Annotated in this window: 71 protein-coding genes (2 of these 71 only partly in view); 10 read left to right on the forward strand and 61 right to left on the reverse strand. The window is 31.8% G+C overall.

The window, feature by feature from the left end:
* The 17 genes from DAD81_RS10290 to DAD81_RS10370 form a co-directional block, all read right to left on the reverse strand.
* A protein-coding gene (locus tag DAD81_RS10290) for a glycoside hydrolase family protein (protein WP_111708175.1) crosses the window boundary here: on the reverse strand, positions 1–844 show its 5' portion. Its footprint begins 197 nt before the window's first position; the window shows 844 of its 1,041 coding nt (coding positions 1–844); its start codon is at positions 842–844; its stop codon lies beyond the left edge, outside the window.
* 30 nt (positions 845–874) lie between these two features.
* Positions 875–2,722: a glycoside hydrolase family 2 protein gene (locus DAD81_RS10295; protein WP_218939693.1), complete on the reverse strand. Its 1,848-nt coding sequence runs from the start codon at positions 2,720–2,722 to the stop codon at positions 875–877.
* A 326-nt stretch (positions 2,723–3,048) separates the two neighbouring features.
* Positions 3,049–4,422: an endo-1,4-beta-xylanase gene (locus DAD81_RS10300; protein ID WP_111708177.1), complete on the reverse strand. Its 1,374-nt coding sequence runs from the start codon at positions 4,420–4,422 to the stop codon at positions 3,049–3,051.
* A gap of 172 nt (positions 4,423–4,594) precedes the next feature.
* Entirely contained in the window at positions 4,595–5,983 is a 1,389-nt protein-coding gene (locus DAD81_RS10305) for a sulfatase family protein (protein ID WP_111708178.1), read from the reverse strand.
* A 7-nt stretch (positions 5,984–5,990) separates the two neighbouring features.
* Positions 5,991–7,520, reverse strand: coding sequence for an alpha-L-fucosidase (locus DAD81_RS10310; RefSeq protein WP_111708179.1), 1,530 nt, complete (start codon positions 7,518–7,520; stop codon positions 5,991–5,993).
* Positions 7,520–9,082, reverse strand: a complete 1,563-nt coding sequence (locus DAD81_RS10315; protein WP_111708180.1) for an alpha-L-fucosidase — start codon at positions 9,080–9,082, stop codon at positions 7,520–7,522. The genes DAD81_RS10310 and DAD81_RS10315 overlap by 1 nt, the downstream gene beginning before the upstream one ends.
* Positions 9,083–9,090: 8 nt before the next feature.
* A complete protein-coding gene (locus DAD81_RS10320) occupies positions 9,091–9,561 on the reverse strand; it encodes a hypothetical protein (RefSeq protein ID WP_111708181.1) in 471 nt (156 codons plus the stop codon).
* A 21-nt stretch (positions 9,562–9,582) separates the two neighbouring features.
* Positions 9,583–11,043 (reverse strand): arylsulfatase, encoded by a 1,461-nt coding sequence (locus DAD81_RS10325; protein WP_111708182.1) that lies wholly within the window; start codon positions 11,041–11,043, stop codon positions 9,583–9,585.
* A gap of 267 nt (positions 11,044–11,310) precedes the next feature.
* Complete coding sequence (locus DAD81_RS10330; RefSeq protein WP_111708183.1) at positions 11,311–12,750, reverse strand: sulfatase-like hydrolase/transferase; 1,440 nt, start codon at positions 12,748–12,750, stop codon at positions 11,311–11,313.
* A gap of 5 nt (positions 12,751–12,755) precedes the next feature.
* Positions 12,756–12,956 carry a hypothetical protein gene (locus tag DAD81_RS10335; protein WP_111708184.1) on the reverse strand — a complete coding sequence of 67 codons (201 nt, stop codon included), beginning with the start codon at positions 12,954–12,956 and terminating at the stop codon, positions 12,756–12,758.
* Positions 12,953–14,755, reverse strand: coding sequence for an arylsulfatase (locus tag DAD81_RS10340; protein ID WP_111708185.1), 1,803 nt, complete (start codon positions 14,753–14,755; stop codon positions 12,953–12,955). The genes DAD81_RS10335 and DAD81_RS10340 overlap by 4 nt, the downstream gene beginning before the upstream one ends.
* 4 nt (positions 14,756–14,759) lie before the next feature.
* Positions 14,760–17,249, reverse strand: a complete 2,490-nt coding sequence (locus tag DAD81_RS10345) for a hypothetical protein (RefSeq protein WP_111708186.1) — start codon at positions 17,247–17,249, stop codon at positions 14,760–14,762.
* A 43-nt stretch (positions 17,250–17,292) separates the two neighbouring features.
* Positions 17,293–18,744, reverse strand: a complete 1,452-nt coding sequence (locus DAD81_RS10350; RefSeq protein WP_111708187.1) for a sulfatase family protein — start codon at positions 18,742–18,744, stop codon at positions 17,293–17,295.
* Positions 18,745–18,769: 25 nt separating this feature from the next.
* Positions 18,770–20,350: a sulfatase family protein gene (locus DAD81_RS10355; RefSeq protein WP_111708188.1), complete on the reverse strand. Its 1,581-nt coding sequence runs from the start codon at positions 20,348–20,350 to the stop codon at positions 18,770–18,772.
* Between the two features lie 3 nt (positions 20,351–20,353).
* Positions 20,354–21,787 (reverse strand): Gfo/Idh/MocA family protein, encoded by a 1,434-nt coding sequence (locus tag DAD81_RS10360; protein ID WP_111708189.1) that lies wholly within the window; start codon positions 21,785–21,787, stop codon positions 20,354–20,356.
* Between the two features lie 32 nt (positions 21,788–21,819).
* A complete protein-coding gene (locus tag DAD81_RS10365; RefSeq protein WP_111708190.1) occupies positions 21,820–22,641 on the reverse strand; it encodes a sugar phosphate isomerase/epimerase family protein in 822 nt (273 codons plus the stop codon).
* A 20-nt stretch (positions 22,642–22,661) separates the two neighbouring features.
* Positions 22,662–23,921: a glycoside hydrolase family 117 protein gene (locus DAD81_RS10370; RefSeq protein ID WP_111708191.1), complete on the reverse strand. Its 1,260-nt coding sequence runs from the start codon at positions 23,919–23,921 to the stop codon at positions 22,662–22,664.
* A 727-nt stretch (positions 23,922–24,648) separates the two neighbouring features.
* Here DAD81_RS10370 and DAD81_RS10375 point away from each other — a divergent pair.
* A complete protein-coding gene (locus DAD81_RS10375; RefSeq protein WP_111708192.1) occupies positions 24,649–26,280 on the forward strand; it encodes a hypothetical protein in 1,632 nt (543 codons plus the stop codon).
* Between the two features lie 60 nt (positions 26,281–26,340).
* Here the strand turns inward: DAD81_RS10375 and DAD81_RS10380 are convergent, their stop codons facing one another.
* From DAD81_RS10380 to uxaC, 8 genes are all read right to left on the reverse strand, one after another.
* On the reverse strand, positions 26,341–27,873 hold the full coding sequence (locus DAD81_RS10380) for an alpha-L-fucosidase (RefSeq protein ID WP_111708193.1): 1,533 nt from the start codon (positions 27,871–27,873) through the stop codon (positions 26,341–26,343).
* Positions 27,874–27,900: 27 nt separating this feature from the next.
* Positions 27,901–29,397: an alpha-L-fucosidase gene (locus DAD81_RS10385; RefSeq protein ID WP_111708194.1), complete on the reverse strand. Its 1,497-nt coding sequence runs from the start codon at positions 29,395–29,397 to the stop codon at positions 27,901–27,903.
* A 24-nt stretch (positions 29,398–29,421) separates the two neighbouring features.
* Positions 29,422–31,929: a glycoside hydrolase family 2 protein gene (locus tag DAD81_RS10390; protein ID WP_111708195.1), complete on the reverse strand. Its 2,508-nt coding sequence runs from the start codon at positions 31,927–31,929 to the stop codon at positions 29,422–29,424.
* Positions 31,929–33,221, reverse strand: coding sequence for a glycoside hydrolase family 117 protein (locus DAD81_RS10395; RefSeq protein WP_111708196.1), 1,293 nt, complete (start codon positions 33,219–33,221; stop codon positions 31,929–31,931). Before DAD81_RS10395 ends, DAD81_RS10390 begins: the two co-directional genes overlap by 1 nt.
* 22 nt (positions 33,222–33,243) lie before the next feature.
* Complete coding sequence (locus DAD81_RS10400) at positions 33,244–34,536, reverse strand: glycoside hydrolase family 117 protein (RefSeq protein WP_111708197.1); 1,293 nt, start codon at positions 34,534–34,536, stop codon at positions 33,244–33,246.
* Between the two features lie 8 nt (positions 34,537–34,544).
* Positions 34,545–37,379 carry a glycoside hydrolase family 2 protein gene (locus DAD81_RS10405; RefSeq protein WP_111708198.1) on the reverse strand — a complete coding sequence of 945 codons (2,835 nt, stop codon included), beginning with the start codon at positions 37,377–37,379 and terminating at the stop codon, positions 34,545–34,547.
* A 164-nt stretch (positions 37,380–37,543) separates the two neighbouring features.
* On the reverse strand, positions 37,544–40,387 hold the full coding sequence (locus DAD81_RS10410; protein WP_111708324.1) for a glycoside hydrolase family 2 protein: 2,844 nt from the start codon (positions 40,385–40,387) through the stop codon (positions 37,544–37,546).
* A 10-nt stretch (positions 40,388–40,397) separates the two neighbouring features.
* Positions 40,398–41,801, reverse strand: a complete 1,404-nt coding sequence (gene uxaC, locus DAD81_RS10415; RefSeq protein ID WP_111708199.1) for a glucuronate isomerase — start codon at positions 41,799–41,801, stop codon at positions 40,398–40,400.
* Between the two features lie 143 nt (positions 41,802–41,944).
* Here uxaC and DAD81_RS10420 point away from each other — a divergent pair, with 143 nt between their 5' ends.
* Positions 41,945–43,105, forward strand: a complete 1,161-nt coding sequence (locus DAD81_RS10420; protein ID WP_111708200.1) for a helix-turn-helix domain-containing protein — start codon at positions 41,945–41,947, stop codon at positions 43,103–43,105.
* A 36-nt stretch (positions 43,106–43,141) separates the two neighbouring features.
* Here the strand turns inward: DAD81_RS10420 and DAD81_RS10425 are convergent, their stop codons facing one another.
* From DAD81_RS10425 to DAD81_RS10450, 6 genes are all read right to left on the reverse strand, one after another.
* Positions 43,142–44,563 carry a glycoside hydrolase family 28 protein gene (locus DAD81_RS10425; protein ID WP_245949214.1) on the reverse strand — a complete coding sequence of 474 codons (1,422 nt, stop codon included), beginning with the start codon at positions 44,561–44,563 and terminating at the stop codon, positions 43,142–43,144.
* A gap of 18 nt (positions 44,564–44,581) precedes the next feature.
* Positions 44,582–46,177 carry a sulfatase gene (locus tag DAD81_RS10430; RefSeq protein WP_111708202.1) on the reverse strand — a complete coding sequence of 532 codons (1,596 nt, stop codon included), beginning with the start codon at positions 46,175–46,177 and terminating at the stop codon, positions 44,582–44,584.
* A gap of 10 nt (positions 46,178–46,187) precedes the next feature.
* The gene (locus DAD81_RS10435; protein ID WP_111708203.1) at positions 46,188–47,285 is read right to left on the reverse strand and encodes a glycoside hydrolase family protein; all 1,098 of its coding nucleotides are present in this window, start codon (positions 47,283–47,285) and stop codon (positions 46,188–46,190) included.
* Between the two features lie 196 nt (positions 47,286–47,481).
* The gene (gene galB / locus DAD81_RS10440) at positions 47,482–49,944 is read right to left on the reverse strand and encodes a beta-galactosidase GalB (RefSeq protein WP_111708204.1); all 2,463 of its coding nucleotides are present in this window, start codon (positions 49,942–49,944) and stop codon (positions 47,482–47,484) included.
* 33 nt (positions 49,945–49,977) lie between these two features.
* Entirely contained in the window at positions 49,978–51,519 is a 1,542-nt protein-coding gene (locus DAD81_RS10445) for a sulfatase family protein (RefSeq protein WP_111708205.1), read from the reverse strand.
* Positions 51,520–51,528: 9 nt separating this feature from the next.
* Complete coding sequence (locus DAD81_RS10450; RefSeq protein ID WP_111708206.1) at positions 51,529–55,269, reverse strand: VPS10 domain-containing protein; 3,741 nt, start codon at positions 55,267–55,269, stop codon at positions 51,529–51,531.
* 253 nt (positions 55,270–55,522) lie between these two features.
* On the opposite strand from DAD81_RS10450, the gene DAD81_RS10455 reads away from it, so the two are divergent.
* Together DAD81_RS10455 and DAD81_RS10460 are read left to right on the forward strand one after the other, a co-directional pair.
* Complete coding sequence (locus DAD81_RS10455; protein ID WP_111708207.1) at positions 55,523–56,653, forward strand: aldose epimerase family protein; 1,131 nt, start codon at positions 55,523–55,525, stop codon at positions 56,651–56,653.
* A gap of 8 nt (positions 56,654–56,661) precedes the next feature.
* Positions 56,662–58,839, forward strand: coding sequence for a hypothetical protein (locus DAD81_RS10460; RefSeq protein ID WP_111708208.1), 2,178 nt, complete (start codon positions 56,662–56,664; stop codon positions 58,837–58,839).
* Positions 58,840–58,890: 51 nt separating this feature from the next.
* On the opposite strand, the gene DAD81_RS10465 is transcribed toward DAD81_RS10460, so the two are convergent.
* From DAD81_RS10465 to DAD81_RS10480, 4 genes are read right to left on the reverse strand one after another with little or no spacing between them, the layout of a single operon-like run.
* Entirely contained in the window at positions 58,891–60,318 is a 1,428-nt protein-coding gene (locus DAD81_RS10465) for a sulfatase (RefSeq protein ID WP_111708209.1), read from the reverse strand.
* A 6-nt stretch (positions 60,319–60,324) separates the two neighbouring features.
* Positions 60,325–62,739, reverse strand: a complete 2,415-nt coding sequence (locus tag DAD81_RS10470) for a glycoside hydrolase family 88 protein (protein ID WP_111708210.1) — start codon at positions 62,737–62,739, stop codon at positions 60,325–60,327.
* Positions 62,740–62,755: 16 nt separating this feature from the next.
* Positions 62,756–64,120, reverse strand: coding sequence for a 3-keto-disaccharide hydrolase (locus tag DAD81_RS10475; protein ID WP_111708211.1), 1,365 nt, complete (start codon positions 64,118–64,120; stop codon positions 62,756–62,758).
* 8 nt (positions 64,121–64,128) lie between these two features.
* A complete protein-coding gene (locus DAD81_RS10480) occupies positions 64,129–66,624 on the reverse strand; it encodes a glycoside hydrolase family 2 TIM barrel-domain containing protein (RefSeq protein WP_179950046.1) in 2,496 nt (831 codons plus the stop codon).
* 112 nt (positions 66,625–66,736) lie between these two features.
* Here DAD81_RS10480 and DAD81_RS10485 point away from each other — a divergent pair, with 112 nt between their 5' ends.
* On the forward strand, positions 66,737–67,882 hold the full coding sequence (locus DAD81_RS10485; protein ID WP_111708213.1) for a helix-turn-helix domain-containing protein: 1,146 nt from the start codon (positions 66,737–66,739) through the stop codon (positions 67,880–67,882).
* Between the two features lie 8 nt (positions 67,883–67,890).
* Here the strand turns inward: DAD81_RS10485 and DAD81_RS10490 are convergent, their stop codons facing one another.
* Positions 67,891–68,793: a VOC family protein gene (locus tag DAD81_RS10490; protein ID WP_111708214.1), complete on the reverse strand. Its 903-nt coding sequence runs from the start codon at positions 68,791–68,793 to the stop codon at positions 67,891–67,893.
* Between the two features lie 527 nt (positions 68,794–69,320).
* Here DAD81_RS10490 and DAD81_RS10495 point away from each other — a divergent pair.
* Entirely contained in the window at positions 69,321–69,716 is a 396-nt protein-coding gene (locus DAD81_RS10495) for a pyridoxamine 5'-phosphate oxidase family protein (RefSeq protein ID WP_111708215.1), read from the forward strand.
* A gap of 215 nt (positions 69,717–69,931) precedes the next feature.
* Here the strand turns inward: DAD81_RS10495 and DAD81_RS10500 are convergent, their stop codons facing one another.
* The 6 genes from DAD81_RS10500 to DAD81_RS10525 form a co-directional block, all read right to left on the reverse strand.
* Positions 69,932–70,267 (reverse strand): single-stranded DNA-binding protein, encoded by a 336-nt coding sequence (locus DAD81_RS10500; protein WP_111708216.1) that lies wholly within the window; start codon positions 70,265–70,267, stop codon positions 69,932–69,934.
* A gap of 140 nt (positions 70,268–70,407) precedes the next feature.
* Positions 70,408–71,934, reverse strand: coding sequence for a sulfatase family protein (locus DAD81_RS10505; protein WP_111708217.1), 1,527 nt, complete (start codon positions 71,932–71,934; stop codon positions 70,408–70,410).
* A 56-nt stretch (positions 71,935–71,990) separates the two neighbouring features.
* Entirely contained in the window at positions 71,991–73,580 is a 1,590-nt protein-coding gene (locus tag DAD81_RS10510) for an alpha-L-fucosidase (protein ID WP_111708218.1), read from the reverse strand.
* A 29-nt stretch (positions 73,581–73,609) separates the two neighbouring features.
* Positions 73,610–75,085 carry a sulfatase-like hydrolase/transferase gene (locus DAD81_RS10515; RefSeq protein ID WP_111708219.1) on the reverse strand — a complete coding sequence of 492 codons (1,476 nt, stop codon included), beginning with the start codon at positions 75,083–75,085 and terminating at the stop codon, positions 73,610–73,612.
* Positions 75,069–76,502: a sulfatase family protein gene (locus tag DAD81_RS10520; RefSeq protein ID WP_317047320.1), complete on the reverse strand. Its 1,434-nt coding sequence runs from the start codon at positions 76,500–76,502 to the stop codon at positions 75,069–75,071. The genes DAD81_RS10515 and DAD81_RS10520 overlap by 17 nt, the downstream gene beginning before the upstream one ends.
* A 1-nt stretch (position 76,503) precedes the next feature.
* Positions 76,504–78,114, reverse strand: coding sequence for a sulfatase-like hydrolase/transferase (locus tag DAD81_RS10525; protein ID WP_111708220.1), 1,611 nt, complete (start codon positions 78,112–78,114; stop codon positions 76,504–76,506).
* 209 nt (positions 78,115–78,323) lie between these two features.
* Here DAD81_RS10525 and DAD81_RS10530 point away from each other — a divergent pair, with 209 nt between their 5' ends.
* Positions 78,324–79,919 carry a tetratricopeptide repeat protein gene (locus DAD81_RS10530; protein WP_111708221.1) on the forward strand — a complete coding sequence of 532 codons (1,596 nt, stop codon included), beginning with the start codon at positions 78,324–78,326 and terminating at the stop codon, positions 79,917–79,919.
* 191 nt (positions 79,920–80,110) lie between these two features.
* Here DAD81_RS10530 and DAD81_RS10535 read toward each other — a convergent pair whose 3' ends face one another.
* From DAD81_RS10535 to DAD81_RS10560, 6 genes are all read right to left on the reverse strand, one after another.
* Positions 80,111–81,460 carry an alpha-L-fucosidase gene (locus DAD81_RS10535; RefSeq protein ID WP_245949218.1) on the reverse strand — a complete coding sequence of 450 codons (1,350 nt, stop codon included), beginning with the start codon at positions 81,458–81,460 and terminating at the stop codon, positions 80,111–80,113.
* Positions 81,461–81,526: 66 nt separating this feature from the next.
* Positions 81,527–82,915 (reverse strand): sulfatase family protein, encoded by a 1,389-nt coding sequence (locus DAD81_RS10540; RefSeq protein WP_111708222.1) that lies wholly within the window; start codon positions 82,913–82,915, stop codon positions 81,527–81,529.
* 206 nt (positions 82,916–83,121) lie between these two features.
* Positions 83,122–85,449 carry a glycoside hydrolase family 31 protein gene (locus DAD81_RS10545; RefSeq protein ID WP_111708223.1) on the reverse strand — a complete coding sequence of 776 codons (2,328 nt, stop codon included), beginning with the start codon at positions 85,447–85,449 and terminating at the stop codon, positions 83,122–83,124.
* A gap of 187 nt (positions 85,450–85,636) precedes the next feature.
* Positions 85,637–86,524, reverse strand: a complete 888-nt coding sequence (locus tag DAD81_RS10550) for a family 16 glycosylhydrolase (protein ID WP_111708224.1) — start codon at positions 86,522–86,524, stop codon at positions 85,637–85,639.
* Positions 86,525–86,543: 19 nt separating this feature from the next.
* Positions 86,544–87,428: a family 16 glycosylhydrolase gene (locus DAD81_RS10555; RefSeq protein ID WP_111708225.1), complete on the reverse strand. Its 885-nt coding sequence runs from the start codon at positions 87,426–87,428 to the stop codon at positions 86,544–86,546.
* Positions 87,429–87,651: 223 nt separating this feature from the next.
* The gene (locus DAD81_RS10560) at positions 87,652–88,839 is read right to left on the reverse strand and encodes a response regulator transcription factor (protein WP_111708226.1); all 1,188 of its coding nucleotides are present in this window, start codon (positions 88,837–88,839) and stop codon (positions 87,652–87,654) included.
* Positions 88,840–89,089: 250 nt separating this feature from the next.
* Between DAD81_RS10560 and DAD81_RS10565 the strand changes: the two genes are divergently transcribed.
* From DAD81_RS10565 to DAD81_RS10575, 3 genes are all read left to right on the forward strand, one after another.
* Positions 89,090–91,951 (forward strand): glycoside hydrolase family 2 protein, encoded by a 2,862-nt coding sequence (locus tag DAD81_RS10565; protein WP_111708227.1) that lies wholly within the window; start codon positions 89,090–89,092, stop codon positions 91,949–91,951.
* A gap of 5 nt (positions 91,952–91,956) precedes the next feature.
* On the forward strand, positions 91,957–93,603 hold the full coding sequence (locus tag DAD81_RS10570; protein ID WP_111708228.1) for an alpha-L-fucosidase: 1,647 nt from the start codon (positions 91,957–91,959) through the stop codon (positions 93,601–93,603).
* Positions 93,604–93,705: 102 nt separating this feature from the next.
* Positions 93,706–95,340 (forward strand): alpha-L-fucosidase, encoded by a 1,635-nt coding sequence (locus tag DAD81_RS10575; protein WP_111708229.1) that lies wholly within the window; start codon positions 93,706–93,708, stop codon positions 95,338–95,340.
* A gap of 282 nt (positions 95,341–95,622) precedes the next feature.
* Here the strand turns inward: DAD81_RS10575 and DAD81_RS10580 are convergent, their stop codons facing one another.
* The 13 genes from DAD81_RS10580 to DAD81_RS10640 all read right to left on the reverse strand — a co-directional run.
* Positions 95,623–96,111, reverse strand: coding sequence for a DUF5060 domain-containing protein (locus DAD81_RS10580; RefSeq protein WP_111708230.1), 489 nt, complete (start codon positions 96,109–96,111; stop codon positions 95,623–95,625).
* Positions 96,112–96,307: 196 nt separating this feature from the next.
* The gene (locus tag DAD81_RS10585; protein ID WP_111708231.1) at positions 96,308–97,705 is read right to left on the reverse strand and encodes an alpha-L-fucosidase; all 1,398 of its coding nucleotides are present in this window, start codon (positions 97,703–97,705) and stop codon (positions 96,308–96,310) included.
* A 149-nt stretch (positions 97,706–97,854) separates the two neighbouring features.
* Entirely contained in the window at positions 97,855–98,934 is a 1,080-nt protein-coding gene (locus DAD81_RS10590; RefSeq protein WP_111708232.1) for an SGNH/GDSL hydrolase family protein, read from the reverse strand.
* On the reverse strand, positions 98,934–99,224 hold the full coding sequence (locus tag DAD81_RS10595) for an SGNH/GDSL hydrolase family protein (protein WP_111708233.1): 291 nt from the start codon (positions 99,222–99,224) through the stop codon (positions 98,934–98,936). Before DAD81_RS10595 ends, DAD81_RS10590 begins: the two co-directional genes overlap by 1 nt.
* 88 nt (positions 99,225–99,312) lie before the next feature.
* Positions 99,313–100,869 carry a sulfatase family protein gene (locus DAD81_RS10600; protein ID WP_111708234.1) on the reverse strand — a complete coding sequence of 519 codons (1,557 nt, stop codon included), beginning with the start codon at positions 100,867–100,869 and terminating at the stop codon, positions 99,313–99,315.
* 86 nt (positions 100,870–100,955) lie between these two features.
* Positions 100,956–102,587: a sulfatase-like hydrolase/transferase gene (locus tag DAD81_RS10605; RefSeq protein ID WP_111708235.1), complete on the reverse strand. Its 1,632-nt coding sequence runs from the start codon at positions 102,585–102,587 to the stop codon at positions 100,956–100,958.
* Positions 102,588–102,594: 7 nt separating this feature from the next.
* Positions 102,595–104,190, reverse strand: a complete 1,596-nt coding sequence (locus DAD81_RS10610) for an arylsulfatase (RefSeq protein ID WP_111708236.1) — start codon at positions 104,188–104,190, stop codon at positions 102,595–102,597.
* 18 nt (positions 104,191–104,208) lie between these two features.
* Positions 104,209–105,636, reverse strand: coding sequence for a sulfatase family protein (locus DAD81_RS10615; protein ID WP_111708237.1), 1,428 nt, complete (start codon positions 105,634–105,636; stop codon positions 104,209–104,211).
* Between the two features lie 7 nt (positions 105,637–105,643).
* Positions 105,644–107,161 carry an alpha-L-fucosidase gene (locus DAD81_RS10620; protein WP_111708238.1) on the reverse strand — a complete coding sequence of 506 codons (1,518 nt, stop codon included), beginning with the start codon at positions 107,159–107,161 and terminating at the stop codon, positions 105,644–105,646.
* Positions 107,162–107,183: 22 nt separating this feature from the next.
* Positions 107,184–108,734: a sulfatase family protein gene (locus DAD81_RS10625; RefSeq protein ID WP_111708239.1), complete on the reverse strand. Its 1,551-nt coding sequence runs from the start codon at positions 108,732–108,734 to the stop codon at positions 107,184–107,186.
* Positions 108,735–108,741: 7 nt separating this feature from the next.
* Entirely contained in the window at positions 108,742–110,052 is a 1,311-nt protein-coding gene (locus DAD81_RS10630) for an amylo-alpha-1,6-glucosidase (RefSeq protein ID WP_111708240.1), read from the reverse strand.
* 136 nt (positions 110,053–110,188) lie between these two features.
* On the reverse strand, positions 110,189–114,259 hold the full coding sequence (locus tag DAD81_RS10635; RefSeq protein WP_111708241.1) for a hybrid sensor histidine kinase/response regulator transcription factor: 4,071 nt from the start codon (positions 114,257–114,259) through the stop codon (positions 110,189–110,191).
* 314 nt (positions 114,260–114,573) lie between these two features.
* Positions 114,574–115,343, reverse strand: partial view of a flavin reductase family protein gene (locus tag DAD81_RS10640; protein ID WP_111708242.1) — the 3' portion only. Its footprint extends 124 nt past the window's final position; 770 of the gene's 894 nt are visible here — the last part of the coding sequence; the start codon falls outside the window, past its right edge; the stop codon is at positions 114,574–114,576.

A 115,343-nucleotide genomic window follows, 5' to 3' on the forward strand; every position in this document is an offset into this window, starting at 1 on the left:
GAATTCCGTCATCAGATTCTAAATACAATCCACTGTACCAATCATAATTTCCCATATCTCTTATTAAACAATGGAACTTATTTTTGTAATAGAAAAAATAAGGATCTTCTGTTTGTCCTCCTCGTTCTGGAAAATCTATAATAGGATTTCCTTCATACTTTATATATGGGCCTTCTAAGTTTTTAGCAATTGCTAAACCTGTTTTTCTCCTATCATCATTTCTTCTATCCCAAGCACGGTAATAAATCCAATATTCTCCATTTGGATGCTTCATAAACGAAGGGTTTACCGTACAATATCCATCCCAAGCCATAGTATCTTTTGATACCTCAATAACTGGTTTATCAAATCGTTTCCATGGTCCGTAAGGAGAATCTGAAATTGCCATTCCTACACGTTGTGTATTGGCCGATTTGGCTCTAGTTCTCCAATTATCTTGTTTTATTGTATCGTTTCCAATATAAAGCATCACATATTTACCATCAACCTTTTGAATGTTGGGATTGTGAATGGTATTTGCATCCCATTTTCCTTTTCTTCCCTTTAAAATAATTCCGAATTTTTTATAAGGTCCTTCAGGATTATCAGCAACAGCATGTGCAATATTACTATCTGTCAACCAATTTCCACTTCTCTCCCAAGTAGAATAATATACGTGTACCTTTCCTTTATCATCATAAACAGGTGCACATCCCCAAACAATACTATCTTTCGATTCTAAAATAAATTTTCCTTTATCTGCAAGGCTTTTCGTTAGCCAAGATTCTTTTGGTTCACTCTTTTTTTGAGCAAAACAAAAGTTTAAACTCAAAATTATGATACATAAACTAACTAGGTTTTTCATAAAATTTAATTTTGTTTATTGGTAAAACAACTATTTTTTTGAAGTATTTATCATATCAATTCCTTGATAATACTGCTTCATAACATGCCAAGCTTTTTTCCGTTGACCTTTGTCTGAAACCAATCCTTTTCGGTTCCATCCGTTTTGATTTAAAGGATGATTTCTATAAGGAGAACGGAAATCAAATAGCACCCACGGAGAAGTACCTCTTAGGTTTGGAATGTTTTTAAACATAATTAAGTTTTTTCTATATAACTCTTCCTGATAATCTTCACTCCAAGAATAAGCTTTATCCTTTGAGCCACTTTGACCATAAAGCGATTCACAACCAAACTCTGTCATAATAAAAGGCTTGTCAATAGCTACATTCCATTTTACTTCTGAAGGTTCTACAGGCCAAGGCATGTACCATCCCATATATTTATTAACCCCAATAACATCAACTATCTTTGAAATATCATCTTTAATATTGAAGGTAGATGTTTCAGGATTGTATTTAGGATTATCAAAAGCTGCAGATACTAAACGAGTGTCATCTATTGAGCGAGCTAAATTGATTAAATCAGTTAAAACTTTGTCTCTATAATTATTAGGGCGAGTTTCATTAGCTACACTCCAAATAATAATACCTGCACGATTTTTATCTCGGTAAATCATTTCTTTAAGCATATTTGTAGCCTTATCTAAAACCACTGGATTTTTAAAGTCTATGCCTTGCCATAATGGAATTTCTTCCCAAATCATTAATCCTTTTTTTTCTGCCATACGTACAATATGTTCGTTTTGTGGATAATGTGCAGTACGTATAAAATTACAGCCAAGAGCCATTACTTCTTCCAATATCATTGCGGCATCGGCTTGAGAATATGCACGCCCCAAACGTTGAGGAATCTCTTCATGAAAATTTACTCCTTTTAAAAATACTGAATTACCATTTAACAATATATCTGTTCCTTTTACCTCAATGTTTCGAAAACCTATTTCATCTGTAACTTTATCATCTTTAACTGACAAAGTAGTATTATACATTTTAGGTGAATCTGGTGACCATAATTGAGGTTTAACCTTTATTTCAAATGAAGCAAAACCCTTTTCATCTGTTAATATTTGTTCTTTAACTTTTAATTCAGGTATAGATAATGAAGCTCTTTCAACTGAATTAGCACCATCTAATTGCAAATATCCAGAGATTACATTCTTCTCTCCTTTTTTAAGCTGTACTTTATAATCGTTCACGAACATATTAGGGGTTTCAATAAAGAAAACATCACGAAGAATTCCACCATAATTCCACCAATCAAATTTCATAGCTGGAATTCTATCTTTCTTTCTGTTGTTGTTTACCCTAATAATAAGATCATTCTGTCCTTCTTTTAAAAATGAACCTACCTCAAATTGAAAAGGTGTAAAGCCTCCTTCGTGAGATCCCACTTTTTTACCATTAAGCCATACCTCTGCTTTGTAACTAACACCTGCAAAATAAATAAACGCACGTTTACCATTATTCTTTTTTGCTGAAAAATAGCGCTGATACCAAATATCACCTTCATAATATTTTAATTCTGGAACTTGTGAGTTAAAATCTCCTGGAACATCTAACCTCAATCCATTTTCAAAAGAATATTCAAAAAATTCCGTATCTGATTGTGGCTTTTTATTTTGATAATATTTTGCTTGTTCACCCTTACTATAAGGATCAATAATAGCATTCCATTTTCCATTTAAGAGTTGTGCATCTGCACGTCCGTATGGATTCATCATAAAAGATTGTGCCATAAGTACCGTTATAAAAAGAACCGTTACGCTCACTAAAACTATTCTTTTTATTTGGTTGTATTTACCCATCATTAATTTGTTGTAATTAATCTTATTTTCCATTCAATATAACTTCATTCTGCTCTTTAATTCTATCTCTCTATTTCTTCAATAAACCTTGTCTAAAATACTCATCTTGAGATAGAAATATTTGCGATATTTTAATATAATTTTACATAGCTGTACTTAATTCTCCATTCGGCTCAAGATCTTTTAAAAATAAAGGAAATGCTTTTTGATTGGTGTTATTTTTTTTGTTCACTCAATATGAATAAATTCTTTATTTATATATTATTATTGATTCAATAAAATTAGCAATATCAAACTCTTAAACAAAACTTAAATATCAGAATTAAAATGATCCATCATTTCAAAATTTGAAAATAATTTCACTTTTTATTTAGAGTTATATTCTTTGTTGTTTTCTTATTGTTTAGTTCTATAAACACCTGCTTATATTCAGCAATTTGAACTTTATATGTTCCATAAAAACCTCTAAAATTTATATTTCCTTTTTTAATTTTAGTTTTCAATGCAGTATGCCATTTGTTTTTAATCAACTCTTCTAGCGCATAATAATTGGGCTTTAGCTTTCCGTCTTCAGTAACAATTCCGGCATCCATTCCTCTTCCCCCTAAATTATCAATAGTAAACCAACGGCTTATTCCTTTAATAAAAGGTTTTGAAAACATCAACGTATAGAAATTAGCTTCCCAAGCTGCAATTTCTTTATCACTTATACGCACCTGATTTGGTATCTTTACTTTATTGCTTCGAGATGGTGGATTAAATTCGGTAATAACCATAGGTTTACCCAACTCTCCTATTTTTTCGATACCCTTATTTATTTCATCCATCATAAATGTACGTGGACCGAATTCTTTTGTTCCCTCTTGAAAAGGAATATTTCCTTTTGCATAATAATGGGCTTGATATCCTATATAATCATAATCCACATTTTGCTGAATTAAACTCTTATGGTATTCATAAATTTCTTGAAAAACAGGATTTTGTTCGTTCCATAAATTAGCTTCTAAAATAACCAGTTTTGTATTAGGTAAATATTTTCGAGCAATCTTAATTACACGTGCGCCATTATGAGGCTTTGCAAAGTTTGGAAATTTAGTTGTTCTCAGATATTTCTGTTTTGCACCATCCCAATACTGACCATTTATAAATTCATTAATAACATCAACTTCGGTTATTTTATCTCCATAACGATCAGCAATACTTTTAATACGTTGTTCTATAAGTTTCCACATATCTTCTTCCGTCTTAAATTCATGCAACCAATCTGGATGACCATAAATAAGTGCGTGAAACCTTGTCTTTTTATTCAATTTCTCAGCTAATTGAAATCCGTAATCAGGTGAAATCCATTCTAACTTACTAGTTGATTTTTTTTGATTTCGCTTCCAATAATCGCAAACAATAACCGAATTGAAAGTGTTTTGAATGGCTTTTATTGAAGTTTGCTTTGCAGGATTAGAATTAGGTATTTTTTCATATCCATATAGATTTACTCCAAAATTAAAATCGTGTGATACCAATTCTAATGATACCGATTTATTAATAGGCTTTCCTTTTTCATCAACAATAGTTAGCGTAAAGTTGCCTTTCCTAACTTCTTCTATTTGCTTATTAGCATATAGCATTAAAGTTTTTGTATTGTTATCTGTACCATCAAAAAAAGGATACTTGCTTTGTGCAAAAATGTTGTTACACACAATTAAAAAAACTGCAATAAGTAGTTTGTTTTTCATATTAATATCTGCTAATTTTTTCAACTATCAGTTCTGAATGGAACCGTTTGGCATCCCTGAGTGTTATAGATTAAGGAAATGCATCATAATTATAAAATTACACCAGAGAGGATATAACTCAGTTATTACAAGTGGGTTTTCAAAACGATGAATTGTTTATTTATATTTTCGATTACAATGCACTTAGTATTTCCAATGCTTTTTTATCATCGGTTCGTTTTGCTTCATCTTTTAAATATTCACGATGCTGTTCCAACACTTTTTTATATAAAGGATTAGAAGCCTGATTTACGGTTTCCCCTGGATCGAACTGCATATCAATCAGCGACTCTCTTTTTACGCCTTCGCTATAAACACAATATTTGTAACGTTTACTTCTTACCATACGTCCATGTGGTTTCATACTTATACCATTTACAGGTTCGCATTGCGTCATATGGTTTTCTGAGATTACAAACTCACGTTTCCAAGTTTTTGTGTTGCCTGTGGCTGGCCCCATCAAGCTTTTTCCGGGTGAATTCTTTGGTGTCTCAATGCCTGCAAAATCACAAAGTGTAGGTATAAGATCTATACCTGTATTTACCAAAGCTTCAGTTCTTCCAACAGTAGTTTTACCATCCCATTTCATAATTAGAGGCACACGTACCGACTCATCGTAAAAAACTGTTTTCTGATTCCATTTATGGCTACCAGCACAATCTCCATGGTCGCTTAAAAAAACAATGAGGGTATTTTCTTCTTGCCCTGATTCTTTTACAGCGTCCAATACTTCACCTACAAAAGCATCGGCTCGCTCAATTAATCGATAGTAACCCCATCTCAGTCTGCGCCAATCAGAATCGGTATAACCTTCCGTAGGGAATAAATTAAATCCATTATATTTAAATGCCTGATACGATTTTCTCATAAAAGTCATTACATCTGTTTCGTTTTGGGGTGGAGAAAAGTTTGCTTTTAATGGTGGTAATTCCTCCAAGGGAGGTAAAGGACCAATAGAATCAATAGGCAACTCTTGCCAGCGCGACCACTCACAAATCTCGTGAGGACTTAGAAATGAAGCTACTGCTATATAAGGTTTCTCATGTTTTTGCTTAATAAAGTTTACTGCTGGCTTTGCATTGGTAGCACTTTTTGGAAAACAGATATCAAAACCATGCAGTTCTTTTTTCTTAATATCCAAGGCAACATGCCATTTTCCAAAGTATCCTGTTTCATATCCAGCATCCTTAAACACCTTTCCCATATAGGTATGATCTTCTGATTTCATGACATTTGGCCAATTGCCTTGTATACCCGTTTGGTGCGGATAACTTCCAGTTACCATAGATGTACGCATTGGCTGGCACAAAGGATTTGGGCTGTATGCCCTTGTAAACATAACTCCCTTTTTAGCCAAGTTGTCTATATTGGGAGTATTGATATACTGATTTCCCATTACACAACTCATTGCATCAGCAAATTGTTGGTCGGTCATTATTATTACAATGTTCGGTTTTTCTTGTGCAAATGAAAATTGAAGAATCGTTAATAATAAAAGGGTGTACAATAGTTTTAGTTTCATAATTGTTTTAGTTTAAAATTGTAGGTATTTCTCCATTAAATTCAAGTTTTACTACATATGCAAAATCATCCTTTGATATATTCTTTGGGAAATTGAAAAATAACCCATCTTTATTTTGTTTCCATTTAAGTTCCTCACTTGTAGAAAGAAACGTTATACTTTTAACATTATTCATTTCTAAATTTACTAATGAAGTAACAATTGCTTTTTCTGGCCACCCCAAAAAAGTAACATATAATGTTTTGTTGTCTTTGCTTTTTGTGAAACGAATATCTTTTGAAGTATATTCAACCACATCTCCATGCATTTTTTCATTTGGATTGGCAGGTCCCTCTCCATAAATTTCCCAAGGACGTGTTGCATACACCGCTTCACCATTAATCTTCAACCATTTCCCAATATCACGAATACTATTTTGAGCTAACTTAGGAATTGAACCATCAGCTTTTGGACCAATACACAACATTAAAACACCGTTTTTACTAATAATATCCATCAGCATATCAATTGTTTGATTTGGAGAGCGGTATTCCTCCCCGGGTCCAAAGTTCCACCATTTTAAGCCTAGAGATGTGTCATTTTGCCAAGGATACTTTTCTATACCTTTCATACCTCCACGTTCCAAATCTAAAACCGCTGATCCATCAGGTAATTTACCTCTATTTTTATAATTTACTACCACATTAGGTGATGGAAATTGTTCTTGATTCCAATCTAAAGCTTTGTTATAGTAAAAGCTCAGAAAATCTTTTCGTTTTTGGTTATATAACTTATTGTTCCAGCCCCAATCAAAATAATATAAATCCGGTTGATATTTATCCGCAAGTTCGGTAGTGAGACTCCACCATCTATTTACTGCGGCAGAATCAATACTACCAGTTCCATAAAGCCATTTTTGCTGTTCATTATTATTTTTAAATCCATTATAATGCTTATGTTCAAAAAAAGATCCATTCCAGGCTGAATGATTGGAAACACCAAAGTACATTCCTCTATCTTTTACTGCCTTTTTCATTTCAGCCGTAAAGTCACGTTTTGGTCCCATTTTTACCGATGTATAAGGAGTATTATCTGAATCCCATAAACAATATGAGTCATGATGCATGGCCATAAATGTGAAGAACTTTCCGCCTCCATCATAAAAGATTTGAGCCCATTCGTCAGCGTTAAATTTATTAGCCGTAAATTTTGGTATAAAATCATGGTATTCAAATTCTCGAGGGTCCCCATAAATTTTTCTATGGTTTTCCGCTACTTCTAATCCGTACTTAGAAAAACCTAATCCTTTCTCCTTTCCACTTCCATCATCTACAGAATACATATGGCGACCATACCATTCCCCTTTAAATGCAGGAACGGAATAGAGTCCCCAACAAGCCCAATAACCAATTTTCGCGTCCTGATACCATTCTGGATATTGATAATTTACCAAGGAAGAATCAATTGGAGTAAATTTCTGAGTAGAAACCGATGTTCGCTTTTTATTGTTACATGATAACAAACAAACAAGTATTATAAGTGCTATATATTTTTTCATTATAAATATTGGTTAATTAAATTTGGAATTTCATCTTTAAACTGGAACTTAAAAGAATAAGCGTATTCAACTTGTGAAATATTTTTAGGTAGTTGAATATGCAATCCGGTTTCATTTTGATTCCATTTCACTTTTTGCCCATTCATTATTAGAGTAACAGATTTTAAATTACTTAAATCAACAGTTTCCGTTTTTAAACTTGGAATAACTGCCATTTCTGGATAGCCTAAAAATGTGGTATACAATATTTTATTGTCTTTACTTCTGGTAAAACGAATGTCTTCTGAAGTATACTCAACCTGATCTCCGTGCATTTTTTCATTGGGTACAGTTGGACCTTCACCGTAAATTTCCCAAGGACGCGTGGCATAAACGGCTTCACCATTTACTTTTAACCATTTACCAATTTCTTTAATAGGAATTTTAGCTTCGTCTGGAATTGTTCCATCTGCCTTTGGTCCAATATTTAATAGCAATACTCCATTTTTTGAAATAATATCCATTAACATATCCACAACTTGATTTGCTGACCTATACTCTTCATCTGGTGCATAACTCCAACTATGTAAACCTAAAGATGTATCGTTTTGCCAAAGTAGAGTTTCTTTTTCTTTCATTCCTCCACGTTCTAAATCTAACACTGCAGAACCAACTGGTAAACGATCTCTTCCTTTATAATTTACAGCTACATTTGGATTAGGAAATTTCCCCTTACCACTTTCAATAGATGCGTTGTAATAATTTACCAAAAAATCTTTTCGCTGTTTTTCTTCAAAAGGTTTCATATTCCAACCCCAATCAAAATAATATAAATCTGGTTTGTACTTGTCTGCCAATTCAATGGTAGTTTTCCACCAACGACTAATAGCTAAAGAATCTACTTTTCCAGTTCCGTATAAAGCCTGATTTTCTTTTTGTAGACCATCAAAACCATTACGGTGATTGTATTGAAAAAAAGCGCCATTCCAAGCAGAATGATTCGATAAACCAAAACGCAATCCTCGAGCTTTTACAGCTTTTTGCATTTCCGCAGTAAAATCTCTTTTTGGCCCCATATTTACAGAATTAAAAGGCTGCGTTTTAGAATCCCACATACAAAAATTGTCATGATGCATTGCCATAAACATAAAGAACTTAGCTCCACCCTCTACAAATAAATCTGCCCATTCATCAGCATTCCATTTTTCTGCTTTAAACATTGGAATAAAATCTTTATAACCAAATTTAGAAGGGTCACCAAATTTTTCTTTATGATATTTTGCTGTTTTTAAGCCTCTTCTATCAAAAGTTTCACTTTCCTCTTTTCCTGAACCATCATCTACATTATACATCCATCTTCCATACCATTCTGCTGCGTGATCACCTGCATATGCAGGAACCGAATAAACTCCCCAAGTTGCCCAATAACCTATTTTAGCATCTTTATACCATTCGGGTATTTGATATTGAACTAATGACGAATCTGCAGTTGTAAAGTATTGCTTTTTTTCTACTTTTTTAGAAGTACAAGAAGCTAAACTTCCAAAAACAATTACAATTAATAAGGTTTTAACTAGTTTCATTTATTTTATTATTTCACTTCTAATGAAGTTGTTCTAGGTCTAATTTTTTCTTGAATTCTCCATATTTCAATATAAGAACTACCTAAACTCTCACAGTAGTTTTCTGTTTCTAAAACAATTGAATTCCAAGAATTGTATAATTTTTTTATTTCTGAAGTTAAACTAGCATACTTTCTCCCTGATTCTACAATTCCAAAATAAGACATTGGTACCTTCTCCATTCCTAAAGTAGTTTTCATTTTTACTTTTTGTGTCTTCAAGGCTTCAACTATTTTCAACCCAATAGTTTTTCTTTCTGCCATCAAGTTCTTATAGATTTTATTTTCTGAAAGTGTTTTAAGAAAAATGTGTTGCTCTTTTGTATAATAAGGTTGGTAGTATTCGTGTGATTTTAAAGAAGTATATACATCTGTTTTATCAATCCAATTTCGATAAACGACATCTAAAGAATCTACTAAATTCGGATATTTATGAACCAAGTTTTTAGCCTCCGTACCATCTCATTTTAAATTGTACAACTCCCAAGGATAATCCTCCAAATGTAAAATTGCTCCATCTCCACCTTCCGAAACAATTTTCCAGTCGTTTGCTATTAACATTCTACTTCCTTGAAAATACCCTTTAAAATTTTCACGAGTAACTGTTTCATTATTAAATACTGGAACTAAGCTTTTACCTGGTAATGGTCTAACTTTCCAAGAGGTTTTTAATTTTCCTTCTGCAGGAACACTCCATGTTTCCCCTTCTGGATAGGTTGCATTTGCCAATTCTAAAAAAGTTGGCATTAAATCTGTCAAATTTCCTTTCTGTCTTGTTATTGAACCTTTCTTAAATTTTGCTTTTGGCCAACTCACAATAAACTGGGTTACTTGACCACCGTTAAAAGTTGAACGTTTATAATTTTTAAAAGGAGTGTTTGAGGCATTCGCCCATTCAATACCCAATTTTGCTTGAGAGTTTTTTAATCCAGGTTTATTATTTGGGTTAACACCATCCCACATATGTCCTTCTGCATTCCCTCCATTGTCTGATAGAAAAATAATTAGTGTGTTTTCTTTTTTACCAGTCTCTTCTAACTTCGCTATTAATTTCCCAATATTTTGATCCATTCTATCAACCATAGCAGCATACGTTGCCATTGTTAAATCGGCTATATCTTTATTTTCATAATCTTCCCAAGCAGGTATTTTATCATCACGTTCAGTTAACTCCCAATTAGGCTCAACAATTCCCATTTTTTGTTGACGTTGAAATCTTTCTTCTCTAATTTTATCCCAACCTTTTAAATACTTGCCTTTATATTTTGCAATATCTTCTGGCCAAGCTTGTAAAGGATAATGAGGTGCATTATAAGCTACATACAAGAAAAAAGGTTCCCTTTTATTTTTTTGTTGATCTAAATAATTAAGAGCCATATTTGTAAAAGTATCTGTAGTGTAAAAATTTTCTTTATTTTCAGGAATGAATGGATCTAATCTTTTATTATCTTCCCAATATGGTTGATTCTTTTTAGGATTGAAATAATTAAATGCTCCTTTAGTAATTCCAAAGAATTTATCAAAACCTCTTTTAACTGGGTTTTCTTTTCCGTGCCATTTCCCTGCCATTAAGGTTTTATAACCAGCCTTATTTAACATTTCAGCAATGGTAACTCCATTTTCCATTTGAGCTGGCGGACCAACACAACCAGTTTCAATTGGATATAAACCTGTTAATAAGGATGCTCTTGAAGGTGCACATTTAGAACCGTTTATAAAATGTGTAAATCGTAATCCTTCCTCCGCTAACTTATCAATATTTGGAGTTTCAATTTCCCCTCCATAACAACCAATATCTGAATAGCCTAAATCATCAGCAAAAATTATTACAATGTTTGGTTTTGATTCTTGTGCTTTAAGAATTTGAATTGAAAATACAATCAACAGTATAAAACATCTAGATATAAACTTACCAATTATCATATTTGTTATTTTGATCAATTCCTATTATCAAATATAAAGTATATGATACGCATACTATAGAACATATGATTTTGAATATAGATTGTATGACCTAAATGAATGTATATATAGAAATTAAATAGTTCTACAAAAAGAAAAATCCTTAGAGAAAACTCTAAGGATTTTTTAACATTGCATAAAATTCAATATAATATTTTGACCTATCACAAGTTAAACCCCATTGAATATTTTTATTCAAATTATCTGTTTAGCTTCAAATCTAACCTGCTAATTCTTAGGAAACATCTTTTTAAACTCAGGCTTGTAGCCTTCTTTTTTTGCACCATCAGGAATCATATTTTCAAAGAAAGCATCACGTGATCTATAGTATTCTGAATATACAGGATTACGCATTTCTACATTATTAGCATCCCATTTCCCCCATAACTTTAGCATCTTAGTAGCTAACTCCGGATTCTTATCCAAAATATCATTTTGTTCTTCTATATCTTTCTCTAAATTAAAAAGTTCAGGGTTTGATTTCCCTTTCTGTATATACTTATAACCTCCGGATATAATAGATTTTGTACTCAAAAAACGCCAATAAAGAGCGTCGTGTGGAGCATCAGAACGTTTTCCATTTAAATACGGAATTAAATTAACACCTTCCATTTTATTACCAGAAGTAGCATTACCACCAGCAACTTCAACAGCAGTACGACTAATATCTAATGATATAACAGGTTGATTATAGACCTGTCCGGATTCAATTTTCGCTGGCCAAGAAGCGATAAAAGGAACATGTACACCTCCTTCATAATAGTCCGTTTTTCCACCTCTAAAAGGTGCGTTTGAAGAACCATTTCCTTTATTTGGGCTGTGCTTACTAGGAACTGGCCCTCCATTATCACTAAGAAAGAAAATCAAGGTGTTCTCACGTAAATCATGATTCTCTAAGGCACTAACAACATTACCAATTCCTCGATCCATCACATCTACCATAGCCGCATAAACACGACGTTTTTTATTCTTAATATGTGCATAACGTGCAATATCTTCTTTGGGTGCTTGTAGCGGTTGATGAGGTGCATTGTACGAAAGAAATAGAAAAAAAGATTTCTCCTTATTATCTTCTACAAATTTAACAGCATCGTTACTTAATGCTGTTGTCAAGTACCCTTCAAAATTTGCCACCTGCTTATTCCGTACTAACCCTTGGTTATAACCTGTCTCAATTGGTTTAGTTACATCTATTTTATAGTAGTCGTGACCTCCATTTAAGAAGCCGTAGAAATAATCAAAACCTCGATTATTAGGATTATAAGGCGATGCTGACCCCAAATGCCATTTCCCAATGATTCCAGTAGTGTAACCAACTTCCTGAAGTCGTTTTGGAAAAAGCTTCTCATTAACGTCTATACCAACAATAGGGTTGGCTGAATCAGACGGAGGATTATGTTCAAATCCAAATCTGTGTTGATAACGACCTGCCAACAAACCTGCTCGACTAGGAGCACAAAAAGGGTGTGTTATATAACCATTCTTAAAAACAACACCAGAAGCAGCCAACTTATCAATGTTAGGCGTATTAATATCTTTAGCACCAGTAAAGCCTACATCGGCAAACCCCATATCATCTGCCATAATAACAATGATATTCGGCGATTTAGTTTGGGCAAACAAGTTAACAAAACTACCCAGTAACAATATACATATCAGTTTTCTCATAATTTTTATCGTTTATTTATATTTGCTGTCTCTTTGGTATAAATTCCTTTTACAAATAATGTATCTCCAACAGCCCAATTTCCTATATTATCTTTGTGCTTTGGGTTTTCAAAATTATTAACATTATTAATTGTAACCTCTTGAGCATTAATTTCTATAAAAGAGACAAATGCAAGCAATACCAATACTATCTTTTTTAATCTCATATTTTTTTATTTTCGATATATGACACGTACGTATAATACACTCCGTATTTATCTTTCCCCTCAATAAAATCTGTAACTAAAAATGTTTTTCCCTTCTCCAAAAACACATCAAAAACAACTTCTTCATCTTTCTTGGAAATTGACTTTTCGAATATTTGATTAGCAATACTAATTCTCACTTTTTCTGGTGAAATGGATTTATAAGTAAACCAGTCTTTCGGATTCACTGCTGGAACACCTAAAATTGGTCCAGCACATTCTTTTGGCCATCTTCTACAAGAAATACGATATTTCCCGTCTTTTTCAATATTTAAAGCATGTGTGTTATTTTGATTTTTTAAACCCTCTGCTACTTGCTCACTTTTCCATATAGGTATATCATCTCCTATGGCATGCTGTATGTTAACAGCAATTTCATTTTGGGCAGGATTACCAACTATAAATGAGGGAAACTGATTATATTCATCATTCTTTTTCGTGATTTTCAAGAATGTTTCATTGTCTTTTAATAACCTAGCAACAACTTCAGGGTAATTTGAAGCCAGATTGTTTTGTTGCGTTTTATCTTTTTCAATATCATATAATTTATCGCCATTTATCAATCGCCATTTCCCGTTAACAATACAAGATATTTCAACATCTGTTGGAGGTCTCCAATCTTGATTGTTATGTACAAATATGCTACGCTCGATTAATTCACCATGTTTCTTTTTAAAAAGCTTAGATAAATCGACACCATCTAACTTATTGTCATCTGGAATATTTAGATTACACAAACTCGCTAGCGTTGGGATTAAATCAACATGAGCAGTTGCTTCATTGATATCTTTTCCTCCATAAATTTCACCATCTTTCCAACGGATAAAAAACGGAACGCGATGACCTCCCTCAATTCTAGACCCTTTTCGTCCTTGAAAGCCCATATTATAACCTAGTTTTCCATCTCCACTATAACCATGATGTGTACCATTATCGGTCATGAAAATTAAAATGGTGTTATCTGCTAATTTATTTTTCTTTAAGTAGGTTTCAAGCTCTCCAAAATTCTCATCGATATTTGCAATCATGCCATAAAACTTTGCATTTAATATTTCAATGCCTTCCTTTTCTTTATATGGCGCTACATATTTATCTTCTACATAGTGTGGTCCATGAGGTGCGTTTGTTGGTAAATAAATAAAAAATGGTTCGTCATCATTCTTAACATCATCAATAAATTTCATAGCTTCTTCAAACCAAATATCTGTACAATAACCTTTAAATTGTTTTGGTTCATTATTCACATAATATATATCGTTGAAGTAATTATTACCCCAATAATCTGATAATTCACCAACACCACCGGCTTTATGATGAACAGCTATGTCAAAACCACTATCGGTTGGACGAACAGGATAATTATCACCTAAATGCCATTTACCAAACATACCCGTATTATAACCGCCTTGTTTAAATAAATCTGCCATTGTTGGCCCTCCAGATAGAGCATCTCTTCCTTTATAAGTTGCCCATGCGCCATTATTTATAGGGTAACGTCCAGTAATTATTGCACTACGCGTTGGAGTACAAACTGGACTCACATGAAAATCTGTAAATCGAACAGATTGTTTATAAAATTTATCTATATGCGGTGTTTTTAGCCAAGGATTACCATGACAACCTAAATCACCAATCCCTTGGTCATCAGTTAAAACAATTATTACGTTTGGAGGTTTTATCTCTGTTGATTTTTTCTGAGAAAAACCATTTATACAACTACCAATTAAAATACAGACAATTAATACTTTGTTAAGTTTCATATTACTATTTTAGTTCTTTTTTAAGTTTTTCAATAAGATAATCTACACCCTCATTAGCTGTTAAAATTGAATTTCCAATAAGCCAAAGCTTGTGATTTAATTCTTCTATATGGAATCCTTTTTCATCAAAATTAGATGGATACATACCGCCTCTACTTGTATAAAATTGAGAGACTAAATCATCATTCCTTGAAATTACAATTTTTAATCCGGTAGCATAAGCTTCAACTTTCCACCCTTGATATTCTTCAACTTTATAACCTTTTGACTTTAGAAACGAATCTAATTTTTGTTTTTGAGATTTTTCAACTTTTGCATATCCTGAATAAAATATTTTGGCAACCTTAGGCTCAATCCCTTTTGATTTTCTTACAATATCAATATCATTTTCAACATCGTCAATTGTATTGACCCAATCCAATTCTCTAGTTCTAGCTAATAGTTGTGTTTTATATTGGCTATCAGCAATTTTAGCTAAGTCCTTCCAAGCAACAGCCGCTAATGAAGTTTCTTTTATTGCTTTTTCTTTATAGCTTTCCTTATTCTCATCAAACAAACTTTCATACATATGTAGATACGTTGCACCTGCTATCTTCCCCGCATAATAGTCTCCATACAAAGCAAAACATTCTAAATCTTTAACCGTAGCCTTAAATTCTTCCGAATTATTTTTATTACTCCCTTTTAACTCACTTAAATACTTTCGTGTATTAGTAGTGCATAAACGCAAAGAATCTGCAACCTGTAAAGGAGTAATTAATTTTGAACTCTCATTACTTTTTATATCATCTACAAAATCGGTAATATTTTGAAGTTTTTCATTCTCTAATGTAAAACAGTCAATAAAATCACGAATTGTTTGAAATCCCGTGTACTGATCCATACAACCTTCAGTTGACCACATTGCATCTCCAGGTTTCCAATGAAAATTACAAACTAATGGAAATGTTTTTGATGCATACTTCCAAGCATTAAATAATGCTTCATTGTTGGTGCCTGGAAAACGGTTCCCAATAACATTTATTAATTGAGTATCTGGTAAATTTGGATTATAAGCCAATCTTCCCCAAAGCATTTCTCGATACCAATGTTTTTTAATTTCTAATTCACCCGAAAGGCTTGGTATTTTAGAAGTAAATTCTCTTCCCCATAAATAACCATCTGAACCAATATAAAAACCGGGAACTGGATATTTCATCATTCCAGTTAAATATTCACGAACATAATCCGGATCACCCCATCTAAAAGTAAAAATATCATCATTTCTAATATTCATCCAACATTTGAAATCATATTTTAAAACATCTTGTAAATATTCTTGCTCAAAAATTGGCGGATTGGGTGAACTATACATGCGCGCAACATTGTACTTATAACTAGTTTCAACTTCTCCTTGAAAATTTGATGCAAAATCACGTTGTATCAAAGGCAATTTGGTATGATGACGACGGAAAATAAATCGAAATGGTCTTTCAGGATTTGATTTCTTCGCTGCCAGCACTCCCTTTCCATAAGTTTCATACATCCATTGAGTAGCTGTATATTTTCCAACGGTCATCCCCATTCTTTCTCCAGCGGTTACTCCAAAACCAGACAAATGCGGATAAGTTTCAACCATTTCTTGAACTGCTTTTCGCATATATGTCATAGCCTCTTCGCTCTCAGGTTCTAACATCTCACCAGTTCCTGGTGAAATAAATATGTTCCATGTAAACCAAACTACATCAATACCTCGGTTATGAGCATGTTCCATCACTTTCTTCCAGAATGAAATTTTTTCATCCATGGTCATGCTTTTTATTTTTCGAAGATTGTTTTTGTCTTGAATATCCGTTCCGCTCCAATCTCTATGCATATCCCAAGTAACAGGTTTATCATAAACGTAAACATCTTCCATAGCCGCACCTGGATAATCTTTCATTTTAGTGAGTGCAGGAAACGGATGTTTAGACCAAAAAGTCAGCATATTGTATCTATTGCGAGCCAATTCATCCAAATATTCTACCCAAAAGTCCATATTCCACATTTCTGCAATATTTTTTTGAGCAGCATCACCAGTATCATCATAACTTGGTAAGCGACCATCCAAAGCTATATTCATTTTAACTCCACGATATTCAATAAATGGTTCTTCTGTTTTAGATTCAATTTTTGATAAATCTCCATACAATGAAATTTGCTCAGTAAGGTCCATTATACCATATAACAGACCTCTTTTATCACCACCAAAAATTGAAATTTTGTTATTGTCTAACTCAATTTTATAAGCTTGCTTTTTTAGAGTTTCATCAAATTCAGCACTTATTAAATATTTTTCTGAATTTTCAACTTCCTCAAATTCTTTTTGGATTAGCGCTTTCTTTAACTCCTTCAGTCCAAATTCAACTGCAGGGTTTTGACCTTCAAATTCAATCTTGAAGGAATTGCTTGTACAACTTAGAACTAAAATACTAATAACGACTAAAAGAGTTATTGCTTTAAAAGATCTATACATTTTTGACGGGTTTTACGTTATTTAACACAATTTTATTTCCTTATTACTCTAATTTACCTATCTCTCTTGTTCCTGTCCCTTTTTCAATTCCAACATTCAGATCTCCATATTCTTTACGAGCTTCTTCAACAATCACCATAATTTCTTTTACTTTTTTAGGATGATAATCAATAACATTATACTGTTCTCCCGGATCACGCATCATATTATAAAGTTCAAGTTCCTTTACACTCATTTTAATTCTTTTTCCACCAACACCATCTTTACCTGGCTTGGTATTATAAGAACTCCAAGTATGTGGAAACACTAATTTCCAATTTCCTTTTCGAACAGCATTCAAATTATTTTTCCCATAGTAATACAAAATTGATTCCCTTGGTTCGGACTTAAAATCGCCTTTCCAAAGTGAAGTTATATCAACCCCATCAATTTCATTTTTAGATAATTTCCCTTCACTTGAAGCGGCAAATGAAGGCAATAAATCAATTGCACAAGCTAACTTATTACAAACTGTTCCTTTAGGTATATTATCTCCCCATCTAATTATAAACGGTACTCGCTGACCACCTTCCCAACTTGTAGTTTTTCCCTCTCTTAATCCTCCTGAAGAACCTGCATGATTTCCAAAATTTAACCAAGGTCCATTATCTGTTGTAAAAACAAAAATAGTGTTTTCAGCAACCCCATTTTTTTCAAGAGCTTTCCAAATTTCACCTACTGACCAATCTATTTCCATCATAACATCACCATACAACCCTTGTTCACTTTTCCCTCTAAATTTATCTGAAACTCCCAATGGAATATGACCCATTGTATGAGGAACATAAAGAAAAAATGGTTTATCTGATTTTCTATTAATAAAATCAACTGCTTTTTCAGTATAAAGAGTTGTTAATATATCTTGATCTTTAAGACTTTTAATTTCACCAATCTTCGTATTTCCTTCAATTAAAGGTAATTCAGGCATTTTTGAACGTTTACTTTCTTTTGGTAATTTGTGCCCAGTTGCACTATTGTGAGGCCACATATCATTTGAATAAGGAAGACCTACATATTCATCGAAACCATGTTGCAATGGTAAAAATTCCTTTTGCCAACCTAAATGCCATTTACCAAAGCACGCTGTAGCATAGCCTTGGTCTTTAAACATTTCTGCCATTGTATATTCATCTTTGTTTAAACCAACTTTATGATGTGGAAATAATGCTCCAGTTAATCCAATTCTATTTGGATAACACCCTGTTAAAATACCAGCTCTAGATGCGCTACAAACCGGTTGTGCAGAGTAAAAGTTTGTAAAACGCATACCTTCACTTGCCATATTATTTATATTTGGTGTATCAAAGCCCGTTGCTCCATAAACACCTACATCTCCGTATCCTTCATCATCAATAAATATTAATACAACATTAGGTTTCGATTTATTATTATTTTGACCTCGAGAAAAACTTACAGATATTAAAGTTAATAAGATTAAAACAGTGTATTTTTTCATTGAATTGAAATTTTAATTGATGAATTTATTTAGCTTTGGTTCCTCTAATAGGATCCGCCATTTGAGATCTCCATTTTTTATACATATTTTCCATTTCAACAACTTTTTCAGGATTTAAAACTGCTATATTATTTAATTCATTAGGATCATCTTTTAAATTGTAAAGTTGAATTCCTGAAAGAATAGGAACATCTAATAAACCTATAACTAATCCTTTTTCATCTAATTGATAAGATTTATAATTAAAATTAATTCCGTCAACATCTTCTCTGTAAACCAACTTCCAATCACCAAAACGTACAACCCAATTTTTAAACTTTTCTCCTGAATCCCAAAATATTGGTTCAGTATGTATTTTTTTAGTTTCACCATAAATTAAAGGCAATAAACTTTTACCATCTAAAGGCTTTTTTGGATCAACACCTGTTAATTGAGAAAGGCTAGCATATAAATCTCTATGAGTAACCATAGCTTCAATTTCATTATTTTTTTTAAAACCATTGGGCCAATACATAAACATAGGAACTTTAATTCCTCCATCCATTAAACAATATTTATAAGCATTTTCAGGTTCATTATTGGCATACGATTGATGAGACCCACCATTATCAGAAGAGAAGAAAATAATAGTATTATCCAAAATTCCTTTCTCTTTTAAAGTTTTTACAATTTTCCCTATCATCAAATCCATATATTCCATATGAGCTAAATATATTTTTCTGCCATAGGCATCTGTAATTCCTAAATGAGAAGTTTGATCATACCATTCATTATAATCTGGCTGAACAATTGGGTCCCAATGAGGGTACTCCCATACTTTATCTTCACGATTAAACGATCGAGCAGGTATTCCGTATTTTTCTTGAAGCTCTTTAGGGGCTCTTGTTAAGGCCGTGTGCACAGCGTTGTATTCTAATTGAAGATAAAAAGGCTCATTAGTACTTTCTTTAATAAAGTTAATAGACTCCTTTGTAAAAACTTCTGTTGTATTTGTATTTTCGTATGATTCTTTTGTTTTACTATCACGTGTTAAAGGTCCGAAAGGAGCCATTTTTGCTTTCTTACTACTCCCAGAAGATTTTTTTTCATAAGCTTCAATATCTTTTTCACTCAATAAAAAATAATCCCAAGAATGATGTTTAAATCCTAACCAATGATCAAAACCGTGTTTCATTGGGTCAGATTTTGGACCATTATTTAAATGAGTTTTACCAACTTTCATAGTTTTATATCCAGCCTCTTTCATCATTTCGGCTATGGTATATTCATTTGAAGGTAATCCACCTTGTCCATAATAATATGCTCCCCATCTTTGTTGATAACGACCAGTTGACAATGCTAATCTTGAATTACTACAAACAGGAGAACCCGCATAAGCATTTCTAAAAACCACACCATTTTCAGCTAATTTATCAAGGTTTGGAGTTTGCACATCTGGCTGAACATCTTTTTGAAAACCAACATCTGCATAGCCAACATCATCTGCCAAGATAACAATTACGTTAGGCTTTATCTTTTTTGAATCATTATCTTTTTTTACTTGTGAACATCCCAATGTAGAAATACAAAGAACTACACTAAATACTTTTATTATTAATTTTCTCATATTCTATTTTTTCCAAAGATTTTCTCCATATGACCAACCTGAACGAACATCTTCTTTTATATATTTATTTAATTCTGGATGATTCGTAACTCTCATATTAGAGGAATCATATTCTATTTTTTTATTCAATTTTTGAGATAAGGCACCTAATAAAGCTAATTCTGTTAAATCTGCACCATACTCAAAACTTGACCCTGGTTTTGGTCCATTTCCTTTTATAGCATCTATAAATTCTTCATGTGGGCTTTCATTTTTAATTCTCGGAATACTCTTTTCCCAACCTTTTTTATTGAAAACTTCCCAATCTGCTTTATCCATTAATATTCTTGGTTTATAAGGCTTTCCACTTGTAAATACTGTTGCTTTTTCTCCAACCATTAACATACCATTACCTGGTATTTTATTTAAACCCCACTCTGGTCTATTTTTAGGTTTTTTACCACCTTCATACCAGGTTAAATCAACTGCAGGTTTATTACCTCTTTTTGGAAATTTAAAATTCAATATTGATTGGTCTGGTCCGAATTTAGTAGGAACAGAACTTAACTTCCCAAATAAAGGCTCAACACTATCTGGCATTCCTAAATCCAATGTCCAAAATGGAGCATCTAAAGTATGACAACCCCAATCTCCCAACATACCAGTTCCCAATTCAAAATAAGACCTCCACCACTTTGGTAAATAATAATGACTATATGCTCGCTTTTTTGAAGGTCCCAACCATAAATCCCAATCTAAGGTTTTTGGAATAGGCTCAGCAATTGGAGGATAGTTTTTAGGTTTGTTAAGCCATAAATTATCTCCAAATTCAGGTCCATTAAACCACGCATGTATTTCTTTTACTTCACCTAATAAGCCTAAATCGTACCATTCCTTAACATTTCTTATTCCATCAGAAGCATGACCTTGATTTCCTAATTGAGTTACAACACCATAATATGCTGCTGCCTTTTTTAAAGTACGAAGTTGCCAAATATTATGGGCTAATGGTTTTTCAACATATACATGTTTACCTCTTTCCATTGCTGCCATAGTAGCTGCAAAATGAGTATGATCTGGAGTTGAAACTATAACAGCATCAATATCTTTGTCCATTTCATCTAACATCACTCTAAAATCCTTATACCTAGGAACTTCAGGCATTAATTTATAAGCTCTTGCTGCAGCATTATCATCTACATCGCAAAATGCAACTATTCTAACATATGGATGCGGCTTTCTTTCTCCTTCTGGCTCCAATCCTTCTTTAATTCTTCTGTTGTCTCCACGAATCCCCAACATTTGAGTCCAATTATTCAAACCTCTTCCTGCTACACCAATAACAGCTACATTTACGGTGCTATTTGGTGAAAAACTCATTAAATTTGGTAGAAGCATAATACCCGCAGCAGCTGCACCAGATGAATATAAAAACTTTCTTCGCGAAATATTTGACATACTATTAACCTCGTTTTTAAGTTGAGTATTAATTATTTAATGTTTGTTTTAAGAAATTCTACATTCAATTTCATATCATCCATTAACACCTCTTTTTTGGCTGTATGCTCAATTACCATTTTACCTTTAAAATGTTGTCTTTTCAGTTCCTTAAATACTTTATTCCATTTAATAATTCCAGTTCCTAAAGGAACAATTGTAGCGTCCGTACTAGGTTTATCTACATCCTTTAAATGTAGCTCATGTATATGACCTTTTAACATTTTTAAAGATTTAGCAACATCTAAACCTGAACGTTTCCAATGTCCAATATCTGCACAAACTCTAATATAATTACTTCTCCCTTTTAAAACAGATTTTACTGTTGCCGGATCCCAATATTTAGTTGGTGTTGCATGGTTGTGAATAGCGAGTTTTATATCATATTTTTTACATAATTCATCTACCATTGGAACTTGATCAAATATTGGTTCAGAAACAATAGTTTCAATTCCCATTTTTTTTGCAAACTTGAATAACACTTCCCAATCATTTTTCTTTTTAGGTGAAATAACACCATAACTAGAAAGTTTTATTCCATGTTTTTTCAAAAGCATTTGAACTTTATCTGATTTTTCTTTAGACATATCAAAATTTGTAAACGTTTTATCCGTTGAAGATATTTGTTGTTTACGATACATTTCAATGAATTTTATATCTAACAGCTCCAAATTCTCAAGAGTTTCTTCCAAAGTAAAATCCTTAAAAGAATAAGCTTGTGCTGCAATTTCCCAATCCTGTGGTTTCACTTGTGCTGATAAAATTGTAATAGAGGTAATAAAAAGCAGTATTGAATTAACTATATAATTTTTCATATTTAAAATCTATAAAATTTTTAATTTCTTAATTTCTCTGTCACTGCTTCAATTCGTTTTTTTTGCTTCTCCGTTAAGCTTTGTTTAAAATAAAACTCTGGATCGTATTTAACTCTTGGTTCTTTAAAAATTGGATCGTTTATGTCTTGACTTAAATCACAATCAAAACGAGCCAACATTGAATGAAATTGACCTTTTCCTCCTAAATTAATAAAATGTGATAACCCCCAAGTTATTCCTCTACCGTTTTTAGTATCAGTAAAAGCATCAGCTACAAAAGGTGCAGCTGCATAAGGCATTAATTCAGAAATTGCAGCAATTTCAAAATTTACACCATCTTCAGCATATTGTATGGTATTGTGTTCATTTCCATCTTTATAAACTAATGCAGCAATCCCACTTTTAAATGGAAAAAGCGAAGTTTCGTGACCTGAAGAAATTACAGGGTTTAAAGGATTTTTTGTAAATGGCCCCAACGGATTATCTGCAGTTGCTAAACCTTGCATACGAATCCAATCTCCTTTTTTACCAAAATCAGATTTATAGTATAAATATATTTTTCCGTTATGAACCAATGGATACGGATCGTGAATTGAGAATTGATCCCAAGCTCCTTCACCTCCATTAGGAATTACAATTTTATTATAAGGTGTCCAAGGTCCATCAGGAGAATCTGCATAGGAAACAGCAACCGGACAATCATCTCCACGCTTTCCACTAGCTTCCATAAAACCTTGATAATACAAATAATATTTACCTTTCCACTCTAAAATATCACTCGTTGTAACAGCTCTCCAACCAACAATTGGTTTTTCTGGTCTTTTAATAGCAACACCTTGCTCTTCCCATGTAAAACCATCTACACTTGTTGCATACCAAATTTCAGCTAAATCCCAATCTGAAGAAGGAATAACGTCTGAGCTTTCTTTTGCTCCGCGAGGTGGTGTTGGTGTGTTTCTATAAGTGTACCACACATAATATTTACCATTATGAAAAATCACCTTTGAAGGATCTCTTCTAGATATTGTACCATCATGGTTATTGTAATTAAATCCTTTTAGTTCAGTATATTTAAATTGGGAAAACAACTCGTTATCTTGTGGTTTTGGAGCTGGATAAGCATCGTACAAACGATTTAAGGCTGCACTTAACTCCATATCAGGTTTTTCATCAGGTAATTTTTGAGGAAAAACTTTAATTTTTTTCTCTTTTATTATTGATTCAGGTTTTGACTCGGTTTTGCAGGCAACAATTGAAATTAATAAAGTAATTAATAACATTTTGCTGAAATAGCATCTTTTAGTATGCATGGTTTGATTTAATATATTTTATGAATGTGAATTATCTCAAAAGCCCTCTAAGCTTTTAACTCAATAAAAATAGTTATTATTTATTTGATTTACTCAAAACTACCCTTAAACAGATTAAATTCAATAAAACTCAACTAGACTTTATATGAACACATCAACTTAATTGAACTATTCATTTATACAAAGTATATACAATCTTCATTTTTTATAGTTTTTATATCAAAAAATAAATAAAAGCGTTTAAAAACGTTTTATTAGGTAAGAATCTTTAGAGTAATAAAAGTGTTGACTGTCTAGATTTTTTCATTCTTTAAAAAATAAGGATTTACTTACGAAAACTTAAAAAGCAAAATAAATCTTCAAAAATTAAACCTTTTAAATAAGAATTAAGCTATTATTTATAAGTGAAATAATTAGAATGGTTTTTCATTTTAATGGATAGGCTAAGAATAAAATTAGATTTTGATAGTGACAACCATAGTACTTTTTATAAATAGTCTTTAATTTTTAATTCTCTGCAAAAACTATCATTTGCATAAAACCATAATAACTCATTGTAAACATAATTATTAAAAACTAAACACATTGACATTTAAATTATACAAATATTATATAGGAATTATATTTTTGTACTTTTACAATTGTTAATCAATTGAATATTATTTTTAGAGAATTTACATTTTAAAACGCTACAGCATTGTTAACCAAACATATATCAAATATATTTCTTGTTTTAATCATTTTTACAACTATTGGAAATGCTCAAAAAAAAGAAAAAAGAGTTAAATTAGACTCCGTAAGTTATTATACAGATATTATATCTAATGCTTTAAAACAAAGCAAAGAATTTCCAGATAAATCTTACAAACAGATTAAAAAAAGTTATAAATATTTTAAAAAAAATGGAGATGAAAAAAAAGTATTTCAGTGCTTACTTAACATGTCTGATTTAAAAAAAGAAAAGGAGAAATTTGGTCGTGCTTTTGATCACCTATGGGAAGCTTTGTATATAATTAAAACAACTAATAACAGTTCATATAAAGCAACTGTACATAGAAAACTATCTAACCTTTATGACATTTTTAATAAAGACGAAGAATCACTATATCATTTAGAACGTGCTTTGCATTTTTCAAAAGAAGTTTTATTTCAAAATAACCAAAATGCACAACCTTTAAACACAAATTATTTAAACCTAGCAACAAGACAAAGAAAATCTGGAAATTACCAAAAAGCTCTTAGCTATCTTGATTCCTGTGTTTTCACAGAAAAACTAGTTAAAAATAATAGTTACATTCTTTCAAATATAGAGTTAGAAAGAGGTTACTTAATGCTAAAAACGGGGAATATTAAAGAAGCTTATAAATTACTTTACAATTCAAAATCCAAGCTTACAAAGGATGATTTAAACCTTAAAATTCGGGCCTTTTACTATTTAGGCGAACTAAAAAGCATAGACAAACAGTTAGATAGCTCTATTTATTATTATGAAAAGAGTTTAAATTTAATTGATAGTCTAAACCTTAATAAAGCAACTACATCAATAATTTTATCTCAACTTTCTAAAGCTTATATAAAAAAAAATAAAACTAAAAAAGCTTACAACTATTTAGTGAGAAAAAATGAACTAACAGACAACGCTTTAAAAAGTAAAAATAATGCCTTTAGTGAACTTATTGAAATAAAAAACACCCATTTAGAATCGTTATTAGAAAAAGAAAACCTGATAAATAAACAAGATATTGTTATTAAAAAAAGTAAACAAACCCAGTTTCGTTTAAAAATTATTTTACTGCTTGTATTTATTCTTGGAATTGTACTATTTTGGGTTTCAAGAATACGCTTAAAATTAAAAAAATCTTTGTTAGACAAAGCTGAAACAGAATTAAATTCACAATTGGAAAAAGAAAAAAGTGAAGAAGCTATAAAATTAAAAAGTAAAGAATTAACATCCTATGCCTTACAATTAATTGACAAGGATAGTGCTATTGATGAACTTTTAAGAATCTTAAAAGAAAAGTCACCTTCATCATATAAATCATTGAATTCAAAGTATAAAAAAGGAGCAAAAGATTTATGGGATGAATTTAACTTACGTTTTACCGAAGTAAATTCAGATTTTTACAATAGGTTAAAATTGAAGCACCCAAATTTAACAGTTACAGAGCAAAAACATAGCGCTCTAATTAAATTAAAATTTAGCACAAAAGAAATGGCGAGAATATTAAATATTGAGCCACATAGTGTAAATATTTCTAGATCTCGAATTCGTAAAAAACTAGGACTTGAACGCTCCGATAGCTTAGAAGACTACATTACAAATTTGTAACAAAAAGGGGTATTAAACAATGTTTAATACCCCTTTTTGTTAATTATAAATTGTGAATATTTATTCTAATTCCAATTTTAAAACATTAGCAATAGGGTTATACTCTACATCTGGCATTGTTAGCAATAATGTTTGCGGGGTAAGCTTCCAATCTATATCTATGTTTGCCCCCATCAGTTTTATATTTTTGATAGGTGAAGGAGGAAGATTACGGTGAAATCCACCAATAGATCGCATTTTAATAGTTTCTCCAGCTTTAGGCACACCTAAAAAGAAGACATACATTGACTTTTTATCTTTAGCAACGGTATAACGTACATCGCTAGCGGTATATTTTACTTTTGCCGATTGTCCATCATGAGAAGCATCTGAAGCATTGGCATTTCCATATCCAAAAACTTTAAATGGTCTTGTTTTATATACAGCTTCACCATAAACAGACATCCATTCCCCAATATCCTTTAAAATAGCTCTTTGTTCTTGATTAATAACACCATCTGCACGAGGTGAAATATTAAGTAGTACTGTACCATTTTTACTCCAAACATCAATCATATTTCTTACTACTAATGCGGCATCCTTATACTTTTCACCTTCCACATACATCCAATGACTATTACTCAAGGTAATATCTGTCATCCAAGGCAAAGGGTAAATATCTCTACGCCCACCTTGCTCCAAGTCATCAATTCCAATTTCCAAAGAAATATCTTGATGCTTGCTACAAACTACCACTTCTTGGTTATTCTTTAACCCACTATTAAAATGATACGCTAGCATCTCGTTTATTTTATCCTCAGGTATCATATTTAGCCACGAATCGTACCATAAAATGTCTGGTTCATACTTATCTACAACCTCCTCAACTTGATCAAGCCAATATTGGTTGAAATCATTAATATTCTCCCAGTTCCCAAATAATTTACGAAGCTTTGGATCTGTAGTTGCTGTAGGAAGATCTGGATGATAAGGGTAATGACTGTTAAAACCATTACGCCCCCAATATTCTGGTTTATTAGCATTGCGTTGTCCGTTACGAGCGTGATGAAAAGTTGCTAATGTCTTAATGTCTCGCTTTTTTAATGAAGTAAATAGCTCACCTAAAACATCTCGTTTTGGTCCCATATCTGCAGCATTCCAAGGATTCACCTCACTATCCCACATAGCAAAACCGTCATGATGTTCAGCTACCGGACCTGCAAACTTTGCTCCTGTTGTTTTAAACAAATCGGCCCACTCTTCTGGATCAAAATGTTCGGCAGTAAACATTGGGATAAAATCTTCATACCCAAACTCCTCAATTGCGCCAAAATTCTTTTCATGAAACTTGTTCACATCACTTCCTTTCATATACATATTAGCAGGATACCAAGCACTCCCATAAGCTGGAACGCTATATGGTCCCCAATGAAAATACATTCCTAGCTTAGCATCCTGAAACCATTCTGGCGCTGCTTCGTGTTTTGAAAGTGACTCTAGAGTAGGTTCATATTTTTCCTGTTTTTGAAGAATTGTACTTGATGCATTTTTCTGATTACATGCACTCACTAAAATTAGTACAAATACTAAACTGAAAATTATTTTTAGTTTCATTCTATGTTGTTTTCTATAATTCTTTAACTATCTATTAATTTTGAATACAAATGCATTATTACATGGTTTTTCCTTCGGAAGTTTAATTTCCAATGCAAGATCTTTTTGTTCCCACTCTAACTTCACTTTACAACCAATTAATTCAACACTTTTAACCTTTCCATTATAAGCTGTAGAACCGAATGATTTAATTGGTAAAACACCTGATTCTGGCCATCCCAAGGCTATTGCATATAATTGACCATCTCTAGTTGTAAATCGAATATCTTTATCTGTAAAACCATCAAATTTTTTATCGGCCAAATGCCCAGTTTTTGTTTCGGTTGGTCCTTCGCCATAAATTAACCAAGGACGACTTTTATAAATTGCCTCACCATTTAACTTTAGCCATTTACCCATTGCTAATAAGCGTTGTTTTTGTTCTTCTGGAATTGTTCCATTAGGATGCGGAGCAACATTAAGCAACAAACATCCGTTTTTACTAACAATATCAACCAAATCATCAATCAATCTATTTTCTGAATAACATTCTAAATCTGTTGTCCAGCTCCATGAATCTCTAGAAATTGAATTATCTGTTAACCAAGGTTCAGGATAAATATCAGGCATACGAGCGCGTTCTAAATCAACTGTTCCAACACCTAAAGGTAAATCTGGGCGCTTAAAAGTAAGTACGGCCTCAATATTATTTTCTGCTGCATGATTATAATAGTAAGCCACCATTTGCTGTCTAATACTTTCAGATAAAATCTCCATACGATTATCAAACCACAATAAATCTGGTGAATAACCATCAACTACTTCTTTTACCTTTTCTAACCAAACACGCTCAAACTCTTTACTAGGCATAGGATAACAGTTTTTAACTCTTTCCTTAGTCTCTATTCTACGTGACGTTTTAGGTAATTTTTCACCATATAAAGAAGCATTAGCGGGGTCAAAACAATCAGTTCCTTCTTGCCAAGTAGGGAACCATCCCCAAAGCCAAGAATGATGTAAACTAACTACATATTTTAAACCTCGTTTACGAATTGCTTTTTCCATTTCAGCAACAACATCACGTTTTGGCCCTTTACTTACAGAGTTCCAAGGATTAACCTTTGAGTTCCACATTGAAAAACCATCCGCATGTTCACCTGCAGGACCTGCAAACTGAGCACCTGCTTTTACAAATAAGTCTGCCCATTCATCTGCATTAAATTTTTCAGCTTTAAAAAGAGGTACTAAATCTTTATATCCAAATTCATCAACTGGTCCAAATTTTTCTATATGATGCTTGTTATTTGATGTTCCTTTAGCATACATAAAGCGTCCGTACCAATCTGTTTTACTTGGAGCTTCAGGAACCGAGTATACTCCCCAATGGGTGTAAATTCCAAACTTCGCATCTTTAAACCATTCCGGACATTCGTATTGAGAAAGTGATTCCCAATTAGGTTGAAATTGTTTTCTGGAATCCTTTTGTCCGAAGACTGAAAAAGTTAACAGAAAAAAACATATTACAAGTGTATTACCTATTTTCATATTTTATTTTATTAATTAGTTCTTTTAATTTTTATTAAACTCTTTAACAGTTGGCATTAATTCGTCAGCTTGTTTTACTCCTTTGGTTCCATTTAACCCTTCAAAATATCGTAAGTAATTATGAGAACCGTATTTTGCCTTTTTATCTTTGGCTTCTTGTCCAATTTCTCTTAATCTAGGTAAGTCTACTTTTTCATTACCTACTAACAATAGATATTTATTTTCTGAAATAATTTTACCAGAATTGTCTTTCAATTTTAATTCAACATGAAACTGATCTCCTAATTTACCTGGAACTTTACAATTTACTGTTGCATATTCTTTTGAACTATCTGAACTTACTTTTCCAATATTAACAACTTCTCTTTTAACTTCTTTTTTGTTAGCATCATAAAATACAACTTCAGCCTTACAGGAATTGAATTCTTTATAAAAATCATTTACAACCCATAATTTACCTGTGAATTCTTCACCCGGCAACCATCTTCTTTTATTGTGTTGTAAACTTATCAATAATGGTTGATAAGCCATTTTCACATAGTCATAAGATATTTTTGGTTGCTGATAATAATCTACAATTCCCCATTTCATATCTGGTGCAAATGTGATGTAATGACAAATACAAATAGCACTTGTTTTTGGTTTTCTTCTTCGGAAATATTCCAAACCATATTGAAAAATAATTCCCTGCGCCATTTGAGTTGCATCTACAAACTCCTGCATACTTCCAGTTGCCTGCGTATTTAAGGCATCAAAATTTAAAGTTCTAAAGGTATCAAAATCTGTCCAATGATGTCCCCAACTTGGACCTGGTGGCCAAAGCTCGTCTTCAGGAATAAACTTTTTAATACTTTCAACATTAGGACACGATGAAATAGCTAATTCTGGAACTGCGGCAAAATCTTTCTTCATAAAAAATCGTTCCATATTGTTACTTCCCTCTCCATAAAACAACCCATTGGCATGTACGCTTTCATTTGGCTTGAAACCTAATTCCACTCCAACGTGATCGCTCAAAGGCGAAACAGGAACGTAATGCAGATTGGTATATGGTTTTATAACTTCGCCCAATTCTTTCATAAATTTAAGATTATGAACTGGATCAGAAGCAGTCATTAAAATTTCTTCTCCACCTTCAATTATAACCATACAAGGATGATTTCTTAACTCTTTTACAACAGAAATAGCGTCAGAGAAGATTTGTTTCTTGTACGCTTCATCCTTTGGAAGTGAAAGGCTAGCAATTGGTAAAATATCTTGCCAAACCGTAATACCTTCTCTATTACACAATTCATAGAAGTATGGAATTTCGGTTGGATGCCAACCAAAAATTCTTAGGTTATTCATATTACCCGCCTTCGCCAAACGAACAAACTCCTCATATTTTTCATTTGTAGCTCGGCCAAAGAAAATATCTGGTGGACCACCCCAAGTTCCTGAGCGAATAAAATGTCGTTTTCCGTTTACCATAACTGTCCATGGGTTTTCAACCTGATCTTTTGTATATCCAGGATTCATAACCATTTTTAATTCACGAATTCCAAATAATTTACTGTGCGCATCTAATACTTCGTTCTTACTGTTCTTTATTGAAATAGCAGCCGTGTAAAGGTTTTGATCTCCCAAATCCCAAGGATACCATAATTTAGCATCTGAAATATGAAGTGGAACCGTAAATTCATTTTTTCCTGGTTGAAGTTTTTTCTTAACCGTAGTTTTATATGCCTTTGATTTGAAATTTTCTCCTTGAATATTCAATTCTATGTCTACATTTCTAGCACTGTTTCCTTTGTTCTCTATTTCAACCTGAATATTTAAATCTGCAGAATTCTTTTTACCAAGCTCAGTTTGCACATAAATATCCGTTATCTTAGTATCATCAAATGCTTCCAAGCGCACTGGTTTCCATATACCTGTTGGTACCAAATCTACCCAGTAATCTCCGTGCCAAGCTGGTTTTCTACCAGCTACTTGACTGTAGCGTCTGGGCGCTGGATGTAATCGAACTGCCAACGTATTTCTTCCTCTACGTTTGAATTCAAAACTTACCAAATCAGTAATATCATACGAAAAAGGGGTAAACATTCCTTCGTGTGAACCTAGTATTTTTCCATTTAAAAAAACATCGCATGCATAATCAACTCCATCAAACGTAAGTTCAATTTTTTTGCCTTTCATTTCTTTTGGTACATTGAAAATATTCAAATACCACCATTCATATTCATTTACCCATTTAGCCTTTACACTATTTCTTCCATAATGAGGATCATCAATACGGCCAACTCTCCATAAGTCGGTAAATACATCACCTGGAACGTGAGCTGGAGCCCAATTCAATGCATCTCCCATATGATCATAACTTATCTCAGGAAATTTTTCTTCTAAACCTCTTCCCGGTAAAGTTCCTTGTACTTTCCAATGAAAACCACTTAAATCGTGAACCAACCGTTTTGTTTGTTGTGCATTTATTGATGTGCCGAAAAGAGCAACTATCAACAATAGTACTATATGATTAAATTGAATTTGTTTCATTACTGTTTTTTTAATTCTTCAGTTTCTTTTTTAATACGCTCTTTCTGCTTACCATTTAAACCATGTTTTTCATAATGAAATTCAGGACTGTAATTGTAATAATGGTCTTTCATTTGTTGATCATCAACATCTTGACTTAAATCACAATCAAAACGCGTAAGTATAGAATGATTCCAGTTTCCATCTGCATTTATAAAATGAGAAATACCCCAAGTTATTCCTCTTCCATTTTTTGTATCAGTAAAAGCATCAGGAACAAAAGGCCCAGCAGCAACAGGTAATAATTCAGTAATTGAGGCTATTTCAAAATTCACCCAATCTTTTGCATACTGAATGGTGTTATGCTCTTGACCATCTCGCTGTACAATTGCAGCAACTCCTTCTTTAAAAGGGAATAATGTTGTTTCGTGCCCTGAATTTATTATTGGATTTAATGAATGCTTTACAAACGGCCCAAGCGGATCTTCAGCAATGGCCAAACCTTGCATTCTTATTTTTGAAGGTTTGAATTCTGGACGTTTATCAAAATCACCTTTATAATACAAATAGATTTTACCATCGTGTACCAACGGATATGGATCGTGAATTGAATATTGATCCCAAGAACCTTCAGGTCCGTTTGGAATTACAATTTTGCCTGTGTGTGTCCAAGGACCATCAGGAGAGTCGGCATAAGCAACTGAAACTGGACAAAAATCACCTCGTAAACCACTTGCCTCCATAAAAGCTTGAAAGTATAAATAATATTTTCCATTAAATTTTAAAATATCGGTTGTTGTAACTGAACGCCAACCAGCTTGTGGCTTTGGTGGACGAGGAACTGCAACACCTTGTTCTACCCAAGTAAAACCATCTTCAGAAGTAGCATAAAAAATATCCGCCAAATCCCAATCTGCAGATGGAATTACATCAGTAGCTTCTTTTGCTCTTGACATTCCAACTGGTTTAACTGGAGATTCTCTGTGCGTATACCAAACGTAATATTTTCCTTTTTCAAAAATTACTTTTGAAGGATCTCTTCGTGTTATTGTTCCATCTCCACCATTATAATCAAACCCCTTTAATTTTGTGTATTTAAATTGGGTATACAACTCATTTTGTTCTGGACGAATAGAAGAATAAGCATCGTAATTACGTTCCACAGCCGCACTTAAAGGACGATTAGGTTTTTCCTTTGGAATAAAAAACGGAAATTCCTCTTGTTTACTTTCTTCTAGCTTACTTTTTTCTTGCTTTTGTTGACATGATACTACTATCAACCCTAGCATTATAACGTATAATATTCTTTTCATAATTTAAATTCGTTTTTAAGAATTATTCAATAATTCTCTCTCTGTTTTCTTTTTGAATGCGTTCTCGTTGGGCTTTACTTAACTTCAACTTGTAGTAAATGTCAGGACTCCATAAGTTATTAAATTTCTTCATTTCCGGATCGTGAACATCTAAACTCAAATCACAGTCAAACCTTGCTAATTCTGAATAATATTTTCCATCTGATCCTTTAACATTTCTAAAATGGCATACCCCCCAAGTAATTCCACGTCCATCTCCGTTATCAGCAAAAGCATCAGGAATAAAAGCATTAGGTCCTATAGGCATCATTTCGGTGATAGATTCTATTTCAAAATTCACCCAATCTTTGGCATACTGAATCGTAAAATGTTCATTCCCATCTCTTATTGTTAATGATGCTACTCCTTCTTTAAAAGGAAATAAACATATCTCATGACCTGAATTTTGAACTGGGTTCAAAGGATGTTTCTCGAAAGGGCCAAGTGGATTTTCTGAAATAGCTAAACCAATAGCACTCCATTTTCCATTATACCCCACACGATTGCCTATTGGACGATTAAAATCAACCTTATAATACATATAAACTTTATTATTATGAATTAAAGGAGTAGGTGCTTGAACAGTAAATTGATCCCATGAACCTTTTGGTCCGGTAGGCAAGACTACCTTATTATAATGAATCCATGGTCCATCAGGCGAATCCGCATAAGAAACTGAAGCCACACAATCGTCACCTTTAAGTCCAGGCGTTTCACTAAAAGCCTGATAATAGAGATAAAATTTACCTTTCCACTTTAGAATATCTGGAGTAGCAACCGATCTAAAACCAGGAATAGGCTTAGCCGGACGAGTTACCGCCACTCCTTGCTCCTCCCAAGTAAAACCATCTTCACTTGTTGCATACCATATTTCTGATAAATCCCAATCAGCTGAAGGTATCTCCTCGGTAGCATTTTTGGCATTACCTAAACCTATTGGTCTAACTTTAGTAGCTCTTTTTGTATACCAAACATAATACTTTCCATTTTCAAGTAAAACCTTAGAAGGATCACGTCTGGTAATGGTTCCATCTCCACCATTGTAATCGAAACCTTTTAACTTTGTGTATTTAAATTGGCTATACAATTCATTCTCGGCAAGTAATGGTGACGGATATTCATGAAAACTTCTTTTCATGGCAGCACTCATTGGACTATCTGCATCTACATCAGAAACCATATAAGGGAATACTGTTTGTGTTGTTTCTTCTTTTTCTTTTGTTTGGCAAGAAGCAAACAATGTAATCGCTATTATTAAAATTATATAATTTTTCATATTAAAATTTATTTGAAATCAAATGTTAATTCTATTACAATCATCTCGTCATCATTACCAAATAAGTGTTCTGGATTTGATTGCGGACCTAACTTATAAGGCTCTTGGAATTTTGTTCCAATAGCAGGAATATTCTTTACAAATGAAATATCCCCAACAGGAAAATCTTTTACCGTAGCTCCTTTTTGAGCATTCAATGGTTGCTCTGGTGTGAGCATACGTAAAAAAGTATGATCTGAATGGCAGTACACCGTAAAACCATTGTTGTTATTACCTTTAACTTTCACCCAGTTTAAACTTGAGAAAAATCCTTTAAACTCTGGATATACAAAACCAGATTCACCTGTAATAGTATTGTTATAATCATTCTCCCAAACTTGAAACTTTGTTCCTTTCATTCGATTACGCCAAACACGATAAGGTCCATCTCCTAGCCACTTCATACCATTCACTTCTTCCTCCGGAAAAGAAAAACTAAGCCCTATACATTCTGTCACTTTTCGTTTACCTTTCATTTCAACCTTTAAATCCAATAAACCATTTTGGTGAACAGTCCATTTTATAAAGTCTTGATTATACTCATCATTATCCCAATCGTGATATTTATGCTTTTTTTCATACAGAGCAATCACTTCTATTTTTTCTTTTGAAGTAACCACTTTAACCGACTCCAACTTTCCTTTTTGACCTATTATAATTGGCCCATCCTTCAATGGAATTACGCGACCTTCTTTAATTACCTCTTGAAGTAAACCTGTTTCTTCGTCAAATTTGAAGTTGATATTCTTTGTACTAACTATTATTTGAGAGTTATTTATTACAGATTTTATCTCGCCATTTCCACTATAGCTTATTTTATTTGCATTTATTTGTTTTGGTGTTTTAACTGGATATGTCCACGTGAATATTTCCATTCCGTATTGATCCGTTGCTGTTAAATAAAGTGCATCTGCAGATTTCCAATTTGTAGGTAATTCAACATTAAAAGAACCTTTCATTTCAGGAGCTAACGCCGGAAGTTTAACTTCACTTTGTGACAAAACAACTTGAGAAGTATTTCCTTCTGGCCCTTCAAACTGAACCCATTTAGCTATCATTTTACAAACATCAAGATTTGTATAATGGTATCTGTTTTCTACTTTAAAAATTCCAGAAAAATCATCTCTAATAATACGATCAGGAATATAAATTGGTGACCAAATTTCTTTAATAGTGAAATAACTTCCTTCTTTTTCACCATATGGACCAACAATACCATCTGCAGCGTGATTACCATCGGTATCTAATACACCATTCTCATCTGTTCGCACAACTGCTTCATCTGCAAAATCCCACAGAAATCCGCCTGCAGATAATGGCATATTCCACATTTGCGTCCAATAATCATCCAATCCTGCACCGTGCCCACCATCATACAAACCGTGCATAAACTCCGTTGGAAAATAAATTTTATCCTTTGAATATGAATCGTAAGCAAATACGTGATAATCTGGATAGTGCATTGTATTTGTTTTCTTAAAAATATTCCAAGGATGTATTACCTCTCTTTTTTGAATATCCCATTTCGAAAAATCATCATCTAATTCCAAGTTCCAACCTGTTTCATTTCCGTTTGCCCACAATAATATAGAAGGATGATTAACATCACGAACAACCATTTCATTTACAATTTTCTCTCCTATTTCCGTATCTAAATATGGATTGTGCCACGTACAAACTTCATCTATTACAAATAGCCCAATTGAATCACAAGCTTCTAAAAAGTGAACATCTGGCGGATAATGAGACATACGAACCGCATTCATATTCATATCTTTCATCATTTTTATATGCTCAATACTTAAAGCTTTTGATGTAGTTCTACCTGAAGAAGGGTAAAAAGAATGACGGTTAACGCCTTTAAATTTTATTGCAATACCATTAACATAAATACCATCGCTTTCACGAACTTCAACAGTTCTAAATCCAATTTTCTGACTAGACTTATGAAGTACTTCTTTGTTTTTATTAAGTAATTCGAAATTTAATTTATAAAGATTTGGGCTTTCTGGATTCCACGTTTTCACATTACTTGCTTTCGCTGAAATACTCCATTTACCATTCTCTTTATGAATAGTACTTATTGGTAAATCTTGAATTTTATGATCATTTACATCTGTCAAAAATAAATTTAATGAAGTTGCTTTTTTAGAGCTCATAAAAACAGCTGCATTGATAGATCCATCTGCTTTTGCATCAACTGCAACTCTTTCAATATTTTCTTTTGGCGAAACTTCTAAATAAACCGGATGATAAATCCCTCCAAAAATCCAGAAATCTGCTCTACGTTCCGCATAATTGATAGATTCATTACTAGATACTTTACTTACTTTAACCTCCAATAAGTTATCTGCTCCATATTTAAGTAACTTCGATATAGAATATTTAAATTCATAAAAAGCCCCTTGATGAATTTCTCCCGCAAGTTTTCCATTTATTTTCACTTCAGCATCGGTCATAACACCTTCAAAAACAATCTTCACTTCTTTATTTTCCCATTCTTTTGGCACATTAAATTTATGCTTATAAAGTCCATGTTCATCGTTAATTTTTTTACCTGAACGAGCATCGTGACCATAATTATAATGACCAAAACCTTGCAATTCCCAATTAGATGGAACTCCAATTTTTGTCCATCTTTTACTGTTCATTCCATCTGAACAATAAAAATCCCATTCAACCATATTGTCTTTATCTATTCCCGACAAATATTGAATTTTAGTGTTGTTTTGAGCAAAAACAACTTCTGAAATGCTAAAAATAAAAATAACCAGAAGAAGTGTATATATTTTAAAATATTTCATTTTTTTATTTTATAGATTATGAAGTTGAATAAAAAATATTACGCACCATCATTCTGAACTTGTTTCAGAATCTCATCACACTTATTGTTAATGATTATAAGAACCTGAAACAAGTTTAGGTTGACGTAAATTCGACTTTTTAAATTCAAACATTTTATTCATTATTAAAACTCAAATGTTAAATCAATTTCTATTAAATCGTCATCATTACCAAAATAATGTTCTTTATTTCCGTGAGGCCCCATAGAATCTGAATATTGAAATTTTGTTCCAATCCCCGGTACATTCATTACAAAAGAAATATCTCCTTCTGGAAATTTAGGAGTTACTTTATCCCTATCATAAGCAACAGGATTTTCTGGCGTTAGCATACGTAAATACACATGTGGAGATTTGCAATAAACCGTAAATCCATTATTATCATTCCCTTTTAATTTTGACCAATAGAGACTTGAGAAAAACCCTTTAAACTCGGGATACACAAAACCAGATTCACCAGTTATTGTATTGTTATAATCGTTCTCCCAAACTTGAAATTTGGTTCCTTTCATTCTATTTCTCCAAACTCTATATGGCCCATCCCCTAGCCATTTCATACCTGCAACTTCTTTTTCAGGAAAAGAGAATGTTATACCTCTATATCCTTTTAAATTTCTAAAACCTTTGAATTTCACGTTTAAATCTAACAAGCCATTAGAATACACCGTCCATTTTATAATATCTGATGAAAATTCTTTTACTGTTGACCAAGCAGGTGATTTACTTTTAGGTTCAAAAACAACAGTAATCTCCACCTTATTTTTGAATGAATTTAAAGTCACATTTTCTATTTTATCTTTCTGATTTAAAATAATAGGTCCATTGTTTAAAGGAATAAGAGTATTTCCTTTTTTCACTTCTTGTAACATTCCTGTTTTTTCAGAAAAAGAATATTTCATTGCACCGGCTACAACAATAATTTCACCATTTGAAGTCTTAGTAGTAACCGTTCCTTCACCTTCATAATCAATTTTAGATTTATTTAAACTTTTAGGTGTTGAAACTGGATATGACCAAGTAAAAATTTCTTTTCCATTAAAATCAATAGCTGTTAAATATAAAGCATCTGCAGATTTCCAATTATTAGGTTTTTCAACATTGAATTTCCCTTTTTCCAATGGAGCTAAATTTGGTAAACCTACTTCACTTTCTGAAATAACTGAATAATTAGAAGCTTCATTAGGACCTTCAAATTTCACCCACTTAGCTGTCATTGAACATTTATTCAAATTTGTATAATGGTATCTATTTTCTAAACGAAAAACCCCATTAAAATCATCACGAATAAAACGGTCTTCAATAAATATGGGTGACCAAATTTCTTTTATAGTAAAGTAACTTGCTTCTTTTTCTCCATAAGGTCCAACAATACCATCGGCAGCTTTACTACCTTGTAAATCAATTTTTCCATTTCTATCTGTTCGCTCAATACCTTCATCAGCAAAATCCCATAAAAATCCACCTGCAGATAATGGTAAACTCCACATTTTCTCCCAATAATCTTCTAAACCAGCACCGTGACCACCATCATACAAACCATGTAAAAATTCCGTAGGAAATAATATTTTATCTTTTGAATAAGAATCATTTACCAAAGAATGGTAATGACTGTAATGAATGGTATTTGTTTTTTTATAAATACTCCAAGGATGGATTACTTCTCTATTTTGAATATCCCATTTTGCATAATCATCATCTACTTCTGGATTCCAACCTTGTTCGTTTCCATTTGCCCACAATAAAATGGATGGATGATTTACATCTCGAACTACAGTTTCTTTTACAATTTTTCGAGCAACTTTTGTATCTAACATAGGATTGTGCCACGTACAAATTTCATCTATAACAAATAAGCCCAACGAATCACAAACTTCTAAAAAATGAGTATCTGGCGGATAATGAGACATACGAACGGCATTCATATTCATATCCTTCATCATTTCAACGTGCTCAATACTCAATGCTTTTGAAGTTGTACGTCCAGATTTAGGGTGAAAAGAATGACGATTAACACCTTTAAACTTAATGCGCTCACCGTTTACATAAATCCCATCACCTTCTAAAACCTCAACAGTTCTAAAACCAATTCTTTTATTTACTTTATGAAGTACTTTTTTATTTTTAGCCAGCATTTCAATAGTTAGCATATATAAATTTGGGCTTTCTGGATTCCAAGTTTTAATATTGTTTGCTTTTGTTGAAACATTCCATTTTTCGTTGGCTCTAGAATTTTCTTTTACCGTTAAATCTTGAATTTTAATTCCTTTCTCATCAGACAAAAACATTTTAATTGATGTTCCCTTTTTAGAAACTGTAAAAATATCTGCATTTATAGTTCCATTAGCTTTTGCCTCTATAGCAACACGTTCTATATTTTCTTTTGGTGAAACTTCTAAATATACTGGACGATAAATACCTCCAAAAATCCAGAAGTCGGCATCTCTCTCAGCATGATTAATAGATTCATTTGCTGAAACCTTATTTACTTTAACTTCTAACACGTTATCTGCTCCGTATTTAAGTATTTTATTAATAGTATACTTAAATTCGTAAAAAGCACCTTGATGGATTTCGCCTGCTAGTTTGCCATTTATCTTTACTTCGGCATCAGTCATAACTCCTTCAAAAACAATTTTAACGTCTTTGTTTTTCCAGTTCTTAGGCACAGAAAAAGTATGCTTGTACAAACCAAATTCAGAAGCTCTATTTTTTGTATCATCACTTCCGTAGTTATAAGCCCCAAACCCCTGCTGTTCCCAACAAGAAGGAACTCCAATAGTTGTCCACTTACCACTTTTCATTCCCTTAGAGCAGAAAAAACCCCATTCAACTAGATTATCACTACCAGTTCCTGAAAGATATTTTCTCTCGGTTTCCGCATCGCTCTTTGTTGATGAAACAACCTGAGAAACAGCAAATTGCTGAATCAGAACAACAAAAGTTAGTAATACTATTTTTAAATTTCTCATGTTGTACATTTTAGTTAAAATTGAAATAATTTTTAGCATTGTTATAGCAAATATCTTTCACCATATTGCTTAATAATTCCATATCATTTGGTATCAAACCATTTTCAACATCATTTCCCAATAAATTACATAATATTCTTCTGAAATAATCGTGACGAGAATAAGATATAAAACAACGAGAATCTGTTAACATACCAATAAAACGACTTAATAAACCTAAGTTTGATAAGGCATTCATTTGAGCTTCCATACCCGATTTTTGATCTAAAAACCACCAACCTGAACCAAATTGAATTTTCCCAGGAATAGTTCCATCTTGAAAATTCCCAATCATAGTAGCAACTACTTCGTTATGTGATGGATTCAAATTATAAATAATTGTTTTTGTTAATTTATCATCTTGATCTAATCTGTTTAAAAACTTAGACATTGAAGCCGCACTATTAATATCGTGAATAGAATCAAATCCAGTATCTGGACCTAATTTAGACAACAATCTGCTATTATTATTTCGTATTGCTCCATAATGAAATTGATGTGTCCATCCTTTTTTATGATCCATTATACCGAATTCATAAAGCATTGCAGATTTAAACTTTAAAATTTCTTTTGAAGTTAATCTAATTCCAGATCTAGCTTTAAAAAATATAGTTCTAATTTCAGTATCCTCATAATCTTCAGCATAAAAAGCCTCAATACCGTGGTCAGATAATTTACACCCAACTTCATTAAAAAAATCATGACGTACTTTTAAAGCATCTATTAAATCTTCAAATGAATTTATATAAATACCAGAAACATCAGACAATTTTACCATATACTCATTAAACTCCTCAACATCTTCAACAGCCATTGCTTTATCTGGTCTCCAAGCTGGCAACACCTTAATTTCGCAATCGCTTTTTGCAATTTGAATATGATATTTTAAAGAGTCTATAGGATCATCTGTAGTACAAACCACCTCAACATTCATTCTTTTCATTAAACCTTGAGGCTTATAAGCATCCGTTTTTAACTTTTCATTTGCTAAATCCCAAACTTCTTTTGCTGAATCTTTGTTTAATATACCTTCAAAACCAAAATATAATTTAAGCTCCATATGTGTCCAATGGTATAATGGATTTCTTAATGTATAAGGAACAGTTTCAGCCCATTTTTCAAACTTTTCCCAGTCCGAAGCATTTCCAGTACAATATTTTTCTGAAACCCCATTGGTTCTCATTGCTCTCCACTTGTAATGATCGCCATACAACCAAAGCTCTGTTAGATTCTTAAAGTTTTTATTTTCTGCTATTAGCTTTGGACTTAAATGACAATGGTAATCTATAATTGGCATTTTTACAGCGCTATTATGAAATAAATCTATGGCTGTTTCAGTTTCAAGAATAAAATTTTTATCCAAAAATGGTTTCATTTTCCTTACTTATTAATTAATTAAAAAAATTGTTACTCAAATATATTTATAAAGAATAGATTTTATAACTTTAACGCATCTTTAACGGTAGCTATAACGGTTAAAGAAAAATGTAATTAACTGAATATCAAACCAAATATCAAATGATCACTGCAAAGCTTTCAGCTATTCAGAAACAAGAAATTGTTACTAAAATAAGACAAAGCAATACCTTTAAAAAGGCTTCCACTAGCAATGCTTTACTTCAATATTTAAATAATGCTACGTTAAAAGGAACTAATTTAAAAGAAGGTGTTATTGATTTAGATTTCTTTGGCAGTAAAGAGGCTTCTGACAAAAACAATCCTAGAGTGCGTGTTAATGTTTACAACCTCAGAAAAAAAATAACACAATATTATGAAACTGAAGGTAAAGATGATCTTTGGCAATTAACTATTGACAAAGGCCAATATGAAGTTCGTTTTTTCAAAAAACAAGTGAGAAAACCATTTATAAACAAATTGAGTTGGAGAAAATCACTCCCTTATTTAGGTTTATTAATTACAATTTCAGCCTTAATATATACCAATACAACTCCAAAACCACCTTCTCTATGGAAATCTATTATTACAAAAGAGAAACCGACACATTTAATTATTGGAGATCATTTTGGAGTAACCGGAAACACAATAACTGGAGGTTTTGGATGGACCCGTGATTTTGAAATTAATAATATTAATGAATTTTACGCGCTTCTTGAAGAAAAGCCAGAACTAAAAAACACAATAAGACCTGCAAATTACACCTACACAACTAGAATGGCTGCTTTAGCGGCACAACAATTTGAACGTTTATACCAACATTACAATCAGGATTTAGATATTCGGTTTTCAACATTAACTTCTATTTCAGTAATAAAAGAAGGAAACGCTATTTATGCCGGACCTATTAAAAATAAAAATCAATTTATTCACTTTTTTAATGAAGCAAACCCTTATTTTACAATAGCAAATGGGGAGCTACACCTATCTAATCATCCGCAATTAAAAGATACTATCTTTAATTTAAAACCACCTATTGTAGAAGAGGAATACGCTATTGTTTCTAAATACCCTAGCATTGGAGATTCAGAACATTTTGTATTTTTCTCAGATCACGATATAGGTGTAAGTGCAACTGCTGAATATTTCACCAACAAGGATAGTATTCAAAATTTTGTAAACACATATTTAAAGGATAAAAAGTATTTTACGGCTATTTTTAAAGTTAAAGGACAACACCGAACTAATACTGATATAAAACTAGAAATGGCAGTAGGTTTTTAAACATACTGCCATTTTATAATTCTTTAAAAGTTAATTTTATTCATTTACATCAACCAATACAATTTCTTTACGTTTATCTTCACTTCTTAGCGTAAACTTAATGTTTTTAGTTTCAAGATTTTCAATATGTCTTGCGTAAACACCATAAGCTGGTGTAGCTCCTAATTTTGTAAATTCAGGGTATTCTGTTTCATTTTCCGGAACTACAATCTTCATATCTTCATCTGTTCCTCCGCCTGGTAAACTCACTTCAATATTTTCAAATTTTATATTACCAATTTTATGATTAGGAGTTCCTGTAAAAAAGAAACCTGATGTTGGAGTTAATCTTAATTCAGACAATTCAGAAACTTTAGCTTTAATGTTACGAATAACAACATTATTAATAGATCCAACGGGCTTTTTCTCAACCCCTCTATAAGTTAATCCTCTTTCTCCTAAACGAATAAATATCGGCATCTCTACATTTTCCATTGTAATGTTTTCAATTAACACATTGTCAATATTAGCACCATCAACACTTAACATTTTAATACCCCCACCTCTTGTATCATGTATAAAACAATCTCTAACGGTGATATTTTTATAATCTCCCATAGACTCCGTTCCGAACTTTATAGCTCCCCAATTGCTTTTAATTTTACAATCGTAAACTTCAATATCAGAAGATGGTTTTGGGCTTGTAGATTTAAAACAAATAGCATCATCACCAGAATCAATTGTTACATTCTTTATTACTCCGTGTGTGCTAGAATCAATATCAATAGCATCGTTATTTCTATTTGCGTGACTGTGAATATCAATACCATCTATTTCAAATTCATCGCATTGAAATAAATGCAAAGTCCAAGCTGCTGGCTGACGTAAATGAATATCTTTCATCTTTACATTAGTTGCACGAACTAAGCGTACCAAAAATGGACGATTTGAATAACGAATATCGTTATTTACATATTTACTGTCTTTTGAAATTAAAGATGAAAAATCTGGTTTTACAATTTCAATCCCTAATCTTTTAATTGTTTTTTTAACGTTTGCTGGTGTAAACATTTCACCCTGACCATTAATTGTTCCTTTCCCTGAAATAGATGCATTATCAACATCTATTGCCCCTATAAAGCACTGACCTCTAAACTGACCAGTGGCATCAATAAACGGATCTACAACGGGATAATCATTTGGGTTTATACTACCTAATAAAACAGTATTTTCAGTAATATTTAAATTTACATTATTCTTTAATAAAATTGTTCCAGAAATAAAAGTCCCGCCATCTAACATAACAGTTCCACCACCTGATTTACTGCACTCATCAATAGCATTTTGAATTGCCTGAGTATTTATTGTTTTGTTATCATCTACAGCTCCATAATCTTTAACATTCCATACCGTTTGCTTTTCACAAGAAAACAATGTAATTACTAAAACACTTAAAACAATTGCTAATCTATTTTTCATTATAAAATTTATTATTTATTAATCTATTGTTTGAAAACTTCCCCACCATTCATTTTTAGGATCAAAATCTGGTGATAAATACAACATTCTTTGTTTCTCTAAACTTTCCAATTTTTTTGTAGCCATTTTTTCTAGATGCTTTGCTTCTAATTCAGCATTATACAATGGATCTTTTTCTGGAAATCTTGCGCCAACATCTTTTAAATAATTAAAAAGTGTTGTTTTTAACGTTTCTACTTTTTCTGAATTTTCTTTTGAAACATCATTCATTTCTTCTAAATCATTCCTCAAATTGAATAATTCATCTCTACCATCTTCATAATAATGAATTAGTTTCCAATCTCCTTTTCTTATAACTGATGAAGGTTCTCCACCTTGATTTCCATAATGTGGATAATGCCAAATTAGCGGACGTTCTTCAATAGTTTCACCTTTTAAAATCGGTAATAAACTTACCCCATCTAAATGTTCTTCTGGTTTTAATTTTGCGCCAACTAAATCTAATAATGTAGGGTAAAAATCTGCTCCAGTAACAGGTGTATTATTTTCTTTAATGGTTTTTTCTAACCAAGGAACTTTAATAAAGTAAGGTTCTCTAATTCCACCTTCATATTGAAAACCTTTACCACCTCTTAATGGTAAATTTGAAGTAGAATAAGAATCTCCTGCTGAAACACCTCCATTATCTGAAGTAAACACAACAATGGTATTTTTATCCAAGCCTAAATCTTTTAAACCTTTTAACACAACACCAACTGCATCATCCATAGATTCTACCAAACCAGCATAAATAGGATTGTCTTGAGTTTCTCTCATTGGGAAAAATTTCTTCATTTTAAAAGAACTTTTTGCAATACCATTTTCCTCTGCTTTTTTACGGTATTTCTCCCATCTATCTTTTGAAGTTTGAATTTGACCGTGAACCGCATAAAAAGACAAGTAAGCAAAGAATTTTTCATCCTTATTTTCTTTCATAAAGTTTACAGTTTCCTTTGCCAAACGCATACTTAAGTTTTCGCCATCTTGCCCATCCTTTAAATTTGGATTTTCATATGGAGAAAAATAACCTCCTCTAGGTCCACCAGCATCCCAACCTCCTTTATTAATATCAAAACCGTGATCTTCTGGCCAAGAACCTTTTTCTCCTAAATGCCATTTCCCTGCAAAAAACGTTGTGTAACCTTCTTCTTTTAAAGCTTCTGGTAACGTTACATCTTTAAGCGACAAACTGTGCTCATATTTAGCTGGCATTAATTTTGAATATCTTTTTTTCTCTCTCCATTTTTCACCTTCACGAGCTCCAATCCAATCTGTAATTCCGTGACGCGCAGGAAATTTCCCTGTCATAATACTTGCTCTAGACGGACTACATACTTGGCAATTTGCATAACCATCATTAAAAACCGTACCTTCTTTAGCTATTCTATCAATATTTGGTGTTTCATAAAAACTATCATTTCTATAACTCAAATCGTTATATCCATAATCATCTGCAAGAATAAATAGAATATTTTTCTTTTCAGGTTCTTTTGTTTTTTGTTCAACTTTTTGGCTTGAATTACATGAAACAAGCAATACAATTACTACAGATAAAAGTGTTGTTATTTTTTTCATTGTTATTTATTTACTTTTTATATTCTATTGGAATGGCTAAATTTCCATTTATGTTATTATCATAAACTGCCACATAAATCATAATTGGCTGACCTTTTTCATTGGTTAAAACAAATGGGCGTTCTACACGTTTTGGCTTCCAAATTGACCCATCCGAAAGTACAAATTCTTTCTTCATAAAAACACTTCTTTCATCATGTTTCCAATCAAATCCATTTTCAGAATTAAACAAAGCTAAATCCTTTTTCCCCATTACGTGACAAACCATATAATATTTGTTCATTACTTGATCAAACCAAATACAAGCATCTTCCGTTTGAGCTTTAGCATACACGGGTTTTGGATTGAATTTAAAAGGACCTTCAGGATTTTTAGAATTACCTACAAATTGTATTCTAAAAGGTTTTTCATGGTTTAAATCGTCTCCTTTCATAATCATTAAATACTGATTATTTTGATAAACTACTGCTGGATTCACTGCAATTTTCTTGAATTTAATATTATCAGGTTCAACCACCACTTTCTCTGAACGCACAAATGGACCTTCAGGGTTATCAGCTACTGCAACACCAATTCGTTGGCTATCTCTAATTGTTAGCCTGTTTTCATTAAACCATTTTTCATCTGGATATTGAATCTTATCTTTTTCAAGTAAACCCTTAATATCGTTTGCTATGTAATACAAACAAATTTTACCTTCAGCAATTGTAGCATATGGATTATGTGAGTTATTTATATCCCAACCTGTTGTTTTTTTATCTTTTAAAACCACATTTACAAATTCAAATGGTCCTTCTGGATTGTTAGAAACTGCGTGCGCAATTTCGCAATTAGTCATCCAACCTTTATGCTCGTATTTTTTGTTCCATCTAGAATAATACGCGTGGTATTTCCCTTCCCATTTTACAACACTTAAACCCCAAACAAAATTATCAGGTTCAACCAATACTTGTTTTGTTTTGGTGTTATTCTGAAAGCTTGCAACAGTTTCAGGAGTTAAAGGGGTAAAACTTAAATTTTTATAATCTTTTATTTCTGAAGTTTTTTTTATTCCACAAGAAAATAAAGTTATACAAGCTATTATTAATAATATGTATTTTTTAATCATCTTAAAATTATTTTAACCGAAACGGCTAAGTAAGGAGGCTGTCTAAAAAGTAAAATTTTCGTCAACCCGAACTTAATTCAGGCTCTCATAATAATTAATTATCAGCGTAATGAGATTCTGAAATCTAAGATTCAGCGTAGCTAAATAAATTCAGAATAACGAGTTTTAATACTTTTTAGACAGTCTCTTTGATTTTTTATTTTGTTTCAACAACAACTACAGCACTTTTCAATCTTTTAGATTTTGCTGTTAATGTTATTTTCCCTCCCGTTTTTGAAGACTTTATAATTGCCAAACACATTCCGCTAAATGCTTTTCTGTGATTTGCCTGAAAAGACTCTAAACTAATTTGATTTCCGTTATCTACAGCAACTAATTCACCAGCTCCTTTTACAGAGAAGTTCACCAAGTTTGCAGCATTAGGACATAAGTTTCCGTTTTTATCTTCAATTCTTACAGTAACATATGCTAAATCTTCACCATCTGCATTAATTTCTCTTCTATCTACAGATAAATTAACTTTTGAAGGTTTCCCTGCTGTATTAATTTGCTCTTCTAAAACTTGTTTTCCATCTTTATAACCAACAACTTTTATGTTACCTGCTTCATAAGGCACATTCCAAGACAAACGGTATTTAGATTGAAAAGAATCCCCTTCATATCTCATAAACTGAACAATTAACTCTGTTAAATCCTTCCCTTTTACTTTTCTCCCCATTGATTTCCCGTTTACAAAAAGCTCAGCTTCATCACAGTTTGTGTAACAATAAACAGGAATATTTTCACCTTCCATACCTTTCCAATTCCAGTGTGGCAATAGGTGGATCATTGGTTTAGAAGTCCAATGACTTTGGTATAAATAAAATCTATCTTTAGGAAAACCACATAAATCTACAGCTCCAAAATAAGAACTGTGCGATGGCCAATCTCCATTCCAATAACCATTTGTAGAGTTATCTTTTCCTCCATAAGGTGTAGGTTCACCTAAATAATCGAAACCTGTCCAAACAAACTCACCCATAATGTTTGGGTTTTGTTCTTGAAAATGAAATTCAACATCTGGTGGATAAGCCCATGGTGGGCCAATTAAATCGTAACTAGTTACATGTAAAGATTCGTGTGTTTTGTATTTTTCAATAGGTAAATGATAAATACCTCTACTACTTGTACAACTTGAAGTTTCTGAACCATATAAAGCCAATTGTGGATATGTTTCGTGAATATACCCATATTTTGTAGGTTTATAATTAACCCCTGCAATATCAGATTGTGCAGCAAAATTCATTTTATAAGGAGCTTCAAAATTGTTCATTCCTAAAGTTGTAGGACGCGTTGGATCAATTTCTTTACAGTAATCGCTTAACATTTTAGCTACTTTCCAACCGTTCTTTTTATCGTGCTGTTCGTTAATTTCATTTCCCGTACTCCACATAATTACTGATGGGTGATTTCTATCTCTTTTCACCATATCTTTAATATCACGTTCAGCCCATTCTTCAAAAAATACATTGTATCCGTTTTCTACTTTTTGGTCTTTCCAAACATCAAAAGCTTCATCTAAAACTAACAAACCTAATTCATCACATAATTCTAAAAACTCTCTTGATGGTGGGTTATGACTTGTACGAATTGCATTTACACCCATACTTTTCATAATTTGTAATTTACGTTCGTCAGCTCTTCTATAAACTGCTGATCCTAACGCTCCATTATCGTGGTGTAAACAAACTCCATTAAATCTAATTTTCTTTCCATTTAAGAAAAATCCTTCAGTAGTAAAAGAAATTGATCTGAAACCAAAAGTTGAATTGTAAGTATCAATTACTTTTCCGTTTTGAGAAACAGTAGTTACTGCTTTATACATATTTGGATTTTCCGTATCCCAAATTTTAGGATTATCCACATTTACCCAAGTCCCTGAAACTTCACTTGAATTTGCTTTTACCGTAATTTCATCATCTATTGAAGCTGCTAATTTTCCGTCAGCAGAAAAATACTCTTGCTTAACTTGAACTTTTGCATCAACATTACCCGTATTTACAATAGTTGTTTCATTTTGAACAACACCTAATTTTTCTGAAATTGTTGGGGTAGTAATGTAAGCACCCCATTGCTCCACGTGCACTGGATTGTCAATTTTTAACCAAACTGAACGATATAAACCTGCTCCTGGATACCAACGAGAAGATAAATCTTGTGGACGTAAACGAACTGCAACTACATTTTCTGATCCATCGAATTTTAAATATTTACTAATTTCAAATTCAAAACCAATATAACCGTAAGGTCTGTTACCTACAAAATTTCCATTTACCCAAACGTAAGCGTCATACATGGCTCCTTCAAACTCCATTCTAACAACTTTTCCTTTAGCTGAAGGTTCCATTTTAAAGTTTTTACGATACCATCCCGTACCGTGAAATGGTAAACCTCCACATCTAGCATTATATTCTTCACTAAAAGGACCTTCAATAGCCCAATCATGTGGTAGATTTAAATTTCTCCAACTTGAATCATCAAAACTATTTTTTTCTGCTCCTTCTGCTTCTTCATTAAAAAAGCGCCAATTATCATTAAAATTTAAATCTTGTGCTTCCACGTTATACAAACCGCAAATTGCAGGTATAACTAAATACATTAAAAAAAGTATTTTTCTCATTTTGTTTTTGCTTATTTATGGTGAATTTTCTATTTATAAATGATATCCTGTTTTAACTTTACTATCTCTTGTTTCATTATATAATTTCAATAATTTTTGAACTTTATTTTTATACTTAGAATTATTGATGAAATTAAATTCTTCGTGTTCCCAAATATTATTATTTAAATTAAATAAAGCAATTGGAGTTCTTGTTTTATATGTTTTGTCTTTTTTATCAAATTGAATAATTAATTTCCAACCGTCTTTTATAATCATTCCTTCTTTCCCAGACCCTCCTTGTATAATAGTAAATGATCTTGATTTTACTTTCTTTTCTTGATTTAAAACTGGTAATAAGTTGTAAGAATCTAATGCTTCTCCTTCTTGAATTTCACTTCCTGAAATTGCTGCAATCGTAGCCATAATATCTGTTCCTAAAACTGGTTGACTAGCTATTGTTTGTGCTTTAATTTTGTTTGGCCAAGAAACAATAAAAGGAACTCTACTTCCCCCTTCATAAGGATCATTTTTGCAACCTCTGTAAATATCACTTGGTTCGTGTCTTGCATCCCAAGTGTCTCCATCTGTATGTAAACCTCCATTATCTGAAGTAAAAATAAATACTGTATTTTCATAGATACCTTGACTTTTTAATTCATCAACCAACATTTTCATTTGAACGTCTAACTCCTTCACCATATCCAAATGTTTTGATGGCGTTGTTCCTTTAATTTTTATACCATCAAGTTCATCTGGCGCCATATGAGGCGTATGAACAGCTTGTGAACAATAATACATAAAAAATGGTTTTTCTTTATTCGCATTAATTTTTATGTAATCAACTGCTTTACTAACAATTAGCGGACCTATTTCACTTGGATTCCATTTAGAGTCTCCCAATCCTTCATTTTTATCCAATTCATATCCTAAACGCTCGCAATAAGCAGCATCAATTAAACCTATTAAAGATTTCTCATGTAGCGGATACCATTCATCATTTTCATAAGCTGCATAAGGTACGTTTTGAATACCTGAAGGCAATGTAAAACTATAATCAAACCCATTTTGCTTTGGTCCGCCTGATACTATTTTAGATATATCAATATTTAGTTTAACTTTCTTCCCTCCATTTAAATCAAATATTTTATTAGGATCATTTTTATCTCTAAACCCAGTTCCTAAATGCCATTTTCCAAAGAAAGCAGTATTGTAATCAGCTTTTTTCATTAACCTTCCTAAAGTTAGAGTTTCAGGTGTAAACACACCTTTTGCATAACCAGACCAAACTCCCCAAGGTAAAGGACTACGATAATTATAATTACCTGTCATTATTGAATATCTTGAAGTTGCACATAAGGACGCCGGAGCGTGTGCATTGGTAAATAGCATACCATTTTCAGCAATTTTATCAATATTTGGAGTTTCAATAATAATTTTCGGGTTATGCATTCTTCTATATTTAGAAACATCTCCAACCCCCAAATCATCCGCTAACACAACTATAACATTAGGCTTAATATTCTTTTTTTGCGCATTTACTGAAAACAATAACAGCATTAATAGTAACGTAATTCCTGATTTAAATAACTTCATTTTATAGTATTATAATTTTATAAATTTTCCTGATTTTTTTTCTGAATTTTTCATAATGGAATATAAATACACTCCTGATCCTAATGATGATAAATCTATATTGTTTTTTAAAACACCTTTATAATGTTTAAGTAACTTACCTTCAGTAGAATATATTTTCAACTCACTTTCTTTTGTTAGTCCTTTTATAAATAAAACATCTTTCACTGGATTTGGAAATAATTGCACACCTAAAGTAGATATATCAATCTTTTCTGAATATTTACCCTGACAATCCTTGGCTGTTTTAACAATTAAATTATTAATTCCATTTTCCAATTCAAGATCTAAATTAGATGCTGAAGTAATTATTGTTTTTTCATTAAGAGTCACATAATATTTTGAAGCTCCTTTTAGATAAATTGAAACTTTTTGAGAACTTTTATTTACTGTTGAAGAAACTTTTAATGCATCTGGTTCTGTAATATTTATTGTATAACAACCTTCAAAAGAAGGAATTTCATCTACTTTTATACAAATATTATAAACCCCTGTATCTAAATCTTCAAAAGTAAAATTTTTAGTAAATGAGGCTTCTTTATCAATTGAATTCCCTTTTAAATTTACCGTATAGTTAAATTCTTTCCTTGCTACAATTTCAATAATCCCATTATTGCTTGAACTGCAAGTTTCACTGGTTGCTTTAATTTTAAAATTGTTTGTTGGAATAGTTTCTTCTTCCACAATTACATCGGTATCTGTAGCAACATACCAACCACTACCATATGTAGAAACATAATATTTACCAGGAACGTTATTATTAATTGCTATGTCATTAATTCTATCTGATTGTCCGTTGCCCTTATTAATTTTAGCCCAAGTTTCGCCACCATCTTTTGAAAGATAAGTTCCTGGGTTTTTATAATTAGCGTTGTTATTACCTAAAGTTGAAATTAAAATTGTTTTTGAATCATAATTAGCGGTTTCAACTCTAAATACCCATGGATAATCGAAAAGACGTTCCCAAGTAGCCATTTTATCTCTGCTCACCCATAAACCTCCTTCATGTTCATCCCACCAACTGTGGCCAGTTGTAATATAAACTAGTCCGTCATTTGCAAAATGAATATCATTTACACCATATTTAACAAGGTGATTAGATACTGATGTTACTTCATTCCAAGTTTCACCTCTATCAACAGATTTAAACAAACCGCCATTAGTACCTTGAACTGTAGCATATAACACACTTGAATTTACGGGGTCAAAAGCTAAAGAAGTTACATCAAGCGAACTTGGTAAACCTGTATTTGGTTTTGTCCAAGTTACACCTCCATCTTTAGATTTAAATATTCCAAATTCACCAACAGAATTTCCTACATATTGTATTTTACCAGATTCCTTTGGCACACAGAAATACATATAATTTGGATTATCCTCAGCAAATATTAAATTTAATTGATGAATAGATTGATCTCCTCCACCTGCTGATTCTGTCCATTTTGGAATAGGTGTGCCTATATGTTCCCAATTCACACCTGCATCCTTAGACCTATATAATTTACCCTGCCCCGCTTGTCTAAAAAATAAGGCATAATGAATATTAATATCGGTTGGATGAATTGCATAATTACTTAATGATTGTTCATCTTCTAAAATTTTATAAGAAGTTGCTCCTTGCGCTCCTACTCTTACCTTACCACCTTCATTATTTGTAACCCATAATGTATTTTCCCCCGCTGAACAAAACACTTTATCTTTAATTAATTTATGTTGAAAAAACCCGTGACCTGGAACATTACTATTACCCGCCCCAACATAACTTTCAGTCCCTGGAGTAATTTCTTTATCATCAATATCAACCCAAGTATCACCACCATTGTAAGACATTAGTGAAATTTTCGCCATTTGTGTATGCAAAACTGTTCCATCTGAATTAAAGCGCATAAAATTACACGATTTTCTTTCATAATCATCCCTATCCATCCAATGTTTTAGATATTTAATAGAAACATTACTTCCGGTTGGATTCCCTCTTCCTTTCCAATATGCTATATCATTTCCTCCATTCCAATTTTTACCATTTCTAAATGTAACATACCAATTTACTCCTCCATCTTTAGATCTCCACATCTGCCCAGGTTTAAAGTTATTTTCTGAAGCATTTGAATACATATTATTCACATAAATATTATTAGGATCTTTAGGGTCAACAGTAATAGTATTAAACCGTTGCGTAATACTTGTTGGTAAAGTTGAATATTTACTTTCCGCATTTGTAATTCCAAAGAAAAAATTAATTGTTTTATAATAACTACTTTTTATTTGGCTATTACCGCTAAACTGAGACATATCTAAAGCTATATTCCCATTTACTTTTTGCCAAGTTTCACCTCTATCTATACTTTTAAAAATACCCCCAGATGAATCTGCTACTGTATTTCCATTAGCCTTCCACATAACACTACTAATCACATAAAAAGTTAAGTTCCCAGTAGTAGCATCATGATGCATTACAAAAGAACGTAATACATCTAAACCATTTTGTTCTACTGTTTTTTTTACCCAATTTAGTCCGCCATTTATACTTTTATAAAAACCATAATTTGTTGAAGCATACACTACTGATGAGTTTTCAGGATCAACAAGAATAGTCTCAATATCAGCTTTTGTATCTAAACCTGTATTCTGTAAAGTCCAACTTTGACCTTTATCTGTACTTTTCCATATTTTCCCTTCACTTTTATCATCCGTATAAGTTCCGTGTGGTTTTGCTTTGGAGAATAATATACGACCAAGATTTCTCATTCTTCCAGCGCCAACATACCATATATTTTCATTACTAGGATCAACTGCTACACATGATAAAAAGGCTCCTCCAAATTTATTTTGTAGTTCCCAAGTTTTACCTTTATTGGTAGAATGAAAAAGCCCTTTATTATTTTCATCCGTACAAAAACCATAATCAGGGTTTTGCCTTGAATAGTCCATTGAAGTAAAATCTCTTGGACCTCTTATCCCAGTTCCATAAGATGGAGCGTCTGGATTCATTATTGTCTCATATGTATATCCTTTATCAGTTGAACGGTAAGCATTTCCCATGTTTGGAGCAATATACAGTACATCTGAATCAGTAGGGTGCCATAATGCAGATTTGTTATTACCACTCATACCAGGTCCAAATTGTTGCCATACAACACTTGGGTCAGACTCTACATCTTTAGTTCTTAAGGAATTAAAAAAAGCAGATTCATTTACAACTTCTTCAACCAAAAAATCATCAAAATAAAACTCTCCTGTTCCATCATCATTTGATCTTATAGAAAATAAAATATATCCACCAGCCTCTTCAATTGTTGAAGTATAATTTACAGAATACTTTACCCATTCAGAGCTCGACAACGTTAGATTTATTTGACCTACTTTGCTTCCTTCACTAGAAAATATTTTAATATTTGGTTCTGAATTTGTTCCAGCAACTATTGCTTTATAATAAAATGAAATATTATAAGTAGCTCCATTTTTCCATTTAATATTTTTTGGTGTCCATAAATTTCCTTTTTGACCAGCTAGGTTAAATTTCATATGAAAACCTTTTTCCCCTTGGTATTTTGAGTCTGAGTTAATTTCAAACTTAGAAAGTCCTATACCACTTGAATCTGAAAGCCAATCTGTATTTAAATCATTTTCAAATCCGCTACTAAATTCTTGCGCTATTATTGAAAATGGAAGCAATAAAATAACAAGTACTATATTTAATAAATTCTTCATTAATCTTAATTTATTGAGATCTCTTTATTAGAAATGTAAATTTAATACTAAGGTCCAATATTAATAACCCCATATGGAATATTTTATACAACAAATGTCTTATTTAATAAACCATAACTGTTAATTATTTTAATAATATAATTTCAAGTAATTCCTTTTGAAGAGTGTTTGATTGTAATTACATTTGGTTTCAAGTAATTAAGTTCTCTAAATTTAATTTCTACCTAATTCACCAACCTAAACAAATAACACTATGAAACTAGAAGCGCAGCACTCTTCATCTCTTTTAAAATATTGTTCATTATATATAATCTGTATAATTATGTTTATTGGTTGTAAGTCTCATAAACAGGATGTATTAAAAGAAAATTGGGGTGAAGTAAATGGAAAACCTGCTTTTTTATACACACTATCTAATAACAACCGTATGACTGTTAAACTTACAAATTACGGAGGAATTATTACCTCAATTTTAGTCCCAGATAAAAATGGTATTTCAGAAGATGTAGTTTTAGGATTTGATAATTTACAACAATACTTAGACCCAAATCCTTGTTTTGGTGCAACTATTGGACGATATGCAAATAGAATTAGAGGAGGAAAGTTTACAATTGACAGCATTAATTATCAACTAAAACAAAATGACAAAACACATTGTTCTCATGGAGCAAATGAATTTGACAGATCTCTTTGGGATGGAGAAATTATAAAAAACAAACTGGGAAAAGGAATAAAATTTCATCATTTTTCAAAAGATGGCACTAATGGATTTCCCGGTAATTTAAACGTTTATGTTACTTATACACTAACCGAAAACAATGCAATTCATGTTCAATTTGAAGCAACTACAGATAAGAGTACACATGTAAGCCTAACTCAACATAGCTACTTTAATTTAACCGCTTTAAAAGATAAAATTTACAATCACAAAATTCAGATAAAAGCAGATAATTATACTGAAATAGATGAAGATATTGTTCCTACGGGAAAAATATCAACCGTTTTAAATACAGATTGGGACTTAACAAAAATGACAAGAATTGGTGACAACATTCATAAATTAAATCACGGGGGCTATCACTATTGCTATATTTTTAACAAACCATTAAACAAATTAGAAGAAGTTATTAAAGTAATTGAACCTACTTCTGGAAGAACTTTAACCGTTTCTACAACACAACCTAGTGTACAGTTTTATTCAGGAAATTCAATTGGGAGTTTTACCGGAAAAAATAGCATTCAATATGGTCAACATGATGCTTTTTGTTTAGAAACTGAACATTTACCAGATAGTCCAAATCAATCAAATTTCCCTTCCACTTTATTAAACCCGGGAGAAAAATATAATGAAGTTGTAATTTACGATTTCGGTGTAATTAAATAAAAAAAGATATGAATTTAAGAATTATTTCAGCATTACTGTTAATTATTACAATCTCTTGTACTACAAGCAAAAAAGTCGATTTTAAATATGACACTGAAAACCAAAAAATTGAGTTTGCAGTTCAGCAATTAAAAAAAGCTCTTGAAGGGAATGAAAAATTTGATTCGAATTATAAAAATATAACATTTGAATTTTTATTAAAACCTAATGAAATTGCTTCAGAAGGATTTACCATATCAGAAAACAATGGTAAAATAACTATCACAGCTTCAGACTCTAATGGATTAATGTATGGAGGATTTGAAATCGCCGAGCAAATTACACTTCACGGAAAAATTTCTGAAATAAAAAAAGAACCGTATATAAAAAAGCGCGGAATAAAATTTAACATCCCTTTGGATGCAAGAACTCCGAGTTATGATGATACAGGAGATGCAGCTCAAGAAAATTATGCAGAAATGTGGGAATGGGAATTTTGGGAAGAATACCTAGATAAATTGGCAATTGACAGGTACAACACATTAACATTATGGAATCCACACCCTTTCCCTTCAATGATTAAAATGCAAAACTATCCAGACATAGCTTTAAATGATGTTTATGTAACTACCTTAAAACCAAAAGGACTGGAAAGTGAGTGGGCTGAACCTCAAATGGTTTCTACAAATACTGTTGAAAATGTAAAATTGGTTAAAAAGATATCTATTGAGGAAAAAATTGCATTTTGGCAAAAAGTAATGGAACATGCAAAGAATAGAGGAATTGACATCTATTTTTTCACTTGGAATCTTTGTGCTAATGGTGCTGCAAAACCTCTTAAGCCATTTTATAGAACCTATAACCAACCAATTTGGGATGAGGAACCTGGCAAATATGGCATTACTAATCAAATGGACAACCCTATAAATGTTGCTTATTATAGAGAAGCTGTTAAAACGTTCTTACTTACATACCCAAATGTTAAAGGAATTGGAGTTACCGCCGGTGAACATATGAAAGATGTTGCTGGTGATTACACAAGAGAACAATGGATTTGGGAAACATACGGACAAGGTATTTTAGACGCAAAAAAAGAACAGCCTAATAGAAAAATTAATTTTATTCACCGAGTTTGGAATACTAATTTAAAAAAAGTAATGAAGTATTGGAAGGATTATCCAGATTCATTTGATGCTAGTTATAAGTATGCCAAGGCTCGTTTATACTCATCTCCTTTTTTGAATTTTGCAGATGAGCATATTGAAGCGATGAAAGAGTTTAAATTGAAATCTTGGTGGAATTTACGTAATGATGATATTTTTGTATATCGTTGGGGAGATCCAGACTATGTTAGATCATTTATTGGGCATTTTCAAAAAGAACATACAATTGGATTCTATATGGGATCAGATGGATATGTTTGGGGTAAAGAATTTAATAGTAAAAACCCAAAATTATCTGGAGAATTAGAGATAAACAAACACTGGTTTAACTCTATGCTTTGGGGAAGATTGTCTTACGACAACTCTCTTAAAAACAACTTTTTTATAGACAAGCTTAAAAATCATTATCCAGGAACAGATGCAAATATTTTGTTTACCACTTGGCAAACGGCATCTAAAATTATCCCAAAAGTGAATTGTTACCACTGGCAAAACTGGGATTATCAATGGTCTGTTGAAGCTTGTATTGATGTAAGAAATGGGTTTCACAATGTAGAAATGTTTATGAATAATCCAACCTTAGTAGATAGTAATATGCTAAGTCCTAATGCCTATGTAAAAGGGGTAAATGATAAATCTTTATCCAATGAAATCACTCCATACCAAATTGCTAAAGAGTTAAATAATTTTGCAGATGAAACAATTTCAGGTGTTCAAAAAATAATTAGTACAAATGAAACTGCCGAATTAATCACCTTAAAAGATGATATGTTAGCAATGGCTTATTTAGGCAAATATTACGCATCTAAAATTGAAGCAAGTACAGAATTAGCATTCTTAAAAGCTACTAAAGTAGAATCACACAGAGCAAAAGCCATAACACATCTTGAAAAGGCTCTTGAATATTGGACTGAATATACATTAATATCAGAAAAAAACTATCGCCCTCAAATGTTAGCTAGAACAAAAGAATTGGATTGGAGAATGCGATTAAAAGATGTTGAAAAAGATATTGAAATTGCGAAAAACATAAAATTCGACTAATTAAAATGAGTTCGATATTAATAGAAATAACTATATCGAACTCATCTTAAATTAATTATTATTTTGAGCCATTTTTTCCTTAAGCAACACTTTTAATTCTTCAGTGATTTTAGGGTTTTCAACAGCGATATTTTTAGTTTCATAAACATCATTTAAATGATTGTATAATTCCATTTCACCATTTTTGTGCAATGTAAACCTATACGTAGCTGTTCTAATGGTATGTACTCCATTTCTATAAGAAAATGCAACATGCCCTTTTCTTTTTGGATTCTTAAGCTGTGATTTTAAAGAAACTCCATTTGCAAATTCAGGTAATTTCACCCCTGTTAAGTCACACAATGTTGGAAAAATATCTACAGTTTCAACAATTGCATTGGTGCTTTTTCCTTTCTTTTTTAACGATGGATATAAAATAATTAATGGTGAATGCACTCCTTCTTCAAATAAATTATGTTTTCCCCAAATAGCGTGATCGCCTAAATTCCATCCGTGATCTCCCCACAAAACAACAATTGTATTTTTATCCGCTCCTGTTTCTTTTAATTTTGAAATAATTCTTCCAACTTGAGCATCTGCATAACTTACACAAGCCGCATAATGTCTTCTAACCTCTTCAGCAAACTCTTTATCTTCATTTGGATTCTTTCCCCAACTGTTATATTGCTTAAACTCCCCCGATCCGTGCCAAGTTGAAGTTCCTTTTGGTTTTTCAGGACTTGGAATTGCAGGTATTTCAACACCATCATATAAGTCTAAATATTTTTTAGGCGCACCAAACGGTAAATGAGGTCTAATAATTCCAACAGCTAAAAAGAATGGTTTATCTCTATCGCTAGTTAATTCATCCAACTGATTTAAAGCTTCGTTTGTAATATGCCCATCTGGGTAAGTAGTGTCTGGACCTTCAACAGATTGATAAACGTCCATTTCATTAGGTTTCACTCTAATTTCTCCGTTAGCTAATCCATGCATTCCGCCTCTTGGATGTTCCCATTCCGCAACTGGCATTAAATGTTTATCCCAAGCATTTGGCATTTCAATTACATTTGGATCATCCCAATTCTTACCACCTCTTCCTCCTGGATGGTGAGAAACTTTACCTACGGAAACTGTTGTATATCCATTGTTACGAAACCATTCAGGCATACTAGGATTAATTTCATCCGGTTTTTTAGCCATTGTTTTTGCTCTTAAAAACAAAGCCTGATTGTTCCAAGTGCCATACATTCCTGTTAGCATTGTATACCTTGAAGCTCCACAAGTAGGAGAATTCACATAATGGTTTTTAAATGCTCTTCCTTCACTAGCCAGTTTATCAATATTTGGAGATTTAATATAAGAAGCCCCAAAAGAAGCTAATTCTGGGCGTAAATCATCAATACAAATTAGTAAAATATTTTTTTGCTTTTTCGATTGAGCAATTAATGAAACACTTAAAGTTCCTATTAAAAGCAATACAATTTTAAAATATTTCATTCTTAATTATTTTGAAGAAAGCACAATTCCTTTTACGTCTGCTTTATAATTCACAAAAGAATTCCAAGGTCCGTTTAACCAAATTAAAACTTTATGTCCTTCTCCTGCAACAACAATTGGACGAATATTTCTATATTCAGAATTAGAAGTAATGGCATTCCACTTTATAGTTGAAATATCATCATTTAAACTAATTTTCGCACTATAGATTTCGTGAATATTATTCATTTTTTCTCCTGTAGAAGGATTTACATCTGTTGAAATATAAACCATACTTGGATCTTCTGGATCAAAAGCCATTAAACCTGTATAACTACTTTCCATAGTATATAAACAAGTTCCGGCATATGCTATTTCCTTGTCAATCCACTTTTCTCCATCCCATGCTGCTATTCTATAACGATGATCATTATTACTTAAATACAACGAATATCCAATATGAGGATTGTTGTTTTTATCCTTACCCGTTGCACAAGTCCAAGCACTATTTGGTACGCTCTCAAAACCTTTTGGTTTCTTTTTAGTTTCACTTCCTACATAAATTTTTTCAGCTTCAGGAGTTCTTAAAGGCTCTTTAAGATCTTTAATTTTAGTACCATCTACGTTATAAAAAGCGCCATTTTTGAATTCAGCATAATACAAACTATTTCCATAGGCTCTTGGATGTCCATCGGTAAATGAAACTCCTACAGTATTCTTGTCCTTTTGAAAATATCTAGCATATGGTCGTTGACGTCCTTCAACATCATCGGCTATAAAATGAGTTCTGTTTCCCCAAGTTTCACCCTGATCTTTTGAAGTAATAAAACTTGGATTAAATGATGGGCCATCTCTAAAAAAGTTATAAAGTGATTTCTCATTTTCCAAATAATACAAATTCATATAGGTGACTCCTTTTCTACCTTCATAATCGTGTGCAAATGTTTTCTTGTCTCCCCATTCTAAATAATTTGTAGGTGAAGAAATATTATAATAATGATTCTTTTCATTACCATGTTTTGCCCAAACAGAGAGAATACTTCCATCAGGCCGAGCATACAATGCAGGTACATCATGATCATCGGCCTGAAAGTTTTTATCTAAGACAACCGTACCTTCATTGGTCTTTGTTTTAAAATCATACACACTTACTTTTACATCTCCACTTTGTCCACTTAATCCTCCAATAATTAGCTTACCATTATTTATAATTGCACGTGGATCTTGATACCAGCACCAACCACCATCATTCATAAAGGTAGTAAACTCACTTACTTCTTTTTTTGGTGGATTAACACTTTCTAACTTTTCAGCATATTTATACATTTCTGTACCCGCAGCTAAAAAAGCACCAACTCCATACAACTCAGTATAATTTGGAAAGCTATTTCCCGGAGCAGCACCAACTGGCTGAATATAACCGACCAAACCTTCTTCTGTAACACATTCAATTAAAGCTTCCCAACCTTTAAATAGGATAGGTTCATAAATCTTAGCATCTAAATATCCATTATTAATTCCCCAAGCTAAACCTTGTACAAAAAATGCAGAACCACTAATTTCTTTGGTAGGATATGCTTTTTCACCTCCTAAAATACCTGAAGACCAAGTTCCGTCTTTACGCTGTGTTTTTCTTAAAGTTTCAGCCATTTGTTGAAAAGTTTCAACATAAAATTGTTTTCCTTTCCAATCTTTTGGAAAATCTGGAATCATTAAAGCTAGACCTCCAAAAACCCATCCATTTCCACGAGACCAAAATACACCTTGCCCGTTTTCTTCTTTCTTTGTTAAATACTTTTTATCTCTATAAAACAAGTGTTCTTTTTTATCCCAAAGTGCATCATATGTTTTGTGATATTGTTCATCCATATAATTTAAATACTTCTCATCACTTATCACTTTTGAAAGTCTTGCCCAAACTGGCGGAGCCATAAATAAAGCATCAGCCCAATTCCATTGCCATTTATCTTTTTGATCACTGTTTAAAATAGAATCAAACTGTTTTCTTAAAGGTTTAATTAAATTTTGATGACCAAACATTGTATACATATTTAAATACAATTGCCCCACAGCGTGATCATCTGCATGATACATTCTTTTATGTAATTCCCATTTATTCTTTAAACCAATTTCATATAACCATTTAGAATATGTTGGATCTGCAGTTATAGTTGAAAACTCATACATCCCAGCATACAAAGCCGCTCCCATCCATTCTTTATCATTATATCTATTTCTATGATGCCACTTTTTTTGATTTTCGGGTAAAGGTAAAGCTCTAAACTTCCCTTGATCTTCAAAAGTTCTAATCTGCCAATCTGCAACTTTTTTACTTATTGCTTTTACTTCTTTTTTTGAAGGTACTTTTGGCTGATTGTCACAACTTAATACAACTAATAGAATTACAGCACTAAGTAGTATTTTTAATAATTTAGATATCATAATTAATGATTTATAACTAGTTAAGTTCTTTTATTTTTATGTTCTTAAAATGAACTTCATCTCCGTGATCTTGTAAAAGAATAAGTCCTTCTTTTGCCTCTCCAAAATTTGGCCAGTTTTTATATTTACTATATTTAACTAGAGCTTTCCATTGTTGGGTACCTCTCACATATTCTACCATTTTACAACCGTTTAAAAAGTGTTGTACTTTTTGACCATCTACAACTATTCTAGCTCTATTCCAACTGCCTTTATTTACATATTTTTTTGTATAAAGTGAAGGGATATATTCTTGAGCATCTCCTCTAATTAAATCATACAAAGAAGATAACGTACGATTACCATCTACTCCTTTTTTAGCATCTGGATGCTTGTTATCATCTAATATTTGGAACTCACAACCAATTGCTGAGCCTTTACCTTTATTTAAGTTTGTATCTACAAAATATTTAATACCACTATTGGCTCCATCTGTAAATTTAAAATCTAATTCTAAAATAAAATTTTCATAAGGCCTTGTAGTTACAATATCACCTCCGTTTTCAGATTCTGCACCACCAGATGCGTGAACAGAAAGAACCCCATCATTTATACTCCAACCTTTATCTGGAAAATTATCTTTTTTTGCACCTCTCCAACCATTTGTTGTTTTTCCATCCCAAAGCATTTTCCATCCATTTTCTTTTTCAACCTTGGTAAGTTCATTATTTAAATAACTAATAAGAGGAGCCGTAGTTTCAAACTTATAATCATCTGAAATTTCTGTTAACTTAATATTTTTCCATCTTGTTTTTTTACCAATTTTAGCTCCACTAGCTGCATGGACTTGCAGAGCTATAAAACCTGCTTCTACTTTTTCTTCAACTAGGTTTGCTATATTTACACCATTAATCCAAGTAGCAATTCTGTTACCACTAGCAATTACCTTCACCTTATTCCATTCACCATCAATATATGCTGTTTTTACTTCAGGATTGTATTCAACAGTATACCTCCAACCATATCTACTTTGATCAAATATACCTCCATTCCATCTTCTGGTAGACGTTTCAGCTTCTATTTGCGGTCCAAAAACAGATTCATTTCCTTTAGAAGGATCGTAATGACTTCTTATTTGAACACCTCCATTTAAAGTTTCATCAATTTTAATTTCATATTCTAAAATAAAATTTTTGTACTCTTTTTTTGTTGATAAATAGGTACTAGGAGATCCTTTTGTTGATGTTCCAACAATAGCGTTATTTTCTACTTCAAATTTAGCAAAACCATTTAAAGCTTTCCAACCTTTTAGATTTTTACCATTAAAAAGGTCTATTGATTTTTGAGCATTTACACTTAAAACTACCGTTAAAAATGCAACTAAGGTGATTAATTTTCTCATTATATATATTAGTGTTTAACTTTTTTTACTGCTTTCCCTTCTCCAATTTTTTCGTATAAATTTTTCGTTTCTTTTTCTAAAGTAACAATTGGATTTACTTCTACAATTCCGAATTCATTATTTTTATCTATTCCTTTTCCAACAATTTTTATATAACGAATTTCTTGTTGCTTTGGAAAAATAAAAGCTTCTAAGGCTGCATTTCTATTACTTATACCTACAAATAATGGAATCCAATTTTTATTATCTACAGAACCTGAAATTTCTAAATTGAATTTATTACCAATAGCTTTATATAAATTTAATTTAACACCGTTAACTAAACTTATTTTCTTCAAATCAATATTAAATTCAGAAGTTCCTGTTGCAAACCAAAAAGTTTCTAAATTTCCATCAACAGCATTTATAGCTTTTGTTTCTTTCTCTTCTTTTGAAGCTGAAACTTTATAATTTGAAATTGTCTTTTTATAATTTACGGTAAACCCATGTTCTTTATTAATTGTTCCAGAAATCCCTTTGGCTATCAATTTATTTGCTCCGTCTTTTAAAACAACATTCCATTTAAAACTTTTGGTTTGTTTCCCTAAAGATTTTCCATTTTGAAATAATTCCACTTCATTCATATTTGAAAAAACCTGATATACTTTTTCTGGTTTACCTCCGCGTTCTGTCCAAAATGGAGATTCTAAATACAATACAGGTTCTTTACTCCATCTAGATTTTAATAAATAGAAAACATCTTTCTTTTCTCTATCAAAGGTCAATAACCCTTTTTGATTTATGTGTGGTTTTGTATCACCTCTATGAGCAGCTCCAAAATCAGCAAAAGACCACCAATTTACACCACTTAACCAATCTAACTTTTCAATTTGATTTAAGTGAGACTCCATAAAATCATTTTGAAATTCAATACTAAAATCTTGCTTTTGAGGATTTTCAGAATGCACTCTTATATCAGATCCCGCCCCAAATTCAGAAAGAATTAATGGTTTATTCGGATCCATATTGTGTAACTCATTTAAACGATCAGTTAATGTATTATAATGTGTTCCATACCAACCTCTGTATAAATTATACCCAAATATATCTGGTATTTGTACTATTTTTAATTCTGACCCGTGATTTTGATCACCAATTACAAAAACAGTTTTCCGAATAGGATCTTGACTATGAATAAAATCGTTTTGTCTTTTTAATAAATCGTAGTTTTTTGCTTTGCCATCACCTCTATCCGTTAACCAAACTTCATTTCCCATTCCCCAAACTATAATCGAAGAATGATTGTAATGCTGGTTAATTAAATCAGTCATCATACTTCTAAGGTTTTTCTCGTATTCAGGTTTATCTGTTGTAAAGCCAACATATGGAATTTCTTCCCAAACCAATATTCCAAGCTTATCACATAATTGCAAAACATATTCATTTTGCTGATAATGTGCTAACCTAAGCCAATTAACACCAATTTCTTTCATTAACTTAATATCCTTAAAATGCTGACTTAATGGTAAAGCATTTCCTTTTTTATAGTAATCTTGATGTCTATTTAAGCCGTGTAATTTATAAGGTTTTCCATTTAAAAAGAAGCCTTTGTCTGCTGTAAATTCAAACCATTTAAAACCGTGATTTGTTGAAACTTTATCTACAACTTTCTTATTAACAATTAATTGAATTTCAACCTTGTACAAAATAGGGTTTTCAGGACTCCATAATTCTGGTTTTAAAATTTTATGAGTTGGAATAATTACGTTTTTAGTTTCATTTGCAGCAACAACTGTATTTATTTTTTTTGAAGAAATTTTGGTTCCTTCATAATCAAAAATAGTAGCAATTAACGTTATGTTTGATTTTTCAGTTCCCCCATTATCTATTTCAACAGTTGTTTTTAAATTAGATGAATTAGAATTTGTGTTTTCACTCCAAACCCTATAACCAGAATCAGCAAAATGTGTTCTAGAAATTGCAACGTTTTCAGATGAAAGCAATTCTACCGAACGGTATAAACCACCATAAAAATTAAAATCTCCTTTAACTGGTGCCAAGGTTTTATCAATTTTATTTGAAACCTTTACATCAATTACATTATTTCCTTTTTTTAATTTCTTTGTCAATTCAATAGAAAAAGCACTGTAACCACCAAAATGTTCTGCTATCTGTTTACCATTTAAATAAACAACAGCTTGCTGACCGGCAGCATTAAAACGAATATAATTTCGCTTTTTTAATTGTTCTTTTGAAAAGGAAATATTTTTTCTATACCAAGATGTAGCTTTTCGGTAATCTTTAGTTTCTAAAACATCTAAATTATTCCACGTGTGCGGCAACGAAATTTGTGAATATTCAATGTCTTTTTCAATAGGTAAATCCTCAGAATCTTTTTCTAAATACAACCAATTATCATTAATACTTTTTGAATTTGACCAGATAGGCTCAAATTTTATTTGCTGACTTTTTATAGAAGTATTAACCACTAGTATAGTGGCTAACATAATAAAAATATTTTTCATTTTTAGTTTCATTACATTTTAAACTGAGTACAAGTTACCACAACCAATTAATTTATTTATATTTAACCTGAATTTAACGGTACTTGTAACGGTTAAAAACACACTAAAGGTAATGATTTCAGAAGAAAAAAAGTTAGCGCTTACCGAAGAAATAATTAAGAGTAAAGTATTTCAAAAATCACCGAAAAGCTCGGCTCTTTTAAGGTTTTTAGTAAAAGCTAATATTAATGGAAGCTTTTTAAAAGAAGATATTATTGATTTAGAATTTTTTGGTTCTAAATCTAGTTTTGATAAAACCAACCCAAGAGTTAGAGTAAACATATATAATCTTCGAAAAAAACTAACAACCTATTACAATACTATTGGAACAGATAAAGATTGGCGAATATTTATAGACAAAGGCCAATATAGCGTACGATTTGAAAAACAATTTACAAGTAAAAAAATTCTTTCTAATTTAAAGCCAAAATATGTATTCCCATACATTCTTTTATTTCTTTTTGGATTATTTATATTTTTCAACAATTTAAAACCAACAGCGCATTCACTTTGGAAAAGTTTCTTTCAAAATAATAAGCCTACAACTTTAGTTATTGGTGATGCCTTTGGAATTATTGGAAAAACAATAACAGGTTCATCTGGCTGGACTCGTGATTATAACATAAACAACTCGGAAGATTATTATAAACTTTTAGAGGAGAAACCCGAGTTAAAAAGCATTACTAAGCCTGCAACCTATTCTTACATTACAGAAATGGGCGCCCAAGCATCCTATGATTTAGCTAGATTATTTGCTAAATATAATAGCTATTTTGATATTAGATATTCATCTAACACCTCTATGATTGATTTAAAAAACGTGAATTCAATATATGTTGGACCTGTTAGAAATGAAAATAAATTCATATCAATCTTTAACAATGCTAATCCTTATTTTAAAATAGAAGATAAAAAAGTAACGTTTTCTGGTCACCCTACTTTACCTACAAAATTTTTAAATTTAAGTACGTCTGGAAAAGAATCTGACATTGCAATAGTATCAAGAATTCCTGGACCACAAAATACCACTCAATTTATATTTTTCTCTGATCACGGTATGGGTGTTATGGCAACTATTGAATATTTTACAAATAAAGATTCTTTAAAGATTTTTGAAAAACAATTAAAAGGAAAACAAAATTTTACGGCAATTTATAAAGCAATTGGTAAAGATAGAACCAATATGGATTTAAAAACTTTATTAGTTGTGCCGTTTTAAAAATAATTTTAATTTTTTAGCAACTCTTTTTTTCTTTTAATTAATCTTATTGGTGTTCCTTGTGGATCATATAAATCTATAATAATAGCTCCATTTTTGTTAAAACGAGTTTCTCCAACTTTTACGGCCCCACCATAAACCATTCTTTTTGCCAATTCCTCAGGATTTTCAGAATTAAAGGCAATATGTATTATATTATGTGATTGTTTGGCTAAACTTTTTACTACATCTTTACCAAATAACTCAAAAGTCATATTCATATTCTTATCACCTATATAAGGCACGCGATAAGTTCTTAAATTGTTTTTCTCTTTTACAATGTCTTTAGACCAAGGAATTTTTAAATCCATAAACTCTACATACCATAAAGATGCTATTTTTTGATCAGCCACGTTAAAAGCAAAATGTTCAAACCTAATATTACTCTTAACTGGTTGAGCAAAAAACGGATTTACTCTATGTATAAGTTGTAAAGGAAAACCATTAGGATCTCTTAAATTTAAAACATAATCTCCTATTTTATTTGTGTATAAATCTTCTTCTTGCTTCGCTCCATTTGAAAGCATTTTTGTTGAAATTTCATTTATAGAAGAATGGCCTTCAAACGCTAAATGAAATGCATTTAAATTAATATCATCATAATTAATTCTCAAGCTTTTATCAGAACTTAATTCCAACATAAAATTATGATCTTTATCTGCTACATAAATAACTTCACTATTATCTGACGCTATTATTTCAAGGCCAACATTATTAACATACCATTTTGCTGTAGCTACTTTATCTGCGACATTAATCCTTAAATGTTCAAAGGTAATTGGAACTAATTCTTTTTTTATATTTTGAGCAAAAGTTATATTCAATAAAAAAATAAACAAAAGAGATAGCAAGAATAGGTTTTTTGACTTCATAAAAAATATTTTATTCAAATTTAAACATTTATTCTACTCCATAAAACTAAATACTTATAGAGTTAATCTTTAACAAAATTCACAATACTAAAAAATTACAACTACAACAATTACACTTAAATATCCAATAATCACAAAATCAAAATTTGTTTAATCAACTGAAATTTTAATCCTTTAATATCTTTTCAATTTCAGTATAAAAGTTATCATTCAAATATAAAATTAAACCTTAAAAAACTGGTAAATTTCTTAGCAGAAACTTAAATTTGTATCTAATGAATTGATATGAAAATAACTTTATAACATATTAGATCTTTAAAGCATTTAACATTTAGAAATATCTTATTTTTATCACAAAGTTATTTATTAATTTTTCACAATAAAACTTAACAAGCTAATGGAAAAAACAACTATCTAATCAACTTGTTTTATTCATGTATAAATATTTAACGAATTAAAAAATGTACTTTTAAAAAGAACAATAATTTCACTTAAAAACAAACATTAATAAATTAATATTCATAATTATGAAAATGCCTCAAGAAGTTATCAGACTATTAAATGACAACGAAGCTACAAAAGTTATAACATCAGTATCCTCAAAAGGAATTCCGCACACTATAGTTGTTGGGAGCACTATGGCCCCACAAGAAGATTTAGTTTGTGCAGCTGAAATATTAATGCAAAAGACAGCGAGTAATTTAAAAGAAAATCCAAATGTTAGTGTCTTAGCTGTAAAAGGTATGGTGTCTTACCAAGTTGTTGCGAAGGTAAAAGACCACCAAACAGAAGGAGTTATATTTGATAAAGTTAAAGCTGATCTTGAAAAGAAGGGCTTACCATGCAGAGGTGTTTGGTTGTTTGAACCAACTGAAGCATATAACCAAAGTGCGGGTCCAGATGCAGGTAAAAAAATAGCATAAATCTTCCGATCATATCTTACATTTTGTAAGGATATTATTTTGCTCACACTGCTTTTTGGCTACTATGTATAGTTATTTTATAGTAAAAGATATTATTAAACTATTCAAATATATAGCCCTAGGGTTAAATTAAAACTTAGTAAAACATTAATGATTATTCATTAAAAAACCACCCAAATTGGGTGGTTTAATTTTTCATAACAAAATATACTGTATTACTTATTCCCAAGTAGTAACAACTCATTAACAATAACTTCAGTTATATATCTTTTATTACCATCTTTATCATCATAACTTCTAGAAGTTAGCTTTCCTTCAATTGCAATTTCTTTTCCTTTTTCTAAAAATCGTTCAACAATTTCTGCCGTTTTATTCCAGGCCACTAAATTATGCCATTGTGTATCGGTTACTTTTTCACCTTGCGCATTCTTGTATGATTCATTGGTTGCAATTGTAAATTTCGCTAATTTCTTTCCTGAATCTAAAGTGATAATTTCAGGGTTATTCCCTAAATTTCCAATTAACTGTACTTTGTTTCTTAACGTACTCATAAGATAAGTTTTAATAATTATGCTGAATATCTTTCGTTCAATTCAACATTGCAAATATCTTATGGTTTTCAAGTTTTATTCGGTTATTATATAATTACTTTCGTATGTAAACGTTTGTAGTCGTTTGTAATTGAGTAATGTTATTTTAAATATCCTCTATCTAATTCTTTCTTTAATAGTATTTCCATTTCTTTAACCACTTCAGGATACTTTGTATATAAATTAACTCTTTGCTCAATATCTTTATCCAAATCAAATAATAATCCTTTTGTTTTGAAATCTTTATAACCTCTTAATTTCTTGTAGTATTCTGGCATTTTAGAAACATCACCTGTTGAAAAATTAATATACAGCCATTTACCATTCCTTACTCCAAATCTTTTTCTTTGAGTGTTATGAATAGTTGAAGTTCTTAACGATTTCCCTTCTGATTTCCCCATAATAATTGGTAAAAAACTTTGACTGTCCATTGCCGCTTTTTCTGGCGTTTTAATTTTTGTGATATCTAAAATTGTAGCCATTATATCAACTTGTGATATTAATTTATCTGAAACAGCTCCAGCTTCTACCTTATTTGGCCATTTAATTATAAAAGGAATATGGTGTCCACCTTCCCATAAATCTCTTTTCAATCCTCTAAAATCTCCCATACTGTAATGATCAAATTTTTCTGCTCTTTCAAAAGCAAATTGTTCGGGACCGTTATCTGAACTAAAAATAACGATGGTATTTTCTTCAAAACCATTTTCTTTTAAAGTCTTTAAAACTTGTCCTGCAATCCAATCTGTTTGAAACATATAATCACCGTAAGCTCCAGCTTCTGACTTCCCATCAAATTCATCATTTGGAATAATTGGTGCGTGTGGAGAAGGCAATGCTAAGTATAGAAAAAATGGTTCATCCTTCTTTTGCTCTTGAATCCAAGAAATAGTTTTTTTTGTTAAAGTTGGTAACACTCTATATGGATCCCAACCCGCTACTTTAGGTCCAGGGCGAGAATCCCAATCTATTTCTTTAGCTTCTCTTTCAAACTTATTAAATTCAAAAAAATCGCTTGGAGCTTCAATAAATTTATCATTTTCTACCCAAGCATATGGCGGAAAATTAATAGTACCATCTCCAAAATAATAATCAAATCCCCTATCTAAAGGCCCACCTGTTAATGGAGCCTCCCAGTCAATATCTTTAACTAAATACGTTTTATGAGTTTTACCCCAATAGGTGCGTTCTCCAGAAGGTTCTTTGTTTATGAAATTCCAATTCCAACCTAAGTGCCATTTACCAATAGCAGCAGTTTTGTATCCCCCTTCTTTTAAAGTTTGTGGCAAAGTAACATCGCTGTCTTTAAACATTGGGGGCCCAAATGAATTTACAATATTATGAGTTCTTCTCCAGTGATATTGACCTGTTAACAAAGCAAACCTACTAGGTGAACAAATCCCAGATGAGCTATGAGCATCAGTAAAACGCATTCCTTCGGATGCCAATTGATCTAAATTTGGCGTAGGAATTTTAGAATTTGGATTTTCACAATTTAAATCTCCATAACCCATATCATCTGCATAGATAATTACAATGTTTGGTTTTGTTGGTTTAATCGGTTTTTGTGCATTTGTACAACTTAAAAACACACACGTTAGCAAAACGCTAAGGATACTTATTCTCATTATTTTTAGTATTGAATTAATTATAATCATTTCAACTTTATTATTTCATACATACTTTATTCAGGGTCGTCTTCTCCTCCAATTCCATATTCTGAAACTGTTTTAATTTTAAGTTTAAAACCTAATGCTAAATCGTTGGGAATTTTTAAAGGTTTCTTTATAGTTAAACAATCATCATTTATATTCCATTGCACCTTCTCCTTACTCCCTAAAATTTCAATATCAGTAATCTCACCATCAAGCAATGTCATCTTTTTCCCTAATGAATTAATTTTTATATCTTTTGTAGGCGTATCCATAATATATGCAAACAACAAACTATCTCCCTTTTTAGTAAACCTAATATCATTCTCTTTGTATTCAAGCTTCTGATTTTCTACTTTGTGTCCTCCTCCTTTTATTCTAGTAGGACCTTCACCAAAAACAGTCCAAGGTCTTGTGCTGTATATTCCTTCTCCGTTCACATTTAGCCATTCTCCTAAATTAATTAATAACTCTTTTACTTCTGAAGGAATAGAACCATCTGGATTTGGAGGTACATTCAATAACATTAATCCATTTTTAGATACAATATCAATTAGCACATCCACTATTTTATTAGGACTAACATACTTTGCATTCTCTCTAAAGAACCAAGCTCCCGGTGATGTATCCGTCATCCAAAATTTGTCTTTTATTTTATTTGGTCGTCCTCTTTCATAATCATTAACTCCCGTTTCTGCTGGAAAAGAATTGTTTTTGTAATTAATTACAACTTCCTTATTCCATTCTTTAGCTTTATTGTAATAATAGGCTACAAATTTTTTACGATACGCCTCATCTAATTCTTCTACCCACCAATCAAACCAAATAATATCTGGCTGATAGTTATCTATAACCTCTTTTAACTTAGCAAACCATTCATCTTGAAATCTTTTTGAAGTTTTATGATTTTCGATACTATGAGGATCTGTATATAAATCATACGTTTCTTTGGTAGCATCATGAAAATGAGCTCTAGCAAAATACACCCAAGTAAACGCATGATGAAATGACGTTATAAATTTCATATCATTCTTTTCAATTTCTTTTTTCAAGTCTCCAACGGCATCTATTCCTGCGGTCTTTTTTAAATTCCATCGTGTTACTTTACTGTCCCACATGGCAAAATTATCATGATGCATAGCTACTGGCCCCGCAAATTTAGCTCCGGCTTTTTTAAAAAGTTGAGCCCATTCTTTTGCATCGAATTTATCTGGTTGAAACAAAGGAATTAAATCTTTATATCCAAATTTAGATGGATGACCATGTGCTTTCAAATGATGCTCAAAAACACTTGACGGTTGATTACTTAGCTTACCATTTTTTTCTACTGGCTTACCTGTTTTCCAATCTACCACTACACTGTCCATATACATATTTAAACCATACCATCCAGCTCCTTTTTTCATTCCCTGATTAGCAATAGACACTGGCCCCCAATGTGTATAGATTCCAAGTTTTGCATCTTGAAACCAATCTGGAGATTCATTCACTTGTGACAAAGACTCCCAATCTTCCGTATATAAACCATTATTTGTTTCTACAACCTTATCCTCAGTACTGCAAGCAACACTAATAAAAAGGAGCAACATCACACTTATTTGAGTCAATTTTAAAATCTTCATTTTATACTATTTTTTTATCTTCTTAATGATTATTTTGAAAGTTGATTCTCTACTTTTTTCCACCAAGATTCATAATGTTCACTCATTTTAACTACTATATCGGGATGTTTATTTGCTATGTTTTTGGATTGATATGAGTCTGTTTCTATATCAAATAACTCCCATTGCCCTGGTTTTGTCATTCGGTGATGCTCCTTATTAGAAGTGTAAAGCATAGGACGGCCCTCTTCACGCTCCCAAATCATCCTGCAGGTTTTACAATTTGGGTCATGACACGGTTCTATGCGCACTAATGTATATTGCTTCCATCTCACACAAGCGTTAGCGTATTTATGAGACTTCCATTTTGTTGGGTCTTGCCATCTACCAACATGATGAACTTGCATTCTATCATCTTTCAATTTATTTGTTTTTCCTTCCAACAGTTTCTTTAAACTATTTCCTTCTAATTGATTTTGTGTTTTATTTGGGATTTTCAGGTTACAAAATTCTGCTAATGTTGGTAAAATATCTATATGACGTGCCATTTCTGAAGTTTCTCCAGGAACAAAATTATCTCCAAATTTCCAAAATGAAAATGTGCGAATTCCACCTGACCAAACAGTTGCCTTAACACCACGTCTTCCATCATTAAAAGTATCTACTCCAAATGTACCTCCATTATCTCCCAAAACAACAATAAGTGTATTTTCTTCTAAACCTGCAGCCTTCACTTTATCCATTAACCTACCCAAATTTTCATCTACATTGGCAATCATTCCATTAAATTCAGGTTTGTATCTCTTAGACCCCATCTTTTTTGTGTATTGATTATATGGATCAGTATACTTATCAGGAACCACGCATGGTGCATGCGGTGTATATGTAGCTAAGTAACAGAAAAAAGGTTGCTCTTTATTGTCTTCAATAAAATTCATGGCTTCATCAAAAATAATATCTGTACGATATCCTTTTGTTTTTATTTCAACCTGATTTTTTAAAAGTTTAGGGTTGTAATGGGTATTTTGCATATCATCTGGTACCACTAAAGTTTTATTGAAACCTCTTGCCCATGGACCATATTCCTCTGATTGTCCTAAATGCCATTTTCCAAAGAGTCCTGTTTCATAACCTTTAGCTTTAAATAAATCGGCTATTGTAGTACTCTCTAGACTCATATTACGCATTGGCTTGATAGTATGGGTTACAGAGGAAAGAAACTCATGTTTCCCTGTTAATATTGCACATCTACTTGGCGCACAAGTTGGACTAACACCAAAATTAGAAAAGCTGATACTCTTATTGTGAAACGCATCAAAATTAGGTGTTTTAACGATTGGATTACCGAGAACAGCTATGTCTCCATATCCCATATCATCAATTAACACTACTATTACATTTAGTGGTTTTTTTATTGTTGAAGTATTTGAGCATGCCATCACCAACATATAATTACATAACACTACTAAATACAGCAATAAACTCCACGTTTTTCTAATAAACTTCTTATTAATAATCATTTCCATTTTTACTATTTTCTACAGATAATAACCATTCATCCAATTCTTTTTCCATTTTAGCTGCAAGTTCAGCCTTCGATTTAATTATGTTGATGTTTTCACTTCTGTCATTTAGCAAATCATACAATTCATAAATTTCACCTAAATCTTCAGAAACCAATTTATATTGATTTGTAACCCAAGAAATTCGTTTTTTATAAGCAAATCCCATTGGTTTTTTACGTATTTTCTTAGGTTTTTTAATAAAAGGCATAATATTTATTCCATCTAATGGTCTATCATCTGGATAATCAATATCCAACACATTTATTAAAGTTGGTAAGTAATCACTTGTAAAAGCCGGAAAATCTACACGTTTATTTCCTTTTATTTTTCCTTCCCAAACCACAAAAGCGGGTATACGTAATCCTCCTTCATACAAACTTCTTTTACGAGCTCTAAATTCTCCTGCACTCCCTGGAGTTTTATTTTCAGGACCATTATCACTACAAAACCAAATCATAGTATTATCAGTAATCCCAAGTCTTTCTAGCTCACTCCACAACGCACCAATTTGATCATCTAAAGCAGTTATACAACCAAAGTATAGCTGTTCTTTATTAGTTAAACCATAATATTTAGATTTATAATAATCACTTGTAACTACCGGTAAATGTGGTGCATGTGTCCAAACTGTTGTGAAAAACGGTTTTTTATTTGCTACCGATTTATTAATAAAAGGAATTACCTTGTCAACAATAAGCTTGGTATCATCTCCCGATAAATCATCTTTAGATTTCTTTTCATCTCCAATCCAATACGAAGTATTATAACTTTCTGATCCTTCTCCTTTTTTAACTGCAGACCAACCATATTTTAATGATTCCTCATCTTTAAATTCAGCAGGTTGTAACAGTGGATCAAATGTTGGCACTTTAGATTCTGTACAAAAAAACTCATCATACCCGTGCATTGTTGGAATACTATAATGTTTGAAATGTTTTTCTTTACCACCACGATTGGCATCTAATTCTTTTTTAGTCAATATACCTAAATGCCATTTCCCGTAATGTCCTGTTGCATATCCTTTTTTTTTCACCAATTCAGCAATTGTAATTTCCTCTTTTTTCATATGTCCAGAATTTGCATCTGGAATTCCAATTCTAAGTGGATTTCTACCAGTAATAACACTTGCTCTTGTTGGAGAACAAACTGCTGAACCAGAATAAAAACGATCAAAAACAACACCTTTTGAAGCCAATTTATCCAGATTTGGAGTTTTAATGGTTTTATTCCCATTAAATCCAGCATCAAACCAACCTTGGTCATCAGTCATAATCATAATAATATTCGGTCTCTCTTGGGCATTTAATTTATTCAAAGAAACTACCACACACAGAAGTAATAGTAACTTTTTAGTGAAACTTTTAATAGTGTACATCATCTTATTTTTTATTCTTTTTAGTTTTTTTATTTTTATTCTTCTTTCTTAAAGCAATTTCGTGCGTTTTAGAATAATCTACACGCGTTTTATTCATATCACTAGCATAGTTAGCCGTTTTACCTCTTAATTCAGCTAACAATTCACTGCCTTCATATTGCTGAATTAAATTATTCTTTTCTTTAGGATCATCCTTCAAATTAAATAATTGTTCATAGCCAGGATTTTTATTCGTAAAATCCAAATCAGCTTCATTATAACCCCAAAAACCACCACGATACATTCGTATGTATTTCCAATCACCTTTTCTAATTCCTTCACAAAATGGATTATCTCTTCCTGTAAAAAAACTTTCTAAAAACAATTCTTTACGCCAATCTTTCTGAGTTCCACTAATTAATGGTGTTAAACTAGTTCCTTGCATAGCTTTTGGAGACTCAATTCCCGCATAATCTAAAATAGTTGAAGTTATATCAAGACTTGAAACAAGTTCTTTAATATTTCGTCCTCTTTCGCTTTCAGGTAAACGAGGATCATAAATAAAACAAGGAATTTTAGACGCTAAATCATACAACAAAGCCTTTCCTCCCATTCCGTATTCTCCCATTAACAAACCGTGATCACTAGCAAAAATAATAATGGTATTTTTATCCAACCCTTTTTCTTTAAGCGATTTTACCATATCACCAATTACCTTATCCATTCCAGAAATTTGTTGGTAATAACGGATATAATGCTCCTTACAAGAAATGGTATCGTAATCGTAAATATAGGTCTGTGTTGCACGTCCTTTTTGTTGATCCAACATATATTCAGGAATAAACCTATAAGGATCTTTAGTTGTTTCTTTTGGAATTCTCACAACATTGTTTCTATATAAGGTGTCATAAAACTCTGTTCCTTGCAACTTTTCGTAATTGTTTGCAGGCTCTAAACAAATTTCTGCCATCTCACTTTCTGGATGCATAGACATAATTTGACTTCCGTGAGGAACAGAAAAACTAACAGAAAGACAAAACGGTTTGTCTTCTGGCGTTTTTTGTAAAAAGTCTTCAATACTCTCTCCCATTATAGGTGTTATAATGTCTTCTTTTAAATCAGAATATGCTGAGCAATTTTCTAATCCTTTTGGCCAAAATTTAGACCAACCATCATGAGCTCTCCAATAATCAAATTTTTCAGATGCTTTTCCTTTAAAAGTGTAATATTCCACACCAAACTTCCCTATAAATCCAGTATAATATCCATTTTTACGTAATAATTCAGGGTAACTTTCTTTCCATTGACTTTCACTTAATGAATAAACCGACGTAAAACCTACACCATTAACACGCTCGTAAGTTCCTGTAAATAAAGCTGCTCTACTTGAAGCACAAATAGGCTCAGCTATGTATGTATTAGAAAAACGAACTCCTTTATTAATTAATTCATCTACATTTGGAGATTTAACAATTGGGTGTCCCATTGCTCCAAATGTATTATCACGTTGATCATCTGAAAGTAAAAAGATGATATTTGGTTTAGAAGATTTTTCTTGTTTTTTTTCTATAGAGGCACAAGAAATTAACATAAATAAAATTCCTAAAACAAAAAAAACATAATTTTTATTTCGCATAATTAAATGATTTGTATAAATGATCTCTCATTTTAGTTTAATTTAAAGTATTACACAAATTTTCAAATAATATAACTCAAAACATAATAAATCAACATAGCATAAACATAGCAATTGTAATTTTTGAGTACATTTTCTCATAGCACTTATTATAATTTAGTATTTTTATATACACAAAATCAGTATTTTATGTAATCAATCAAAATAAAATGACTAACAAACTACTAAAGAACATCTTACATTTATCATTTTTTATAATTTCATTTTCAATCTATTCTAATCAACTTCAATTAGACTCTCTAAAAATAGATTCACAAGAAAAAAAGCTTTTAAAATCCGTATTACTGTTTGAGAAAAAAAAGGATACACTTCAAATAATAAACACTAGATATAAACTAATCCAATTTTACAATAAAAAAGGATTTTACAGTAATAGTTACGATGAAATATGGAAACTATTTCCATTAGTAGAATCACCTAAGTACTTAACTCAAAAAATTGAAACATTAAATAAGTTAACCTCACTTTACATGGTTTTTGAGCAACATGAAAAGGCAACAAACAGTTATTTAGAAGCTATTGATATTGTACAAAAACATAACCCAACACAAATTATTAAGGATAATTTATTAGGTAAAATATATAATATTGGTGCTTGGATAGAAATAAAATCAACATTTAATTTTGAAAAAGCAGAGGAGTTAGCTTTAAAAAGTATTGAATATTTAAAAAAAAGTGGCATTGATGAATCTACTTTTCATTATTCTCAAATTCAATTAGCTCACATCTACATCAAAAAAAACGAGCCAGACAAGGCAAAAAGTATACTTTTTAAATTAAAAAGCATTTATCCGCTTCCCTTAAAAAGACCACACACACTACTATACCAAAGACTTGGACAATATTACGAACTTAAAAAAAATAGAGATTCTGCCATTTATTATTACCATAAAAGTTTGGCTGCTATAAATAAATTTGAAAATCAGCCAGATAAAAAACTACAAATATCTAAGAACCTTTCAAAAATTTATGAAGCTAAAGGCGATCATAAACTCGCCTATAAATACCTTTTATTAGCATCTAAATTAAACGATCAAGTTTTTAGCGGTAACAAATCTCAAAACAAGGAATTATTTGAAATTAAAAATAAATATGAAGTTCAATTAAAAGAAAATAATGAAAAATTAAAGTCACAACAAATAAAACTTCTTAAAGGCGAAAAAGAATTTTGGAGATTAAAATTGTTTTCAATAACTGTTGTTTTAAGCAGTTTATTTGGGTTTGTAATTTTTTATTTTAACAGAAAAACCAAGCTTAAATTACTAAATCAACAAATTGTAAATGAAAAACAACAGCTTGAAATTCAAAAACAAGATGAAATATTAGAGTTGAAAAACAAAGAACTATTATCTTCTGCATTGCAATTATTAGAACGTGATACTTTGCAAGAGGATATAAAAAAACAATTAAACAAATTGATTGTGAAAGGTGATAATATTGAAATTATTAAGGATGTTAAAAATTCACTTAACATTAGCACCAAAGGAAAATGGATAGAATTTCAATCTCATTTCACTAAGGTTAATGATAGTTTTTATTCTTCATTAAAAGCGAATTACCCGCTTTTAACACCTACAGATCTAAAAATGTGTGCCTTTATTAAATTAGGTTTTTCCAGTAAAGATATGGCCCAAATAATGGGTATTAGTGTTGAAGGAATAAATACTTCACGCAGCAGGTTACGTAAAAAAATGGATCTTTCTAGAAAAACTATTTTATCTGAATTTTTACAGAATTATTCTTAATAACTGCTGTCATTCCTGCCAAGGTAGAAATTTATTTTAAACAAGTCTATGGAATCCAGCCTACACAAGAATGACAAATTATATTATTAGAAAGTATTCACTTGTACTTAGCTTAGAGACCAAAAACTTATAAAACCTCACTAAAATAACACTTGAGACCCTTCATTTTCAATTAGAATTACAAGGAAATACTAATATTTTACAAATGTAATTTCCGCAATTTTAGGAAGTTGTGTGCTCTCTAAAACTACCAATCTAAATTTTTGAGCAGTAACCTCTTCAAAAGAAGCATTAAAATTATGAGTGATTTCATTTCCTTCTGCTAATAATTTCCAATTACCATTAACAAAAGCTTCAATCTTAAATTTACTTACTCCCTTTTTATATTCGCCACAAATAACTCTATTAAACGTTTGGGGTTTTCCAAAATCAAGCTCAATCCATGGATTTTCATCACCTTTAGCAAATTGCCAACGAGTAAACAAATTACAATCAATAACACTTTCTGGTTTAAATTCTTCGGAAGAAAAACTAGAAGCTGTAACCACAACATTTTTATGTGGCTTTTCAATTTTAGGTAATTGTTTTAATGGCGCTGGTAAAAATACTTTTTTACCAATTTCTTTCAATCTATTTAAAACATTATCATCCATTAAACCTTTGTCATTTGGCGCAGCATTTAATAAATAATTTGCATAATGTGAGTTTGCAAAATTTAATTCTTTAACAACAGACTCTACAGATTTTAATTCTTGATTTTCATATCCTTTTTCCCAAAACCAAGTAGATTGCAACGTTGGCCCTTGTTGAGATGGCAAAGTATTATCAAACGGACAATGTTGACCGTGAGTTGCCTCATAATGTACCAATTGAGTTACATCTAAATCTGTTTTACAACTGTGATTTATAACTAAACAATTTGGCTGCATAGAATGAATATGATCAGCCAAAACTTTAAAAGGTAACTCTTTAAAATCTGGTCCATTTCCCCATTTAGACCCCCAACCATCAATTACAATACAAACAACTTCTCCATAATTGGTCAGTAATTCTGTTAATTGATCTTTTGTATATTGAATATTTTCAGGAGTAATATTGCCGTGTTCAATTTTATGTTGTCGATCCCAAACTGAAAAATAGAGTCCAACTTTAATATTTTGTTTTCTAAATGCATCTACATACTCCTTTACAATATCACCTTTGTATGAACTACTTGCCACGTCATAATCGGTTACTTTAGTATCCCACAAACAAAATCCATCGTGATGTTTTGTAGTAAATACAGCATAATTCATTTTAGCCGATTTTGCAGCTTTTGCCCACTGATTACAATCTAAATTAGTTGGTGCAAATGACTTTGGATCGTGATTTGGTTTTGCCCATTGCTCACCGTGAAATGTACCCATATTGTAATGGATAAACATTCCGAAATTCAAATTTAAAAATGATAAAACTGGATTAACCTCTTCCTTTTTTTCAATTGTTGAATTACAAGATATTAACAGTAATACAAAAACAGATAGAATACTTTTTTTTAACATATTATAAAATGAATTATTTAAGGAATAAAGGTAAACTTAAAGAAGTTCTATTCCTATATTTCTTTACTACTCAATAACTAATGATTTCTTTTTTGAGGCATCCTTTTCTAACTTCTCATACAAATCTTTATACATTTTAATCCTCTTTTTTTGATATTGACCAGACTGCAACCAAATATTACCTATGTTACCTTGATTCCAATTATTCCAAAGCTTTGCCATTTCTTTTCTTTTAACAACTTCTTTGGTAACAATATTTGTAGATTCAAAAGGATCCTTTTCCATATTAAACAATTCAGGCTTTGCAGCTGTTCTATTTAATTTTAAAAACTTTGACGCTTCAGTTCTTACTGCCCAACCTCTACCATCATCCATTCTCCAATACAAAGCATCGTGTGGTGAACCTTTCTTTTCACCCTTTAAAAAAGGAATTAAATTTACTCCTTCTAATTCATTTCCTGAAGTATCTCCGTTTCCTATAGCAACAGATGTTGCTGCAATATCTAATGCAGATACTAAACCATTAAACTCTCCTGTTTTTAAGTTCCCTTTAGGCCAATGTAAAATAAATGGCACGTGAGTTCCTCCTTCATACATACTTCCTTTACCTTCTCTAAAATTTCCATTTGTAGCAAATGATTCTCCATTTTTTCTTGGACCACCATTATCTGATAAAAAGAAAATTAAGGTATTCTCATATTTTCCAGACTTCTTTAAAGCTTCAACAACAATTCCAACACCTTTATCCAGCTCATCAACCATTGCTGCATACGTTCTTCTTTTTTTATCTTTTATATGGCTGTATTTTTCAATAGTTTCCTTTGGTGCTTCCAATGGTAAATGCGGTGCGTTATATGCTAAATACAAACAAAACGGATCCTTAGAACCTTCAATAAATCTTGCAGCATCTTTACTTAAAGCTGTAGTTAAATATTCATTAAACTCACCTGCTTTATCATTTCTAGTTAACGGTTGGTAACTTCCTTCATTAGCACTGTAATGTGGGTGTTTATCATCTCCAATTAACAAAGGCATATGCGTTTTTACATTTTTTGGAAAGTAAGAATGTCCACCAGATAAAAACCCATAGAAATAATCGAAACCTCTATTGTTTGGATGAAAAGGGTCTGAACCGCCCAAATGCCATTTACCAATTGCACCTGTATTATAACCCGTTTTTTGTAAACGATTAGCAAATGTTTGCTCTGTTAAAGGCAAACCACTATACATATCAAAAGGAGAATTGGTTATGTTTATTTCAATACCAAAACGTGCTTGATAGCGCCCTGTAACTAACCCTGATCTAAATGGTCCACAATATGGATGTGTTACATAACCGTTTTTAAAAACAACTCCTTTATTTGCTAAATTGTCCAAATTTGGAGTCATTATTTCTTTTGAACCTGTAAAACCAAGATCTCCATAACCCAAATCATCAGCAAGAATTACTAATATGTTTGGTTTTTCTTGTGCTAAATCATCGTTAAATGTATGAGTAGTGGTAGACTGTCTGGTTCTTTTCTGTCAAATCGTGATGAAGTTTGAGAGGGCTACAAACCTTGATATTAGCTACTCTGCCTGCCATTACTTATACATATTGTTATGCCTTTGTGTATTATTTTATATTTTCTGGTTCTTTTCATTTTCTCAACAAAAAATAATTACAACTTTACTTTTATCGCGTTTCCATTGTAATTTACAATATTTCCTGAAATTGTTTTCTCAATTCCAACAGCAACACCTTCTGAAACTTTTGTAATCTGGTAAGTCCGTTTTTGTAACATACCCTCAAATTCTCCCTTTATTCCACCTACAGAAACCGTATTACCTTCCTCATTATAAGTAAATTGAATGGTACTAAAGCCTCCCTGTTTATAATTATAGTTATCTCCTTCATCTTCATAAAGTACAAAATCAGCATTTTCCCCAGGGTAAATGCGAAGTTCAATATTATCCAACGCTTTTTCAGAGGAATATTGCATCACATCAGCTAAAGGCAAAATAGTTCCCGATTTTACAAATAATGGTATCCTCTCAATAGGAGCGGCTGCAATAATCGTTTGTCCTCCTGTATGTTTTTTTCCTGTCCAGAAATCAAACCAATCACATCCTTTGGGTAAATATACCTTCCGTTCTACAGCTCCTTTTTCTGTTACCGGACAAACCATAATATTACCCACTAAAAACTGATCGACTATGTTATACACCGATTCATCATTAATGAAGTCGAATACCAAAGCACGCATAAGCGTATATCCATCGGAATGAACTTTATTTGAAAGCGTATAAATATAGGGTAACAAGCGATAACGAAGGTTAATCATGTCTGTTAGTATTTCCTGGTTTTTTGCACCAAACGACCACATCTCGTTTTCGCCACTACGGCTACTAAACGGATGTCGTCGGCCATGCGCCCGAAACATTGGTGTAAATGCTCCGTACTGAAACCATCGTACAAATACTTCCTGATAATTTTCATCACTTGGGTCTCCGCCCAAATAGCCTCCAATATCTGTATTCCAATAAGGTATGCCTGTCATACAAAAGTTTAAGCCTGTCGGAATTTGTTCTTTTAATGTTTTAAAGTCAGTGCCAATATCACCCGACCATACTACAGAGCCGAATTTTTGCTGCCCAAGAAAAGCAGACCTTGTTAATACAAAAACGCGGTTGGTATCAATTTCAAGCTGGGGTTCAAAAACGTTTTTCATATCAAAATACGAAAATAGGTTCTGATATTTAGCCGTTGGACCAAGATAGCATTGTGTGTTTTTAAATCTCTTGAGCTGCTCTGGTTCTGTTGCATCGAACCATATTCCGTCTACGCCCTTATCCCAATAACTTTTCTTTACCATACTCCAGTACAACTCACCTGCTTTTGGATTATAAGCATCATAAACATCTCCGAAATGCCCTAAGTCTAAGCCCAAAAACAAACTATCTTTGTTGAATAACTGCCAGTTTGCAGACTGTTTGTTAAAAGATGGCCACACCGATGTAATTAACTTGCAGTTGTATTTACGATGCAAATCATCAATCATTTGTTCCGGCTGAGAAAAGTCTATGGAATCGAAGACCATTGAGCCAAAGCCTTTATCGCCCCAATGCATGTAATCAAGTATTACGGCATCTAAAGGAATATTTAAATCCCGATGTTTTTTAACAACCCCCAAAAGTTCATTTTTGGTTTTATACCTGTTCCGGCTTTGAAAATACCCAAAAGCCCATCTGGGAAGCATGGGAGATTCACCAGTTAGTTCTCTAAGGCCTGCAATAATATGGTCGAATTGTCTGCCTTTTACAAAGTAATATTGAATTTTATCCGCAACATCAGAAGCTAAATAAGAAGAGTCATTAGAGTCCTGATAATAAGATTGAGAATAATTATCCCAATATAATCCATATCCTTTTGTGGATAACAGAACAGGGATTGATACCCGTGTATTGTGTTGAGAAAGTTCAATCTTTTGCCCCCTCAAGTTAAGTGTATTTAATTCATGTTGGCCCAGACCATATAAGGCTTCATTCTCAGTCCAGAGAAAGTGTTGCTTTATCTTATAAGAACTATCGTTGCCTAATTTGTAAGGAGTTATTTCGTTTTTCGTTGTTGCCAACAATAAACTGTTATATACGTCATGAAAGCTAATTTCTCCTGTTTTTTTATCTAAATATACAATAATGCTATCAGTGCTTATTTTTATATATTCATCCTTCGACGATACGTCAAATCGGACTTCAGCACCCAACTTTTCTTTAGCTATAATACTGGGGACAACAAGTAAAGAATCGTTTTCAGCTATTGAAACCTTAATGATAACCGGAGATAAAACCGAGATGGAAATCTTTTTTATGGATTCATTTTCAGAACATGGTATTTCGTATATAATTCCTGATTTCGATTTCTCATAAGGTTTACTACAGCTATTAAAAATCAGAAGTGCTGAAATAATTATCATCCAGCTAATAACTAGTTTTAAGTTTAAGGTCATATTAATTTTTTTTACGGCTTATCCCAAATGTACGTAATGCATAAGGCATAACATTATCAACATAAAGGCTAACAACAACTTTACACCTGTGTTTTTAAAAAATCTCATGTTAAAAATATTTTCAACAAAAGAAATCAATTTCTATATAACCCATATTCTCATATGAGTTTCTTCTTAAAACATATGTTTAATCAACCAATTTCCAAGAACGAACCCAGTTATAAGTTGTTGTTCTATCTTTTTTTGACCCTGTCATTCCTCCATCAGCAGGTACAGGATTCCAATTATACGTTTCAACTACCATTCTTAAATACATTGGAACATTAAAATCTGCAGGAGGTGTTACTTTATCTACAAACATTCCGTCTAAAAAGAATAATACTTCATTTTCACTTTTCCACCATACTCCAAAAACATGAAAATCATCATAAACTTTTCCTTCCATTCGTGCTTTACCTCCAATAATCCCTTTTTTTACCTCACACCCTTCCTCAATATTTCTACTATGTGTATTGTAATTCATGAATTTCTCAAACTTTTGCAAATCCTCAACATCTTCACCTGTTATTTGCCCTATAGATTCTTGAATATCTAGTTCAGTACTTCTTTTATCACACCCTTCTCCATCCTCTCTATTGTTATATAACCAAAATGTTGAAGACATAAAGGTTTTATTTGCCTTCATTTCACACTCATAATAACCATAAGTCATTCCTTCCTTAGAACCAACATAACCACCACCATGTGTGTAATTCCGGCCTTGCTTTACTAATGTCTCAGGCAATATTGTTGTAGTTATCTTTAGACTACCATCTACTACTTTTACATTTTCAGCTAAAAACAATCCTGGTGCACGACCAATCCATTCTTGTCCAGAAATTTGCCATTTTTTTTGATTGATTTCTTTACCATTAAACTCATCTGACATTCCTTGAACCAATTCCCATTTTTTACTTGATGGTTTTGGATCCTCTCCATTTTTAAAAGTTGGAGATTTTTGAGCAAACATTGACCCAGCTATTAATAGTATTATTAGCGCTGAAATTTGTTGAGATATTTTGATTAATGATTTCATATTTTTATTTATACTTAAATTAATCAACTAATTTCCAAGAACGAACCCAATTATAAGTTGTTGTTCTATCTTCTTTTGATTTATTCATTCCACCATCAGCAGGAACCGGATTCCAATCATATGTTTCAACAACCATTCTTAAATTCATTGGAATATTAAAATCTGCTGGCGGAGTTACTTTTTTTACCAATTCTCCATCTAAAAAGAATAATATTTCATCTTTACTTTTCCACCAAACACCATATACATGAAAATCGTCATAAACTTTTCCTCCGGCAAGCTTACCGGCTTTACTAGTTCCTTTTTTATAATCACATCCTTCAGGAATATTTCGGCTATGGGTATTTGAATTCATTGATTGATCAAAATCTTTCATCCATTTGGCATCATTTACAATTTGTCCCACACATTCTTGAATATCTAATTCTGTAGTTCTTTTATCACAACCTTCTAAATCTTTACCTTCATTAATTAACCAAAAAGTTGAAGACATAAAAGTTTTATTTGCTTTCATTTCACACTCGTAATAACCATATGTCATTCCTTCTCTTGAACCAACATAGCCCCCGCCGTGTGTATATTCTTTATTATGTTTTACAATAGTTTTATCCATTTTAGTAGTTGTAATCTGTAAACTTCCATCAGCTACATTTACATTTTCAGCAAGAAATAATCCTGGTGCACGACCAATCCAACCTTGACCTGAAATTTGCCATTTATTTTCATCTACTTTTTTTCCATCAAATTCGTCAGACATGTTTTTAATCAATTTCCACTTTGCATTTTTAGGTTTTAAATCCTCTCCATTTTTAAAAGTAGGAGCTTTTTGAGCAAACATTGAACCAGCAATTAAAAGTACTATTAGCACTGAAACTTGTCGAGATATTTTGATTATTGATTTCATATGAAAATTATTTTTCTATTTATTTAATATTAACTTTTACTAAGTTAAAACCTATTAAAAGAAATTATCTCAAAAAACCCATTTGTAACCTAAAATTGTTCAAAATTGTTCTATTTCATTTCTTTGTATAGAGAAAACCTACTAAAAAGCAAAAATTTTGTAAACCAGAATTTAATTATTAAGGTATTTAAATTGTATTACTGCTCCCAATAAAACTCGTTGCCTAATTTACCACTAAATCAATAACTTCTAACTCCATTAATTTACAACTCATATCTGTGCGTTGCATACCTTTTACTTCATATAGAGCATTGAAATATTTAGTATTTTTAGGTAATATTTTATAAAATTCTTTTAGCCATTTCGAATCTGTAAAATTTCTTAGTGTTGCAATTACCCCAATATCGTTATTCGAAACAAAATAAAGAGCTTCATTATTTGGACTCAAAGAAGTAAATGATACCATTGCATATTCAATCTTCCCATTTTTACCATAATTGGTATTGTAAACCTTTTCTATTTCACCTTCTTTATATTTAAATCCATCTTGATACATTGTAAATACCTTACTATTTTTAAGAAATAGTGATTTAGAAGTGTTCATAGATTTATATTGCCCAATAAAAAGAATGTTATTATCCTGAATTTCTTTATAATTCAGCTTACTTTCAAATTGAAGTTTAAAATCACTTTTATATTTAAAAAACCATTCAGACAATCTTTTTATAGACCATGGAACCATTTGCGATAATAACGTATAATCGGTTGTGGCTATATTTCGTTCAGGATGTTCTTTTACATAATCCAAATATTCTTCATTACTATTTATTTCCGAGTACATTGTTGCATGAAGTTCATCCCATTGATTCTTCTCTGTTAACATAAACTGATCTGACACAATAACTAAATTGTTTGCATTTTTATCAAAAAATGATCTCCAACAAAGTTCTTGTCTTTCAAAAATTAAATACCAAGACGAAATTAGAAGCAACCCCATAAATATTATTAAGCCTAATATTTTTAAATATTTAATTGGTATTTTTATAAAACCCTTTGATTCATTACTTATCCCTTTATATACATCTGGTGTTAAAAATTTAAGATTGTACTGACCTTTCTTTATTTCAAAAATAATAGTTTTATCGGCATCATTTTCAATATAATATTCATCCAGTTTTTTACGAAGCTTATACATGTATGACCGTACAACACCATCATTTTTATCATCACCATAATCTTTACCCCAAAGATCCATACCAATAGTAAATTCTTTTAGGTCTTCTTCAACAAAAGCCTTTTCTACAAGATATCTAAGTAACCTTGTATTAATAGAAGAGTTAACAAAAAGCTTATGTGAGCAAATATGTTCTAGCGCTTCTTCAATAACTTTTCTATCCTTTTTTTCAATCATAGCTTCAAAAGTAAGATTTGTTTTTAATAACAAAAAGTAAAGTTAAATAATTGACACCATGAATACTTACTTTGTTAACTCAGAAACAAGAACACCTCCATAAACCACACAATAATAGTTAGATATCTAAACATTATTAACGGTTAATTCCACTGTGACCGCTACCGTTTCAACACTGTTTTGTATTGAATTTATCAATTTCCTCTCATAGATTCCTATATCTTTATATTACAAAATTTATATCAATAATATGAAACGTAAATTAATAGGAATCTTGTTACTATTTATGGTTGGGAGTTTAGCTCACGCCCAATTACCTGAAGGATATCCATTAACCAATAGAACAAAACAAAATATCAATCTCGATTGGAAGTTTTCTAAAATGTCTAAAACTGAAAAACCTACTGCAATTAATTTTGATGACAGCAGTTGGAAAAAGGTCTGTATTCCTCATAATCCCGATCCTGTTTCTTTAATGATAGACAGTGTTACCCATAATTGGATTCAAGAAACTTATTTACGCGACCATAATTGGTATCGCAAGCAACTATTAATTCAATTGAAAAAAAACGAAAAAGCCTTTATTGAATTTGAAGGTGTACATAATGCCACTGAATTATGGGTAAATGGGAAATTTGTTGGCAGATACGCTGTGAATGGCTATACACCTCATCATTTTGACATTACTGATTTTGTTTTACCAGGTAAAATAAACAATATTACTGTCCTTGCCGATAATAGCTTTAACCCCATTATTGCTCCAGATCCAGATGAAACAGATTATGTAAAATGGGCAGGAATTTACCGCGACGTTTACTTAGTAAAAACCAATAAGCTACATGTAAATTTCAATTGGGAAGATTTTGATGCCGGAGTTCATATAACTACACCTACCGTAAAAAAACGAAATGGTACTGTTTCGGTTAAAACTACGGTAGTTAATGAGCATTCTAATCAAGCTGATTGCCGAATTGAAACAATGATTGTAGATGCGGAAGGTTATGTACTAAAAAAGCTCAAAACATCTTCAATAATTTCATCGGGGCATCAAAAAACATTTAGACAATCAACCGAACTTACCAATAATTACAACTTATGGTCACCTAATAGCCCTTACTTATACCGTGCTGTTTCTATTATCTATTTGAATAACGAAGCTGTAGATTTTGTTGAAAATAAATTTGGCTTTCGCTCTATTGAATTAATAGATGGACAAGGGTTATTGCTTAATGGTGAACCTTTTTTTATGGTTGGAGTAAATCGTCATCAGAGTTATCCTCATATTGGTGATGCTGTTCCCAACACGCTGCATTATGAAGCTGCTTTACGTTACAAAGAAGCAGGCATAAATGCTATACGCACCTCACATTATACCCAAGACGATGCTTTTATACAAGCCTGTGACGAGCTTGGAATGGTTGTAATGGAAGAACCATCAACATGGGTGCAATGGCAACAAGGCGCATGGATGAACAATTTAGAACAAGCATCTCGTGTTATGGTTCGTAACCACCGTAATCACCCTTCTATAATTATTTGGGGAGCTGGAATTAATCACCGCGGACCTGTTCCGCAACTTAATAGTGCCATTAAAGAAGAAGATCCGTTTCGTTTAACAGCTAGTGCTTCAAGTGCCTGGTGCGGAATTAAAAATGCAGGAGTAACAGATATTTATGCCACCATGGATTACCGACGTACCGATTGGCCTGAGGGTGATTTCTGTATGGTAATGGAAAATGGTTTTTCGCGCAATGGTTTAAATCAACAATTCCATATTTCACGTTACAAGAAACGTAAAAACAACATTGGAGCACTACTTTGGGTGGGTGCTGATTATAACCGTTTGCGCCCTACACCCAAAGAACACGATATGATAACCGAATATGGTTTGCAAACTGCCTATCGCATGCCTCGCCCAGCATATTACTGGTATCAATCCGAGAACTCTCAACTTCCTTTTGTTCACATTGCCGATGAATCAGTTTATAAAAATGAAAAAATTCATATTTATAGTAACGCTCCTAAAGTTGCCTTATATGCTAATGATAAACTGGTAGCCATTCAAAGTCCAGATAATGATCCACTACGAATTTTAAACAACCATCCATCATTTACTTTCCGATATAATTGGACAAACGAGAAGTTGACAGCTAAAGCAATTTATGGCAATAAAGAAGAAATATCTCATTCACGTACTAAAACCTTAACCCCTTATGCACTTAAATTAAGTATAGACAATCCTAATATTCCATTACAAGCAGGTGGTTCCGATCTTAAAATGATACGCGCTTACATTGTAGACAAAAACGGCGAAGTAATTACCGACGCCACAAATAAAGTCCATTTTGAAGTGAAAGGAGAAGGAGAAATACTTTATGCTAATGAAAAATACATTAAAAACATGCAAGCATATCACGGTGTTGCTAGTGTTTATTTACAAGGAAGTATTAATGCTGGAGAAATTAAAATTAAAGCTACATCCGGAAAAATAAAATCTGGAACTTTAACCATAAAAACGGATGCTTTTAATTCAGATGCTATTTCTTATAATGGAAATCCTATTTACGATTACCCGATTCACAAAATCGATATTCAAGCAAAAGATCAGTTACTGCAATTTGGATGGGAAGAGCAAGTTTCAACGAATGAAGATGAATTAGTATTCACTTTAGACCAGAACATACACTTTACTATAAAAGCAGATGAAAAACTATTGAAAAGCAAAGGAAAACCAGCAATTATGGGAGATTTAGCATATATGGCTGCTGATGGAATTTATGTAGAAAAAGGACACATTTATATGACCATAACAAATCTACCCAAAGGAAAATATGAGTTAAAGACCTATCATCACAATACTATGGGAGATAGAAAATATTTTCAGACCAACTTTATAGTAAAGCAAGAGGATACTAATGGAAAAAAAGAATATGTAGCTGATGATGTTATTGCAATATATAGTGATGGTAAAGATATGGGAGAACGCAAACCTATGTCTGTTACCCATTTTCTTGAAAGCAATGGAAAACAAGCTATTAACTTATCTTTTAGAATTGATAAAGAAGTAGGTATTACGTGGTTGAACGGAATGGAATTTAAACAAATTAAATAATTAGAATGAAAAATAAATATAGCTTTTACATCATAGGAGCAATTATACTAACTCTATTTGGTTCTTGCACTTCAAAAAAGCAAGAAAAAACTTCCAAAACAACAGAACAATACGAATCCAATTGGGAATCATTGCGTCAGCACGAAACTCCTGAATGGGCCTTGGATGCAAAATTTGGTATTTATGCTTGCTGGGGTGCCTATAGCCAAGTTGGTGCTTGGAAGGATGTAAATAACATAAACTGGGGTAATTACTACATTACACCTTACGATGGTATTTATAATACCGATGCAAACGAACCACGTAGAAAAGCTTTTGAAAAACGTTTCGGCTCCATAACCGAGGGCTTTGGTTACCGTGAGCTATGCGAGAACATGGATGATTCTGGGTTTGATCCAGTTCAGTGGGGTGAACTCATAAAAAGCTCTGGCGCAAAATACGCAGGAATTTGTACAATTCATCATGATGGGTATGCTATGTGGGACTCTGAAGTAACTCCGCATTGTGTTGGAAAAACCGGTCCAAAACGTGATGTACTTGGTGAAATACTCTCAGAAATCAAAAAGCATGATATTAAAACAATTGTCACATTTCATCATGCGCGTACCTACCATCAGTTTACTAAATATCAAAAAAACTTAAAGGAAGCTGGAATCACAAGAGCTGATTTATTGGATCCTGAAAATGAGGATTATTATTGGTTTCTCGGTGGTAAAGAACGTTTTATTAAAAACAGAAAAGCACTAACCTTCGAAGTAATCGATAAATACAAACCAGATATTTTATGGTTTGACGGATTCTCAGGTGGAGGTGATGATTTTGGTACGGAAGAGATTTTGGCTCATTATTTTAATATGGGCATTAAAGAAAATAAAGAACTTAGTGTTCACAATAAAGGAAACTTTGGTACCAACTTCGGAATCTACTCCTATGAGAATGGTTCTAATCGCCCAGGATTTGTAGACTGGCCGTGGGAAGATGATACTCCATCAGGTGTTGCATGGTGCGATTGGTCATGGTGGTATGGCATTGAATATAAAAAACCTCGTAACGTTGTGGTAAGATTGGTAGATTTAGTAGCTCGTAACGGAGGACTTTTGTTATCTATGAATCCAAGACCAGATGGTTCCTTTGATAAGGGTCAAATTGATTTATTGGAAGGCATCGGAAAATGGCTCGGACAAAATGGGGAAGCTATTTATGAAACACGTCCTTGGATTATTTATGCAGAAGGACATGTAGACCCTATTTTTAAGCAAGACCCAAACTGCCCAATTGAACATCATTATGCATTCGGAAAAGAAGCTCGCCCTACCCAGCCAGATTCAGAACAATTTAACGCTACTGATATCCGCTTTACAGCAAAAGAAAATACGTTGTATGCCATTCAATTGGACATTCCCAAAGGTGGGAAAACAATTATAAAATCCTTAGGCTCTAAAACAGAAATTTCGGATAAAAATAAAATCAAATCCATTGAGCTAATTGGACATGGAAAAGTCTCTTTCAGAAGAGAATCAAATCAGTTAATCATAGATTTACCTTCAAATATGCCGAACGATTGGGCTCCTGCATTTAAAATAGAAGTAAAAGGAAAATTGAAACAACGTAAGTTAGAAGGAAAAAACAAAATTATCCCGATGCAATCGTAATTATAAGGTTTTATAAAATCGATAATAAACAAATAAGGTCTTCCCCCATTAACAGTAAACACTTACTTTTAAGTTTCAAAAATTAAAAACATACTATTAAAAATGAACATCTTTATAAACCAATTCATCTATATATCATTAGCTTTTATGTTTATTTTTAATACCGTCATTGGACAGTCAACTAGCAAAAAAAACAAAGATAAATACAACGCCAATTGGGAATCCTTACAAAAGCACGAAAACCCTGAATGGGCATTAGATGCTAAGTTTGGAATTTATGCTCACTGGGGTCCTTATACACAAACAGGAGCCTGGAAAGATAACCCGAACATTAATTGGGGAAACTATTATATAACTGCTTACGATGGTATTTATAACCCAGACTCAACTGAAGCTCGCCGTAAATCATTTGAAAAACGATATGGTTCAATAACACGTGGAATTGGTTACCGAAATCTATGCGAAGATTTTAAAGCTGAAGCTTTTGATCCTGTTTCTTGGGCCGATTTAATTAAACGCTCAGGAGCACAATATGCAGGTATTTGTGCTATTCATCACGATGGCTATGCTATGTGGGATTCGGAGGTCACACCTCATTCTGCAGGTAAAACAGGACCTAAACGAGATCTATTTGGTGAAATGATGACTGAAATTAAGAAACGAAACCTAAAAACCATTGCAACTTTCCATCATGCACGAACCTATCAACAATTTGTACATATCCGCAAAAATTTAAAACAATCTGGGATAGAAGGTGTTGATATTATGGATCTTCACAATGAAGATTACTATTGGTTTCTTGGAACTAAAGAACGTTTTACTAAAAATAGAAAAGCGCTAACCTATGAAGTAATTGACAAATACAAACCTGATGTATTATGGTTCGATGGTGGCGGCGGTGACTTTGGAACCGAAGAAATATTAGCACATTATTTCAATATGGGTATTGAAGAAAATAAAGAAGTAGCTGTTCACAACAAAGGAAATTTTGGAACAAACTTTGGAATTTACTCTTACGAGAATGGGGCACATCGTCCAGGTTTTGTGGATTGGCCATGGGAAGACGATACACCATCGGGTGTTTCATGGTGCGACTGGCCATGGTGGTACGGCATTAAATATAAAAAACCTCGAGATGTGGTGGTTCGCTTAGCCGATTTGGTGGCACGAAACGGTGGGCTATTATTATCTATGAATCCTCGCCCGGATGGTTCCTTTGATCAAGGACAAATTGATTTACTGGAAGGTATCGGAACTTGGCTTAGACAAAACGGTGAAGCAATTTATGGAACACGCCCTTGGGCAATCTATGCTGAAGGTCATGTAGAACCCATTTTTTGGAAAGATGTGAACTGCCCAATACCTCATCATCCTGGTTTTGGCAAAAAGGCTCGACCAATTCAACCAGATTCAAAACAATTTGATGCTACTGATATTCGGTTTACAGCAAAAGGAAATACATTGTATGCTATTCAGCTAGATATTCCTAAAAGTGGTAAAACAATTATAAAATCCTTAGGATCTAAAACAGAAATTTCAGATAAAAATAAAATCAAATCCATTGAACTAATTGGACATGGAAAAGTAGATTTCTTGAGAGAATTAAATCAGTTGATTATTAATTTACCCACATTCATGCCGAACGATTGGGCTCCCGCTTTTAAAATAGAAGTAAAAGGGAAACTAAAGCAACGTAAGTTAGAAGGAAAAAACAAAATAATTCCAATGCAATCATAATTTTAAAAATTATTTAAATGAACAATTAATATTTAATAATCATTTCTTTTATCATAAATCTGCCCTGCAATGCTCAAAAAAAGAATGATTCTAAAGAGAATTCGATAGTATTATATAATAATTTTGAGGCAAACGTTGAATCATTAAAACAATACAAAACTCCAGAATGGCCTTTTCTTCTGATTTTTCTTTTTACATCATAAGAGTATAGTGCAGTTTCAACTTAATTAAAACCATTTCTTTTGTTAAATTCAATAAATGCTCTGTTTTTAAAGTTGCTTTTTAATTCTCATAATCCAATGCAAATAACCAATCTATTTCAAAAGATTGTAAAAAATAAGGTGCACCATCCTCATAAGCGAATTTCTTTGGATTGTTTTTTTCAATTACAATTGCTCCATGTTTAGTTACTTCCGAAGGAGAAACATTAAACTTTCCTTTATTATTAAGCTCATTTAACGAAGAAAATGTAGTGTACGTCCATTCTCCAATTTCATTAGCTGAAAAACGTAGCAACCATTCTTTAGTATCATTATAAAAACCTGAAATTTTCAGTTTCTCGCCATTTGGCTTGGTAAAAACTGCACCAAAATCAACTTCAAAAGGTTGTTGTACTATTTTTTTAGATTTAAATGAAATATCAATTACTTCAAACTTCTCTATTTCTATTTTTTTCTTCTTAAATACTTCCTTTCTCAATTGTGAAAAAGAACTACTTGAAATTAATAAACAGCCTACTATTAGTGCTAATTGTACAATTGATTTTTTCATTATATTATTTTTGAGAAACTACTTATTTTTATATTATTAAATTTTAAGTACTCCTAATTTAAAACCTATTAAAAGAATTAATTAAAAAAAACATTTGCACTTTAAAATTGTTCGTTAGTGCCCTAATTCATTTGTTTGTATAAAAAAGGTATACCTTTTAAATCACTTTCTACATTTCAAAATTATCAAAACTTAATTAATTCGAACAAATAACTTTAAAAGTCACTGCATGTTTTAAGTTTAAATTTGAAGGTATATTAATATTTAATTCTTCCCTGGTTTGATTCCATTCAACCTTTCCAGAATACCCTAATATTTCAACAGAACTTATTCTATCATCCAGCTTTCCTGCAGCACCCAAAGCACGGATTTTTATAGTTGATTTTGAAGGCAATCCTAAACACATAGCGTAGATATTATTACCTCCAGTTGTAAAACGAAAATCATTTTCAGTCCAAGAATGTTTCCCTGAATGATCAGAGTGATGACCTTCAGCATGAAAATTAGCAACTCCCTCTCCATATATACTCCAAGGAACAGCATTATAAATTGCCTCGCTGTTTATTTTAAGCCAATCCCCAACATCCAACAAGGTATTACTAACTTCCTTAGAAAAACTACCATCAGCTTTTGGTGGAATGTTCAATAAAAGACAACCATTTTTACTGACTACATCGGCAAGCATATCTACTATAGTATTTGCATTTTTTAATGGGCGACCTTCAATGTAAAACCAGGTTCCGTTTTCAGGAGTATAGATATTATCCTGATGAATATTCATATCTATGTCTGTCATCCAAAAATCATATTGAACATCTTGTAATAAACCATTTTCAATATCACGAGTTCCAATTCCAGGTGGAATATCAAATTGTTTATATACAAATTCAACTTCTCTATTCTTATTAATGGCATCATTATAAAAACTTGCAATAAATTGCTTTTGAAGGTTAGATGGCAAATCTCCAATTGTATTATCTTTTCCAGATAGTTTACCTCCAGTATAGTTTTTCTTATTAACCGCCTTTTTTGTTCCTCCAAAGCCAGCATCTACCCAAAATATATCTGGTTGATATTTATTTACAACTTCCTGCCCATAAGCCAACCATTCTTTATTCCAACCAGAGTGTAAAGAAACCATATATTTCATTCCTTCTGCCTTAATGGCTTTCTCCATCTCACCTACAAAATCTAATCCAGGTCCATTATCTACCATATTAAAATTAGAAATATCACTGTCCCAATGTTTATAATCACTACCGTGCCAAGCTACTGGCCCCGCAAATTGTGCTCCTGCATCTTTATACAATTTTGCCCATTCCTTTGCATTAAACTTATCTGGATGAAACAATGGAATTAAGTCTTCTGTACTTAAATCTTTGTTACCCGGTAGCTGTTTTACGGCACTTAATCCCCAATGGGTATATATTCCAAAACGCATTCCTTCGAACCAATGAGGTGTTTGGTGATTCCTCAAAGACATCCAATTTGGCTCAAAAACTACTGCTTTTTTAGTTGATTCCTTTTGCTGCTTATCACAAGACAGCACAACAATCATTAACATGATTATTAAAATTGACTTTTTATTTTTCATTGAATTTAATTTATTAAATCAATCGTTAATTTATCTTAAACAATAAAATTATGTGTGTCTATTAGTTTATAAAGAGTACTCTTGAATAATTTTTTATTCATTAATATTGAATTAACCTTTTATTAAAAAAAACGCTACTTATTTAAAAATTACAATTTATTTAAATTATAAAAATGTTTTACAGGAATATTTCTTGAATAAATTTCATTTCTAATCTGCTCTAATTCTATCCACAACTCTTTTTCCTTTGGTAAAATCTCAAAATATTTATTAGAAGTCATTTTACTATATTCATACCATGACTTCCCCTTACTATTTTCAACTTGTTTTTCCAAATAGACTTTTTGAGATTCAAGATTTTCAGGTCCTTTATAATTATTCAAACTTCTATATCTAATTAAAGCCAACACTCTTAATTTACTTTGAACATCATGATATTTAGCACATAAATCAAATACCTTTTCAGCTTGCTTGTACTGAGGTGTTAATTGGTTTGATGCTAAATTCACTCCTTTTTTCAGTTCCTTAGTTGATAATGTATCAATTGCTACTTCATCAATTTTAAGAACATAAATTCCTTTCTTTAATCCTAATATTTGAAGTTCCTCTTTATTATAGTTTTCAATAAAAGGAACAAACTGTTGAGCTTCTTTAAAGTTATCATTTACAGGAAAAGGCAAAGATTTGTTTTTAATACTAAATTTATTCTGTCCACTTTCTATTTTTACAGCACAGTTATCATCTTTTTGAATAGATTTCTCTTTAATATTGATAGAAATACTTGAGACATTTTCAGTTGGGAAAATTGTGTTTAAAATTTTATACGCCATTATAAAATGACCTGTTTCTTTTGGGTGAACCCGATCTGGACCAACTATTGTATAAAACGGATCTTTTTTCTGAGCTTCATTATTAATATGAAGCATAAAAGGATTTAGATCAACTACTGGAGCATTATACTTTTTACCTAATTCTCGCACAAGCTTAGCACATTTCACTAATGCATCATTCTTACCAAATTTTGCAGGTATTTTTAAAGTTGCTGTTTGGTCATAAATAGAAGGTGTCATTAAAATTGGTTTTATGTTATGTGTAACCAATAATTTAACCAAATTATCTGTATGACCTTGATATGTTTTCAGCGCTTCTTCTCGTTTTTCCAACAGTTCAGAATCTACCTTTATTCCAGCCGTAAATAAATAGCCATACATATCATTCATCCCAGTCATTAGAAAAGCATAATCAGGATTATGCCCAAAACATCTTTCTCAAAACGTTCAATCATTCCAGGTGCATTATCACCAGAGACACCACAACTAATAAACTTCACCTTATTACCTGGGAAATGAATAGCATAATAAGCCTGAACCAACATGTGATAGGTTCCAGCCTGCGTTATACTATTACCTATAAAGCATACAGTTTGCCCATCTTTAAATATGGGTAATTTCTGAGCAAATACGCTTACTGAAAAGACAATTACAAAAATTGAACTTAAAATTATTTTAGAAAACTTCATATAAAATTTTATCACACTTTAATCTTCTTCAAATTTATTGTAATAAATATTAACTACAACTCCTTCTAGTTATTTGTTTAGGTTTTCTTTACAACTTATGATTCCCAGTGAAAATTTCACTTCTTATCGTTTCTTTATACTTAGTATATAACTCACTAACCTTGTTTTGATAATCTGGATTATTAATATAGTTTTTGTTTTCTACTTCAGTAACATTATCATTCAAATTAAACAACGCAATAGGTTTACTATCTTCAAACTTCATGCTTTTTTTATTCACTTGAATAATTAGCTTCCAACCTTTATCGTTTATTATAAATTCTTTATTTGCACCACCTTGAACAAAAAATACATCACGCGTTTTCGCTCTCTTCTTATCCTTAAGAACAGGTACAAGATTATGTGAGTCTTGCGCAACGTTTTCCTTTATTTTTTGTTTTGTAATACCTGCCAAAGTTGCCATAATATCTAACCCAATAATTGGTTCATTTGAACTTGTATTCTTTTTTACTTTATTTGGCCATACTACAATAAACGGAACTCTGTGCCCACCTTCATAAGGTGAATTTTTAGAGCCTCTGTAAAGGTCACTTGACTGATGTCCTGATTTATATGATTCAGGTACAATATCAGAACCTAATCCTCCATTATCAGAAGTAAAAATGATTACCGTATTTTCGTAAATACCTTGTTGCTTTAGTTCGTTAATCAACATACCAACTTGTTCGTCCAGCTCCTTAACCATATCTAAATGCTTTGAAGGAGTTGTTCCTTTTATTTTAATACCATTAATTTCAGTAGGCGGATCATGTGGAGTATGAACGGCTTGTGAACAGTAATACATAAAAAACGGCTCTTCATTATGTGCATTTTTAGCAATATAATCAACTGCTTTATTTGCTAAAATAGGACCTATTTCACTTGGGTTCCAATTAGAATCTCCGTATCCAGGTTTATTAAAATGATCTGTACCTAAATTGTCCATATACTCTTTATCAATAACTCTTATTGTTGAATTATCTCTCATTTTTAACCATTCATGATTTTCATAAATAGCATAAGGCATATTCTGAATTCCTGCAGGTAAAGAAAGACTATAATCAAAACCTAACTGTTTTGGCCCATATAATATTTTAGTAATATCTATAGGTACACGAGGATTCTTTTTTTCTTGTCTATTTGAAATAAATGATACTTCTGAATTGTCTTTTCTTGGAAAACTTGTACCAATATGCCATTTACCAAAAAATGCGGTATTATAATTGGCTTGCTTCATTAAACGACCTAAAGTTAATTGTTCATCTTGAATTACAGATTTTGAATATCCCCCCCAAACACCCCAACCTTCTTTACTACGATAACAGCTGTTCCCTGTCATAATAGCATATCGTGATGTTGCACATAAAGCTGCTGGTGAATGTGCATTCGTAAAAATCATTCCCTCGTTGGCAAGTTGATCTATATGAGGTGTTTCTAGAATAATTTTATTACTATGCAACCTCCTATAATGTGAAATATCTCCTGTTCCCAAATCATCTGCTAAAACAACAATAACATTTGGTTTATCATTTTTTTGTGCTTTGGCGCTAAAACCAAAAGCTAGTATAATGCATACTACACTAGATATAATTTCATTAAATTTCATAAATTATTATTTTTTGAATGTTAAAGTAGTTATCTCCCTCATCATTTAAAGATTTACGTTTTTCTTGTATTTCCCCTTCCCGTTCTCTAAATCTTTGATTTTACATTTGTGTAACTGAGAACTTTTGGTTTTCCTTCTCCTCTAGCTTTTTTAATTTCAACTTTCCAAGCTTCTCTTAATTCTTTAAGAATGGCTTTATGTTCAGGCTTACTTATTAAATTGTAAACCTCGTTTGGATCTTTTTTCAAATCGTACAATTCTTCATAAACAGGTTTTTCACCATTTATTGGCCCTTCTACAAAATTTCTATAAACCGCCAACTGACTTGGGTGCACTTCATACAACATTACACGCAATGGAATTTTGTATTCTTTAGCTAATTTTATTTTTTCTTGAGCTGAAATATTATTATTTTTATAATATCTAATGTATTTCCATTCTTTTGTTTGAACAGCCTCACATCTAGGATTCCCAAAGGTTGTAGACCACAAATTTTCCGTAAATAAATAATTACGAACTTTCGGTTGTTTTCCTTGAACAAAACTTGAAATATCTTTTCCTTGAATTGATTTTGGAATTTCTACACCTCCTAATGAAAGAATAGTTGGTGCAACATCAATAGTTTGTACTAAAGCATTACTTCTGAAGCCTTTTTTCTGTTTAGGATTGTAAATAAACATCGGTACATGAGTTGTTTTCTCATAACACAAAGATTTCCCTCCTAAACCTTGTTCTCCCATAAACAAACCGTGATCTGAGGTAAAAATGATTATAGTGTTTTTATCCAATTTTAACTTTTTTAATTGCTTTCTAAGTTTACCTAACAACTTGTCAATTCCCGTTATACATTGTAATTGACGAATGTATCGTTCCCGAAAATCTTCAGGAGTATTTACGTAATTATAACTAGCTTGACGGTCATTTGCATGATGAATATCTACAGGGAGTTTGGGCGTTTCTATATCAGCTTTAGCTATATAATTCTCTGGCAATGAAATTTTTAAATCTCTATAAAGTGTACGATACATTGGATCGTCTGTTTCTTTTTGTCGCATAGTACTAGTAGTTGCACCATGAGGTATATTAAACATTAAGTTTAATAAAAAAGGTTTGTCTGCTGGACGAGCTTCTAAAAAACTAAGGGCACCTTTTAATTTTCTTGCATTTGGATCTAAAAATTGGTTTACACCTTCTTCTAATATCTCCACCTGTGTATCTGCAATGGCATCTTGATAAATATCACGTTTTTCCTTCGGATAAAAATAGACTCCTCCATGGCTAGCATACCAAAAGTCAAAACTTTTTTCTGCCAAGCCACTTTTATAACCACCTTTACCTATTGGAGAATGATTTTTACCAATATATCCTGTATAATACCCTGCTTTTCGCATTAAAACAGGATAAGATTCTGACCAAGCCTCTTCGGAAATTGTTGTGGCTGAATTAAAATTTACACCGTGTTTACGTTCGTATTGTCCTAACAAAATAGAAACTCTACTTGGCGTACAAATAGCACTACTTACGTGTGCATTTGTAAACAACACACTCTCACCAGCCAACTTATCAAAATTAGGAGTTTGAATTATATCATTACCGGTACAGCCCATCATTCCGTAAGATTGATCATCGGTAAGAATGAATATGATATTTGGTCGCTCTTGCGCTTTACCAATTATTGAAATTAATACGACTAGTATTACTAAAATATATTTTTTCATTTATAACTTATTTTCTAACTACTCTAACTCTTTTTGCCCATACATACCATCTGTCAATCATGAAAATCAATTTATCTGGATACTTAACTGCTAAATCTTTTCTTTCTGTTGGGTCTTTTTTCAAATTAAACAACTCCCATTTTTGACCATCCTTATCTCTTGACCAAGCAATTTTCCAGCTTCCTTTTCTATAGGCTTTATTTCGTCCGTGCTCCATATACCATTCATCTCTATCTAGGTTTTCACCTTCAAAAACAGGCATTAAACTTAAACCTTCCATTGGCTGAATTTTATTTCCATTGTATGAAGTCGGATAATCCGTTTTTGAAATATCGAGAATGGTTGGCATTAAATCAATGATGCTAGCAACGTCCTTTTTTATGCTATTCTTCTTTTTTAACTTATTAGGCCAATGCATAATAAACGGAGTAGCTGAACCACCTTCGTGACCAGATTTTTTATATTTCCGATATGGTGTATTACTTAAATTTGCCCAACTTGGACCATAACTCATATAACTTGTAGCAGGTCCAGGCATTATGCTTGGTTTTAATCCTGGTGTGATTTTTTCTCCTTTTAAAGTTATTGTAACCTCTTTTTCACTTACCCACTGTTCAACACCTTCTAAAATTTCTGCACAACCTCCATTATCAGATAGAAAAACAATTAACGTATTATCTAACTCTCCTTCTTTTTTTAATTTATCAACTATTCTTCCAATACCTTGATCCATATTATCAATTTGGGCAGCATAGGTTTTCATCCGTTCTAATTCCCACTTTTTATTTTCAGCAGATTTCCACTCTTTTCCACGAAAATCGCGCTCACTCAATTTGGTTTTCCTAGGAACAATTCCTAATTTCTTCATTCTCGCCAAACGTTCATCTCTTAATACATCCCAACCTTTATCAAAAACACCTTCATATTTTTCAATGTCTTTATCTAAAGCGTGTAATGGCCAGTGTGGAGCAGTATATGCAACATAAAAGAAAAATGGTTTTTCTGCTTTCTCTTTAAAATGTCTATCTAAAAAAGTTACTGTAGAATCTGAAATAGCATCGGTATAATAAAACTCATCTTCAGGTTTTAATTTTACCTCTTTATTATTGTGGGTTAAGGTATATGGATCAAAGTAACTTCCAACACCTTTAATGGTTCCAAAAAACTCATCAAAACCTCTTTGGTTTGGCCAATTATGGATATCATCATTTGTATTTGAATCTGCAACATGCCATTTACCAGTCATATAGGTTTGGTAACCGTTTGTTTTTAGTGCTTCTGCAATTGTAACTGCTTTATTGCTTAAATCTCCGTGACCGTGGCCAACCATTCCTCCAACTCCTGCTTGGTGAGGATACAACCCAGTTAAAAGTGCTGCACGTGTTGGGCAACATCTGGCATTATTGTAAAACTGACTAAATCGAACACCATTTTCTGCTAATTTATCAAGGTTTGGTGTTTTAATTTCACCTCCATAACAACCGATATCTGAAAAACCCATATCATCAGCCATTATTAAAACAATATTTGGTTGTTTTTGAGCATTGATTTGAACTGATAACAATACAAAAAATACACTCAAAAAATAATATTTACCACTCATAATAACAGTTTTATAGAATTACTTTTTTGAAATATCTTTTTCTAAAGCCTTATCATATCTAGTCATTTGCTTTAAAAGCTGTTTTGCTTTTTTTGCGTTTGAATCGATTACATTCTCTGCCTCTGATTTATTCTCTTTCAAATTGAATAATTTGATTTTAGTGTCTTCTTTGGTAAGTTTTCTCCAAGAAGTTTTTCTGTAGCCATTAATTACATATTTCCAATCACCAACACGAACTCCATCAATTTTAGTTGAATTAGAACCATAGAAATACATTTCTTTACGAGGTGATTTTTTCGATTTTCCCTTCAGAAACTTTGAAATATCATATCCGTCAAAAACTCTACCTTTTGGCATAGAAATACCAGCATACTTCGCAATGGTTGGAAAAATATCTAGTGAAGAAACAATTTCATCACTTACAACTCCTTGTTTAATTTTATTAGGCGCCCAAAAAACAGCAGGAACCCTTTGCCCTCCTTCATACGTGTCAAATTTTCTTCCTTTTAATGGTTTTGCTGAACCGTGACTATTTGGTCCATTGTCTGAAGTAAAAATCACAATCGTATTTTTATCCAAACCATTTTCTTTTAACGCTTTAAAAACTTCACCAACACTCCAATCAATTTCCTGAACTGCATCATAATAAGGTGTTGTTCCACTTGAACCTTTAAATTTATCTCCAACAAAAATTGGTACGTGAGGAAACGAATGCGCCAAATACAAAAAGAATGGTTTTTCCTTATTCTTTTGAATAAATGAAACTGCTTCGTTCGTATAACGTTCCGTTAAAGTTGTTTGATTTGTAGGATATTCAACAATTTCATTCCCTCTCATTAATGGAGGTTTATTTTTCAATGCATTTTTTGATCCTTTTTTAGACTCCACTTCAACTCTACTAATATCCGAATGCATTTTTTCGAGCGTATAGCCATCATTAAAAACTATGTTTGGCGAAATATCAATTCCCGATGCAATTGACATATTGTTGCTATATGGAATTCCAAAATACGAATCAAACCCTTGATTTAAAGGTAAATATTTTTTATCGTGACCTAAATGCCATTTCCCAACTAATGCTGTTGCATAATTTTTTTCTTTCAATAATTCTGCAATTGTTATTTCTTCAGTAGAAAGTCCTTTTTCGTTTTTCTTAGGAAATAATACGCCAGGCACACCAACTCGTTTTGGCATTCTTCCAGTTAACAACGCTGCTCTTGAAGGTGAACACACTGAAGAAGCTACATAAAAGCTCGTCAATTTCATCCCCTCATTTGCCATTTTATCAATGTTTGGTGTCTTCAATTTATTTGAACCAAAACAACTTAAATCTTCATACCCTTGATCATCAGTAAAAATGACAATAAAATTAGGTTGCTCTTGTGCACTAAGTGTCTTCAGCCCTAGAAAACAACAAAAAATAAAAATTTGGATTCTATATTTCATAATACAATTATTTCAATTTAATTTTATAAACAATTGCTGCATCACCTTCAGTAGGCTTGCTTCTTGGTGAAGTAACGACCAATCCTTCATTCGTTTTTTTCCAACGAATTCTTTCTTTACTTCCTAAAACTGAAATTGATTTAATTTTGAAGTTTTTAGCTTTTCCTGCAAAAGTTTTTAGTGTAATTTCTTTTTTAGAACCTGGCCAGCCTAATTGAATTGCATATACGTTTTTACCATTTTTAGTATAACGAATATCATCACTATTTAAATCGTTTAAACCTGCTTTAATAGCTCCATAATCATTCCATTCATCTTCTGGATTTCGTCTCATTTCAGTTGGTCCTTGACCAAATTCAACAAAAGGACGTGTATTGTAAACTGATTCTCCATATAACTGTAACCAAGCTCCAATTTCTGCCATAGTTTTGGCTTGTTCCTCAGGAATTATACCTTCAGCCATTGGCGCAGCAGCTAAAATCATCACCCCGTTTTTACTGATAACTTCAGCTAAAATTCTTATCAATTTTTTTGGATCAACGGCAGTACGCTTGTCTTTATTATAACCCCAAGAACTACCTAATTGAAAATCTGTTACCCAAACAAATGGTGTAATATCTTCCATTGTTGCTCTTTCAACATTTACGACAGCCAAATCTGTAGGGAAAAAATCTCCTTTCGTATTTACAACCACCTCTTTGTTTAATTCTTGTGCTTTATTAAAATAATTAGCCAAAAATTGCTGACGGTAATTTTCTTGTACATAACCCTGTGCAAAATCCATCCAAATATAATCTGGGCAATATTCGTTAATTACTTCATCTAATTTACCTAACCAAATATCACATTCTTCTTTGTATGACATTGTTCCATAAAGTGCACGGTATTTTGGATCTTGAGGAACTTCTGGATTTTTATAAACTACGTTGTGTTCACTTAACGGACGAAGTGCACTGTTTTCTTTTTTTGGAAAAAACATCATATGAAATCCGTGATGGAATGTTGTCATAAATTTTAAATCACGACTTTTAACTTCTTTTGCAATTTGCTTAACTACATCAATTTTCGGCCCTTTATCTTTAGAATTCCAAGGATTCACATCACTTTCCCATAATGAAAAACCATCGTGATGCTCTGCTATTGTACCAATAAATTTGGCTCCCATATTTTCGAACATATCTACCCAACGTTTTGCTGAAAATTTTTCAGCTTTCCATTGAGGAATAAAATCGTGATAATCTACATCTCTACCGTATGTTTTTGTATGGTAATCGTAAATATCTCTACCCCAAGATTTTCTACGATCTTTTTCATACATAAAACGTCCGTACCACTCGTTACCATTTGCTGGAACATTGTAAACTCCCCAGTGAAAATAAACTCCTAATTTTGCATCTGCAAACCATTCTGGCGCCGCATTGTGCTTTTTTAAACTTTCCCATTCTGGTTTAAACTTTTCTTGGGCAGTAGTCAAACTCATCGTTCCCATTATGGCTACTATAGCTAGTAATATCCTATTTTTCATTTTTATATTGTTTTCTTTATTCTTAATTTTTATCTCTTTCTCCTATTGGTAATAAATGCTTGTTTTCAAATCCTTTGAAGTAATAAGGGTAGTTATCCCAAGGAGATTCTCCTTTCATTCTAGGGTCTCCAGTCTCTTTTAAATATTCAAAAAGTTCAGCTTTTAAATCTTTACATAATTCAGCATATTTTTCTTCTGAAGCTAGATTACGTAGGTTATACGCATCTTCTTTTACGTTGTATAATTCAACCTCTGGATGTTTAGCTACTGATAAATCGAAATAATATTTCACTTCCGGATTGTCTTTATTATCTATTAAATATTCACGAGATGCTCCTGCATCAATATCTCCATAAAAACCTTGATGTGGCGATGCAAAATCATCAGTTCCTGCAGGCCATCTATCTGATTCAAAATTCACCATATACAACCAATCTCCTTTTCTAATTGTACGAATAGGGTAAGGCAAACCATTTGGGCGGCAATATGTGTGGCGTTCTAAAGCTGTAAAAACTCTATTTCTTGTTTCATCAACTTGTCCGCTTTTTCCAGAAAACAGGATATCTAGAAAACTTTTACCAGATGTTCCTTCTGGAATTTCAAGTCCTAAAGCCTCTAATAGAGTTGGAGAAAAATCAGTAAAACTGATAAAATCATCCACTTTAGCTCCGCCTTTAATTTTATTTCCCCAACAAATAGCCAAAGGCATATGGGTTCCATAATCGTAGCAAGTAGATTTTGCTCTTGGAAATGGCATTCCATTGTCTGCAGTAACAATAATTATGGTATTCTCTAATTCTCCTGCTGCTTCCAAAGATTTAATCATGCTGCCTAAATGAGAATCAAACCATTCAATTTCATAAAAATAATCAGCTATATCACTTCTTACCAAATCGTTATCAGGTAAAAACCCTGGTACTTTAATTTTAGAAATATCTTTACCTGATCTAACTCCAATTCCAGGGTTATAGGCTCTATGCGCTTCGTGAGATCCATACCAGAAAAAGAAAGGTGCATCTTTATCTTTTTTAGATAAAAACTCATCAAAATTTCCAGCATAGTCTTTATTAGATAAAAATTGAGGAACTTTATTTCTTACCTTATTATACTCTAGAGCTAATGGTTGAGTTTGATATGGTTCTTTTTTATTAGCAGGCATATAACCTTTACCACTATAGCCTGTTACGTATCCATTTTGTTTTAACAAACTTGTAAACGTTGGAAACTTTTTTGGTAAACCTCCAAACAACAAGCCTCCTTGTTCTAATTCCCAAATATTTCGACCTGTAAGAATAGAAGCTCTTGATGGAGCACAAGATGACACATTGCAATAGGCATTATTGAATAAAACACCACTGTTTGCAACTCTATCAAAATTAGGTGTACTTACCTCCGCTGTTCCTTGAATTGAAGTATGAATAAAACTTACATCATCAGCAACACAAAATAGAATATTTGGCTTTTTTTCAGTCTTTTTAGATTGACAACTAGCATTTAAAACTAAAAAACAAATAAGTAGAACAATATATCTCCATACCATTAATTGATTTCGATTGATTTCGAATAATTTCATTAAATTACTATTTAAAATTAACTCCTATTTTTTCACTTAGCTTTTGAATTTTCTTCTCTTTTAAATCTGTAGGATTGTATTTCAACTCCAATTCCAACGGTAAAATATACGCTAAAGAAGACCAACCAAAGAATGGATTCATTCCTAATCCTTCTCCAGTTTCAGCATTAAAAAATTCTCTTGTATTTTCATTATTCAATACCATATTGTAGGTTTTTAGAGCAATCTCTTTTGCCAAATCTTCATATCCATAGTCTAGCAAACCGTGACAAATCATATAGTTTGTAGGAATCCAAGTAGAACCTTTCCAATTACATCCTTTTTGACCTTGATAGTTTTGACGATAATCTGGTTCTGTAAGGGCATAACCTGGAACTGGAAATTTTGTCCAAAATTCCTTAGGATTTTTTAAATGCTCATCAACCAATCTTTTTGTTTGCTCTTTTGAAGCAACACCTGACCAAATTGGTGTAAATCCAGAAACAGATTTCACATAAGTAGTTTTTCCGTTTTCCTCATTTCTATCATAATAAAACCCTGATCTTTCATCCCAAAGGTGCTCGTTAATCAGTTTTTTCAATTTTTTAGCGTGTGCTAAATAACCTTTAACATCTTTTTTCTTTCCAATTTCTTTAGCAATAATTGCCATTGCTTGTAATTCACGAACCAAGTAACAGTTTAAATCTACACCTTCACTTAAACCTAAAGTACGTGTGTTCTGGTTATCCATTCCGCTATGATCAGCTGCTCCAGACCAACTTCCTTTTTGCTGCCCAGACCAATATGCTAAGCCATTTTTATCAGTATCATATTCAAACCAATGATTTAAATATAACTGCGTTTTTTCGTAATACTTTTTTGCCCAATCCCAGTTTCCTGTTTGACGAGAACCCAACACTATTATTTGTGCAATAAAAGGTTTAAAATGATGATCTGCACCGAAGTTTTTTGGTCCGAAAGAGCGCTTTATAAATCCATCTGGGTGTTGTATTTCAAAAAAGCCTTCTAAATTATCGAAGTTGTATTTTGAAATTCCATAATAGGACATATAGATATTTTCAAAATATAAATCCCAATCGTAAAATTGTTCGTATCTATAACCTGTTAAAAGTTTCTTATTGGTGATCGTGGTATCCAATAAAATTCCGAAATTATTAATGTCTCTGTTTAATTCTCTCAATCTTGTTTTTAAGATTATTGAATTGGCATCAAACTTTTTGTTGATAGGAATTTCTACTGGTTTCTTTTGAGCATTTATACTCATAAAAATGAATAATAAACCTATAAGTAATACCGTAGTTTTTTTAAACTTCCACATAATTAAAATTCTGTTATTTGTTACTAGCTAAAGTAGCTATTGTTAAGCAAAAAACAGGGTGTAAAAACTTATTAAAAGCGGGGGGATTTTCTAAACAATACTAACTTTCAAATAAATAACACTGCAAAACAGGTTTTCATGAGTTTTTAGAATTTTTTCTTTTAAAATCTGATGGTGAAATAGAGAATTCTTCTTTAAAGCTATTTCTAAAATATTTTAGATCTGAAAAACCTACTTCATAGGTTACATCACTCACAGAATAATTACCCGTTGACAATAATTTTGCAGCTCTTTTTAAACGAACAGATCTAATAAATGCATTTGTTGTTTTGCCTGATAAAGCTTTTAATTTTTTATTAAGAATTGTTTGTGACATTCCACATTCTAATGCCAAATATTGTACTGTTAAATCTTTATCAGAAATTTTAGATTCTATTTTTTGAAGAATTTTTGTTAGTAAAGCATCATCAACTTTAGTCATTGAAAATTCGGAAGGTTCAATATCTATAACATTTTTAAATTTTTCTTGAAGTTGTTTTTTATTTCTCAATAAACTATCTATTTGAGCTTTTAACACTTCCAAATCAAAAGGTTTTTCAACATACGCATTAGCTCCCAATGTATATCCTTTTACTTTATCTTGAGTAGCCGTTTTTGCAGTTAGTAAAACTATTGGAATATGACTATAATTTACATCTTGTTTTAATGTTTTACACATTTCAAAGCCATCCATCTTAGGCATCATAACATCACTTACAATTAAATCTGGGAAATTTATCTCACACTGTTTTAACCCTTCCTCTCCATTCTCTGCCTCAACAATAATATAATATTCATTTAAATTGTTAACTATAAATTTCCTTAACTCAATATTGTCTTCAACAATAAGCACTTTTGGTTTATCATTTTCTATTTCAACCTCAATTAAAACGGGCTCAATATTTTCACCTTCAACAATTAAAACATCTTCACTTTTGAAGGATTGAAAGTTCTTTTTCACCAATAATTCATTGCCTTTAAAATGATTATTCCCTTTAAATAGTGTTACAATAAATTTAGTTCCTTGTTCCTCTTCACTTATTAACTCAATATCTCCATAGTGCATTTCTACAAGACCTTTGACGTATGACAAACCAATTCCTGTGCCTTCAACTTCAATATCTTCAAATTTATCTGCTTGAAAAAATCGATTGAACACGAATTCTTGTTTATCTTTTGAAATTCCAATTCCATTGTCTTCAACAATTATTGAAATTTGATTGTCTTCTTCAACTAACTTAACCTCAACTTTTCCTTTTCTATTGGTAAACTTAAAAGCATTGGATAGTAAATTCATTAATACTTTTTCAAGCTTATTTGCATCAAACCAAAACGGCAGATTAGTTGTAGAATGTTCAAAAGAAAATTCAATTTCTTTTTGATCTGCCATAAAATTGAAAGACGTGACTACTTTCTGAATAAAGGCTACTAAATTCCCTTCACTCGCTTTTATGCTTATTTTATCTTGTTCAAATTTTCTAAAATCCATTAATTGATTAATTAACCTCAACAAGCTATTGGCATTCCTATTTATGATCTCATAATTTTCCTTCACTTTAAGGCCAGACATTGATTCTCTTTCTTTTATTAATTTTGAAATTGGACCAATAATTAAAGTAAGTGGTGTTCTAAATTCGTGTGAAATATTAGTGAAAAATTTCAATTTCATTTGCGAAAGCTTTTGAATTTTCTCCTTTTCAAAGCTTTCCATTATTAACTGACTTTTACGTTGAATTCCAATAATTGTAAAACGTCTAAAAAACCATAATGACAATAGAAACAACAGAATGTAGATTGTTATCGAAATTCTAGAAAACCACCATGGTGATTGTACAATTATTTTAATGGCTTTAGGGTTATTATTCCAATAACCATCACTATTTGAAGCAACAACATTTAAAGTGTAATTACCCGGACTTAAGTTGGTGTATTTTGCAAAACGTGTATTTGAACTCATTGACACCCAACTATCATCAAAACCAATTAATTTGTACTTATATTGGTTTTTACTAGGCGAAGCAAAATGCAACCCTGAAAAATAAATTGTAAAACTATTCTCTTGATATTTTAGTTCTAATAGAGCTACATTATTGATAGATTTATTTAAAATAACTCTCCCTTTAAATTCGTCTCCAACATTTATTGGTTGATTCAAAATTTCAAGGTCTGTAAAAACAACTTTATTTACCGTTGTATCAAGAGACATATCATCTGGAAAGAATGTATTAAAACCATTTACACCTCCAAAAATCATTTCTCCCGATTTTCGTTTATAACAAGCAAAATCTCTAAATTCAAAATCTTGTAATCCATCACTTACTCCAAAATTTCGAATGCTTTTATCTTCAGGATTAATACGACTAATTCCTTTATTACTAGAAATCCATAAATTCCCTTGTTCATCTTCTAAAATACCCTTAATAACATTATTTGGCAAGCCTTCTTTTGTTGTTAATGTTTCAAAATAGTACGTTCCAGTTTCATTTTCACATAATTTATTTAAACCTCCACCCAAAGTTCCAATCCATAAGTCACCTTTTGAAGATTCAAATAAGGGTAAAATATAATTATGGCTTATGCTCAACTCGTTATTAACATCATTTTTAAAGACTTTAAAATTAAGGTTACTACTTAACTTTTCTTCAAACTTAATTTTATTTAAACCTATGGAAGTCCCAATCCAGATATTTCCATCCTTATCTTCCAATAAACTTCTTACAATATCTGAAGACAATGAATTATTTTTTCCTTCAGAAAGAAATTGTGTGGATGAATATTTTCCATCATCCTCTAATTTCAATCGCCATAATCCTTTGCCATAAGTTCCAACCCAAACTATTCCTTGACTATCTATTAATATTGAAAAAACAGAACTTAATTCCTTAAAATTTCTTTTAGATAAAAAAATCTCTTTTCCTGTCTTAGAGCTAAATGTTTTTAATCCCGCAGGTAAACCTACCCAAACTCTATCATTTTTTTTATCTAGGCTTAATACGGTAACAAAAGTGTGATTTGGTAGTAATGAAATAAAGCCAGTATCATAATTATTCTTGTTATCAATAGAAAGAAAATTCAGTCCACCATTTTCTGTTCCAATCCATAAATTTTGATAGTTATCTTCTAAAACAGACCTCACTGTTTTATGTGATAAGCTACCTTCATTTTTGGTTGATGTATGATGCTTAAAAAATTGACCTTTTGGATTATACACCTCAATACCTCCTCCACTAGTTCCAATCCAAATTAACCCAGAATTATCTTTTAATAAAGATGATACATTATAATTATTAAAATCATTTTCCCTTGAATTCCATTTAACACTATTTAAAACTGCAGAAATAGGATTACCTTTAATTAATTTATATAAATAAACACCTTTTTTAAAAGAAGCAACCCACAAATTATTTGCTTCTACTAATATTGATTTTCCACCTAAAACATCTGGTAATTTTGCTGCGTTATTTCTCTCTTCATTAAATTTATATACTCCTCCATCATTTGATAATAATAAATCATTACCCCATTGAGCCATATCAACCACTGTCATTCCTAGCTTAATCTCTTTCTCTACTTTATTGGTTTTTACATTAAACTTTAATAAACCTTCTAATGTACCAACCCAAATTACACCTTCTTTATCTTCAAATATTGACCGAAGATGAGTACCTATTCCTTCACTCTCCAATACTCTTTCTACGTTATTAGTTTTAGAATTAATTACATCAATTCCTTTATTAGACAACACCCAAATATTTCCTTTACTATCTGCTAGTAATTTTAAACTTCCGTTTGAAGTTAAGAGTTTTGAATTATTTTTTCTATTAATAATTGACGTAAACTTATTTGTTGACACATTGTATTTACTAACGCCATTATCAATTGAACCAATCCACAAATTACCTTGTGTATCTTCAACAATTGAATTAATTATATTGCTTCGTAACCCTCCTTGCTGTCTTGGTGCTTTTCTAAATACTTTAAAGTCATATCCATCATATCTGTTTAGCCCATCATTAGTGCCTATCCAAATAAAACCCCTGCTATCTTGAAAAATATAATTAACATCGTTTTGAGAAAGCCCGTCAAGAGTTGTTAATTTTTGAAACTCATTTGCGCTTAATTCTATAATAAATAAGCAAAAAATTAGTATGAATATACTTTTTTTCATCAATGGAATTTAGTTCTCTTTTTTAATAAAAAAAGTAAATTTATAAATATTCTAAAATAACATATAAATTCACTTTCACCAAGTTATTCTTTATTCTTTGTAATACTTATTTCAAAACAAATAATACAAAATTCAACAGAATTAATGATTCTTATAATTCTACTAATTTAAAGCCTATCTTTTAATTATAGAATAAAATAAACATCTGTTCCTTAAAATTAATCTAAAGTGCTAGACTTTTAAAAAGTACAATTAAAAAAGGTGCTTACTAGAATTCTAGTGAGCACCTTTTTTTAAAATATATATCTAAAAAATCACAAACAAAATAATACTTTTACAGCCAAATTTAAATTTTCTTTATCTAAATTCAATTTAACTATTTTATGTATTTTTTCTATTTTCAATTGCCCATCTTTAATAGAAAGAACTTCCTCTATTTTAGGTAAACTTTTAATCTCATTAATCTCATTACTTGACGGAATTTTCTCATAATTACCCAGCCTTCCAATATTATTCCCTGAAAGAATATTAGTTTTAAAAATATGTTTAGGTAAATTATCTACACCAATACCCTTTGAAGTTATCGGTTTTGGAATTTCAAAAAGTGAATCTTCTGTAATTCTCGTGTACCAACTTCCACCCAAGCGAGCAACTAAATCTAATTTTTTAGTATCTAGGTTATTGTTTTTATCTAAATATTCATTATTTATATGAATATAAACTACTTTACAAATCACTAAATTCCCTGCTCCTCCTTCATTACCTAAAGGAATAATATTTTCAACAGTACATTCAAAAGAAACTGGTGATTCCAATACTCGCGGCGGTTTTACTTTAATAGAATTTCCTTCGGCAAAACCTGCTTTTTGAAATTCATTTACACCTTTTTCATATTCTGTACTTGTTAAAGACATTTGCTCAACAATAGGAAAATTCACAATGTTAATTACAACCTCTTTTACTTCTTTAACATTTTGCAAGGTATGTTTTGTAGTATTATCTCTAACTCTCCGAGCCGGTGAAAAAATTAACGTAGGCGGATTAGAACTAAACACGTTAAAAAAACTAAACGGACTTAAATTTA

The sequence above is a fragment of the Lutibacter citreus genome (genome assembly GCF_003260195.1).
In the GTDB taxonomy this organism is placed as follows: domain Bacteria; phylum Bacteroidota; class Bacteroidia; order Flavobacteriales; family Flavobacteriaceae; genus Lutibacter; species Lutibacter citreus.

What these genes read in the sequence shown, in the direction of transcription:
- DAD81_RS10575 (WP_111708229.1), top strand. Translation starts at nt 93,706, where the DNA reads ATGAACATCTTTATAAACCAATTCATCTATATATCATTAGCTTTTATG.
- DAD81_RS10445 (WP_111708205.1), bottom strand. Translation starts at nt 51,519, where the DNA reads ATGAAGTTATTTAAATCAGGAATTACGTTACTATTAATGCTGTTATTG.
- DAD81_RS10625 (WP_111708239.1), bottom strand. Translation starts at nt 108,734, where the DNA reads ATGAAATTATTCGAAATCAATCGAAATCAATTAATGGTATGGAGATAT.
- DAD81_RS10345 (WP_111708186.1), bottom strand. Translation starts at nt 17,249, where the DNA reads ATGTATAGATCTTTTAAAGCAATAACTCTTTTAGTCGTTATTAGTATT.
- DAD81_RS10515 (WP_111708219.1), bottom strand. Translation starts at nt 75,085, where the DNA reads ATGGAAATGATTATTAATAAGAAGTTTATTAGAAAAACGTGGAGTTTA.
- DAD81_RS10565 (WP_111708227.1), top strand. Translation starts at nt 89,090, where the DNA reads ATGAAACGTAAATTAATAGGAATCTTGTTACTATTTATGGTTGGGAGT.
- DAD81_RS10325 (WP_111708182.1), bottom strand. Translation starts at nt 11,043, where the DNA reads ATGATAATTGGTAAGTTTATATCTAGATGTTTTATACTGTTGATTGTA.
- DAD81_RS10490 (WP_111708214.1), bottom strand. Translation starts at nt 68,793, where the DNA reads ATGAAGTCAAAAAACCTATTCTTGCTATCTCTTTTGTTTATTTTTTTA.
- DAD81_RS10405 (WP_111708198.1), bottom strand. Translation starts at nt 37,379, where the DNA reads ATGAAATATTTTAAAATATATACACTTCTTCTGGTTATTTTTATTTTT.
- DAD81_RS10400 (WP_111708197.1), bottom strand. Translation starts at nt 34,536, where the DNA reads ATGAAAAATTATATAATTTTAATAATAGCGATTACATTGTTTGCTTCT.
- DAD81_RS10355 (WP_111708188.1), bottom strand. Translation starts at nt 20,350, where the DNA reads ATGAGAAAATTAATAATAAAAGTATTTAGTGTAGTTCTTTGTATTTCT.
- DAD81_RS10600 (WP_111708234.1), bottom strand. Translation starts at nt 100,869, where the DNA reads ATGAAATTTAATGAAATTATATCTAGTGTAGTATGCATTATACTAGCT.
- DAD81_RS10365 (WP_111708190.1), bottom strand. Translation starts at nt 22,641, where the DNA reads ATGAAAAATTATATAGTTAATTCAATACTGCTTTTTATTACCTCTATT.
- DAD81_RS10360 (WP_111708189.1), bottom strand. Translation starts at nt 21,787, where the DNA reads ATGTCAAATATTTCGCGAAGAAAGTTTTTATATTCATCTGGTGCAGCT.
- DAD81_RS10315 (WP_111708180.1), bottom strand. Translation starts at nt 9,082, where the DNA reads ATGAAACTAGTTAAAACCTTATTAATTGTAATTGTTTTTGGAAGTTTA.
- DAD81_RS10545 (WP_111708223.1), bottom strand. Translation starts at nt 85,449, where the DNA reads ATGACCTTAAACTTAAAACTAGTTATTAGCTGGATGATAATTATTTCA.
- DAD81_RS10350 (WP_111708187.1), bottom strand. Translation starts at nt 18,744, where the DNA reads ATGAAAAAATACACTGTTTTAATCTTATTAACTTTAATATCTGTAAGT.
- DAD81_RS10605 (WP_111708235.1), bottom strand. Translation starts at nt 102,587, where the DNA reads ATGAAAAAATATATTTTAGTAATACTAGTCGTATTAATTTCAATAATT.
- DAD81_RS10555 (WP_111708225.1), bottom strand. Translation starts at nt 87,428, where the DNA reads ATGAAATCAATAATCAAAATATCTCGACAAGTTTCAGTGCTAATAGTA.
- DAD81_RS10460 (WP_111708208.1), top strand. Translation starts at nt 56,662, where the DNA reads ATGAATTTAAGAATTATTTCAGCATTACTGTTAATTATTACAATCTCT.
- DAD81_RS10500 (WP_111708216.1), bottom strand. Translation starts at nt 70,267, where the DNA reads ATGAGTACGTTAAGAAACAAAGTACAGTTAATTGGAAATTTAGGGAAT.
- DAD81_RS10395 (WP_111708196.1), bottom strand. Translation starts at nt 33,221, where the DNA reads ATGAAAAGAATATTATACGTTATAATGCTAGGGTTGATAGTAGTATCA.
- DAD81_RS10385 (WP_111708194.1), bottom strand. Translation starts at nt 29,397, where the DNA reads ATGAAAATAGGTAATACACTTGTAATATGTTTTTTTCTGTTAACTTTT.
- DAD81_RS10390 (WP_111708195.1), bottom strand. Translation starts at nt 31,929, where the DNA reads ATGAAACAAATTCAATTTAATCATATAGTACTATTGTTGATAGTTGCT.
- DAD81_RS10335 (WP_111708184.1), bottom strand. Translation starts at nt 12,956, where the DNA reads ATGAGATTAAAAAAGATAGTATTGGTATTGCTTGCATTTGTCTCTTTT.
- DAD81_RS10330 (WP_111708183.1), bottom strand. Translation starts at nt 12,750, where the DNA reads ATGAGAAAACTGATATGTATATTGTTACTGGGTAGTTTTGTTAACTTG.
- DAD81_RS10530 (WP_111708221.1), top strand. Translation starts at nt 78,324, where the DNA reads ATGACTAACAAACTACTAAAGAACATCTTACATTTATCATTTTTTATA.
- DAD81_RS10420 (WP_111708200.1), top strand. Translation starts at nt 41,945, where the DNA reads ATGATCACTGCAAAGCTTTCAGCTATTCAGAAACAAGAAATTGTTACT.
- DAD81_RS10495 (WP_111708215.1), top strand. Translation starts at nt 69,321, where the DNA reads ATGAAAATGCCTCAAGAAGTTATCAGACTATTAAATGACAACGAAGCT.
- DAD81_RS10425 (WP_245949214.1), bottom strand. Translation starts at nt 44,563, where the DNA reads ATGAAAAATAGATTAGCAATTGTTTTAAGTGTTTTAGTAATTACATTG.
- DAD81_RS10505 (WP_111708217.1), bottom strand. Translation starts at nt 71,934, where the DNA reads ATGAGAATAAGTATCCTTAGCGTTTTGCTAACGTGTGTGTTTTTAAGT.
- DAD81_RS10310 (WP_111708179.1), bottom strand. Translation starts at nt 7,520, where the DNA reads ATGAAAAAATATATAGCACTTATAATACTTGTTTGTTTGTTATCATGT.
- DAD81_RS10520 (WP_317047320.1), bottom strand. Translation starts at nt 76,502, where the DNA reads ATGATGTACACTATTAAAAGTTTCACTAAAAAGTTACTATTACTTCTG.
- DAD81_RS10590 (WP_111708232.1), bottom strand. Translation starts at nt 98,934, where the DNA reads ATGACTGGGATGAATGATATGTATGGCTATTTATTTACGGCTGGAATA.
- DAD81_RS10430 (WP_111708202.1), bottom strand. Translation starts at nt 46,177, where the DNA reads ATGAAAAAAATAACAACACTTTTATCTGTAGTAATTGTATTGCTTGTT.
- galB (WP_111708204.1), bottom strand. Translation starts at nt 49,944, where the DNA reads ATGAGAAAAATACTTTTTTTAATGTATTTAGTTATACCTGCAATTTGC.
- DAD81_RS10450 (WP_111708206.1), bottom strand. Translation starts at nt 55,269, where the DNA reads ATGAAGAATTTATTAAATATAGTACTTGTTATTTTATTGCTTCCATTT.
- DAD81_RS10380 (WP_111708193.1), bottom strand. Translation starts at nt 27,873, where the DNA reads ATGAAACTAAAAATAATTTTCAGTTTAGTATTTGTACTAATTTTAGTG.
- DAD81_RS10510 (WP_111708218.1), bottom strand. Translation starts at nt 73,580, where the DNA reads ATGAAGATTTTAAAATTGACTCAAATAAGTGTGATGTTGCTCCTTTTT.
- DAD81_RS10525 (WP_111708220.1), bottom strand. Translation starts at nt 78,114, where the DNA reads ATGCGAAATAAAAATTATGTTTTTTTTGTTTTAGGAATTTTATTTATG.
- DAD81_RS10615 (WP_111708237.1), bottom strand. Translation starts at nt 105,636, where the DNA reads ATGAAATATAGAATCCAAATTTTTATTTTTTGTTGTTTTCTAGGGCTG.
- DAD81_RS10470 (WP_111708210.1), bottom strand. Translation starts at nt 62,739, where the DNA reads ATGATATCTAAATTATTAAAAATACTACTTAGTGCTGTAATTCTATTA.
- DAD81_RS10580 (WP_111708230.1), bottom strand. Translation starts at nt 96,111, where the DNA reads ATGAAAAAATCAATTGTACAATTAGCACTAATAGTAGGCTGTTTATTA.
- DAD81_RS10570 (WP_111708228.1), top strand. Translation starts at nt 91,957, where the DNA reads ATGAAAAATAAATATAGCTTTTACATCATAGGAGCAATTATACTAACT.
- DAD81_RS10535 (WP_245949218.1), bottom strand. Translation starts at nt 81,460, where the DNA reads ATGTTAAAAAAAAGTATTCTATCTGTTTTTGTATTACTGTTAATATCT.
- DAD81_RS10630 (WP_111708240.1), bottom strand. Translation starts at nt 110,052, where the DNA reads ATGTGGAAGTTTAAAAAAACTACGGTATTACTTATAGGTTTATTATTC.
- DAD81_RS10455 (WP_111708207.1), top strand. Translation starts at nt 55,523, where the DNA reads ATGAAACTAGAAGCGCAGCACTCTTCATCTCTTTTAAAATATTGTTCA.
- DAD81_RS10620 (WP_111708238.1), bottom strand. Translation starts at nt 107,161, where the DNA reads ATGAAAAATAGGATATTACTAGCTATAGTAGCCATAATGGGAACGATG.
- DAD81_RS10485 (WP_111708213.1), top strand. Translation starts at nt 66,737, where the DNA reads ATGATTTCAGAAGAAAAAAAGTTAGCGCTTACCGAAGAAATAATTAAG.
- DAD81_RS10340 (WP_111708185.1), bottom strand. Translation starts at nt 14,755, where the DNA reads ATGAAACTTAACAAAGTATTAATTGTCTGTATTTTAATTGGTAGTTGT.
- DAD81_RS10410 (WP_111708324.1), bottom strand. Translation starts at nt 40,387, where the DNA reads ATGAGAAATTTAAAAATAGTATTACTAACTTTTGTTGTTCTGATTCAG.
- DAD81_RS10560 (WP_111708226.1), bottom strand. Translation starts at nt 88,839, where the DNA reads ATGATTGAAAAAAAGGATAGAAAAGTTATTGAAGAAGCGCTAGAACAT.
- DAD81_RS10595 (WP_111708233.1), bottom strand. Translation starts at nt 99,224, where the DNA reads ATGAAGTTTTCTAAAATAATTTTAAGTTCAATTTTTGTAATTGTCTTT.
- uxaC (WP_111708199.1), bottom strand. Translation starts at nt 41,801, where the DNA reads ATGAAACCATTTTTGGATAAAAATTTTATTCTTGAAACTGAAACAGCC.
- DAD81_RS10550 (WP_111708224.1), bottom strand. Translation starts at nt 86,524, where the DNA reads ATGAAATCATTAATCAAAATATCTCAACAAATTTCAGCGCTAATAATA.
- DAD81_RS10435 (WP_111708203.1), bottom strand. Translation starts at nt 47,285, where the DNA reads ATGATTAAAAAATACATATTATTAATAATAGCTTGTATAACTTTATTT.
- DAD81_RS10295 (WP_218939693.1), bottom strand. Translation starts at nt 2,722, where the DNA reads ATGGAAAATAAGATTAATTACAACAAATTAATGATGGGTAAATACAAC.
- DAD81_RS10305 (WP_111708178.1), bottom strand. Translation starts at nt 5,983, where the DNA reads ATGAAACTAAAACTATTGTACACCCTTTTATTATTAACGATTCTTCAA.
- DAD81_RS10300 (WP_111708177.1), bottom strand. Translation starts at nt 4,422, where the DNA reads ATGAAAAACAAACTACTTATTGCAGTTTTTTTAATTGTGTGTAACAAC.
- DAD81_RS10585 (WP_111708231.1), bottom strand. Translation starts at nt 97,705, where the DNA reads ATGAAAAATAAAAAGTCAATTTTAATAATCATGTTAATGATTGTTGTG.
- DAD81_RS10475 (WP_111708211.1), bottom strand. Translation starts at nt 64,120, where the DNA reads ATGAGAAAATTAATCACCTTAGTTGCATTTTTAACGGTAGTTTTAAGT.
- DAD81_RS10465 (WP_111708209.1), bottom strand. Translation starts at nt 60,318, where the DNA reads ATGAAATATTTTAAAATTGTATTGCTTTTAATAGGAACTTTAAGTGTT.
- DAD81_RS10370 (WP_111708191.1), bottom strand. Translation starts at nt 23,921, where the DNA reads ATGTTATTAATTACTTTATTAATTTCAATTGTTGCCTGCAAAACCGAG.
- DAD81_RS10635 (WP_111708241.1), bottom strand. Translation starts at nt 114,259, where the DNA reads ATGAAAAAAAGTATATTCATACTAATTTTTTGCTTATTTATTATAGAA.
- DAD81_RS10480 (WP_179950046.1), bottom strand. Translation starts at nt 66,624, where the DNA reads ATGAAAAATATTTTTATTATGTTAGCCACTATACTAGTGGTTAATACT.
- DAD81_RS10610 (WP_111708236.1), bottom strand. Translation starts at nt 104,190, where the DNA reads ATGAGTGGTAAATATTATTTTTTGAGTGTATTTTTTGTATTGTTATCA.